Origin of the sequence: Hymenobacter roseosalivarius DSM 11622 (genome assembly GCF_900176135.1) — a bacterium.
In the GTDB taxonomy this organism is placed as follows: domain Bacteria; phylum Bacteroidota; class Bacteroidia; order Cytophagales; family Hymenobacteraceae; genus Hymenobacter; species Hymenobacter roseosalivarius.
In genome coordinates, this window is the sequence record NZ_FWWW01000099.1 from 1 (window position 1) to 113,905 (window position 113,905).

Here is a 113,905-nt window from a genome sequence, read left to right on the forward strand (position 1 = left end):
CAATAACTAAAGCTGCCGACAGCTTTTTAAGTTTATTGAAGTCGTACTAGCCTACAAATTAATAGCACTAAAGAACTGTTTGAGCAGACAAGAACAAACAAGCGTATGCATTTTGCTCGGCAGTTGCCTTTTTGGCTATTCATTGTCTCGAGGCATGTAAGCTAAGCCAGCAAGCGCAGTGTGTTGCCTTTCTATAGACTTTGCCGCTGCCCGTATCAGATTTTTGTTTTTTGGTTGTTGATTGCAGAAAATTCATCGCTGCATGCTCGCTCTTCTCCTCTCCGCCTCCCTACTTTTCACCGCGCCCCCCGATTGGCGCACGCCTTTCGAGAAAGGCAATGGCAACACTACCGCCACCTACGCCGAGTGCATAGACTACTATAAAAGACTCGACGCGGCCTACCCTGAAATTACGCTACGCGAGGCGGGCACCACCGACATCGGCCAGCCCCTGCACGAGGTAGTCGTGTCGCTGGATGGCGACGCGGACCCAGCTTCGGTGCGGGCCAAAAACCGGCGCATGGTCTTTATCCAGAACGGTATTCACCCCGGCGAGCCTGAAGGCATCGACGCCAGCATGATGCTCGTGCGCGACTATGTGCAGAAGAAGGAGCTGCGCCGGCAGCTTGAAAATGTGACATTGGTACTTATCCCTATCTACAACGTAGACGGGGCTCTGAACCGCAACAGCACTACCCGCACCAACCAGAACGGCCCCCAGGAATACGGCTTCCGCGGCAACGCCCGCAACCTCGATTTGAACCGCGACTACATCAAGCAGGACTCGCGCAATGCCCGCAGCTTCGCCCAGCTTTTCCAGCGCTGGCAACCGGAAGTCTTTGTTGATACGCATACGTCTAATGGTGCTGATTATCAGTATACCTTGACGCTGATTGACACCCAGCGCGACAAGCTGCATCCGGCTATGAATCAGTACATGCAGCAGCGGCTGTTGCCGGCTTTGTACGCGGGCATGGAAAAGAAGAAATGGCCGCTGACGCCCTACGTAGACTTCGAAGGCCGCACGCCCGAGAGTGGCTTACGGGGCTTTCTGGAAACGCCGCGCTACTCCACCGGCTACACGACATTGTTCAATACGCTGGGCTTCGTTACTGAGACGCACATGCTCAAGGAATTTGCCCCCCGCGTGCGTGTCACCTACGATTTTCTGGAGCTGCTGATCCGCACGGTGCACCAGGACGCGGCCCAAATTAAGCAGGCCCGCGCCGCTGCCGACCAGCAAACCCGCGCCCAAACTGACTTCGCCCTGACCTGGCAGCTCGACACGACGCAGATCGATAAGTTCAGCTTCCGGGGCTACGAAGGCCGCACCAAAACCAGCGAAGTAAGTGGGCAGCCGCGCCTGTACTACGACCGCAAAGCGCCCTTCACGCGGCCCGTAAACTATTACCATACCTACCGCCCCACTACCACCGTGCACCGCCCAGTAGCCTACCTTATCCCCCAGGCCTGGGGCGAAGTGCTGGAGCGCCTGCGTTTGAGTGGCGTGCAGCTTCAGCGCCTCCGCCGCGATACTACCCTGACGGCAGAAGTGTACTACGTGGAGGACTATAAAACCTCGCCGCGTCCCTACGAAGGCCATTACCTGCACTCACAGGTGAAGCTGCGGCCCGAGCAGCAAGCGCTGGCATTCCGAAAAGGCGATTATGTGGCGGTGGTTGATCAGGCGGCCGTCCGCTACCTGGTCGAAACCCTGGAGCCGCAAGCCACCGACTCGTTTTTCAACTGGGGCTTTTTCGACAGCATCCTGCAGCAGAAAGAGCACTTCTCCGACTATGTATTCGAGGACCTGGCCGCGGAGCTGCTCCACCGCGACCCGCAACTCCGCCAGCAGCTCGAAGCCCGCCAGAAGGCAGATCCGGCCTTCGCCAAAAGCGCCAGCGCTCAGCTCGACTTCATCTACCGCCGCTCCCCGCATTACGAAAAATCCTACCTGCGCTACCCCGTAGCCCGCTGGCTGGGGGGCAATTTGCCGGTAGAATAAGACATGGATGTAATTTTGAATGTGATTATGATCCGCGTGTCAATCAGTAGCGAAGCATTCCGCGTGCTTCGACAAGCGGACGCCAGATAGAGCATGACGGGTGACAAGTTTGACAACACCTCCATTATTTCCAATACTAAATCCCCTACATGGCAATTCTGGAAATTGAGAACCTCTCCAAAAACTATGGAAGTACGCAGGCACTGAAGGGCCTGAGCCTGACGGTGGAAGCAGGCAGCGTGTATGGCTTATTGGGGCCGAACGGAAGTGGCAAAACCACCACGCTTGGCATTGCTCTTGGGGTGCTGCAACCATCGGGGGGCACCGCGCGCTGGTTTGGGGGGCAAATTTCGAGTGCCAGCAAGCGCCGGGTGGGCGCGCTGCTGGAAACGCCCAACTTTTTCCCTTACCTCTCCGCTCGCCAAAACCTGCAGATTGCCGCCGATGTAAAGGGTGCCGACCCAGTCACCATCACGGAGGCGCTGGAAATAACCGGCCTGGCCGCCCGCCAGCACGATGCGTTTCGGGGCTACTCGCTGGGCATGAAACAACGGCTGGCGCTGGCTTCTACCCTGCTGGGTCGCCCGGAGGTATTGGTGCTCGATGAGCCCACCAATGGTCTTGACCCACAGGGAATTGCCGAAGTGCGAAGCTTGGTTCTGCGCTTGGCTGCCGAGGGCAAAACCATCATTCTGGCCAGTCATCTGCTTGATGAGATTGAGAAGGTGTGTACCCACGTAGCGGTGCTTCAGCGCGGGGAGCTGCGCGCCGCGGGCCCCGTCAGCGACATCCTGGCCGTGGCCGACCGTATAGTGCTGCGTCTGGCTCCCAATGCCGCGCCCGCAGCACTGCTAGAAGCGCTGGGGGGCTTTTCCTGGGTTACCGATGTGCGCCCCGAGCCGGCCGGCGGCGTCAGTGCCGTGCTGGGACCGGGCCGTCAGCCCGCTGAGCTGAACCAGGCTCTCTTTCTGCAAGGTCTGGTTCTCAATAGTCTGGAAGTTCGGCACCGCAGCCTCGAAACGCAGTTTTTGGAGTTAACCAAGTAATGCGACCTGAGTGGTACTACGACTCAAAGTCGTAGTACCACTATCGTTGAACGACCTCATGTAGCGAACAACAGCAACAATGATACTGGTGCTACAACTTTGAGTCGTAGTATCCCCTCGGATTATCTACTTACTCTCAACCCCTTGCCTCATGCTCGTACGTGCTGAACTCCGTAAGCTCCTGCCTTACCGTACGGTCTGGATTGTGCTGGTGCTCTTTGCGGGGCTGCTGGCTTTCTTCGTGTCGGTGGGCGGCAACGTGACCATCAATGGCCAGACCGTTGGCAACAGCTTGTATGCGTTTCCGGGCTTGTGGACTAAACTGACTTACGTGGCCAGCTACTTTCATCTCCTGCTGGGCATTCTGCTCATAATTCTGATTACCGACGAATTTCAGTTTCGCACCTTCAGGCAACAGCTCATTGATGGTCTCTCCCCGGCCGGCCTAATACAGGGCAAACTTATCGTATCGGGGCTACTGACGCTATTTGGGATGCTTGTGCTGCTGCTGGTTGGCCTTTACTTCGGGCTTACCCACACCACCGATTCCAGCACCTCCGCCACGGAAGGATTATTCGACGCGCTGCTCCGCTACGGCGTGCAGGCCCTGGGCTACCTGAGCCTGGCCGCGCTGTTTGGCTTTCTGATTCGCAAGAGTGGGCCGGCCATTCTGCTGTTTCTGCTGTATTCCTGGGTGATCGAGCCCTTGCTGCGCCTGCCCATCGCCGACCACATCGACCGCTACTTTCCCACCAAAGTATTTTCCAGCCTCACGCCCAACCCAACGCAGGCTATCCTCGAAACCATGACCGGCCCCACCAGCGCCCTCAGCGCCACTCAGGCTGTCCCGCTCACGCTGGCCTATGCTGCCCTCTTCTGGCTACTCAGCTACCTGCTGCTGCGCCACCGGGATTTGTAGCGGCTATGATTCATTTATTTGGTAATCAACTAGTTGTTCTGGCAGGCAGCCGTTGCACAAAAAAGCCCCCCAGCCCGTCTTTCGAGCGGCTGGGGGGCTTTTCTGGTCAAAAAGCAAACCGGCAACTTTACGGTTGCTTGTCTTCCGATAGCGAGTTGGCATAGTTCACGATGAAGGCCAGCTCGCGGGCATTAGTGAAGTCTAGGTTGTTTTGCTTAGCATATTGTTCAATCTGACGGGCTTTTTTGCGGTAGGCGGCCAGCAAATCCTTCTTAGGATTGCGCAACGGAATGATGGAGCCCGTAGACGTACCCAGATAAAAGTTGTCTTTTATCTCCGAATAAGAGCCCGCGTAGCGCGAAGGACCGTAGCCGCCATACCCGCCCCCGTAGCCATAAGGGCCGGAGGCGTATACGGGCCGCTCTACCAGGGCCTCGCGGCGCAGCAATACGGTAGGCCCGCTGCTGAGCTGCTCAAAAAACGCGGGCGATTTGTAGTCGCTGTAGTCGTTGTCGCGGTTCCAGCGGTAGGTACGAAACACCCGCACCAGGCTGGTATCGGGCCGCTCCCGGCGCTTGGGCAGAGGGCCGTTAAAAAAGGCCGGGCTACCGTAGTAATAGCCCCGGCGCGCGTCATAAAAGTCGTCGTAGTAATACGCGTCGCGGCGGCGGTCGTACTGCTCACCTTTCACAGCAAAGCTTTGTACGGCCACCGCCGAGAGCGTATTGATGGTATTATCGGGCATGGTCATGCGCACCACATCCTCGTTTCGGTGCAGCACCAGCGGGCCTTCCAGCGTATCGCCATTCGCGAGCAGAATAGTGCTGCCCGCAAACTCCTGCACAAAGGTGGTGCGCTGGGCCAATGCGGCTGAAGCTGGAAACAAACTGAGCGCCAGGGCAGCCGCGCCGGCACTCAAAACGGAACGCAGGATTTTCATAGCCAGAGTAATATAGCTAAAATACGCGTTTCGCGGCTGCTTGGCTACGATTCTTTGCCGCTCTCGACTGTCGCTTTGACGGGGTGAAGCTTGCTCAGAATCGTGTGGCCGAGCTTGTCGCGCTTGGTAGTTAAATAACTTTGGTTGTGCTGGTTGGGTTCAATCTCAATCGGCACCGTTTCCACGATTTCAAGCCCGTAGCCCATCAGGCCCGTGCGCTTGCGCGGATTATTGGTAAGCAGACGCATCTGACTGATACCTAGGTCGCGCAGAATAGCGGCACCCACGCCGTAGTCGCGCTCATCCATGCCGAAGCCCAGTTCTACGTTGGCCTCCACCGTGTCGCGGCCTTGCTCCTGCAGCTTGTAGGCGCGCAACTTATTGAGCAGGCCAATACCGCGCCCTTCCTGGTTCATGTACACCACCACGCCGCGGCCGGCCTGGTCAATCTGCTTCATGGCGCGGTGCAGCTGGGGGCCACAGTCGCAGCGGCAGGAGCCGAATATGTCGCCGGTGACGCAGGAAGAGTGCACCCGCACCAGGGGCGGCTCTGCTCCGGTCAGGTCGCCTTTCACCAGGGCCAAGTGCTGGGCACCGTTGGAGCGTTGGGTGAAGGCATACAGGTCGAAATCGCCCCATTCAGTGGGCAATTTCACGGTGATGTCGCGGGTAATAAGACTTTCCTGGGCAAGGCGATACTTGATCAGGTCCTGCACCGAAATCAACTTCAGATCCCAGTGCCGGGCTACCTCCTCCAGGTCGGGCAGGCGGGCCATTTCCCCATCTTCCTTCAGAATCTCAACCAGCACCCCGGCCGGCTCAAACCCGGCCAGACGAGCTAAGTCTACGGCCGCCTCGGTGTGGCCGGCGCGGCGCAACACGCCTTCTTTGCGCGCTTTCAGCGGAAAAATGTGCCCCGGCTTGCCCAGCTCCTCGGGCTTGGTAGTAGGGTCAATAAGGGCCAGAATAGTCTTGGAGCGGTCGGAGGCAGAAATACCGGTCGTGACGCCGTTCGTAAGCAAGTCAACGGAAACGGTGAAGGGCGTGGCATGCAACGCGGTATTACGGCCCACCATCAGCTCCAAACCTAGCTCTTCACAGCGGTCCTCCGTCAGTGGGGCGCACACCAGGCCCCGGCCGTGCGTGGCCATAAAATTGACAATTTCGGGGGTAGCGCAGCGGGCAGCACAGATAAAGTCGCCTTCGTTTTCGCGGTCTTCGTCATCGACCACAATCACTACCTTGCCGGCACGAATATCGGCAATGGCGTCTTCTATTGAATTAAGCATGAACGTAGGTGAGGCAGATTAAAGGATGTTGCGGCTCTCGGGTTTTAAAACGCAGTCGCAAAGCTGGCAGAACAACCACCAACGACGCCGCGAAGTTACGACAGGCAAGATTCTCGAATGGCGGACCGCTATATGAGCCAAGTTGAGGCAGAACATAAATCATCCAGACGCCTTATAGCAACGCGTATTCGCGTCTAATCGTCGCGGTCGGTGTTAAGCCGGCGCGGCATCGGTTGTCCAACGATTAGACGCGAGTACGCGTCGCTACTCCTTTGCCAATTCCGTGGCGCGCTGTTGAGCCGCTTTAATACCATCTACCAGCGTTTCGGCCAGGTTGCCCGCCCGAAAAGCGCGCAGAGCCGCCTCCGTGGTGCCGCCTTTGGAAGCTACGTTGGCAATAAGCTGGTCGATGCTTTGGTCGGAGTTGTTCAGCAAATGAAAGGCCCCCAGCATCGTCTGCTTTACCAGCAGGCCCGCCACCGACTCCGAGAAGCCCAGCTCCTGGCCGGCCCGCATCATGGCCTGCACGATGTAGTAGAAATAGGCCGGACCACTGCCACTGACGGCCGTAACAGCGTCGAGCAGGCTTTCGTCTTCCATAAAAATAGAGCGGCCCGTGGCGTTGAGCAGGTTTTCAACCTGATGCAACCGACTGCGACCAACTTCCGGCGCGGCCGAAAAACCCGTAATTCCCATACCCAGCAGGGCCGGCGTATTGGGCATGGCCCGCAGCACCTGCCGATGGTCCAGCTCCCGCTGCAAACGCGAAATCGGGATGCCGGCCATGATGGATACCACTACCTGCTCGGGTTGCAGCACTTGGCGCAGCCCGTCGGCCACCCGGCCAAAATCCTGGGGCTTCACCGCTACCAGCACTACATCGTAGCTGCCTATGGCCGCGGACAGCAGGCCCGTTGGCATACCCAGCTGGCTGGCATTTAAGCGCTGGCAATGGGCGTCGTCGCGGCCCAGAAGGAGCATATCGGTGCGGGCTACGAGGTTGTATTGCAGGAACGCTTTCGCAAAAGCCTGCCCCATGTTGCCGCAGCCCAGAATGGCAATGCGTAAGTTTTTATTCATGAGGCTGAAGTAGTTAGATAATAGGCTAATAGGCCGAGACGCTCATTTGAGCATTGAGCCGGCCAGCGGCTTTCTCGTTAAGTCCACCTTGGTCGCCGCTCAGGTTAAAGTCAATAATGCGCCGGGCTTATCCTAGGGCTTTTCGAATAAACGCTCTAGGCGGCGGGTAGCCGTGGCCCAGTTGTAGTTTTCGCGCACGAACTCCAGGCCCCGTTGGGCCAGCGCTTTCGCCTGTTCAGCCTCGGCGAGGAGGTCACTGATGTGCGCGGCCAGCTCCGCCGCCGTTTGGCCAACAAGCAAATGCTCCCCCGACGTCCCACGTAAGGCATTGTTGGCCAAAGGCGTAGTAACACAAGGCAGGCGCATAGCCATAGCTTCGAGCAGCTTGTTTTGCAAGCCCGTACCTACGCGCATAGGTGCCACGAATACGCCCGCCGCCGCATATGCCTCCCGAATATCGGAGAGCCAGCCGCTGACCGTGACGGTAGGTGAGGCCAGCGCCTGCACCCGCAGCGCCGGGGTAGTGCCCGCAATCAGCAGGCGGGCATTGGGCTGCCGCTGCCGCACCAGAGGCAGGATTTCCTCGGCCAGAAACACGGCGGCATCCACATTCGGGTGGTAGTTCATGTTGCCGCAAAACAGAATCTCATACTCTATTTTGCTTTGTACGGGCCGGAAATAATTGGTATCGATTCCGTTCAGGACCACCTCTATCTCGGCCCGACGCGGGTGGTCGATCAGTTGGCGGTCTTGGTCGGATATGATGGTGTGGTGGCGAAACCAACCAAATGCCGCCGCCTCATAGGTGCGCAGGCGTTCCGCTTCCAGCTGAAATATGGGCCGCTGCCACTGGGGGGCTTTTTCGGCCCGGCGCAGCATGCCAGCCGAGAACACGTCCATATAATCCAGCGTGCAGGGCAGACGCTCCGCGTGGGGGCGCAGGTATTCGGCCATGCGGATGAGCTGGCAATAGGCGTGGTCGGGCTGAAAACGGGTGATTAGCTGATCCAGACAGCGCTGGGCCGTGGCATTATGAAAGTAGCCCACCTGCAACGGCTGTCCGTTGGTTAGCGCGCGGGTCATGTTCAGGGCAATGCGAGGGCGGCGCAACTGATGAACGTGCAGGCCACCGGCGCAAAGTGGGGTCACGGCCGTCAATGCCGAGGCCGACACGGGCTCATCGGTGAGGGCAAACAGGCAAATCTCGTGGCGCTGGGCCAGATAGCGAAGCTGATGGAAGGCACGCAGCTTGTCGCCCTTGTCAAGCGGGTAGGGAAACCGGGACAGCAGGACGAGCAGCTTCATGGGGGGCAAAGTTAGACGCCGGGAGCAGCCAGGCTGCGGTAAAGCTCTACAAAGTGAGTTATAACCTGCTGGTTGTCGTAGGTGCGCAGGATGGTTTGGCGGGCCGCTTGTCCTATTTGGGTTTGGTTCAGCTCGCCCTTGTAGTAGCTTTCAATACGGTTAATCCACTCGCTGGGCTCATCGCAGAGCACGATATCGTGGCCGTTGCGCACGCTGATGCCTTCGGAGCCCAGGCCGGTACTGATAATGCACTTACCTAGCGCCATGCCCTCAATAATCTTGATGCGCATGCCGCCCCCGCTCAGCAAGGGCACAATCATTACCTCATAGCGCTGCATAAACTCCGGCGCCGACTCCACGAAGCCGTGCACGAACACATTGCCTCCCTTTAGCCGCAGAATGCGCTCGGGTGTGTCCTTGCCGGCAATATGCAGCTCCAGCTCCGGCATTCGCTCGTGTACGTAGGGCCACACATTGGTCAGAAACCAGTCAAACCCTTCCACGTTGGGCAGCCAGTTCAGCGAGCCAATCATAAACAGCGTTTTAGGTTTGGGCTGAATAGTTGAATCAATCTGAAAGCGACTCAGCTCCACACCGGCCGGGACGAACACCACCGGCTCGGGGCAGCCCATGCCCCGCAGGCGGCGCTGATCAGGCGCGGTAATAGCGGCCACGGCGTTGAAACGGGGCATGTATTTTTCCTCAAACCGCTTCAGCCCATTTGCCAAGTGGTGAAAATACATAGCTTTAATGGGTTTTCGTTCCCGCTCAGCCAGCATCTTCCAGATGGTATGCTCCACGTTATGAGCGCGCAGCACCACCGGCAGCTGGGGGGCTTCCGCCCGGATAATATCCACGTACCAGGCTACAAACGTGCCTTCCACCTGCACCACATCGAAGCGTTCCGTGCGCAGCTGCTGTTTCAGCTCGGCCACCATCTGCTGGCTTACAAAGCGCTCCACATTGTAGGGCATCCTGCCCAAAAGCAGGTTTTTGAGCGCCTTTACGGGGTTCAGCCGCGTGTCAATAGGCACCGTGATCAGGCGCACTCCGGGCAGATGAGCAAGCACATCGGCTGGCTGTTGGTGCTTAGGCGTATTGGCGGCCAGCACCGTTACGCGGTGCCCGGCGCGGGCCAGGCCCGCAGCTACGTCGTACATGGCAATTGCGCCTCCATCATGGGGCGGAAACGGCACGCGCGGACAAAGCTGCAGGATATGCACAGGATACAAAAATAAGTTAGCTCAAAGCTAGTCAGGTAGCCGTAATATCAGATGCCGACCTGCTGACTTAGCAGAAATCCGCGCCCCTAAACTCAGGCCCGAAACTGCCGGATCAGGGTGCTTACCTGCTCCTCAGTCCCCAAGAACAGGAGCACATCGCCGGGTTGCGGAATGGTGTCGGCGGAAGGGCTTACAAGCAGCTCGCCGTCCTGCAGTTTCAAGGCAATGACCGTAGCCCCGGTGCGGGAGCGAATGTCCAAATCGCGGATGCTGCGCCCGCGCCATTCGGGTCGCAGCTCGTCGGAGCGCATTTCGTCCAGGCGTAGCTTGCGGGGGCCAAGTCCGCTAATCATGTCCAGAAAGCGGATTACCTCGGGCCGCATTACCAGATTAGCCATGTGTGAGCCCCCAATTTCGTCGGGCATCACTACCGAGTCGGCACCCGCGCGTAGCAGCTTGTGCTCGCTGCTCTTGAGACTAGCGCGGGCAATAATCTTAATATTGGGATTCAGCTCACGGGCCGTGAGGGCCACGAATACATTGTCGGCATCCTTGGGCAGAGCCGTAATGAGAGCCAGGGCCCGGCTCACCCCAGCGGCGATTAGGGTCTCATCGTCGGTGGCATTGCCAAAGACGGCCAGAATGTTTGCCCCGTTGGTCTCGTTGGCAACTTTGAGAAGGGACTCGTCTTGCTCGACTACTACTACCTGGGCCCCGTTGGCCTTCAGCTCATGGTAGGCTTTGCTGCCATTGCGCCCAAAGCCGCATACAATGACGTGGCCCTCAAACCCACGGATTTCCTGATCAATACGAATCATAGTAAACATAGCACGAAGCTCACCGCTGAAAATGTAGGAAGTCAGCACCGACAACAGGTAGGCAACGACGAGCAGATTGAAGAAAATATAGAGCGAAACGAACAGCCGTCCGGCCGGTGACAAAGGGTGCAATTCCCCGAAGCCCACCGTCGAGACGGTAATCATGGTCATGTAGAAGGCATCAATCAAACTGAAATTCTCAATCAGCTGAAACCCATGATGCCGCCGCCAAAGCTGGTGGTGGTCAGCAGCACGGCCAGTAGGAACCGTTTCAGGTTAAGACGCTTCCACATTTTCAGGTAAACAAGATAAGAGTCAGGAGCTCTGAGCTGGCGCAGCGTCAGATTGGCGAATCTACAGCCAGAATACTTAAATGGAAGCCTGCATCGCCAGTCACAGAATTGAAGTACCGTGGATTCTGCGCGCAACCAGCATCCGGGACAGGTGCTGGAAGTATACCCGAGCAGGCTGGGGACTTTTTGCTAGCCGCTCCTCGGAATAACCGTACCCAGCATGCCGCCCAGCTGGTTATCCATCTGCTTGAGCAGCTTGATAGCGTGCAGGGTTTCCATCAGGTCGGCCTCATCCATGGGCTGGCGCAGGGCGTCGAGGCGGGTAGCCAGCTCGCGCTGCACGGTGCATTTGTTGAGGCGCAGCACGGCGTTGTCGCAGGCCTGCTGGAGCAAGTCCAGCTCACGGGGCACGTAGATCTGGTGAGTGGTCCAGTTGGGGCTCAGCTCGTATTTTTCCGTGGCCAGGTCGCTCACCAATTGACGAATATCGCCGCGCCCGTGCTGGATGAGGGTACGCACGTCGGGCCAACGGCCTTGCTCCATTTCGGTGCGGCAGAGGTGGAGTAAATCGGCGTAAATGGGTGTGAGAAACACGTTTTCCTCCAACTGCCCAAACAGGTATTGCGCCACGCTTACCTCATTGGCCAACTGCTGGGGCGCATACAGCAGAATCAGCCGCACTATTTCCCGCTCGCAGGCCTGCAATACATCGGGCACGGGCTCCACTTCTTCGCCGGAGCCGGCATCAAGAGTCTGGGGGGCAAAAGCGTCGGATGGCGCGCCGTACATGGCGGCTTCAGCTTCCTCTTCCAGCGAGAGGGGCCGAGCGGGGGCCGATGACTGCTGACTACGAGACGCAGGTTGGGCCGCCGCAGGGCCAGTGCTCTGGGGGGCATTTTTGCCCCCCGCGCTCTTCACCAGCTTGTTATACTCCGTGATAAGTACCTGCTCATCAATGCCGAACGTGCCGGAGGTCTGCTGCAGGAAAACCTGCCGCTTGATCGGGTCGGGCACTTTGGCAATGCTCTGAAGCACGTCGCGGATGGCTTCGGCCTTCTTCACCGGGTCCTGGGCGGCCTCGCGGGCTACCAGGTCGGTTTTGAAGCTGATGAAGTCTTTGCTGTGGTTTTCGAGGTGCTCCCGGAAGCGCTGGTCGCCCACTTTGCGGATGTAGCTGTCGGGGTCGTCGCCGTCGGGGAAGAGCACCACGCGCACGTTCAGGCCGCCTTCCAGAATCAGGTCGATGCCGCGCAAGGACGCCCGGATGCCGGCCGCGTCGCCGTCGTAGAGCACCGTTACATTGTCGGTGTAGCGGGCAATAAGCCGGATCTGGCTCTCGGTGAGCGAAGTACCCGACGAGGCCACCACGTTCTTGATGCCGCCCTGGTGCAGGCTCAGCACATCCAGGTAGCCTTCTACCAGGTAGCACGTTTCCTCCGCCCGAATAGCCTGCCGCGCCTGGTACATCCCGTATAGCACATCCGACTTATGGTAAATATCCGACTCGGGCGAGTTCAGGTACTTGGCACTCTTGTCGTTGGCCTTCAGCGTGCGCGCCCCGAAGCCAATGGTGCGGCCAGCCACGTTGTGAATCGGGAACATGACCCGGCCCCGAAACCGGTCGTAGCGCCGGCCGGTGTCCTGGCCCTGGTCGTCATCCTTTTTAATGGTGAGGCCGGTTTTTTCCAGGTATTTGCGCTCGTAGCCGGCTTTCTCGGCTGCCTTCAGCAAGTCGTCCCACTGGTCGAGGGAGTAGCCCAGCTCGAAGGTCTGGATGGTTTGCTGGTTCAGGCCGCGCTGGCGCAGATAGCTCAGCCCGATGCTCTGGCCTTCCTCCGACTCCAGCAAAAGCTTGTGGTAGTGGTCTTTGGCCCAGTTCGAGACGATATACTGGGAATCCTTGTCGTTTTGGGCGAGCTGCTGCTCGGGCGTTTTTTCTTCCTCCCGGATCTCAACCCCGTATTTTTTTGCCAGGTACTTAAGGGCCTCCACGTAGCTGCTGCCCTCGATGTCCATCACGAACTGTACTACTCCGCCCGCTTTGCCGCAGCCAAAGCACTTGTAGAGCCCCTTGGCCGGCGCCACCGAAAACGACGGCGACTTTTCATTGTGAAACGGGCAGCAGGCCCACATATTCTGACCCTTGCGCTTGAGGCTCACAAAGTCGCCCACCACCTCCACGATGTCGGCCAGGTGCAGAATTTGATCAACGGTTTCTTTCGGAATAAGCGCCATAAAGGCAAAGGTAGGCCGAAAGTAGAACGGAGTGACACTCCGTGCTGGCGCGCCAGCGCCAATGCGGCACCGCGCCGCCTGGATAACGCTGACGCGAGCTTTCAGCTTCGCTGAAGAACGAATGGCCACTCCACTCTTACTTGGCCTGGCGGCCAACCCAGGCGGCGCGGACGCCGGCACTCGTGCCCCAAGCCGGAGCTTGGGGTTACATTTTTTAACCTCCGCCCCGTTTGCGGGTTATCTTTGCAGTCTGATTCTAAACTTATGGCTATTACCCAAGAAGACGTACTCAAGGCCCTGAGCTACGTGGAAGAGCCCGATCTGGGCAAGGACCTGGTCACGCTCAACATGATTGAGGACGTGATGATTGACGGTCTGACCGTCTCGTTCTCCGTCATCCTCACCACCCCTGCCTGCCCGCTCAAAGAGCTGATTCACAACGCCTGCGTGCTCGCCATCCATACCATGGTGGACAAAAACGCGGTGGTACATGTGAACCTCACTTCCCGCGTGACGACCGCCCGGGCCGCTAACTCGGCCGTACTCAGCGGAGTTAAAAATATCATCGCCATTGCCTCGGGCAAGGGCGGCGTGGGCAAAAGCACCGTGACGGCCAACCTGGCCATCGCGCTGGCTCGCACGGGCGCTAAAGTCGGCCTGATCGACGCCGACATCTCCGGCCCCAGTATGCCCACCATGTTTGGTCTGGAGGACGCCCGCCCCCACGTATTCCAGACACCCGAGGGCAAAAATCTCATTTTGCCCATCGAGAAGTTTGGCGTAAAGCTGATGAGCATTGGCTTTCTGGCCCCCAGCGACAATGCCATCGTGTGGCGCGGCCCCATGGCCTCGTCGGCGCTGAAGCAGTTTATTTCCGAGGTCGATTGGGGTGAGCTGGATTACCTGCTCATCGATATGCCCCCCGGCACTTCTGATATTCACCTCACGCTGGTGCAAACCGTGCCCGTAACGGGCGCCCTCATCGTGACCACGCCGCAAAAAGTGGCCCTGGCCGATGCGCAGAAAGGGTTGCAGATGTTCCGCCAGCCCCAGATAAATGTGCCGGTGCTGGGTGTAATCGAAAATATGGCCTGGTTTACGCCAGCTGAGCTGCCCGACAGCAAATACTTTATTTTCGGTGAAGGCGGGGGGCAAAGTTTGGCTACCAAACACGAAGTGCCGCTGCTGGGCCAGATTCCGTTGGTGCAGAGCATTCGCGAAACCGGCGACCAGGGCGCACCCGCTATTACCCAGGAAGGCACGCCGGCCGCGGCCATTTTTGAGCAGGTAGCCGAAGAAGTTGCCCGGCAGATATCCATTCGCAACGCCATTGCTCCTCGTACTCAGGTTGTCGAAATGACTCGCTAGTTTGGGGCCTGCGTTGATTTTTGTAGTGCGAAAGGTTATAGCCGAACTTCCCAACCTTGCTTTCAGTTGGTTCTTAACCAGCTAAAAGCCTTATTTTTGTCTTGCCTAGTTTTTACTCATCTGCTTGTATCACATCAGCGGAATCAATAAAATCAGCGTTAACCTGCGATTCATGACACATTCTGCTGCCGTCGAAGAACATCCGCTCTTATCCCGCATCGAGCAGGCCCTGGACACGATTCGCCCGTACCTCGCTGCCGACGGCGGCAACGTGCGCGTGCTCAACATCACCGACGATATGGTACTCCAGCTTGAGTTGCTCGGTGCCTGCGGTACCTGCCCCATGTCGCCGATGACGCTGAAAGCCGGCGTGGAAGAGTCGGTGAAAAAAGCCGTGCCTGAAATTCGTACCGTGGAGGCCATCAACCTCACGCCCATGTCGGCACAGCCCGCTGGCCAAACTGGCCATCCTTTGCCCCCCACGCCCGTCCCTACGCCTCAGTTTTAGGTTTACTCGCTTTCAACGTACCGCGCCCCGCTCCTGCTGATTTCAGCGTAAGCGGGGCGCACTGGTTTTTGGGGAATTTGAACAATTGGTTTTAGACTTTGCGTTCAGGCTGGTTTCTGAGCACAGAACTGTCAGCATAGAACTAGAGTCAATTCAAAAACTGCACTTGAATTTAAGCACTTCACCATGCATAACCCTACGCCTATATTGTACTTAATTTTTCAATATACTGTTTTAATTATCGCCTCAACTCCTAAGATGAGTTCTTCAACTTCTTCTTTTGTAGGCTCTCTATCTTTGTTATGGTCGCACAAGTTCCTAATATCTCCCAAATGCTGAATTTTTCTCCAAGTTGGTGTATCATAAACTCCTGAAGATTTCAATCCATCATTTAAGTCAGATATAGAAGGGGTTTTTTAGAGATTTTTAAATTGTGGTTTATCAGAAGTTGTGCTAGATGCTTTTCAAGAACAACACCTGCAACTGCACCCGCACCTCTGGAAAATTTATTTTTATTTAATTCTTTTGCCGCATCAAGTTCACTGTCAAATAAGTCCGCTTGCACTAACTGTTTAATGTCAAAGAGTGAGCTTTCAAACCTTCTCTCGACTGACTTTAAAATATTAAGTTGTTGCTCAAACTGACTTATAGCAGCTTCAGGACCAACTTTTTTCTCCCTATAGGAAGTGGTAACAATCAAGTTTTGTAAGAAATCCTCAATTACATAGTTACCGTACTCAATTGCTTTTCTCGTCTTAGGTTTTTCAAAAAGCTTAATAAAGTCAGATAATCTATCAGGCAGCAATTGTTTTATGATAACTAATGATTCTGAATACCAACTTTGATATTCATCTTTAAAAGGTATGATCTTTTTAATATATTCCTTCGATTTTTTATCATCTTTGAAGGTATCTTTAATCTGAACTTCAATGTTCTCAGGATAACACTGATATTTCATAGAAATATCAGTGTTATCTCCTTTTTCCATCAAGATCTTTAAATCGGTTTTATACTTTTCTATATTTTTCATTTTTTGATTACAACATCTCTTTTTAAATCATACTCAACATTCGCATTTCCGAAATCCGCAATGGTAAATTTGTTGAGAATATACCAACGGAGACTTGCCTTAACTTTGATATCCGTTACCATAGTGACAATTCGTAGCACGAGCTTCGGCTCAAGGTAACAGCTTCGGAGGAGTTTGCCTAGTTGGTGGGGCAATAAACAGCCGCGTTGCGGCTCATTTCCCTCACACCTCTACCTTTGCCGCGTCACCCACTATCCTCCCCCGATGGCCAACCCCAACGACCCGACGCTGCGCTCCTGGATTGATATTCCGCCCACCAGCGACTTTCCAATTCAGAATCTGCCGTTTGGCGTGTTTGAAACCCTGGAGCGCGGCACGCGCCTGGGCGTGGCCATTGGCGAGTATGTGCTGGATTTGTACGCCGTGGCGCAGTTTGGCTTGTTTGAGGATCTGGAGCTGGGGTCGAAAATGCCCAAAGTATTTCGCCGCCGCTCGCTCAACCAGTTTATTGCTCTGGGCCGGCCCGTATGGCGAGCCGTGCGCCAGCGCGTATCGGAGCTGCTGCGCCACGATAGCACCGCCCTGCGCTCCGATGAGGTAATGCGCGCCTGCCTGCTGCGCCAGAGCGAAGTGGAGATGCTGCGCCCCGTGAAGCCCGGCAACTACACCGATTTCTACTCCAGCATCGAGCACGCGACCAACGTGGGCACCATGTTTCGCGACCCGAATAATGCCCTGCTGCCCAACTGGCGGCACATTCCGATTGGCTACCACGGCCGGGCCAGCAGCATCGTGGTATCAGGCACGCCTATCCGCCGACCCAACGGGCAGCGCAAGGCCCCCGATGCTGATGCGCCTACCTTTGGCCCGTCGCAGCAGCTGGACTTTGAGCTAGAAGTGGCTTTCGTGGGCGGGCGAGCCACCGAGCTAGGCTCGTCCGTACCCATACAATACGCCGAAGACCACATTTTTGGGCTGGTGCTCTTCAACGACTGGAGCGCCCGCGACATTCAAAGCTGGGAGTACGTGCCGCTGGGGCCGTTTTTGGGCAAAAGCTTCGGCAGCAGCATTTCGCCCTGGGTCGTGACGCTGGACGCGCTGGAGCCTTTCCGCACGGCCGGGCCGGTGCAGGAGCCTGAGCCCCTGCTGTATCTGCGGCAGCTGGATGCGCACAACTTTGATATCAACCTGGAAGTGGCCATTCAGCCCGAAAATGCCCCCCAGACAGTGGTTAGCCGCTCAAACTTTCGGCATATGTACTGGCGCATGGCCCAGCAGCTCACCCACCAAACCAGCAACGGCTGCAACCTGCAAGTGGGCGACCTGTACGCCAGCGGCACCATCAGCGGACCCACGCCCGATTCGTTGGGCTCGATGCTGGAGTTGGCCTGGAAAGGCACTCGCCCGATACCGCTCGCCGACGGCTCAGAGCGCACATTTCTGCTCGATGGCGACACCGTGATTATGCGCGGCTTCGCGAAAAAAGACGGCGTACGCGTAGGCTTCGGGGAAGTGAGCGGAATGATTCTGCCGGCAGTACAGTAAGCTTACCGCTGTCCTCAGTATCTCTCATATAAGGTCGCTCTCAGTAGGAAGCGACCTTTCTTTATGGCTGTCAACGCCCTTCCTATTCAGAGCACATACCGCCGTTAGGCTGCTAGTGTAAATACGTACTAATCCTTAAGTAACACGTACTCAACCACGATTAAACACGTATTTAGCCATACTCCGGCAACTTTAGAAATATAGGCAAGTACCATTCATCACCGCTGTAAGGTGATTGCCTGGCCCAGTGTTTATCGTGACACTGCCTGGCAATGCTTTGCATCGGCTCGAACTTCCTACCAAAACCAAAACGCCGGAAACTATGCTTGCTATGGAATACCGGGGCCCGAAAAGGGTCCGTGCCGTCCAAAAACCCATGCCCGAAATCAAGCATCCGCAGGATGCGATTGTGCGGGTTACCCGTACCTGTATCTGCGGGTCGGACCTGCACTTATACAACGGCAACGTGCCCGACACCCGCGTGGGCTCCACCTTCGGGCACGAGTTCGTGGGGATAGTGGAGGAAGTTGGACCCGATGTGACTAAGATTAAAGTGGGCGACCAAGTGCTGGTGCCCTTCAACATTGCCTGCGGCGAGTGCCACTTCTGCAAGCAAAACATGTTTGGCAACTGCCACGAATCCAACACGATGTCTACGGCCGTGGGGGCCATTTTTGGCTACTCCCACACGGCCGGCGGCTTCGACGGCGGCCAGGCCGAATATGCCCGCGTACCCTATGCCAACGTCGGCCCCACGGTGATTCCGGCCGGCATGGACCCTGATGATGCGGTACTGCTGACCGACGTAGTGCCCACGGGCTATCAGGCGGCCGAAATGGCGGGCATTCAGCCCGGCGATACGGTGCTCGTATTTGGCGCGGGCCCCGTTGGTATCATGGCGGCCCGCTGTGCGTGGCTGTTTGGGGCCGGCCGCGTTATCGTGCTTGATAATGTGGACTACCGACTGGAATTCGTGCGTGATTATGCTCCCTGCGAGGTGTATAATTTCGATGAGATCGGTGACCCGGTGCTGTTTATCAAGAAGATAACCGACTGGATGGGTGCCGACTGCGTGATTGACGCGGTAGGCGCGGAGGCTTCCGGCGACCTGATGCAGACTATTACGGGCAGAAAACTGCTATTGCAGGCCGGCTCGGCTACGGCTTTGCACTGGGCTATTAACTCGGTAAAGAAAGGCGGCGTGGTGTCGATTGTGGGCGTGTATGGCCCCACCGATAACCTGGTACCCATTGGGAATATGATGAACAAAGGCCTCACCATGCGGGGCAACCAGACCTCCGTGAAGCGCTTGCTGCCGCGCCTTATTGAGCACGTAATGAACGGCACGCTCAATCCGAAGGCGATGATTACTCACCGTATGCCGCTGGAGGAAGTAGCCGACGGCTACCGCATGTTCTCCGCCAAGCTGGATAATTGCATCAAAACGGTGCTGATTCCCTCATCCGCCAACAAGTAAAAGCCCCCCAATCATGGAAAATACAGCGAAAGACTACAAGCAGATAAAAGGCTGGGGAGTAGATGCGGACCCGAAAAACGACCCCACTTACCCCATGCGGGACCGGATGAACGTATCGCAGGACCCCAACAGCCACTCGCATCCCGAGCCCATGCAGCATGATGACACGGAGATGTTAAAGTCGAATGAGCGGCCCCGTGTATCGGCGGTGTATGGTACTACCGTGCCGCCCAGCGGGCTCAGCGGGCTGATTCGGCGCTTTGCTTTTCGCTACAGCGAAAACGAATACCGCCACTGGCTGCCGCTGATAGTAGCCGACCGCGTAAACGTGGTAGAAGGCATCCTGGAGGATTTCACCCACGGCAAAATCCCGAATATTTTTGCTGAGAAAGGTTATGCTATGGAGTGGAAACACAACCGCACGGCCTTCATAACCAAAATGGCAGCTATTGCGGCGGTTACGGCTGGTGTCGTAGTCCTGCTCACCTCCGATTCTGATAAAAAAAAGAAAAGTGTGCGCAAGGACAAGGGGTATAAAAAGGGGTACAGAGGATATCAAGACACCCACGCCTTATAGTATTTCTGCTGAATAAAAAAGCCCCCCAGATTATTTTTGGGGGGCTTTTTTGGTTTAGAACCAACTATGGCCTTGGGTGTAGAGACGCGTATTCGCGTCTGATAGTCGCGGTCGTTGTTTGATTGAACGGCGCGATGCTGGTTGTTAGCTGCGCTGACTTTCGGTTCAACGATTAGACGCGAATACGCGTCTCTACGGCTCAATTAAATTACTTCTTACCGGCAATAATCTCTTCTACGATGCCAGGATCAAGCAAGGTGGAGGTGTCGCCCAGGTTGCTGGTTTCGCCCTCGGCTACTTTGCGCAGGATGCGGCGCATGATTTTGCCGGAGCGGGTTTTGGGCAGGCCTGACACGATCTGAATCTTATCGGGCTTGGCGATTTTGCCAATTTCGGCCACCACCGTTTCGATAATGCTGGCTTCTACGTGCGCCATTTCGCCGGGCTTCACGGGCTCGCTGCAAATAACAAAGGCGTAAATGCCCTGCCCTTTCACATCGTGGGGGTAGCCTACTACCGCCGACTCCACCACATAGGCGTTTTCGTTGATGGCGTTTTCGATCTCGGCCGTGCCAAAGCGGTGGCCCGATACGTTGATCACGTCGTCGACGCGGCCGATGATGCGGTACATACCATCCTTGTCGCGGCGGGCACCATCACCGGTGAAATAGTAGCCGGGATACGGGCCGAAGTAGGTCTGGCGGCAGCGCTCATGGTCGCCGTAGGTGGTGCGAATAATGCCCGGCCAGGGGTACTTGATGGCCAGGTAGCCCTCCTCCTCATTGCCTTCTATTTCCTTGCCTTCCTGGGTGAGCAGGACGGGCTGCACGCCCGGCAGCGGCTGGCCAGCGTGGGCTGGTTTGAGGGGAGAAATGCCCCCCAGGGCCGAAATCATGATGCCGCCGGTTTCGGTTTGCCACCACGTATCCACGATAGGGCAGCGCTCTTTGCCCACATGCGTGTGGTACCAGTCCCAGGCTTCCACGTTGATGGGCTCGCCCACGGTGCCCAGAATGCGCAGGGAGTCGAGCGAGTAGCTGAGCACGTTGTCGAGGGGCGTGGCCATGAGGGAGCGGATGGCCGTGGGCGCAGTGTAGAACACGTTGACCCCGTGCTTGTCAATCACCTCCCAGAAGCGGCCGGCACTCGGATACGTGGGAATTCCTTCAAACATCAGGGTAGTGGCCCCGCTCAGCAGCGGCCCGTAGAGCAGGTAGCTGTGGCCGGTTACCCAGCCGATATCGGCGGTACACCAGTACACGTCGTTTTCATTTACCTGAAACACGTTCCGGAACGTGTAATCGGCCCACACCATGTAGCCGGCCTGGGTATGGACTACGCCCTTGGGCTTACCGGTGCTGCCGCTGGTGTAGAGGATGAACAGCAGGTCCTCAGCATCCATTTCCTCAGCCGGGCAGGATTTTTCGGCCTCTTTTACCTCCTCGTGATACCACGCGTCGCGGCCCTCTTCCATGTGTACGGGCCAGCCCAGGTGTTCCACCACAATGACGCGCCGCACGCTGGGGCAGGTTTCCAGCGCTTCATCGACTACGCGTTTTACCGGAATCTGCCGGGTACCGCGGTTGAGGCCATCCGAAGTAAGCACCGTAGTAGCCTGGGCATCGTTTACGCGGTCGGCAATGGCCGTGGCCGAGAAGCCGGCAAAGATGACGGAGTGCACCGCCCCGATGCGGGCGCAGGCCAGCACGGCAATAGCCAGCTGCGGAATCATGGGCATATAAACGCAGACCCGGTCGCCCTTCTCCACGCCGTTGTTGAGCAGCACGTTGGCAAACCGGCACACCTCCTGGTGCAACTCGCGGTAGGTGTAGCGAATCTGGCGGGTCTTGGGGTCGTTGGGCTCCCAGATGAGAGCCAGCTTGTTGCCGCGGGTGGCCAGGTGGCGGTCGAGGCAGTTTTCGGTAATGTTGAGCTTGGCCCCGCTATACCATTCGTTGTGGCCATTCACCAGATCGGCCTTCACCACGGTGTCCCACTTGCGGCGCCAGGTGAAAGGCTCGGCCACCTCGGCCCAAAACTGCTCGGGGTTTTCGACGCTACGGGCGTAGGCGTCGGTGTATTCTTCAAATGTGCGGATACGCGGGTGTTGAGTGGGCATATGCGTGGAGGTTTATCCCATCCCAACCCCTCCCCGGTGGGGAGGGGCTCTACCGCTAGCTTTCCAGGGGTAGAGCAAAGAAGGGGTCAGGGGCGGTTTGAAAAAAATTTGCTGAAGGCTGGAAAATTACAACTAGAGCCCCTCCCCTCCGGGGAGGAACTGGGGTGGGGTTTCAAACGCTATTCCTATCCCCCGCCCGACCAGCCGCTCCCGGATTTCGTCCAGGATCAGCGGGTCGTCGATGGTGGAAGGTACGGCAAAGGCGTCGCCATCGGCGAGCTGGCGCATGGTCTTGCGCAGGATTTTACCCGAGCGGGTTTTGGGCAGGCGCTTCACGATAAGCACCTGCCGGAAGCAGGCCACGGCCCCGATTTTGGCGCGAATGGTCTGGACCAGCTCCCGCTCCAGCGTGTCCTCGGCGATGGTCTGGCCATCCTTGAGCACGACCAGCCCCACGGGGCGCTGCCCGCGCAGCTCGTCGGCAATACCCAGCACGGCGCACTCGGCCACGGCCGGGTGCGCGGCCAGCAGTTCCTCCATCTGGCCCGTACTCAGGCGGTGGCCGGCCACGTTCATCACGTCGTCTATGCGGCCCATGATGAAGACGTAGCCCTCCTCATCCCGGTAACCACCGTCGCCGGCCAGGTAATAGCCGGGGAAGGTAGCAAAGTAGCTGCGCTGGCAGCGGGCATCATCCTGCCAGAGGGTAGCCAGACCGCCGGGCGGCAGGGGCAGCTTCACGGCCACCAGCCCGGTGGTATTGGCGGGCACGGGCAGGCCGGCCTCGTCCAGAATCTGCACGTCGTAGCCCGGCACGGGGTGGCCCGCCGAGCCGGCGCGCGCGGGGGGCATTTCGGCCAGCCCGACCAGGGAAGCCGCCATGGGCCAGCCCGATTCGGTCTGCCACCAGTGGTCCACGACGGGCACGCCCAGCACCTGCTCGGCCCAGTGATACGTGGCGGGGTCGCAGCGCTCCCCGGCCAGAAACAGGTAGCGCAGCGTGCTCAGGTCGTACTGGCGGGCCAGCAGGCCGTTGGGGTCTTCCTTCTTGATGGCCCGGATAGCGGTGGGGGCCGTGGAGACAATACTCACTTTATGATCGGCCACCAGCCGCCAGAACGTGCCGGCATCGGGCGTACGCACGGGCTTGCCCTCAAACAGCACCGACGTACAGCCGTGCAGCAGCGGCCCGTACACGATGTAGGTGTGGCCCACGGCCCACCCGATATCGGAGCCGGTGAAGATGGTTTCGCCGGGCCGCAGGCCGTAGATGGCGCTCATGCTGTACTTCAGCGCCACGGCGTGGCCGCCGTGGTCGCGCACTACGCCCTTGGGCTTGCCGGTAGTGCCGGAAGTGTAGAGAATATAGAGCGGATCGGTGGCGTCGAGGGGCACGGCTTCCACCGGGTCGGCTTGCAGCAGCTCCCGAAAATCCAGGTCGCGGCCGGGTTGCAGCTCGGCCGTCACGAACTCGCGCTGAAGCACTACTACGTGGGCAGGCTGGTACGTGGCCTGGGCAATGGCAGCGTCCACGAGCGGCTTGTAGGGAATGGGCCGGTCGAACTCCATGCCCGCCGAAGCGCAGACAATAACTTGGGGCCGCGCGTCATCGATGCGCACGGCCAGCTCGTGGGGGGCAAATCCGCCGAAGACCACCGAATGCACCGCCCCCAGCCGGGCGCAGGCCAGCATAGCCACCACCGCCTCGGGCATATTGGGCATGTAGATAATCACCCGGTCGCCCTGCGCGACGCCCAGCCCGCGCAGGCCGCCGGCAAAGCGGGCCGTCAGGTCGAGCAGCTCGCGGTAGCTGTAGCGCCGGACGGTGCTGGTCACGGGCGAGTCATAGATGAGGGCCGTCTGCTCGCCCCGGCCGTGCGCTACGTGGTAGTCGAGGCAGAGGTAGGCAGTATTGAGCTGCCCGCCCCGAAACCAGCGGTAGAAGCCGGTGGTCTCCTCCTGACTCAGAACCGGCTCGGGCGGCGGCCGGAACCAGTGAAGCTGCCGGGCCTGCCCGGCCCAGAAGGCGGAGGAGTCAGCCAGGCTGGCCGCGTGGGCCGCGGCGTAGGTGGGTAGGTGGGGGGCTTTTTCCATGGGGTGGTTCGGTTGTAATCTAAGGCCAGTCAGGCTCCGCAGACGTTCTCTGCTTGTTGCTTCCGCTCCTACCCGGCGGCCTTAGCGGCCACCAGCTCCTGCACTTTGCTTACGAGCTGGCGGGTGCTGAAGGGTTTGGGAATATACAGGTCGGCGCCCACCTCATAGCCCTTCTGCACGTCGGCCTCCCGGCTTTTGGCACTCAAAAAAATGACCTTGGACTGCTGCCGGTCCGGGCGGGTCTTGACGTGGCGGCACACCTGGTAGCCGTCTACGTCGGGCATCATAATGTCGAGCAGAATCACGTCGAAGGCTGTGCGGTTGATGGCTTCCAGCGCCTCGGTGCCGTTGCGGGCGATGCTGACGTGGTAGCCGTTCTTGCGCATCAGAAATTCCAGCGACATGACGATGTTTGGCTCGTCATCCACGATTAAGATATGCGGCTGTCTCATAGCAGGTACGTAGGTCGGGGAATGTGGGGTAAACGTCGGTTCAAGCGGAGGTTCGCTGAAGAAAAAGGCAGCGGCTTGCTGAGGTTGACTAATATCTTCTTCCGGGTCGCTGAGGGCAATTCTTCATTACCAATTGTTAAGTATTACTTGCTGAAGTAGGCAGCTCGACGGAGAAGCGGGCACCCTGGTCCGGCGCGCTTTCCACCCAGATGCGGCCCGCGTGCAGCTCCACGATTTTCTTGGTGATGGCCAGGCCAAGGCCCGAGCCTTCGGGCTTGCGCGTGGTTTGGTTTTGGGCCTGAAAAAACTTGTCAAAAATCAGCTCATGGTAGGCTGGATCGATGCCTTTGCCATTATCTAAAACGCTGATGCGCAGCGCTTCGCTGGTGGTTTCGACCACGACCCCAATTTGTCCCCCGCCGTCGGCCCGGCACGATTTGATGGCGTTCGAGAGCAGATTCACCAGCACCTGCATCAGCCGGTCGCGGTCGCCGGAAAGCAGCGGCAGGCCGGGCGGCACCGCCACCTCAAGCTGAAGGTGCTTGGCGCGCATGAGCTGGCCCACCGACTCGATGGCGTCGTTGATGATTTCGGCCACGTCCAGCGGGGCGCAGTCCAGCGTGGCCTTGCCCGACTCGTACTTCTCCAGGTCCAGCACCAGCGTAATGAGCCGGCTCAGGCGCTCCGACTCGCGGGTAATGGTATGCAGAAACCGCAGGCGCTCCTCCTCCTCGATTTCGGGGTTGTCGCTCAGGATTTCGGACAGGGCCCGGATGCTGGTGAGCGGCGTGCGCAGCTCGTGGGTGACGGTGTACAGAAACTCATCCTTGCGCATATCCAGCTCCTGGAGCTGGGTGTAGGCGTCGCGCAGATCCTCGGTAAGGCGCTGGAGCTGGCGCGACTGCTTCTGGAGCTGGCGGTTGGCTTCCAGCACCTGCTGCGATTCTTTCAGGATGCCCACCACGTTATCAAAGCTGATTTCCTCCACTCCTACCGCCGATGATAATAGCAGCCGGGCCGAGGCCGGGCCGATGCTACCGGCCAGCAGCTTTTCAGCGTAGGCTACCAGGCGCGGGTCGGCCTGCAGGGCAATGGCGTCGGCCGAGTGGTTGTCGGCGTCGGGAAAGCGCTCGGCAAAGGCGTGCAGGGCCTGGGCGGTGCGCTTTTTACCTAAAAACCCCGTGAGCAAAGCCCGCAGATCGGGTAGCGGGGCGGCCGTGCTGGGCCAGCCGCTGGGCTCCTCAAACACGGTCCGGTAGCGGAACACGTCCACGAACACGTCGGCCTGGCGCTCTTCCAGCGCCGTCGGCCGGCCGGCCAGCGACACGCCCAAATAGAGGCCCACATTAAAGAACCAGCTCCAGAACAAGCCGTGCGAGAGATAGTCCAGGCCTTCCATCCCGAACAACGCGAAGGGCCGCAGGCCGCTCAGGCCCAGCAGCCCATCCGTGAGCAGGGACGTTGGCAGCAGGCCCGGCCCCACCAGCGTGGGCAGCACGAGGGTAAAAAACCAGACCAGAAAGCCCCCCAGAATGCCCGCTGTGGCCCCCTGCCGGGTGCCGCCCTTCCAGTACAAGCTGCCCAGTACTACGGGCAGAAACTGGGCCACCGCTGCGAACGACACCAGCCCGATATTGACCAGGGGCAGCAGATGCCCCACCACGGCGTAGTAGCCGTAGGCCAGCAGCAGCACCAGCACCACGGCCAGACGGCGGCTTTGCAGGGCTACCTGGCTCAGGTAGGCAAACCAACGGGTCCGGATTTCGGTGCGGGCGGCCGGCACGCGCACCAGCAGGGGCATGAGCAGGTTGTTGCTCATCATCACGCTCAAGGCAATGGTTTCGACGATAATCATGCTGCTGGCGGCTGATAAGCCCCCCAGGTAGGTGAGCAGCGCCAGCCAGCGCTGCCCGGAGTTCAACGGCAGGGCCAGCACAAACGTGTCGGCATCGAGCCCGCTGCCGCCGTAGAGCAGAACCCCACCAAAGGCGATGGGAAGCACGAACAGGTTGATAATGATGAGGTAAAGCGGAAACAGCCACATGGCCTTGCGCAGGTGGTCCTCGTTCACGTTCTCTACCACCGACACCTGGAACTGCCGGGGCAGCAGCAGAATAGCCGATACGCTGAGCAGGAGCAGCGTGAGCCACTGCGTAGGGCTGGTGCCGGCCCCACTCAGGGTAAACAGGCGGTTGAGGGCGGGCGCGGCGGCGGCTTGCTCAAATACGTCGCCGAAGCCATCGAACAGCCCAAACGTGACGAACAACCCGACGCCCAGAAAGGCAATCAGCTTCACCAGGCTCTCCACGGCCACGGCCAGCACCATGCCCTCGTGGCGCTCGGTGGCCTCCACGGAACGCACGCCGAAGATGATGGTAAAAAACGCCAGGGCCACCGTCGTGTACAGGGCTGAGTTGGCGGCGGCCCCGCCGGCGACGACCGTGTTGGCCGCGGCCGCGCCACGGGTCATGATGTCGAAGGAAGCGGCAATGGCTTTGATTTGCAGCGAGATATACGGAATAATGCCCAGCACGCACACCACCGTGACCAAAGCTCCCAGCGAGGCGCTTTTGCCGTAGCGGGCCGAGATAAAGTCGGCGATGGAAGTGAGGCGCTGCAAGCGGCAGATGCGAATGATTTTGCGCAGCACCAGCCACCAGGCCGGAGCCAGCAGCGTGGGGCCCAGGTAGATGACCACGAACTCCAGCCCGTGGCGGGCGGCGTGGCCCACGCTGCCGTAGTACGTCCAGGCGGTGCAGTACACGGCCATGCTCAGGGCGTACACGTAGGGGTTGCTCACCAGCGACCGGCGCGCGGCCGACCGACGCTCCGCCGCGTAGGCCACGCCGAACAGCAGGGCTAGGTAGCCAAACGAGAAGCCAATGACGAGCAGCTTATTCAATTAGCAATGAGCAGTAAACAGTGAATAGTTAGCAGTTAGCAAACGAGATCAAAATTGTTCGTTGTTCATTGCTCATTGTTTCTCCGCACCAGCCAGCCGGTGAGCAGCACCAGCGCCAACCAGGCCAGCAGTACGTAGAGGTAGAGCACCGGAATGCCCCCCAGCTGCCCGGCATGGTCGAAGACGGCCAGCAGCGGGAAGTTGAGCAGGACCGCGAACAGTAAACTTACGAAGAGCAGGCGCTGGCCCCGGCGCTGCTCGGCTTGTTCCTGGGGCGACATGGGCAGGTGAGTAAGAGGATGAGCCAAGAAGTGTTGAATTGCCAAACCAAAGATGGCGGCGGCCCGGCAGCCTTGGTCAGGCCGTGAAAGGCTGCGGATAAAATGTACGCATTCGTTGCTAAAAGCCCCCCACTCCGCCACCGAGTCCGGGTTTTGCCCGCTTTTCAACTTAAAAAGTCCGCCGCGCCACCGGCCCGACGGACTTTTACAAAAAGTCGCTCGCGGTCAGGGTTTAGTCCATGATCTTGACGTTGCGAATGTCTTTCATATAGATAGTGCCGATGATAAGGCTGATCAGGGCAATAACGACCGGATACACCAGGCCGAAGTAGATGCTGTGCTCTTGCAGGAAACCACTGGGCTGGGTGGCGGCCCAGGCGACCATCGCGGTGGCAATCAGCGGTACCAGGCCCCCGAAAATACCGTTGCCGATGTGGTAAGGCAACGACAGAGAGGTGTAGCGCACGCTGGTTGGGAACAGCTCGACCAGGTAGGCGGCAATCGGGCCGTACGCCATCGTCACGAACAATACCAGGCAGAATACCAGGGCAATAAGCGCGGGCATGTTGGGCGTAAGGGCCTTCATCACGGCGGGCACGGCCGCGCCGGCCGCGTCTACGGTAGCGGGTGTTACCTCGGTTATCGGGCCGGCAAAGGCCTTCATGCCGTAGAAAATCGGAATGGTGAACAGGGCACCACACAGCAGGCCCATCATGATGATTTTCTTGCGGCCGATGCGGTCTGAGAGGGACCCAAAATAGATGAAGAACGGAGTGGCCAGCAACAGGGCCACGCACAGAATAATGCTGGCCTGCACCAGATCGACCTTGAGTACGGTTTGCAGGAAGAAGTAGGCATAAAACTGGCCGGTGTACCACACCACGCCCTGGCCCATGGTAGCTCCGAACAGCGCCAGGATCACGAGGCGGCGGTTTTCAGGCTTCATGAAGGAGTCACGCAGGGGGCTTTTGCTGGTCGTGCCTTCGGCTTTAGCCTTGGCAAACAGCGGGGACTCGTGCAGCTTGCGCCGGATGTAGTAGGAGGCAATTACCAGAAAAAAGGAAATCAGGAAGGGAATGCGCCAGCCCCAGACTTTGAAGTCGGCCTCGCCCACCCCAAAGCGGGTGCCCACAATCACGGCGATACTCACGAACAAGCCAATGGTGGCCGTGGTCTGAATGAAGCTGGTGTAGTAGCCGCGCCGGCTGTCAGGCGAGTGCTCGGCTACGTAGGTAGTAGCGCCGCCGTATTCGCCCCCCAGCGCCAGGCCCTGCACCAGGCGCAGGATCAGCAGGATGAGCGGAGCCGCCAGCCCGATGCTGGCGTAGGTGGGCACCAGGCCAATGGCAAACGTGGAGCCGCCCATGAGCAGCAAGGTGAGCAGGAAGGTGTACTTACGGCCCACCATATCGCCGAGGCGGCCAAACACGATAGCCCCAAAAGGCCGGACCACGAAGCCCGTGGCAAACAGGGCCAGCGTACTCAGCAAGGCCGCTACCGGGTTTTCCTTGGGGAAAAACAGCGTGGAGATGATGGGCGTGAGCGAGCCGAAAATGTAGAAGTCGTACCACTCGATAACGGTACCGACTGACGAGGCCGTAATAACCTGCCAAATCTTGCCCTCCGACACCGCATTGTTATCGTGCTCGACGGGCGCGTCCGCTACTGCGCCGTAGCCGGGCTTTACAGTATTTTCCATGTTGATTGAGAGTTTTTTGTTGTGGGGTGATGATGCTTCTAGCTATCTGATGAGCATGTACTCATGGCCGGGGGGCATTTTCTGAACCGGCTTACAGAAAGACCATGGTTTGCAGCGTGATTTCCGGCTTGTAGTCCAGGTTATCCGGGTTGGTGAAGTCGGGGCGGGCACGGTAGTTCAGGGTCAGCTTGGCATTGTGGCCATCGAGGAGCAGGTTAGCGCCGGCATCGAATACATGTACTCCCTGGCGGTCACCGTCGTTGGTGCGCAGCCCCTCGTAGCTGCCGCGCAGATAGGCGGCGTAGGGCTGCAAGCGGGCTTTGGTGCCCAGCAGGTTCTTGGGCAATAAGTAGCCGGCCTGCACGTACTGCGCGTTGCCGGTACCCACCACGGGGAAGCTGTTGCCGCGAATAGGGCCAGCCCCCGGAATGGGAGTGCTGCCCCCGGCAGCGCTGGGGTTCAGCAGGCCAATATTGCGGACGTAGTTAGGGCCGAAATCGTACTTATAATACACTCCATAAGCCGTGAAGGCCGTGCCGGCGTCTTTGTTAAGGGGCGTATCAAAGAATACGTCGGCTGAGAGCACATTTAGGTCGTGGGTGCGGGTGGGAATAGTGGCAAACGGGTCGGCGGGCACGGGCGTGGGCAGCGCCCCAGGCCGTGAGAACATTGCATTTTCATTATGCAAAAAGCCCGCGCCAATGTTAAATACCCGCTTGGTACCCAGATAAGACCCCACCGCGTAGGGCAGCAAATTGGCTTCTTGGTCGAGAAACTCGTAGCTGAAGTATCCTTGGTACACCTTATCCGTTCCCCGAGGATTATACTGGGCTACATTGGTGGGAATAGTAGCGGGCGTGGCGAGTTGATTAGTGGCAAATGGGTCGTTTATCGACACGGCATAGTCGAACTTGCTCACCCGGCCCTTGGCGTACACGCCAAGCCAGCGGGCAAACTGGTCGATGGCGTCGATGGTGGGCCAGTTGACGATGGGCGCGTCTATGGCCAGAAAGTTCAGCGTGCTGGCCCGCGTCATGCGCGAAATGCCGTTCTGATAGTGCATCCCGGCACCAATATTTAGGTACTGGTTTACCTTGTACTCTACCGTGGCCTCATGCAGAAAGAGCCCGGGCTTTTTGCCGGGACCAGTGGGCTCGTTGGGTGCCCCGCCGCTGACGGCGTTCTGGTTGTTGATGCCAAAGTGCGTAAGCACCAGAAAACGCGGATTCAGCTGGGCCAGCAGCAGAAAGCGCGAGCGGCGCAGGCCAAAGTCGAGCTGGTTGCTCTGGGGCTTACCCGGTACGCGCTGCGAGCCTTCATTATTCTCGTTGTAGCGCGTCCAGACCTGGTGCCAGCTGATAAAGCGCAGGTACTTCGAGCCATCAGGCGAGATATTCACCTTCATGCCAGCCCCGTAGGGCACCGCTTCGACGGGGGCCGGCGTGGGCGGCGGCGTATTGAGGGGCGCCGGAGCCGGGGCAGGCTGTCCGCCGGCGGGTGGGGGCTGCACCTGGGCCGAGGCACTTGCGGCGGCGAGTAGGGCACTGACGGCCAACGCGTAACGGGCTGTTCGCATAGGGTCTGGATGAGTTGGGTGGGAAGAGAGGGATCAACTACCCGATACCAGGGGGCATTTTCCCGGCTCGGCCCAACCAAGTAGGAAAATCTCCGCAGCGAAAGCACGTTCTTGCTATACTTCTGCTAACAGATATAGCTCTACCCGCCCTTAAACCGCTCCCAGCGAATCATCATGTACTTATCGCCCAGCTCCGTAACCACCAGCCCTGCTCCTTTTAGTTGCTGCGGGTCCTGAAAAAACTCAGCTAGCTCTTTCTGATTGAGTATTTTATACGTGGGGTGATAGTCGGTCTGCCGGGGGGCTTTCACGCCGTATTTTTTCACCCAGTTCATCACGCTCACATGACTCACGCCCAGCAAGCGCTCAATCTCGCGGTAGCTCACGCCTTCTATATAGAGCTGGAGCGCCTTAATGACGTAGTACGAATTGACTTCGCGCCCTACCTTCGCCACCGAAAAATGGTAGCCGCAATTCTTACACTTATACCGCTGCCTGCCGCCTACAACGCCACTTTTTGTGGCTTCTGTGGTGTCGCATTTGGGGCAGGATGGCTTGGTCATGGCAAAGAAGTTAGGGCGGAAAGCAAAAAACTATATCTATTTAGTAAAGATATAGCAGATTAGCTAATTATATAGTAAATGGACTTATTTTCGGCCTGCTCCCAAGCTGCCCGCAACCTTCTCATAACCAGCATAACAGCAATACTCACGACCCCACTAATGCCGCCAGCACGGCATCTACCGCCAGACCCAGGCGGCGCAGATCCAGGCGGTCAAGCGTATCGGTAGGCTCGTGGTAATGCTTGTTGCGGTAGAAAGCAGTATCCGTGACCAGCACGGCGGAGTAGCCAAAGTGCCAGTAATTGAGATGATCGGAAAAGTCGAGGCCCGGCCCATCGGCGGGACCGAAGGAGCCAATGACGTTGCGGTAAATTTGCCCCCCAACCTCGTATGGTTGGTCGCTGAGGCGGGCCCCGGCGGCTGTTAGCTCTCGCTCGATGTAGCTGGCCGCCTGATTCAGGGAAGCAAAGTGCAGGTAGTTGCGGGGCTGGGGCGTATTGACCAGGGCCAGCACATGCTGCCGCAGGCGGGTAGGGCAGCCCTAGCGCTAGCAGACAGACAGCTTAGCAGCGCCATTAGAAAGAACAAACGTAAATGCCTAAACTGCGCAAGTATTAGCTAAACCTTATAAGTCGTGAAGTTATCTGTTGGCCGCGCTTCGCTACAGCGCACAGGGATAATGCTAGCAATTATGTTATGCCTGCACACGCAAGCCAGCGAACCACTGTTATCAGGAATTCAATGGTTTCTCTCGCTGTTTGCTTTAGTACTATACGTCCTTCTGTGGGGGTTTGGGTCCTCAGAAATAGCTGTAATGCTGCGCAGATTCCTGGGTGCAGCCGTAGTAGCTACCTTTCTTAGTGTCTCCTTTATGATACCCATATATAGATGGCAGAACGCATTAACCAAACGCCAGGCCGACACTGTTATTCAGCAAGTGTATGCTTACCAAAAGCAGCACGGACACTATCCCGAGTCGCTGGAGCAGCTGGTGCCGCGGCATTTAGATAAGATCCCCTCCACAGCTCAAGGATTATTACACACTCGATCCTTCACGTACACAGTTTCAGCAGCCAAAGAACCCTTAGGCCACATGTTCTGGCTAAGATATTATTCAGGTGCACTTGTTGATGTTACCTATAATAGCAAACCCAGGCAATGGCATGCAGAAGATTGATTGTGGTATTTACTACGCTACTGGTTCTAAGTATTCAGGTGGAACTGATACCGTCAGCCAAACGCCATTGGCCGACAGGTAAAATTGCCCCCCAGTCCGATGCAACCGGCCCGCTTGCACCGTCAGCACTACGGGCTTTCCATGCCGACTCCCCACCGCCACAGCCGCGGCGGGATCGGCGGACAGATGCACATGCTGCCGGCTGCCGCTGTGCAGACCACTAGCGCGAATGGAAGCCAGAAAGCGCGTAGCCGTGCCATGATAGAGCAGCTCGGGCGGAGTCGTCGGGGCTAAGCCCAGCTCCACAGCTACGGAGTGCCCTTGGTTGGCGCGTATCTTCGCGCCGGCGGCCGATAAGCTGAACCGTTTTTTGTCGTTTGTGGCCACTACCTCGTACAGTTGCGCCTGGGTAACCTGGTGCTGACGGGCCTGCAAAGCGCTGAGCAAATCGGCTACGCTCACCCAGCCTTCGGCGTCCAGCGCTAGTCCAAATTCTTCGGGCTTATGGCGGAGCACGTAGCTCAGGGTTTTGCTTAATGCCTGGTTCTGCATCGGGTAGAGAAGTATATGTTTACTGCCTTGAAGCTACAATTGCCTTTTTTCTCGTCCCCAATTATTCTTTCATGTCCGCGCCTCCCGCCTTCCGCACTATCGATCCGGCCACGATAAAGCCCAGCGAGCTGCACCCGTTTCTGGTGGGGGCCGTGGCTCCGCGCCCCGTGGCTTTCGCCAGCACCGTAGATGTCGAGGGCAACGTAAACCTGAGCCCGTACAGCTTTTTTAACTGCTTCGGCTCCAACCCACCCATTCTGGTGTTCTCACCCGCCAACCGCGTCCGTGACAACTCGCAGAAGCACACCCTGCAAAACGTGCGCGAGGTGCCCGAAGTCGTGATTCACATCTGCGACTATGCAATGGTAGAGCAGATGTCGCTGGCCAGCACGGAGTATGAAAAAGGCGTAAACGAGTTCGTAAAAGCCGGTTTTACGGAATTGCCCAGTCAGAAGGTGAAGCCGCCACGCGTGGCTGAAGCCCCAGCCGCCTTTGAGTGCGTGGTAGAGCAGGTAATTGAGCTGGGTCAGAATAACGGGGCCGGCAACCTCGTCATTTGCCGGGTGGTAATGGCTCATTTCCGCGAGGATATCCTGCTGCCCAGCGGCACCGGCATCGACCCGTTTAAGCTCGATGCTATTGCCCGCCTCGGCGGCGACTGGTACTGCCGCGCCGCGGGCAGCGGCCTGTTTGAAGTGCCCAAGCCCAACCGCAACATGGGCATCGGCATTGACCAGCTACCCGAGCATATGCGCAATTCCAATGTACTGACGGGCAATGAGCTGGGTCGCCTGGCCAACATCGAAGCTACTGCCTTGCCTACTGCGGCGCAGGTGGCGGACTTCAGAAACGAGCCGCTGGTGGCTTATACCTTGAACAGGTATGAAAAAGCCCCCCAGGAGCTTAAGAAGCAGCTGGTGCTTCTGGGCCGGCAGTTTCTGGAGGAAAAGCGGCTGGTGGAGGCGTGGAAAACGCTCTTACTCGCTGAGTTGCAGGGCAGCTTTTAGTTTAAAGCTCCTCTTCAAGCAATAGCATTCCTAGTATAGAGAGAATCCACAGTATGCCGAAAGCGACAAGCAGGAAAAGCTGCCGCATGCTGAAGCGGGGCTGATTGGTGGCTTGCACATCCGCCGACGCTAGTAGCGCCGCGTTAAAAACCTTATGTGCTGGTATGAGGCAAGTGAATGCTAGCACTGCAATTAACCAGGCCGGGTCCGGTAAGCGCCCCATCAAATTAAGAAGAATGTAGCCTGTCGTCAAACCACCCGAGTTATAGGTAGCGGGAACGGATTGCCGTATCCCAAACCTTCGTACTTCTTTTAATAATTGGGCAACGGTAAAAAGGCTAAAGATGGCGCGAAGCACTGGCCAGCTATCGGACTGCTGATACTGCTTGAAAAGCGCCACACTTTGTATTGCCACCAAATGGTATACAAGCCAAATGTGGCTATGCACAAGATTGTAAACTTGTTTGTGCTAATAATTTTCTGCTCCTCAACATTTGTGTTAAGCACAGTTAATGAAAGAGGCAAATAATTCGACTCCATTTAGTAAATAAACCCCGCACCCCATAGATGCGGATAAGTTGAAGTAGCAGACGTCGTAATCAGAGTTCTTAATTACGCACCGCAATCATCAGCCCCAGCTCCTTATAGCGCATGTTGAATTTCTTCGCGATGGCGGCATTGGTCAAAGAGCCTTTATATATATAAACGCCGGCGCGGAAATGCTCATTGGCGAACAGCACTTCATTGACGCCGCCGTGCTGACTGATTTCCTGTAGAATAGGCGTGAAAATGTTGCTTAAAGCGCCCGTGGCAGTGCGAGGCACGCGAGAAGCCACGTTAGGCACGCAGTAGTGCACTACGTCGTACTTGCGGAAAACGGGCTTGCTGTGGCTGGTCATTTCCGACGTCTCGAAGCAGCCACCCTGGTCAATGCTCACGTCGATAATGACGGAGCCGGGGGCCATGGTAGCTACCACACTTTCGGGCACCATGAACGGGATGCGACCTTCTTCCACGTTCAGAGCGCCAATCACCACGTCGGCGCGGCGGATTTGCTGGTTGAGCACGTAGGTATCCAGCGTGCTGGTGTAGAGCTGGGTGCCCAGGTTTTGCTTTAGCCGGCGCAGCTTATAGATGTGGTTGTCGAACACCTTTACTTCAGCGCCCAGGCCAGTGGCGGCGCGCGCGGCGTACTCGGCTACGGTGCCGGCTCCCAGAATGACTACCTGCGACGGCGGCACGCCCGTAATGCCCCCCAGAATAATTCCTTTGCCCTCGTTGGAGCGCGCGAGGTACTCAGCGGCAATAAGCATGACCGTGGAGCCCGCAATTTCGCTCATGGCGCGCACGACTGGCCGGGCACCTGAAGGGTCTTTTATTAGCTCAAACGCAATGGCATTGATCTTTTTGCGGGTAAGCGAGGCGATATAGTCGCCGGTAAGCGAGCCAAATTGCAGGGCCGAAATTAAGGTCTGGCCGGCTCGCATCAGGTTGATTTCGTCGGTGGTGGGCGGGGCAACTTTCAGGATGATGTCGGCCTCGTACACTTCCTTTTGTGAGTAGGCAATGGTAGCGCCCGCCTCTGAGAACTCGTGGTCGGAGTACTTGCTGGGCTCGCCGGCCCCACTTTCCAGCACGATTTCGTGGCCTTCGTTGATAAGGTGCTTCACGGCCTCGGGGGTCAGGCCCAGGCGGTTTTCCTGCAACGACGACTCACGCGGCAACCCGATAAACAGCTTGCGGCGCCGCGTCTCCACCGCCAGCATCGATTCCTGCGTGAAATAAGCACGGCTCGTAGCCAGCGACTCGAATCCCGGGGGTACTGCTTCCTGCATTATGGCAAGTAAAAATGTTGACCTAAAGACGGTGAATTAAGGTGTGCTGACAGAATAGAGCTGACTTAAAAACAGGCTTGCTTCTGCTTCAATCCTGCTTTTTAACTCATCGTTTTTAATTGAAGAACGCGTGCTTCTTCACCGGTGACCGTGAGCGTGACGAGTAGATGGCGCGAGGGCAAAAGATCGGCGACTCGGCTTGGCCATTCTATCAGGCAAAGATAGCCAGAATCGAAGTACTCAAGCGCACCCATTCCCAAAGCTTCCGATGAATTATTGAGGCGATAAAAGTCGAAGTGATAGATGGGCTTGTCGTGGGCGTCGCGGTATTCGTTTACCAGGGCAAAGGTGGGGCTGCTTACTTCCGCGGCCGGCACGCCCATATTTTCGCAAAGTGACTTAATGAGCGTGGTTTTGCCCGCGCCCATTTCGCCCTCAAACAAAATAATAGTGTGGTCGCCGAGAGCGGCCCGAAGCTGCGCGGCAGCGGCGGGCAAGCCGGCGAGAGAGGGAACTGCAATTTCGGTTTCGGTGAGTGCCATGGCGCAGGGCGTGGGTATCCTACTTCAAAATCTGATAAATACGCACATGCTCGTCTTTGTGCACCCGCGGGTTGAGAGCGTGCAGCACCTGGTCGTAGGGCGATGGGGTGATGGTGTGCTCTAGTTTGAGGTTGGGAAACAGCAAGCGCAGGCGGTTTAGGCGGCGGTCAATTTCCTGCTCGCCCACCAGCAGCAGGTAGGTGGGGCGGCGCTGGGTGTAGTTCATCTGGCTGATCAGCCGCCGCAGCGGCGTTTTGTCGTTGAGAGCGTAGGTCATCACAAAGTCGGCCGGCAGGGGGCGCTGCTGTTGGTAGCGGGCCCACACGCCGCTGGAATCAGGAATGAACGCGCTGGCTTCGGCCCCCATCCGACCCAGATAGAACACGGGGGGCATTTTGGTACCGTGGGGACCAAAATCGAGCACCAACCCGCGCAGATCGGTTTTCTGCGACAGATACACCATGGGCTCGACACGGCTTTTTTTGGAATAAGTCAGCGCTAAAGCAAAGGCCACAATCCCATTCAGCACCCAAAAGAAACGCCAGCTGTTCGCCAGCAAACGCGGATGGCGCTGCCAGAATGCGGCCCCTGCCACGTACCGCTCCCACCCGATCACGCCCAGAACTATGAGTAAGGGAAACAGGGGCAAAATGAACCGTTCCTGCTTGTTCGGGAATAAGGAGTGAGCGACGAAAAACAGCACGCCACCCCAGAAAAGCAGTGGGGCCAGCCGCCGGGTGCGGGCGTAGCCAAACACCAGGAAGGCACTGATAGGCGGCACCAGAAAGCCCAACACGGTAAGGGCAAAGCGGTAAACCGGCCCCGTGCTGTACTGGTAGGCTCCTTCGGCATTAAACAGAAAATACGACACCAGGGACTGCATGGGATAATCGTAGAGCGCGGCGTCGATGGTGCCCTGCACCAGCCCGGCTACGCCAACAAAGCCCAGAGTCAGCCAAGCCAGGGCTTTCCACTGCTGCCGCGCCAGCAGTACCAAGCTGGCCCCCATCAGAAACAAAGCCGTGTGATAGCGAAACAGGAAAGCCACGCCAAACAACGCCCCAGCCAGGAGAAAGTGGCGGGCCTGGAGTCGGTTGCGGTGGTGCACCAGCACATAAAAGCCCCCCAGATAAGGCGGTATGCATACCATCTCGACCAGATTGCGCACACTCATGAAAGGCATAAACCACAGCACCGCCAGCAGCAGGCCCGTTCGGCGCGCGTAGGTTTCGCCGGCCAGATCCTCCGTGATTTTATAGCCGAAATAAACAACCAGCAGCGAATACAATCCGTGCAGCAGGCGCACGATGGTCATTTTCGCGTCGGGGTTGGTGAAGCCGACCGCGTCGAGGGCGGCAAACAAGCCGTAGTGCAAGCCCGTGTAGGCAAGGCTGTGACGGGGCGGCACATGCCGATGCAGCCAGGTGGTAAGACCGTACACCCAATCCTGAGCGATGGTAATCACGTCGAAATGGTCGTCGTGAAATGCGTAGCCTTTCGAGAAAAAAGCGGCCAGTATCCGCAGGCCCAACGCCAGCAATAGAATGGTGCGCAACGGTGGCAGGTACTCCCGGCGCGTCGGCGCTTGCTCAGCGGTGGGGGGCAAAACGGGTAGCAAATCGGGCATAACGCGAGCAATCAGTAGGCTACGGCCCTGACGCGGACCAGCGGTATAAAACGGGCGCAAGTTCAACAATTCCCGTGGGCCAACGGTTAGCTTCCGCGCTAATTTCGGCGGCGGCCCGCAATGCACTTAGTGACTATACTTCACTTCCCAGCTATGAATCGACTGTTATATTTAAGCAAAAAAACACCCCCCATGACTGTATCCAAGATGGCCGGCAGTTTGATCGGCTCTGAAATCATAAAAATTGGCAACGAGGTAAACGAGATGATTAAGAAGGGGGCAGCCATCTGCAACCTGACTATTGGCGACTTCGACCCCGCTATTTTCCCCATTCCTGACGAGCTGCGCGATGCCATCACGCAAGCCTACGCGGCAGGCCAAACCAACTACCCACCCGCCAACGGGGTAGCCGAACTACGCACGGCCGCCGCCAACTTTCTGCACCAGCGCCTGGGCCTCACCTACTCCCCGGCCGATGTGCTGGTGGCGGGCGGCTCACGGCCCCTGATCTACGCCACTTACTTGGCGCTACTCGACCTCGGCGACAAGGTAGTCTTTCCGGTGCCTTCCTGGAACAACAACCATTATTGCCACCTAGCCAGCGCCGAAGCGGTAATGGTAGAAACCAGCCCGGCACATAGCTTTATGCCGACGGCCGCCGAAATTGCCCCCCACCTGCCTGGTGCCACTCTTCTGGCATTATGCTCGCCGCTGAACCCAACCGGCACCGTCTTCGCCCGCGCCGACCTGGAGGCCATCTGCGACCTGGTAATAGCTGAAAACCAGCGCCGTGCTCCCAGCGAGAAGCCCCTGTATATTCTGTACGACCAGATTTACTGGATGCTCACCTTCGGCACTGCTCAGCACTACGACCCCGTAAACCTGAGGCCGGAGCTCCGCGACTACGTGATTTACATTGACGGTATATCTAAGTGCCTGGCTGCTACGGGCGTACGTGTGGGCTATGCTTTTGGGCCGACTGAGGTTATTGATAAGATGAAGTCTATTCTGGGTCATGTAGGTGCCTGGGCTCCTAAAGCCGAGCAGATAGCCACTGCTCAGTATTTACCCAACTCAACGGCAGTAGACAGTTATACCAATGAGTTTAAGCAGAAAATTCAGCGCAGTCTGGACACATTATACGCCGGGCTGCAAGAGCTAAAAGAAGCGGGCTTTCCCGTCGATGCTATTGCGCCAGCGGGGGCTATTTATCTCACTGCTCGCCTCGATGTGCTGGGCAAAACCACGGCGGCTGGGCAGCTATTGGCTACCACCCGCGACCTGACGTCCTACCTTATTGCGGAAGCCGGCCTGGCCCTGGTACCCTTCAGCGCCTTTGGCAATTCTGACACGTCGCCCTGGTTTCGCCTTTCAGTAGGTGGCGCCTCGCTGGAGTCGATTGAAGCAGCCTTGCCCCGCCTGCGGGCGGCCCTTACGGGATTACAATAACTGCTACACAAATAGGTTTAGGCAAGGCAGAATCGCTTCTCAGGATCTATATTATGCCCTCATATTCCGTAATCTTCCTGCAAATCCTTAGATTGACAAAATTTTTGGCCTCCTATTAAGCTTGTGAAAGCATAATATGCAGTCAATTATCGTCCTGATTACCCCTACTCCTTTGAGTTGCCGGCATTTTCCGGCTTGCTACCAAGGACTGGTCATCTTCTCTACCACGGCGCCGCAACAGCGTCCGTTTATGATGTCCTTTCGACCTACGCTTCTTCCCACATCTATGTCAACCAACAATCTGGCTCTGCTCTCTTTTATATAGTTTTTATGCAAAGTGCTTTACCTACTTCGGCTGCGGGCCAACTAGGTTATTTGCTGATACTGCTCCTGCTGATGACCTCGCAACCGGGGCAGGCTCAAACCGGGCCTGGTCTGAGCAGCGTATCGGGCCGGGTGCAATCGGCAGTTGGGGGCAAACCCATACAATTTGCCAACGTAACGCTGCACCGGGCAGAGGACTCTTCGGCCGTCAAAACTGAGTTCAGCGATGCCCAAGGAGCCTTTCGGCTGGAGCAGCAAGCGGGGGGGGCTTTTTTGGTATCCGTCACTCAGCTCGGTTTCACTAGTTATTGGAGTCCGGCATTCGAGTTGACCGCTGGGGGGCAAAATCTGCCTGATATTACCTTGCGAGCCACCGCCTCTACTCAACTTAAAGAGGTAACCGTTACTGGCCAGAAGCCCCTGTACGAGCGCCTGGCCGACCGCACGGTGGTCAATGTGGAAGGCTCAACTTTAGCCTCGGGCAACACGACCTTGGACGTGCTCAGCCGTGCCCCCGGCGTAACCGTGGACAGCAACGACAACCTGGTCTTGCGCGGCCGCCAGGGCTTGCTGGTCCTGATTGACGGCAAGCGCCAACCCATGACCGGCCCGGAGTTGGCCGATTACCTGCGGGCCTTACCCGCCGAGCAACTAGCAAGCATTGAGCTGATTACCAATCCGCCCGCCAAGTACGACGCCCAGGGCGGGGCCGGTGTCATTGCCATCAACCTCAAAAAAGACCAGCGCCTGGGCACCAACGGCAGCGTCAACGCCAGCTACGGCCGGGGTGAGTACGGAAAGTTTACCTCTGGGCTGACCCTGAACCACCGGCGTAAAGACCTGAATGCCTTTGGCTCTTATACCTACACCAATCGGGAAGGCTTTGAGCGTTTGGCTTTGCAGCGCGAGTTTTATCAAAACCGGCTCCTGCAAGGCAGCAGCAACCAGGATAATTACCTGCGCAACCAGCCCCAGAGCCATACCTGGCGAGCGGGCCTGGATTATACCCTTTCCAAGCGCAGCCTATTGGGGGCCGTGGTCAATGGGGTAGCGCTGCGAAACCCCAGCTCGGCTACCAACACCGTCCGCCTGTTCGATGCCCGGAACCAGCCTCAAACAAGCTTCCGCGCCACCAACGACCGGGTTCTGAGCAGGCCCAGCGTAGCGGCCAACCTGAATTTTAAGCACAGCTTCGCTGACTCCAGCGGTAGCCCTATGCTGAACCTCGACGCTGACTACAGCCGCTACGGCACGGAGCGCTCCCAGGTCCTTACTACATTTTTCGACCAGGAGCCGGGCCGCGCCCCTACCCTGCTCAGCGGTACTCAGAACGGGGAGCTAACCATTCAGTCGCTTAAAGCAGACTATACCCGCCAGCTGCCCCGCCAGGTTCGCCTCGAAGCCGGCGCCAAAGCCACCTTGGTGTACTCCGACAACGACATCATGTTCGTGGATGTGGTGGAAGGCATCGTGACGCCTAACCTGAACCTGACCAACCGCTTCCGCTACGACGAAAACATCAACGCGGCCTACGTCACTCTCACCCACACCACGCCTAAGCTCACGCTCTCCGTGGGCCTGCGCGGGGAGCAAACCAACGTAGAAGGCCGCCAGGAAATAGGCAATGATACGTTTGACCGCAACTATTTCCAGCTTTTTCCCAGCGCCAAAATCGAGCGTACCCTCTCGGATAAGCACACCGTAGGCCTCGCGCTAGGCCGGCGCATCAACCGCCCGACCTACAATCAGCTCAACCCCTTTCGCTCCTTCGTCGACGCTACTTCTTATAAGGCCGGCAACCCCAATTTGCGCCCCGAAACCAGCTACAACCTCGACCTGACGCATACTTTCGACCAGAAACACATAATAGGCCTGAGCTACGCCCGCACTGAGCGGGTTATTATCAACGTTGTGCGGCCCGACCTTGCCAACGACCGTCTGGTATTAAATCAGGACGTAAACCTGCGCGCCCAGCACTACTACGCCCTCACCCTGACGGCTCCGCTGGAGCCGTTAAAAGGCTTGAGTGTGTACAATAACGCGGTCATCTACTACGCTTATTTCGTGGGTAACCAGTTCGGTACGGCCCTGAGCCGGGGGCGCCTGGCCTGCTTGCTAAGTAGCAACAGCACTCTTACCCTGCCCCAGGGCTGGACGGCCGAGCTAAGCACCAGCTACCAGTCGCGGGAGCGGTACGGGTTTCAGGACTTGCGCGCCTTCGGACAGGTAACGGCCGGCGTTCAGAAAAGCTTATGGACCCAGAAAGCCAGCTTACGCTTCAACGTAGCTGATATTTTCTATACTACCCCGCAGCGTGTGACTGCCATCTACGATAATTTCGCGGAGACCTTCCGCTCCGCCCAAGATTCGCGTGTAGCTACGCTCGCCTTCACATACCGCTTTGGTAACGATAAGCTAGCACCTATCCGTCGGCGTCAAAGCGGAGCCGAAGACGAGAAACGCCGGGCGCAATAGTATTTATTGCCAGAGGGCCAAGATTAATAACTCCTTTACAATAGCGGTGGTATCCAGTTTGAGAGTTTATCTCAAACTGGATACCACCGCTCCTTTTTGGAAGCCATCCAATGAGTAAGTAGACTCATGGAACTTTCTTATTCCAGTCTGCGTATCATCTTTATTCCAAATTTTTATCAATAAAATCATAAATTTCGACGCCAATATAGTTGAGTGAAAAAATAGTTATAAAAACTTAACATTTATTTGTATTATCAAGTATATACATAGTATGTTCGCATGATATAATTGAACTTTGATTACATGTATGACTATAGGAGTATTGAGTGGAACGCTATTAAGGTGGTCATTTTCGATGTCGATGGTACCCTTTATACCCAGTCCCGTCTTCGGAAGAAGATGTTATATGCCTTGTTGGGCTACTATGCAATGAGGCCTTGGAAAGCCAATGACCTGATGATTCTTCAGCGGTTTCGGGCTGAGCGCGAGAAGCGAGCCGGATACGCTGGTGGCAACCTAGAGCATGCGCAATATGACTGGTGTATTGCGAAAGGAGGCTACTCTCTTTCCAAAGTCAGGCAAGTGGTAGAGCAGTGGATGTTTACTTTTCCAAATCCCTACCTGGCGCGATGTACCTATCCGGGCACGCATAGCTTCTTTGCCAAACTCAAAAGCAAAGGCATCAAAATTGCCATCTACTCCGACTATAAGGCCCACGCTAAGATGCAGGCAATGGGACTCAAAGCTGACCTTATCGTCAGTTCTACCGATCCTGAAATTGACCGCCTCAAGCCTGACCCCACCGGGTTGCAGTACATCGCCGAGAAGCTTCAGGTACAACCCCAGGAATGCCTGTTCATTGGCGACCGGCAGGAGATGGATGGTGAGTGCGCCGTAAGAGCCGGCATGCCTTACCTCATTTTAGGTAAGAAACCCTTCCATTCATTTAATTTTTATCAACAACTCGAGCAAACCCTCACCAACCACCCTATCAGTGCCTAGACAACAACAATTATGAACGACTCGATATCTATTCCAACAGACCACTCTGCTACTGAAAGCCAGAGCACCATTGCGGCTGGTATAAGGGATTACATAGCCATAGCCCGCCCCGATAACTGGGCGAAGAATGTCTTCATGGTGCCGGGAATGCTATTTGCTTTAATAGTATTTGCCCCCCCCTTCACGACTGGGCTTTTATTTAAAATGATTGTAGGAGTAATAAGCACATGCCTTATTGCCTCGGCCAACTACGTTATCAACGAATACCTTGACGCAGAATTCGATAAGTTTCATCCGTTGAAAAAAGAAAGAACGTCGGTAGTTAAAGTAGTGAATCCGATAATTGTATACTCCGAATGGTTCCTATTAGCCATCGTGGGATTAAGTCTGGGATATCTTATTTCTATTCCATTCATGATGGTTTCGGCGTTCCTGCTTTTCATGGGTATTATGTACAACGTGCGCCCAATTCGTACGAAAGAGCGAGTGTATCTGGATGTTTTATCGGAATCTGTAAATAATCCCATTCGGTTTGTATTAGGTTGGTTTATTGTTGCTCCCGCGCTATCGTTGCACGAATTAAATCCCTCGTCTTTTTTTAATGTTCTGCCTGCCACTAGCATTATTGTCGCCTATTGGATGGGTGGTGCCTACCTGATGGCGACGAAGCGCTTTGCCGAATATCGCCTCATCAATAACCCTGAACTAGCGGGCCTTTATCGCAAGTCCTTCAAATACTACACTGAGCATAGCCTGCTGATTTCTATGTTCTTTTATGCGCTTACCGCAGCATTCTTTCTAGGTATTTTTCTCGTAAAAAACAGAGTCGAATTACTAGTCAGCTTTCCCTTCTTTGCACTATTATTTTCCTGGTATCTACGCATTGGGCTTCTAAAAGACTCGCCCGTTCAGGGCTCCGAAAAGCTTTATACCCGCAAGTGGTTTATGTTGTATGTCATATTGTTTTGTATCCTATTAACAGGCTTGATGTTCTTAGATATTCCTTGGCTGCATCAGCTTTTGCAGGATCATTATAATCTAAACAACCGGTAGATTTTCTGCCCTGGTTTATTAGTCTTGCCTGATGTCACTTATCAGACTGGCCACGCCTTCTTCCGTGGTACGTTCGCCCGCGCCCACCAACCCCACCATAGTTGCTTATTACCAGCGCTTTGCCCCTTATTTGGTTCTGGTAATCGGGATTGGCTTTCGGCTATTTCACTTCTTTTATAATCGGTCTTTATTCATCGATGAGCTTTATCTGAATATCAGCCTGATCAAACTCAACTTCTGGGAGTTAGCCACGCAGGCCCTGGCCTATGAGCAAAAAGCCCCTATTGGCTATCTATGGGCCGTCAAGCTCTGTGTCTTGCTTTTTGGCAAAGGCGAAAAAGCACTACGGCTTTTTTCTTTATTCTGTGGAATTAGTGCGCTATTTGCCTTTATTCCCGTCGCTCGCTTTTATCTTAAAACCTGGGGCGTTATCCTAGCCGTTGGTGTGCTTGCCTTATCCTGGGCAACCATTTACCATTCCGTGGAAGCGAAGCAGTACAGCGTTGAACTCCTGGCGACGGTTTTGGGCTTGTTGCTCTACACCAGATATCACAATGCTACTCGCTTATTGCCGCTACTGCTTTGGGGGCTGGCTGGGGGGCTTTTATTGTGGTTTTCCTTCTCACTCATCTTTGTGCTAGCCGGCATTGGTTCGGCAGTTAGCCTCAAAGTAATATTTGAGCGTAACTGGAAACGCTTTTTCACTTATCTCATTCCTTTTTCTCTTTGGCTGTTCAGCTTTAGCCTGTTGTACATGCTGTTTCTTAGCAAATACCATCAGTCTGGCTGGCTGATTGATTTCTTCGATAAGGCGTACGATGCCTTCATGCCCTTACGGCTGACCTCTTTTGCTCAAGTTATTTGGTTTCTAAAAAAGCCATATAACATACTCTACCACCCTCTTGGCCTGCTATTACATCTTGATGAGAATATAGATAGCTCCAGCGTTAAATTCATTCTGAAACTGGGCTGGCTCGAAGGCGTGTTTATCGTCTTCGGAATGATTATGTTATTTCGATCCGATAAATTAAACTTTTTCATACTCTTCCTGCCTATTCTTATTACCTTCCTCGCATCAGCATTCAAATTCTACCCTATTTTCGACAGGTTCATTCTATTTTTAGCTCCGCCGATAATACTCTTTCTTGCCTTCGGTGCTGAAAAAGTAATAGAACTATTTTCGTTAAGGTATAAGGCAGCGCTACTAGTAGTATTTTTGCTGGCAAGCCCTGCCTTAGCAAATTCAGCGCACCATGTTTTTTATCCCGACACGTTTGTTAAACTATCAAATTCTACTGAGCGAGAAGGAATTTTTTATATCAACAAAAATTTCAAGGAAGGTGATGTAGTCTACGTATTCTGGAATATGCGTCATGCTTATGATTATTATAAAGAAGCATACGGGTTGAAATACACTGCCATCAGGGGAAGCTACGTAAAATCTATTTCCACGAGCCCGGAAGATTATCTCCGAAAACTTTCGCCTGACTTTGAAAATTTCAAAGGCAAAAAAAGACTTTGGTATATATACAACACGAATAATAAAGATGACATTGGCGAATACGTCGGCCAGCCTGCTTGGTATAGTAAAGATGGGTATACCGCGCCTCTGTCTGTAGAACAGGAATTGGTTAAGATTGGAGACAAGATTTTCCGCTATAGATTATATAAGCAGCACATTATCCTGTATGATCTAAAAAAGTAGCTTGAAAGTATTGCAGCTCAATCCTGTCATTGTATTAAATCGCATAAAAAAGCCCCCGGTTAGTAGACGGGGGCTTTTTTTATGCGATTTAATGAAAGTTAAGATCCCTTTGGGCTAAGCGTTACAAAAGGAATAATGACTTCCTCCAGCGAGATGCCGCCGTGCTGGAACGTGTCCTTATAGTAGTTCACGTAGTAATTATAGTTGTTGGGATACGCAAAGAAGTAGTCACCAAGCGTAAACACATAAGCGGTACTTACATTTTCGCGGGGCAGGAAAATGCGCTCGGGCTTGCGCACCACATACACATCCTTTTCGGTAAAGCCCAGGTTTTTGCCGTGCTTGTAGCGCAGGTTAGTGTTAGTGTTACGGTCGCCCACGATTTTAAAGGGCCGCTTCACGCGGATGGTGCCGTGGTCGGTGGTGATAATAAGCTTGCCTTTCTTATCCGCAATCTGCTGGAGCATTTCATACAAGGGCGAGTGCAGAAACCAGGAGCGGGTGAGCGAGCGGTAAGCCGACTCGTCGCCGGCCAGCTCCCGGATCATGGCCATATCGGTGCGGGCGTGGGAGAGCATATCTACAAAGTTGTAGACGATGACATTGAGCTTATGATTGTTGTGCAGGTTACTCATCTTGCTCAGCAAGTCTTTGCCAGCCTGCAGGTTGGTCACCTTATTATAGCTGAACTTCTGCTTCTGGTTGGCCTTTTGGAACATGATTTCCAAAAACTCAGCCTCGTTCAGGTTTTTGCCTTCGTCATCGTCGTCGGTCACCCACAGGTTAGGGTATTTCTTCTGAATGTCCCCCGGCATCATGCCCGAGAAGATGGCGTTGCGGGCGTAGGCCGTGGTAGTGGGCAGGATGCTGTAATACATCTCCTCCGTGTCTACGGTGAACATTTCGGCAATAATGGGCTCCAGAATCTTCCACTGATCGTAGCGCAGGTTGTCGATGAGCACGAAGTACACGGGCGTATCGCCAGTGTCTTTGAGCAGCGGAAACACGCGCTTCTGAAACAACTCATGCGACATGAGCGGGGCATCGTCCACTTCCTTATTTACCCATTCCTCGTAGTTCTCCATAATAAACTTGGAGAAGTAGGTATTCGCCTCGTCCTTCTGCATGTTGAAGACATCAGCCATGCTCTTGCCTTCCGTCTCATCAATCTCTAGCTCCCAGTATACCAGCTTTTTGTACACGTCGGCCCACTCCTGGGGCGAGAGACGGTCGCCGAGCTGCATCCCCAGCTGGCGGAAGTCGCGCTGGTAACCGGTGTTGGTGCGCTCACTCACCAGACGCTTGTTGTCCAGCACCTTTTTTACGGAGAGCAGAATCTGGTTGGGGTTGACCGGCTTTATGAGATAATCGGCGATTTTGGAGCCGATGGCCTCTTCCATGATGTGCTCTTCCTCGCTCTTGGTAATCATGATGACGGGCACCGTAGGACGCGCCGCCTTGATTTCCGATAAGGTTTCGAGGCCGGTGAGGCCGGGCATATTCTCGTCGAGAAATACAATGTCAAAGTTCTGCTCGCCGACTTGCTCAATGGCATCGGCACCGCTGTTCACGGGCGTGACGTCGTAGCCGCGTTCTTTGAGAAAGAGAATATGGGGTTTGAGCAGGTCAATTTCGTCGTCGGCCCAAAGGATGTTGTATCGTTGCATAGGGGTGCTTAAGGGAAGTGTATCGCTTGAAATGAGTTGGACAGCGTAACTGTCTGGGGGATTAACCGAAAGCATTATGCTTCCGGCGACTAACGCCCCGCAACTAAAGTTTCATCAGTAGCTTTACTCACAATCAATTGATTTTGATTTTAAAAATTCAGATTAATCTATTTTTTGATTCTTGGCTCATCCATAATTAAGCTTAATTCAGTTGCTTCTGGTTCCCTGCGGATGCATCCGCGATGTAGCGCGAACTTTTAGTTCGCGTATCGTAGGACGACTCGCTGAAGGGCAATTTTCAACATCCGCAACGATACGCGAACTAAAAGTTCACGCTACATCCCAATGATTCCCCAGGCTGTAGCTTGGAGTTACTGCCCTAATGAACAAGAAAAAAATATTCAACGACCCGGTATATGGCTTTGTAACGGTGCCCACCGAGTTACTGTTTGATTTAATAGAGCATCCCTATTTCCAACGGCTGCGGCGTATTCAGCAATTGGGTCTTACGGGCTTCGTGTATCCGGGGGCGTTGCACACGCGCTTTCACCACGCGCTGGGCGCTATGCATCTGATGAGTATGGCGCTGCGCACGCTCAAAGACAAGGGAGTGCAGATTTCGGCAGCAGAAGGGCAGGCCGCGCTGGCGGCTATTCTGCTGCACGATGTGGGCCACGGGCCTCTCTCCCACGCCCTGGAAACGGCTATTTTTGACGAGGTGCCGCACGAGCAGCTGTCGCTTTATTTGATGCAGCGCCTCAACGCCGAGCACAATGGGGCCTTGGATCGGGCTATTGCCATTTTTCAGGGGAGCTACGCGCGGCCGTTTTTTCATCAGTTGGTGAGTAGTCAGCTGGATATGGACCGGCTTGATTATCTGAACCGTGATTCATTTTATACCGGCGTGCAGGAGGGCCGGCCCGGTGCCGACCGCCTCATCAAAATGCTGACCGTGGTAGATGAGCGCCTGGCATTGGAGGAAAAAGCCATCTACTCCGTCGAGAATTTTCTGGTAAGTCGGCGGCTGATGTACTGGCAGGTGTATCTGCACAAAACGGTGACCAGCGCTGAGCAGATGATTATTCGGATTGTGCAGCGGGCCCGCGACCTGGTGCGCACGGGGCACGAGGTGCCGGCCAGTGCCGACCTGCATTTCTTCCTGGCCAAGGCAGTTACGCTGCTGGACTTTGAGAAAGACGACACCATTCTACAACGCTTCGTGCAGCTGGATGATCATGACATCTGGGGAGCCGTGAAAATGTGGGCTTCCCACCCCGACCGCGTCCTCAGCTACCTTTCGCGCAGCCTGCTCGACCGGCGCTTATTTAAAATAATCCTGCAGACGGAGCCGTTTGAGGAGGAGATGAAAGCTGGTGTGGTCGAATTAATTGCCGAACACTTCCATTTGCCCCCCAGCGAGGCCAGTCAGCTGATGCTTACAGGCCGCATCAGCAATAATGCCTATGATGCTGATGGTAAGGATACGATTGATGTTCTGACGAAGTCGGGGCGGGTGGTAAATGTGGCGGAAGCTTCGGATTTACCCAATATTCGCGCCTTGGGGCAACGGGTTGAGAAGCATTATATCTGTTATCCGAAGGAGATAGCGCAATAGAAAAAGTAGCGCGGAAATTCGTCCCGCGCTATTCTTAAAAAAACTCACCAATTGATTTTATTTACTTTTGCCCGATGGAATTTACTGTTGGCCAAATAGCCGAAGTACTCAGTGGCACTGTCGAGGGCAACGCAGCTTTGCGCATCGACCGGCTGGCAAAAATCGAGGAAGCGCAAGCTGGCGCTTTGGCTTTTTTAGCGAATGCCAAGTATGAGCCGCACTTATATACAACGGGTGCTTCCGCCATTATCGTTAGCCAGACGCAAGCCTTGAAGCAACCCGTAGCGGCGGCCCTTATCCGCGTCGATGATCCGTATTTGTGCTTTAGCCGCTTACTGGAGTTTTATCAGCAGACTACTCGCACGGGTCGGCGCGGTGTGGAAGACCCCGCCTTTCTGGGTGCCAACTCCAGTATTGGGGAAGGTCATTTCCGGGGGGCTTTTTCCTATATCGGTCAGGGATGCACCATCGGGAGCGACGTGCTCATTTTCCCCCACGCTACCATCGGCGACCGGTGCCGCATCGGTGATGGCACCATTATCTATGCGGGCGCCAGGATTTATGCGGATACTATTATCGGGGCGCGCTGCACCGTGCACGCGGGCGCCGTTCTAGGCTCCGATGGCTTCGGATTTGCCCCCCAGCCCGACGGCTCTTACCACGCCATTCCGCAGATCGGGAATGTAGTACTGGAAGATAACGTCAGCATCGGGGCCAATGCTACTATTGACTGCGCCACCCTGGGCTCAACTATTATTCGGGAAGGCAGCAAGATTGACAACCTAGTGCAGATTGCTCACAATGTGGAAATCGGCCGCCATACTGTGGTGGCCGCTCAGACCGGTATTTCCGGCTCGACCAAGATTGGGGATTACTGCGTGCTGGCGGGCCAGGCCGGCCTGGCGGGCCACCTGACCCTGGCTAACCGCACAACCGTTACGGCGCAGTCGGGCGTGGGCAAATCGATAAAGGAGGAAGGTCAGTTTCTGCAAGGCTCCCCGGCGTTCAACCTGCGTGATAGTTTGCGCGCTAACGCTATTTTCCGGCAACTGCCCGAACTGGCGCGCCGCCTCGATGTATTAGAAAGCAACGCAAGCGCAACAGAAAAGTCCTAGCTTTGCCCTTCCTTAGAAGTGAGATACGAGAAGTGAGAAGTGAGAAAAGAAAAGCCGTGGCGCTTTACCCTTTTCCTTATCTGACTTCTCGCTTCTCACTTCTCACTTCTAAAAGATGAACGACAAGCAACACACGATCAAGTCGCCGGTTACTGTGAGCGGCATTGGGCTGCATACGGGCGTGCAGGCCACCATGACCTTTTGCCCGGCGCCGGTCAACCACGGCTACAAGTTTCAGCGCATCGATTTGCCCGGTAAGCCCATCGTAGATGCCGACGTAGATAACGTAGTAGACCTTTCCCGCGGCACCACCATCGAGCAGAACGGAGCCCGCGTGAATACAGTGGAGCACACGCTGGCGGCGTTAGTAGGATTGCAGATTGATAACGTGCTCATTCAGCTTGATGGCCCCGAGCCGCCCATTATGGATGGCTCCTCGTACGAGTTCATCAAGCCTTTGCAGGAAGCGGGCTTTGAGGAGCAGAATGCGCTGCGCAACTACTTCGAGATTCCCGAGAGCATTCGCTACGTAGATAATGCCCGCCATGTGGAGCTGGCGGTGCTACCCTTGCACGACTACCGCGTAACGGTGATGGTAGACTACAACTCTCCTGTACTAGGCTCCCAGCACGCCACCCTCACCGATATTACTCATTTCGCCACCGAAATAGCCTCTTCGCGCACCTTCTGCTTTTTGCATGAATTGGAAGCGCTGTACAAGCAAAACCTCATCAAGGGCGGCGACCTCAGCAATGCTATTGTGGTGGTAGACCGCGTGGTAAGCGAGGAAGAGCTCCACGACTTGGCCGAGATGCTGGGCAAGCCAAAGGTTGCCGTCAAGAAGGAAGGCATTTTGAATAATGTTGACCTCCGCTACAAAAACGAGCCTGCTCGCCATAAGCTACTGGACCTAGTAGGTGATTTAGCCTTGGTAGGTCGGCCGCTGAAAGGTCAAATTTTGGCTGCTCGTCCTGGCCATGCGGCCAATGTGGCGTTTGCTAAGAAGATTAAGAAGAAAATGATGGAGGTGGACTCGTCGCCGGTGCCCACCTATGATCCCGGCCGCGAGCCGGTGATGGATATCAACCAAATCTCGGCCACTCTACCGCACCGCTACCCTTTTCTGCTCATCGACAAGATTATTCATCTTGATACGACTACCGTGACGAGCGTGAAGAACGTGACGATGAACGAGCAGTTTTTCCAGGGCCACTTTCCCGGCAATCCCGTTATGCCCGGCGTCATTCAGATTGAGGCTATGGCCCAGACTGGCGGTATTCTGGTCTTAAACACAGTAAAAGACCCCGAGAATTACTGGACGTACTTCCTCGGAATTGAGAACTGCCGCTTCCGAAAAAAGGTAATTCCCGGCGATACCATCATCTTCAAATGCCAGTTGCTGGCTCCCGTTAAGCGCGGCATTGCCAAAATGAGCGGCAAAGCTTTTGTGAATGGTAAAGTAGTAATGGAGGCCGAAATGAGCGCTGCCATCGTCCGCAAAGACGCCTAGTTTCAATTAACAGTTATCAGTTAACATTTAACAGACTTGAACTTCACTTAGAAATTCTGGACGCGGTTAGGTAGCATTGATAATTGTTAAATGTTAATTGTTAATTGATTTCGAATGAACCAACCCCTCGCCTATATTCACCCCGAGGCTAAAATTGCGCAAAACGTAGTGGTAGAGCCTTTTACTACTATTGATAAGGACGTAGAAATTGGCGAGGGCACTTGGATTGGGCCCAATGTGACGATCATGCAGGGAGCCCGTATTGGCAAGAACTGCAAGATTTTTCCGGGGGCCGTTATTGCCGCCATGCCCCAGGATTTGAAGTTCGCGGGCGAAAAAACCACGGCTCACATCGGCGACAATACGGTGGTCCGGGAGTGCGTGACGGTAAATCGGGGTACCGTGGACCGCATGCGGACGGTAGTGGGTGCCAATTGCCTGCTGATGGCCTACGTGCACGTAGCTCACGACTGTATAGTTGGTGATAATTGCGTGTTAGCTAACTCCGTACAGCTTGCCGGCCATGTGGAGATTGGCGACTACGCCATTGTAGGTGGCATGTCAGCGGTGCATCAGTTTGTGAAAGTAGGGCCGCACACCATGATTTCGGGCGGTTCCTTGGTACGCAAGGATGTGCCGCCTTTTGTGAAGGCCGGCCGCGAGCCCCTGACATACAGCGGTATCAATTCAATTGGTCTGCGCCGCCGGGGCTACTCCGATAACAAGATCAGCGAGATTCAACAAATCTACCGACTTCTGTTTCTGAGCAAGCTCAATAACGCCGATGCGCTAGATAAAGTAGAGCTGGAATTACTGCCCTCGCCCGAGCGGGATGAAGTCGTGAACTTTGTGCGCAACTCCGGGCGCGGCGTAATCAAAGGCTACTCGCGCAGCAGCAACGGCGGCTCCGACTACTAATAGTTTATGCAGATTCAGGCCACCGGGCTGGGCAAGCGCTTCAATCGCGACTGGATTTTCCGGCACCTGACCCATACTTTTCGACCTGGCACCGCTACGGCTATTCTGGGGCCGAATGGCGCGGGCAAAAGCACCCTTCTGAACACCCTTTCCGGCCAGATCTTGCCTACCGATGGCACCCTTACTTATACGTTGCAAGGCAAGCCGCTAGCAGTAGAGGACGTGCCGGCCCAGTTGGCCTACTGCGCGCCGTATCTGGAGCTGATTGAGGAGCTGACACTCAGTGAGCTGCTACATTTTCATACTCGCTTTAAGCCCCTCCGGCCGGGTATGAGCACCCAAGGCCTGATAGAGCTGCTCTACCTGGAAAAGTCCCGCCACAAGCTCGTGCGTGACTTCTCTTCGGGCATGAAGCAGCGCCTCAAGCTGGGCCTGGCCTTATACGGCGCCGCTCCTCTGCTGCTGCTCGACGAGCCCACCACCAACCTGGACCGGGCGGGCGTGGCTTGGTATCAGGAGCATGTGCGTGCTACGGCGCCGGACCGGTTGGTACTGGTAAGCTCTAATGTAGCGGAGGAATACGACTTTTGTGAGGAGCAGCTGGATGTAACCAGCTTTGGGGCTACGGCAGCTCGATAGGCCCGAAAAAGGCCCCCCACGCTATGTCTGCTCAGCCTCAACCTACCTCCCTCATTTCCCCGGAAGAATATCTGGCGGCCGACCGTGCGGCCGAGTATAAGAGCGAGTACTACCAGGGCGAGATGGTAGCTATGGCCGGGGCCAGCAAAGAGCATAATCAGCAAGTTGCCAACATTATCACAGAATTGGGCAGCCAAACCCGCGACCGGGACTACATTTACGCCAGTGACTTGCGGCTCAACAATGCCGCCATCAGTTCTTGCGCCTACCCCGACGTGACAATGGTATGCGGCCCGGCGGATTTGTTGGCTGACACCTACCTCGACACCTTACTTACTCCCACGCTGTTGGTGGAAGTACTTTCGCCCTCCACCGCCGATAATGACCGGGGCCGTAAGTTCTTGTTCTACCGTTCTATTCCTTCTTTGCGGTACTACGTACTGGTAGAAACCCTTAAGCCGCAGGTTGAGGTGTTTTCGCGGATTGACGCCGAAAACTGGAATTTCTGCGAATTTAAGGGGCTGGACGTGATAGTGCCACTACCCGCGCTTGATTTGTTTTTGCCCCTCGCGGAGATTTATCGTAAGCTTCGTTTTAACTCTTCTCAAGCAGAGCACTAGCTGATCATTGCTGAAAAAACGACTTTATTTCCAACGCAAAAACCATTCGGGCCGTATCTTCGCAACCACCCAATGGGTAGGACCATTGCCAAAAGTATTCTTCTTTCAATTATCACCTGCCCTGACACGGCCATGAGACAATACGACGACCTCGACGACGATTCGCTCGATGATGACGAGCTAGATAACTTCGCCAAAAGCGGCGGGCGCGCTGATAGTGGCAGCACTGAAGATCGACTCAGCGCCAAGTATGCCGATTATCTGATGTGGCGCGACACGGGCTCCTCCCACGATGAGGCGCTGGACCTGGCCAGCATGACGGAGGAAGAGTACACCGCCGCCGAAGCCGCCGAGGACCCTGATAGCAGCGGCTTTGCCTCCCTCGATGACGATGACGACTTCGATATTGCTGACGACGATGACGACTTGGGTAGCAACCGTTCCAGTCGCGGTGGCCGGATCAGCGATGATGATGACTTTTAGAGCTAACCGCTAATAAAAAAAGCCCCCCGGCATCTGGCTGGGGGGCTTTTTTAATGATTTAAGCTACAGACTACGATTTTTTGCCGAAAACCCGCCGCAATAACTCGCTACCGCGAGCCACCGGATTTTCCCTAATGTTTGCTTCCTCCTGCGCAATGAGGGTAAAAAGCCCCCCAATAGCCTTGTCGGTAGCATATTGGTTCAGATCAGTGTTGACGGGCTGCACCAGCGGAATGCGGTTGTATCGCGTCGTCAGGTCGGTGTAGTAGCGGGTGGCATTCACCTTATCCAACGACTGCTGAATAATGGGCTTGAAGGCGGTGGTGAGTTGCGTGGTAGTGGTGCGGCGCAGATAATTGGTAGCGGCGTCCTTCTGGCCAGTCAGGATTCCCCACACGTCCTGGAAGGTCAGACTTTTGATGGCGGCCAGAAAGATAGGCTTCGCGCTTTTAGCCGCATCCTCAGCGCCGCGGTTCAACGACAGCTCGAACTTATCGACCTGTGAGCCTAACCCGATAGTACGCAAGGTGTTGGCTACACGCTGGGCATCGGGCGGAAACGGAATGCGAATGAGCTTGTTGAGGTAGAAGCCATCTTGCTGGGAGGCTTGGTCGGCACCTTTGCTGATGCCTTGCGTTAATGCCTCCTTCAGGCCGCGGGCAGCCTCATCCTGGGTGATGCTACCAGTGGAGCCCTGCGTGGTGGTTTTAGTAGTCGTGGATGGAGTTGTCAAAATACCCCCCAGCTTGGGCAGGCGAAAAACCTGCGCTGAGGCGGCAATGTGCAAACCAAGCAAAGCAGTGAGTACAAGCGAATAGCGAATCTTTTTCATAACTCGGGGCAACTAAAGTGTAACGACCCAACGGGCCGGGCGTACTGGCTAAGGCACAAACCGGACCAAACCATCCTACTTTTTCTTTACTTATTCCCTCTATGCGGCAGGTACCTAACGCAGAAATTATTACCATCGGCGACGAGCTACTGTATGGCCAGGTTGTAGATACCAACTCGGCTTTCATGGGCCAAGAACTCGGTAAGCTCGGCATTCGGGTGCGCCAGATAACCAGCGTCTCCGATAGGGCGGCCGAAATCGTGCTGGCGCTGGATGCTGCCCGCGAGCGGGCCGACGTGGTGTTGATTACCGGCGGGCTCGGCCCGACCAAAGACGATTTGACCAAGCATATTCTCACCGAATACTTCCGCTCCGAGTTGGTACTGCATGAGCCTTCCCTGCGCGACGTGGAAGGTATCTTTGCCCGCTTCAACCGGCCTATGCTGCAAGTAAACCGGCAACAGGCTTACCTGCCCGCCGCTTGCACTCCTATTCGCAATGCCGTAGGCACCGCGCCCGGCATGTGGTTTGAGGACCGGGAAGTGGTGTTTGTGTCGATGCCGGGTGTGCCCTTTGAGATGAAGCGCATGATGACCGACATCGTACTGCCGAAGCTGAAAGAACATTTTCATACGGCTCCCATTGAGCACTTGGTGGTGCAGACGGTGGGCCTGGGCGAGTCGTTTCTGGCCGAGAAAATCGCGGACTGGGAAGACAATTTGCCCCCCAACTTCAAGCTGGCTTACCTACCTAATCTCGGGGCTGTGCGCTTGCGCCTCACCGCCACGGATGACGGCCTACCCGATCTGCGCGGCCGACTGGAGGCCCACCTCCCCCTGCTGCGGGAGCGCCTCGGCGACTACATTTTTGCCGTGGGTGAAGTGTCATTAGAAGCTGCCGTGGGTCAATTATTGGTTGAGCGCAACCTCACTATTGGCACGGCCGAGAGTTGTACAGGCGGCTACCTGGCCCATAAGCTGACCAGCGTTGCCGGTAGCTCGCGTTACTTTCTGGGGGGCATTTTAGCGTATCATAATGATATTAAAATCAAACAGCTAGGCGTAAGCACCGAAACCTTAGCTACACATGGTGCGGTAAGCGAAGCTACCGTATGTGAGATGGCCGAAGGTGCCCGCCGCCACCTGGGCGTAGATGTGGCGCTGGCGACCAGCGGCATTGCCGGCCCCGATGGCGGCACCCCTGAGAAGCCGGTCGGCACCATTTGTATTGCCTACGCCGACGCTCATCAGACCATTAGCAAACAGTTTTCCTTCGACCGGGGTCGGCAACTCAATGTTGAATATACGACGACGACTATCTTGAATCTGCTGCGGCAGAGCTTACCGAAGTAGGCTCAACTTCGGCCCAAGGCGCGCGCTGGTCGGCCACGCAAGTGGAGCAGTTAATTTTGGCAGATATATGCCGCTTACTGGCACCGTAGCTTTTGAAGTATACGCTACTCGCTAAAACACCTACCTTTGAGACGGCTTGGCGGACGTCCACCCAGCGTATCATAGCGCCCGCCGAGCTAGTTTTTGATCTTCAACACCCAACAAACCCAACCCCCAACAACTGCATGGCACGAGTGGAAATGGTGATGCCCAAAATGGGCGAAAGCATTATGGAAGGCACCGTCCTGAAATGGCTCAAACAAGTAGGCGACGCAATTGAGCAGGACGAATCGGTACTGGAAGTAGCTACGGATAAGGTAGATACCGAGGTGCCTGCCATTCACGCCGGCGTTTTACAGGAGATTCTGGTGCAGGAAGGCGAAGTCGTGGCTGTGGGTGCGCCCATCGCCATTGTCGAAACCGATGTCAACAATGCCGTTGCTTCGGCCCCGGCCGCCGCACCCGCGGCTCCACAAGCAGCTACTGCTGCTAATCAGGAGAGCGAAGACGTTTCGGCCGACGTTCCGCATCTGCCCCAGGCCCAGGAAACTCAGACCAGCCAGCCCTCAGCCCAGCCCGGCCGCTTCTACTCGCCTTTGGTGCTAAGTATTGCCCGCCAGGAAGGTATTTCGATGGCTGATCTGGAGTATCTGCCCGGCACGGGCAAAGAGAACCGCGTCACGAAGAAGGATATTTTGGACTACGTGGAGGGCGGCAAGAAGTCGTTGAGCCAGACCACTGGCACTGCGGCTCCAGCGCCTCAAAATGCCCCCCAGCCCGCCCCCGCCGCGCAGCCCGAAGCCCAGGCTGCTCCTACCGAAACGGCTACCGCCAAGCCCGCCCCAGCCAGCAAGCCCGCACCCTCGGTGAGCGGCAATCAGGAGCTGATCGAGATGGACCGGATGCGCAAGATGATTGCCCAGCGCATGGTCGACAGCAAGCGAATTGCCCCCCACGTCACCTCCTTCGTGGAGGCTGACGTGACGGAACTGGTGAACTGGCGCACCAAACATAAAGACGCCTACAAGAAGCGCGAGGGCGAAAACCTGACTTACACGCCCATCCTGATTCAGGCCATCGCGCGCGCCATTCAGGACTTCCCCAACATCAACGTGTCGGTGGATGGCGACTACATCATCAAAAAGCGTGACATCAACATTGGTCTGGCCGTAGCGCTGCCTTCCGGTAATCTCATCGTGCCCGTCATTCACAACGCCGACCAGCTGAACCTGAATGGCCTGAGCAAAAAGGTGAATGACCTGGCTAACCGCGCCCGCATCAACAAGCTGACGCCCGCCGACCTGGAAGGCGGCACCTACACCGTTTCCAACGTGGGCTCCTTCGGCAACGTGATGGGCACGCCTATCATCATGCAGCCGCAGGTGGCCATAATGGCGCTGGGGGCTATCAAAAAGAAGCCCGCCGTGATTGAAACGCCCCAGGGTGATCTGATCGGTATCCGGCACTTCATGTTCCTGTCGCACTCCTACGACCACCGTGTGGTGGATGGCTCTTTGGGTGGCATGTTTGTGCGCAAAGTGGCCGATTATCTGGAGCAATTCAACCCGAATACGGTTATCTAACTCCGCGGCGCGCTACTTGCACAAGCCCGTCTGGTAGACGGGCTTTTCTTTTTCTACATCAGGTGATTATGAGAAATATTGCTTTCCTACTTGCGCTGGTTATCTCGCTGGGACTGATCGTATATTTGTACCTGCAACTGGCCACCGCCCAGGAGTCGCTGCGCCAAGCTGAGCGGCGCTACACGGACTGCGAAAAGGTGACCTTTCAGCTCCAGAACCAGCTCACCGCCCAGCAGCGGGGAGCCACGACCGACAGCCCGCGCTAGAACACTGCGCCCTCCACGCCTTCTTCTGCGGCTTCTGTGGGCTAAAAATCGTTGCAATGACTTTAGCCCGCAGAGGGCGCAGAGGAAGGCGCGGAGGGCGCAGTGTTCTGACGTAAAAAAAAGTCCCCCAGAGCAGCTCTAGGGGACTTTTTTTTGAGGGAACACTTACGACTTGATTCCCAGCAGCATCAGCATGAACGCCTGCTGCCGGGCGACGTCGCGCAGGGACTTGAAGCGGCCGGAGGCTCCGCCGTGGCCCGCCGCCATATCGGTGTGCAGGAGCAGCAGGTTGTTGTCGGTTTTCAGGGTGCGCAGCTTGGCCACCCACTTGGCGGGCTCGAAATACTGCACCTGCGAGTCGTGCAGGCCGGTGGTTACGAGCATATTCGGGTAGGCCTGCTTTTTCACGTTGTCGTAGGGCGAGTAGGACAGCATGTAGTCGTAGTACTCCTTTTTGTTGGGGTTGCCCCACTCGTCGTACTCGCCGGTGGTGAGCGGGATGCTCTCGTCGAGCATGGTGGTGATGACGTCGACGAACGGGACGCCGGCCAGCACGCCTTTGTAGAGCTGGGGGCTCATGTTCACGACCGCGCCCATGAGCAGGCCACCGGCGCTGCCGCCCTGGGCGAAGAGCTTGGCCGGGGAGGTAAACTTCTGCTGAATCAGAAACTCCGAGCAGTCGATGAAGTCGGTGAAGGTGTTCTTCTTCTTGAGCAGCTTGCCGTCCTCGTACCACTGCCGGCCCATTTCCTGGCCCCCGCGAATGTGGCAGAGCGCGTACGCGAAGCCCCGATTAAGCAAACTCAGACGGGCGGCGCTAAAAGTGGCGTTGGAGATGATGCCGTAGGAGCCGTACGCGTACTGAAGTACGGGCGCATTACCATCCTTTTTAAAGCCTTTTTTGTAGACAATAGAAATCGGAACCTTGGTGCCGTCCTTGGCCGTGGCGTACACGCGCTCGGTCACGTAATCTTCCTTATTAAAGCCCCCCAGCACGGCCTGCTCCTTGAGCAGCGTTTTCTGGCGCGTGACCATATTGTAGTCGTAGGTGGAGTTGGGCGTGGTGAGCGAAGTATAGGCGTAGCGCAACACCGGCGTGTCAAAATCGGGGTTTATGCTGATGCTCGCCGAGTAGGTAGGCTCGCCAAAGTTGAGGTAATGCTCCTCGCCTTTCCAGGGCCGCACGCGCAGCCCAAGCAGGCCCTCTTTACGCTCGCCCAGCACCAGAAAATCCTTGAATAGCTCCATGTTTTCCAGAAACACATCCTTACGGTGCGGGATAATTTCTTTCCAGGCTGTTTTGGCGGTGTTGCTAACCGGGGTTTCGAGCAGGCGGTAGTTGGGCGCACCGGCGTTGGAGCGGATATAAAACTTGTCGCCGAGGTGCTCCACATCGTAGAGATGGTCCTTTTCGCGGGCCAGAAACACCTTGGGCGCGGCCGTCGGGTTGCTGGCGTCGAGGTAGCGCAGCTCCGAGGAAAGCGTGCTGCCCATGCCGATAAAGATGTACTTCTTCGACTTCGTGCGGCCCACATTCAGGTTGAAGGTGTTGTCTTTTTCCTCGTACACCAGCGCGTCCTGCTTCGGGTCGGTGCCCAGGGTGTGGCGGTACACCTGGTAGGGCAGCAGCGTGGCAGGGTCTTTTTTGGCGTAGAAAACGGTTTTGTTGTCGGCGGCCCAGGCGGCGTTGCCGCTGGTATTCACGATCTTTTCGGGGTAGAGCTTGCCGGTTTTCAGGTCTTTGAAGCGTAGCGTGTACAGGCGGCGGCTCACCGTATCGGCCCCGTAGGCCATCACCATATTATTGTCGCTGACCTCGTAGCCGCCAATCTGGAAGTAGCTTTTATCCTTGCCCAGCTCGTTGGCATTGAGCAGGATTTCCTCGGCGGCCTTCATATTGCCCTTTTTGCGGCAATAAATCGGGTACTCGCTGCCGGCCTCGTAGCGGGTGTAGTAGTAGTAGCCGTTGTCGCGGTAGGGCACCGATTCGTCCTGCTCTTTGATGCGGCCTTTTATCTCGTTGAAGAGCTTGTCCTCCAGCTCTTTGGCCGGGGCCATCTGCTTATCGAAGTAGGCGTTTTCGGCGTTGAGGTAGCTGAGTACCTCGGGGTTTTCGCGCTCGTTCAGCCAATAATAATTGTCGGTGCGGGTACCAAAGGGCGAAGTGAGCTGCTTGGCCTTGATGGGCGCGAGGGGCGGCGTGGTCATGGAGTAGGAAGTGGGCTGAGCCTGGGCCGCGCCCAGCGTGAGGGCGCAGGCGGCAGTCAGCCACAGTAAGGAATGGTTCATTGAGGGTCAGGCTGAGGTTGGAAATCCAGGATAAGGTAAAGAAAGGTAATGAATCAGCGGGTTTTCACGGGTGGAATTCAGGAAAACTACTCCACCGGCCCTCATGCTGGCGCGCGTCACAGACGCGCGCCAACACTAGTACATGAATCCTAAGCAGCCCATAAGCAAAAAAGCCCCCCAGAAATGATCTGGGGAGCTTTTTCGTAAATACTCTCAATTTATAACGCCGCCAGGCTCTGCTCCAGGGCCGTAATCTTGCCTTCGGCGTCAGCTTGCTTCTGCCGCTCGCGCTCCAGCACGTCGGGCTTGGCGTTCTGCACGAATTTCTCATTGCCCAGCTTCTGCCTCACCGATGCCAGAAAGCCGCGGGCATATTCTATTTCCTTGGTCAGGCGCTCGCGCTCGGCGGCCAAGTCGATGTGGCCTTCCAGGGGAATAAAAAACTCGCCCGTGCCCAGCACGAAGCTCACGGCCCCGGCCGGGGCGGCATCGGTGAGGCTGACGTCGCTGAGCGCTCCCAGCTTGCGGATGATGCCGTCGTAGTCGCGCAGCAGGGCGGCCTCGTCGGTTTTGGCGGCCAGGGTCAGGGGCTTGTTAGGGCCGAGGCCTTTCTGATTGCGCACGTTGCGGATGCCGGCCACGATTTCAAGGGCCTTCTCCATGCGGCTGAGAATATCGGTGGCGTTAGTGAGCGGCTGGGGCTTGGGCCAAGCCGCTACGCAGACGTATTCTTTTGCCCCCCGCTCAGCCAGTTCGTGCCATATCTCTTCGGTGATGAAGGGCATGAAGGGGTGCAAAAGCTTGAGTAAGGTTTCGAGGTAGGCCGTGGTATGGCGCAGCGTTTCGGGGTCGATGGGGGCCTGGTAAGCCGGCTTCACCATTTCCAGATAAAACGAGCAGAAATCATCCCACACCAGCTTATACACCGTCATCAGCGCGTCGGACATTCGGAATTTGGCGAAATGCTCGTCCAGCTCCGTCTGCGCGCTTTGCAGTTTGGCCCCAAACCATTCTACCGCCTTCTCATTCGCGAAGGGCAAGCTGGCGTCCACTTCCCAGCCCTGCGTAAGGCGGAAGGCGTTCCAGAGCTTGTTGGTGAAGTTGCGGCCCTGCTCCACGAGGCGAATATCGAAGAGCAAGTCATTACCCGCCGGCGACGAAAACAGCATACCCGTGCGTACGCCATCGGCCCCGTACTGGGCGATAAGGTCCAGCGGGTCAGGCGAGTTGCCGAGCTGCTTGCTCATCTTGCGGCCCTGGTCGTCGCGCACGATGCCGGTGAGGTACACGTTGCGGAACGGCACCTCCTTGCGATATTCCAGGCCGGCCATAATCATGCGGGCCACCCAGAAAAACAGGATTTCGGGGGCTGTTACGAGGTCGTCGGTGGGGTAGAAATAGCTGATGTCGGGATTGTCGGGGTCCTTGAAGCCATCGAACACCGAAATCGGCCACAGCCACGACGAGAACCAGGTATCGAGCACGTCTTCATCCTGACGCAGGTCGCCGGGGGCCAAATCCGGGTTGCCACTTTGAGTGCGGGCTGCCTCCAGGGCTTCCGCATCGGTGAGAGCCACCACGAAGGAGCCGTCGGGCAGATAATAGGCCGGAATACGCTGCCCCCACCACAGCTGCCGCGAGATGCACCAGTCGCGCACGTTCTCCATCCACACCCGGTACATGTTCTTGAACTTAGGCGGGTGCAGCCGGATTTCGTCGTTCTCGACCACGGCCAGCGCCTTTTCGGCCATCTGATCCATCCGGCAAAACCACTGCATACTCAGGCGCGGCTCAATCACGGCCCCGGTGCGCTCCGAGGTCTGAAGCACGCTGGCGTAGTCCTCGATTTTGTCGAGCAAGCCGGCGGCCTGCAAGTCTTTGGTTATCTGCTTGCGAGCGGCAAAGCGGTCCTGACCCACGTAGAGCACGGCTTTCTCGTTCAGCGAGCCGTCGTCGTTGAGAATATCAATAACCGGCAGCTTATGCTTTACGCCCAGCTCGTAGTCGTTCAAATCGTGAGCGGGCGTCACTTTCAGCGCGCCGGTGCCGAAGTCGATGGCTACGTACTCGTCCAGAATAATTGGAACCTCACGGCCCAGCAGCGGAATCCGCACCGAAGCCCCGTGCAGGTGCTGGTAGCGCTCGTCATTCGGATTCACGGCTACGGCCACGTCGGCCATGATGGTTTCGGGCCGTGAGGTAGCAACGGTCAGAAACTGACCCTCTTGCCCTACCACTGGGTAGCGCAGGTGATACATTTTTGCCTGGGTATCCTTAGCTATGACTTCCTCATCGGAAATAGCCGTGCGGCCCTGCGGGTCCCAGTTTACCATGCGGATGCCGCGGTAGATCTGGCCTTTCTGGTACAGATCGACGAATACGCGCAGCACGGCGTCGGTCAGCTCGGGCTCCATCGTGAAGCGGGTACGGTCCCAGTCGCAGGAGGCACCGAGCTTTTTAAGCTGCTCCAAGATGATGCCACCGTACTTTTCCTTCCATTCCCAGGCATGAGCCAGAAATTCCTCGCGGGTGAGGTCGCGCTTATCAATGCCTTTTTCTTTCAGCAGGGCAACTACTTTGGCCTCGGTGGCGATGGAGGCGTGGTCGGTGCCGGGCACCCAGCAGGCCTCTTTGCCCTGCATCCGGGCGCGGCGCACCAGCACGTCCTGGATGGTGTTATTCAGCATGTGGCCCATGTGCAGCACGCCCGTCACGTTGGGCGGCGGAATCACAACGGAGTAGGCGGGCTTGCGCGGATTGGGCTTGGCTTTGAAGAAGCCCTGCTCCTGCCAGCGCTCGTACCATTTGGCTTCTACGTCGGCGGGAGTATAGGTTTTGGCGATGGACATGGGTCGGCTGGGGGGCTAATTCAGTTCTAAACGAGGGCAAAAGTAGGCAATTCAGGCCGGCAAATGACCTCTTTTGCCCTTGTCAAATCGAGTCAGCTTTTACTTTCCTAATTCTGCCCATGTGCCACTCCTGGCCTTACCTTTGCGCCACGACTACAAAATGATACTAAGGTTTAATGCCTTGGTCAGCTTTTTTAAATTATTTTTATCAATCCTTTCACTATTTGTCCTTTCGTCGGCATGGCCGCGTTATTCTCTTTTCGTAAAGCTCCGCAAGCCGCTCCCATTGCACCCGCACCAGTTACTTTGCCCCCCACCACCACTTCAGTACGAGTGGGCATGGGCCAATTGCTGGTGGAAGGTGGCGAGCCGGCCCGCAACCTGGAACGGGCCGCCCGCATGATAGCCGAAGCCGCCGGGCAAGGCTGCGAGCTAATTCTGCTGCCCGAAACACTGGACTTTGCCTGGACGCACCCCAGCGCTCTGACGGAGGCCCAACCCATTCCGGGCCCTTTCAGCGACTTGCTTTGTCAGCAAGCTGTAGAGCACAACATTTACGTGTGCGCCGGGCTGACGGAGCGTTTGAACGGCCGCAACTACAACGCCGCTATTCTTATAAATCCCGAGGGAGAAATTATAGTTAAATACCACAAGATCAACTTACTGGCCGTAGAGCTGCCTTTTTATGCCGTGGGCCAGACCCTGAATGTGGTGGACACGCCTTTGGGTAAGATTGGGGTTAACATCTGCGCCGACAACTACCTAGATGGCCTGCCCATCGGCCACACGCTGGCCCGGATGGGCGCGGAGTTCATCATCTCCCCTTCCTCCTGGACCGTCGATTATTCACTTACCGAAGAAGACGATCCGTACCGCGAAAAGTGGGTTAATCCGTTTTCCATTCTGGCGCGCCTCTATAATGTGGTGGTGGTAGGCACTACGTCGGTGGGCTACATCGTGGGCGGTCCTTATGAGGGCAAGAAAAGCGTGGGCTGCTCTCTGGCTGTCGATGCCAGCGGGGTACGGGCCCAGGGAACCTTTAATGAGTTTGCGGGTGATTTGGTGGTGGCCGATCTGCCCCGGCCTATTCGTTCGGAGCAGGGCACGGCCATTGGCGAAATGCTCCAACGCAAAGGCTATCAGTTCGATAAGCTGCTTTAAACTAACGACTATTCCTTTATTCACGTTATAAACCTTACCAAGCAAAGCCTCCGATTTCATAGTCTTCCACTTTTTCTTTGCCGCTTGTCCGCTCCTCTTCCCTCATCTACCAGCGCACCGCTAACGACACCAGAGCCAGCCGCTGCCGCTGTATCTGCCTCCCTGGCGAAAGCGCCCGCACAGCGCTGCACGCGCTGCATCATGGATACCACCGTACCCGGCATCCGCTTTGACGGCCGCGGCGAGTGCAGCTTCTGTGCCCTCCACGACAAGCTCGACCGGGCCTTTCCGCTGGGCGAAGCCGGCCGGCAAAACGTGCAGGAGCTGGCAGCCGATATCCGGCGTGTGGGCCGCGGCAAGAAGTACGACTGCGTGCTGGGCGTGAGCGGGGGCCGCGACAGCTCCTTCACGCTCTGGTATTGCGTTACGAAGCTGAAGCTACGCCCGCTGGCGGTGCACTTTAACGATGGCTTTGGCAACCCCGTGGCGGGTGAAAATATGGTGAAGGCCTGCCGCCAGCTGGGCGTGGAGCTGCGCACCATCACCTCCGACTGGCGCGAATCCAAAGACCTCAAAATCGCCTTCCTGAAAGCCTCCACCCCCGATATGGAAGAGGGCACCGATTTGGGCATTGCTACCGCTTTGTACGGCGTGGCCGCGAAAGAAGGCATTCAGCGCATTGTCATCGGCCAGAGCTTCCGCACGGAAGGCATTTGCCCTTTATCATGGAACTATCTGGATGGCAGATATTTAAAGGCCGTGCATAAGCGCTTTGGTACGGTGCCGCTGCGGCCCTGGTCGCCGAATGATCCAGGCTTTAATCTCGATCTGAAGGAGATGTTCTACTACGCTTTCGTGCGCCGCATCAAGACCGTGACGCTGCTCTACCACGTCGATTACGTGCGGGCCGACGTGGATGCGCTCATCAGCCGGGAGCTGGATTGGGTGAACCCCGGCGCGCATTACTTCGACGACTTGTACCAAAGCGTGATCTACTACCTCAACCGCACCAAGTTCAACATCGACCGGCGTCTGTTTAATTACTCAGCCCTGGTGCGCTCGGGTCAGATGAGCCGCGAAGAAGCCCTCACGCGGACGGCCAGCATCAATTCTATTGAAGACCCGCGCGTGATTGACCTGTGCATCAAGCGTCTGGGCCTAACTCGCGCCGAGTTTGATCAGATTGTAGCCGCCCCACCCAAAACCTTCCGCGACTACCCCAACAGCTACTCGCTTATTCGGCGACTGCGCTGGCCCATCAAGGTGCTCAGCCAGCTGAATCTGATTCCTGAGTCAGCCTACGACAAGTATTTTAACTGCGGAGCTTAAACCCTGATTTTGGGAAAATCTACAATTACCAAAAAAGCCCCCCGAAACTATTGCGGGGGCTTTTTTTTCAGTAATACGGGAAGTACAAAGCGAAAAAGGAAGCTCACTTAACAATCAAATCAGTGCCATCCGACAAATTCGGTTAAGTCCGTGGTTCAGACAAGGTGGAGCCACTCTTTCTTTTTGAGTAGCTCGTCCTGGGTTTCGCGCAGGTCGGGGTCGTCTACGCAGCAATCGACGGGGCACACGGCGGCGCACTGGGGCTCCTCGTGAAAGCCTACGCACTCGGTGCATTTATCGGAGACTATGTAGTAATACTCGTCCGAAACCGGCGTTTGGGGCGCGGTGGCTACCACTACGGTACCGCCGTCTACTTCTACTTGCTTCAAAGAGGTACCATCGGCCCAGCGCCATTGGGCACCGCCCTCGTAAATGGCGTTATTGGGGCATTCAGGTTCGCAGGCACCACAGTTGATGCACTCGTCTGTTATCATTATGGCCATAGCCGAAGTCGTCTGGGGTTGGGTACTAGAAACTAAACACAAGTGCTTACGCAAATATGCCCCCCGAAAGTTAGCGCGGGTACGCAAAAGTAGAAACTAACCTTGTTTTAATTTTGAATGTTCAGCTTTGCGGGCAGAATACAGGAAATTTGTCCTACCCGCTAAGCCTGTCGTCGTACTACGACTTTTTTCGTCGTAGTACCACTATCGTGGAACGACCTTGCGCGCGTGCAGGCGTCAGCAACGATAGTGGTAATACGAACCGCTCCGCGGAATTCGTAGTACCATGCCCCACTCATCCCCCAACAATGAATCATTCCGAACGCCTGGCTGCTTTTATTGCATTAGGACAACGACTACACCACCTCACCGAAGACGAAAAAGCAGACCTCTTCAGCCGCGCCCGCAATAATAATTCGTGGTTTGATGCCCCTAATGTAGCGTCGGCCCTTGACGGGATTGCGCGCTTGCTGGAAGAAGACAGTTTACGAGCTTGGGCAGGTTGCTACCCCGCCGAGCCCCCTACACCGCGTGCTGTGGGCGTGGTAATGGCGGGTAATATTCCGCTGGTAGGCTTCCATGATTTGCTGTGTGTGGTGCTCAGCGGCCATTACCTGCTTGCCAAGCCCAGTTCCGACGACAAGTTTCTGATGCACTGGATTGTTGATGAGCTCACGCGCCTGGAGCCGCGCATAGCTGAGCGCATCACCTTCGTGGAGCGCCTGAATGCTGCCGATGCGTTCATTGCCACCGGCTCCGATAATACGGGCCGCTACTTCGAATATTATTTTCGCAACAAGCCCAACCTCATCCGCCGCAACCGCACCAGCCTGGCTATTCTGACGGGCCAGGAAACGCCCGCCGAGCTGGCCGCGCTAGGTGCCGACATCTTCCAGTACTACGGTCTGGGCTGCCGCAACGTCTCGAAGCTGCTGGTGCCCCAGGACTACCGCTTTGATACGCTGCTGGACAATCTGCAGACCTGGGAGCGCGTGCTGGAGCAGAACCGCTACCAGAATAACTACGACTACAACAAGAGTATTCTGCTGGTAAACCGCGTGCCGCACTTCGACAACGGCTTTGTGCTGCTCACGGAAAGCGCCCAGCTCGTGTCGCCGATTTCGGTGGTGCATTACGGTACCTACACCGGCGAGGCCGACCTCCGGCAGCAGCTCGCCCAGGTAGCCGAACAAACGCAATGTATAGTATCTGCTGGGGGGCAAATTCCGGGCAGCTTCGCCTTCGGCCAAGCCCAGTGCCCCGGCGTGAGCGACTACGCCGATGGCGTGGATACGATGGCTTTTTTGACGTCTCTACCGTAATACAAAAGCACTTTGGTCACTCCTGGGGGGCTTTTCGAGCCTATTCCCGCACTCTACTACCCATACTAAACCCTATTACCAACGCCTACCCTCCCACAACCAACCCTTCTGCTTTATGAACTCTGACTTTCCCAGCGTCGAAACAATTGAGAAAGAGGCTATTTCTGGCCTGTCATTCCCACACGATGATGTGCTCACCGACACCACCGATCAACTTCAGCGCCGCCACGATGCTGAACGCGCCTCGAAGCTTGGCAACTCCTACCAAGGTAAAGTGACCATCTATTTTCAAACCCATGACGGCACCACTAAACGAGTACAAACCACCATTTGGGCAGTTCATGAGGAATACCTGACGCTGAAGGCCGGCGTCACGCTCCCGCTGCATGCTATCGTTCGCTTCGATTTTCAATAAGCCATAAAAAGCCCCCCAATGCGTATTGGGGGGCTTTTTCTTACTGAAGGGTAAACAGATTTACACCCGGTCCAGCGTTTTGGCAATCAAGTCGTTCACCGTTTGCTCGGCGTTGGTGGCAAATTCGCCCGTGGCACGGTTGGCCACAATAGCGTTGAGCGACACGACTTCGTGGCCTAACATGCGGCCCAGACCGTAGTAGCCGGCGGTTTCCATCTCAAAGTTGGTAAGTCTAAATTCGCCCTCCGCACTTTCGTAGCGGAAATTTTGGAACTGCTTAATTAGGTCGGGCTGACGTAAATCGAGGCGGAGTACGCGGCCCTGCGGGCCGTAGAAGCCGGGGCAGGTGAGCGTGTTGCCCGTCAGCATTCCGGCCCCAATCTGCTCCCGAATAAGATCGTGGCCGCGCACGCAGTATGGGCGGTAATCCAGCTGCAATGCCTTCTGTATACCAGCGCCTACTTCTACTTCCAGGCCGGTTTCTACCAAGGGGTAAAACTGCATCAGGGCATCGAGGCCTACGGCGTGCTCCGTAACGAGGTGCGCGCCCAAAGGAATATCAGGCTGCAAAGCGCCGCTGGTCCCCACCCGAATAATGCGCAGCGTGATGCGCTCCTCTACGGGTCGGGGCTCGCGGGTTACGAAGTCGATATTAACCAGCGCATCCAGCTCGTTAAGCACGATATCAATGTTATCGGTGCCAATTCCGGTGGAAACCACCGCAATGCGCTTGCCCTTGTAGTAGCCCACATGGGTCACGAACTCGCGCTTATTTATCTGGGTTTCAATCGAGTCGAAGTGCTGGCTGACCAGGGCCACTCGATCCGGGTCGCCGACAGTAAGGATGGTCTCGGAAATATGATCGGGCAGCAGATTGAGATGATACACGCTGCCATCGCGGTTCAGGATGAACTCGGAGTCGGGAATGGGCATTGGGGGGCAAATTAGATGGTGTGGCGAAGGCGGCAAATTACTCATAACCTGTTACGCAACGGCCCAGGCATAGTTTGCGGGCTCCTGTGTTACCCATCGGGATACAACTGATTCCGGGCTTCACTCGTTGGCAGTAAGATACATCCACCAACGCCTCGTCCCATGAGCACCACCCAGATTCAGGGAAAAGACTTTTATGATAGTGTCCTGCAGTTCTACGATCAGGCCGCGCAGTTCTCCAAACTTGACCCTGGCATTCTTGCCCAGATTAAGGCTTGCAATAGCATTTACAAGGTAAATTTCCCGGTGGAAGTCGATGGGCATGTGCAGGTTTTCGAGGGTATCCGGGTGCAGCACAGCCACCACAAGCTGCCCAGCAAGGGAGGAATTCGCTACAGTGTGCATGTGGATGAGGAAGAAGTAATGGCCTTGGCTACGCTCATGACCTTCAAATGTGCGCTTGTTGATGTTCCCTTCGGTGGGGCAAAAGGCGGCGTTAAAATCAATCCTCGCACCAGCTCCGTGGAGACGCTGGAAAAGGTAACGCGCCGCTACGCCAGCGAGCTAATTAAGAAGAACCTCATCGGCCCCGGTATGGACGTACCTGCCCCCGACTATGGCACCGGCAGCCGCGAAATGGCCTGGATTGCAGACACGTATCTGGCCTTCAAGTTCGGCGACACCAACGCGCTGGGCTGCGTCACGGGTAAGCCCGTGGGCCAAGGCGGCATCCGGGGTCGCACCGAAGCCACGGGCCTAGGCGTGTTCTTCGGCTTGCGCGAGCTGCTGGCCGATGAGGAAATGCTGAAAAAACTGGGGATGACCAGCGGCATGGCCGGCAAACGAATTATTGTGCAAGGTTTGGGCAATGTAGGCTACCACGCGGCTCACTTCTGTGAACTAGAAGGTGCTGTCATCACGGGCATAGCGGAGCGCGAGGGGGGCATTTTTAACGCCAATGGTCTCGATGTAGCAGCCGTGTTCAAGCACCGCACCGACAGCGGCTCCCTCCTGAATTATCCGGGCGCGCAAAATGTGGAGCAAGGCAGCCAGCTGCTGGAATATGAGTGCGATGTGCTGCTGCCCGCCGCACTGGAAAACCAGATTCATGCCGGTAATGCCGCTAATATTAAAGCTAAAATAATCGCGGAGGGTGCCAACGGCCCCACTACCAAAGACGCCGAAAAGATTCTGCTGGAGCGTGGCATTGTTATCCTGCCCGACCTTTATTTGAACGCGGGGGGCGTTACGGTCTCCTACTTCGAATGGCTCAAGAATCTCTCGAATGTGCGCTTTGGCCGCATGGGTAAGCGAGCGGAAGAAGCCTCGCTCCGCCGCCTAGTAACTACCATTGAGCAAACCACTGGCAAGAGCATCAGCGCCCAGGAACGGGAGCTTATTATTCAAGGTGCCGATGAAACCAGCCTCGTACGTTCTGGCCTGGAAGACACGATGATCGTAGCGTATCACGAAATCCGAGAGGTGATGCACCAAGTGAAGGGCATCCAAGACCTGCGCACGGCGGCCTTCTACAGTGCTATCGAGAAAGTAGGCGTTAGCTATCAGGCTTTGGGCATTTTCCCATAAAACTGGTTGCTTTCCGAGAGAAGAAATTAATGTAAAGAGCGAATCAACAAGACAAAAGGCAGCACCATATGGCGCTGCCTTTTGTCTTGTTGATTCGCTCTTTGTAGAGAAGCGTATTCGCGTCTACTCGTTGAACAACTGGAATCGCACCAACTAAACAACGACGAAACGCAATTATGCGTCGCTACATGCTAATAAGCGGGTGCGCGGTAGGAGACCAAGCCTTGCTCGGGGCGATAGTTATTGCTCAGCTTCGGATACGTGCCAGTTCCATCATACGCACGCTTATCGGGGTGGGCCTGGCACGTAGTTGAACACGCACCTTCGAGCTCCTGGCCACAGTTCTCGCAGAGTGCTAAATGAGCGTTGCAGTGTGGGTTGGCGCAGTTTACAACCCTGTCGGAGGGCGCGTGACAGTGGTGGCAACAGGAGATAACAGTAGGATTGACGGTGTTCACTTCCACGGCCACGCGATTGTCGAAGACGTAGCACTTGCCGTCGAAATCTTCGCCGCCCTCCTCGATGCCGTACTTAATAATGCCCCCGTGGAGTTGGTATACGTTTTCAAAACCTTGCTCCAGCAGGTAAGCACTGGCTTTTTCGCACTTCACGCCGCCGGTGCAGTACGTCAGAATCTTTTTGTCCTTAAACTCCATTAGTCGCTCCACGCGCTCGGGAAAGTCGCGAAAGTTCTCCATATCCAGGGTAAGGGCGTTCTTGAAGCGACCCACGTTGTATTCGTAGTCGGAGCGCACATCTACGACCACCACATCGTCGCGGTCTTTAAGTTCCTTGAACTGCTGGGGCGAAAGGTGCTGGCCGGTGCGCTCGTGGGGGCGCACATGGCGGAGGCTGCTGTGCACGATTTCAGGCTTCACGCGGACATGCAGCTTTTGAAAGGTATGCGCAGGAGCTTCGTCTACCTTAAACTCCAGGGCTGAAAAGCGCGGATCGGCTTTTACAATCTGCATATACTCGTCACAGTCAGCCGCCAGCCCCGACACCGTGCCATTGATGCCTTCAGCCGCCACAATGATGCGGCCTAACAGCTTCAAACGCAAACACAGCCGATGATGCTCCTCGCGGAACGCCTCCGGATTCTCAATTGATGAATAGCAGTAGTAAAGCAGAACGCGGTAATCCATCTCTAAAATGGTGTTATGTGCTACGAGGTGAATATTAAATTAGTAGCGAAGGGCTCCGGGGGGCTTTTTCGCACGACAAGATACACGTCTGCATTTCACCTGGCACCCAGAAGCCAGCACCTAAACTTTCGTGGCGGGGTTCCCAAAAACCGTCTGATTGGCCGCTACATCTGCCACTACTACCGAGCCGGCGCCAATGCGAGCTTTTGCCCCGATTTTAACGCCGCCTACGATTATGGCGCCAGGTCCGATAAACGCCTGCTCGGCCAATACTGCGCCAGCATTGATGATGGCACCAGCGCCCACCTGCACGAAGTCGGCCAACTCTACCTGCACGTCAATTACAGCGTTGGCCCCAATCAGGCAGTTGTTGCCCATTTTGCTGTTGCTCGATATGACAGCCCCAGCCCCAACAAGGTTGCCATGGCCCAGCCACGCCTGCTCCGACACGCTGGCGCGGGCGTGAATGGCATTCACGGGCACTACTTCATACTCATCGCGGAGCATGTTGGTGAGGCTGCGGCGGCTGGCTGTGTCCTCGGTGGCCACGAATACTTCACACTTTTTGCCCAGCAGCTTAAGCAGTTCCCGGTCGTCGGTGTTGCCCATCACGGGTACGTTGTTCAACTCGGTATTCTGGAGCTTAGCGTCGTCGTCGAGCAGGCAGTACACGACTACATCGTTGCTTTGGAAGGCATCAAGTGCGGTAGCACCCAAACTTTGTGCGCCCAAAATGATTACAGGATTTTCCATGCGAAGCGAAAATGCCCCCTAGGGGCGATTTTTTCTAAACTGCAAAGATACACTCTACCGTGGGTGGGGTCAAGTAGTGGACAATAGTCAATGACTTACGACCTAGTACGAGGCTACGCTTGCGGGCTGAAAATATGGCGCTACTTGTTGCTGAGTCGGGGAAGCCAACGGGCTACGTACTCATTTTGCAGCAGCAGAAAGACCAGATACGGCAGCAAAACTGCCCGGTAACGGTTTAGTGTGCCTAAGTTCGGGGTACTTAATCCGAGCAGCGCGGCTAAAGCCAGGCAGTACAGCACCAAAACAACCACAAGTGCGAACGGCAGATAGCCCGGTCGTTGCCGCACTAGGGCGATGAAGGCTACTCCTGTTAACGCCACTAAAGCCAGATTCTCCAGGCCGGCAACGATATAGAGCAGTTGCTTATCCTCCCCGAGCCAAGGGCGGGTAATGGTACTTACTATGGCCTTGGGCACATAGCTGAGCATGCTCTCCAAGGTAGGCTTTAAGTCAGCATACTCAATATGCGGCCGAGACTGTGAGGCCCGCAGCAGCTGATAATAGTTGTTGCTGAGCTGATTGGTGAATTTGTTTATTCGCAGAACCGGAAGTACTTCCGCAGCCAGGCGAGTACCACCTACCAGCACTAGCTGTATAATCAATAGCTGGATTAGCCGGTGTTGGGCGGCACCAGCGAAGAAGCGCTGCACCAGACGCACCACAAGCAGGCTTATCAAGCCGCCCAACAACAGACCGGCGAAGAAAAAGCGCATTTTGAAGTGCAACACAGCCAGCAACAAAGCTCCGACCACAGCTAAAGCCCGCACGGGCCGCCCACCGTACAACCAGCCCAAAATCAAGGCGGTAAGCCACGCCCCGCTTCCTACCAGCAAGCTTTCCTTGGTAATGCCCGACGACCAATAAACCACGGACGGCCAGGCCAGCCAGGCTACTACCGCAGCCCCGACTGGCACGCGCGGAAAAGCCTCTTCCACGGCACGAATCAGCTGCCAGCTGCCTACAAAACTAAAGACACTCAGGTAGATACCGTTAAGCCACGCGTTGCCCAACGACCCCAGATTGAGCACAGAGAGCAGCTTAATCAGAAAAAAGGTGTTTGAGAAGCCATGGTAGACCAGATGATGCCGCTCCTTATGAAATTCTTCGCCCAGCAGCGTACGTAACCAAGCGGTAGGATTCGCCCATAATTGCGTCGTCAGCTGCTCGCCCCAATACTGGAAAAAAGCGGAGTCGCTTGTAAGCCACACGTAGGCAATGGTGCCCGCCAGGAGCCGGAAGCCTAAACCAGGTAGTAGCGCCCAGCGCAGCGCCGACGCGTGCGGCTGCCGTCGCAACCAGCAAACCAGCGCTACCAGTAACGCCGAATTCAGCCCAATGGCAACTAAAACCCTCACCTGGGGGGCAAATTATGCCGCAGAATCCGGCTACCTACGGCACACTGCAAACAGCGGCGAGGCTGGCAATACCCGTGGTGCATAGCCAGCAGCCCCTGCGAATCGGCGGCGGTGCGGTGCTCGAAGTGAAGTGCTTCGTAGGGAGCCGTGAGATGGTTACGCTCAGCGGGCAGTTGCTCCAGCAACGCCACGGCTTGCTCCACCAACTCAGGCTGGCCCACATGGCGGGCATAGGCTACCCGCAAAGGCACCACTACGTTGATTATCAGCAGATGAATGCTACTGCGACCCAGCGCGGCTACTTTGCCAGGGCTGCCCGGCCGGTAGTGGGCCTGCCAATAGGCCGATACCGATACCCGAAAAAACTGCTCCAAAGCCCCCACGCTGACCGCCGTGAGCAGCGCATCAAACAGAGCCGGACGGGCATGAAGCAAAGCAGCAAGCTGAGCGATACGCACGGTTGGAAAGTTGGCGGGACGCAGGCGCAGGAAGTTCCAGGCATGGGCAGGTAAGGCCAGCGCGGCCAACTCATATTTATGGCGCAGAAACTCGTACTCCCGGCACAGATCGGCCAGGTAAGCATCATTGGGGGGCAAATCTGAGACGGTAGGCAAGAGTTCGGCCTGGCCGAAAAGCAACGCTTCCGTCTGAAGCAAATCGTGGCGGTGGCGCCGTAGAATAGTCAACGGCAGGGCTTTGGCCAAACGGGCTAAGGGCTCACTGTTTTTCTTAAACCCAAACGCGCCGGCCAGCGCATGATAAGCCGTGGCCTCCCAATCGCCGCCCAAGTGTTCGTTATGAATTTCTATCAAATCAGCTTTTTGCTCTACTCTTTCCAGTAATGCCCGCCCCAGCATCATGGTGCGTGTAATGCTCGGTACCAGTGGCAAAAACGGCGCACACGGCACTGATACTGTGTCCAAATTGCCCCCCAGCGCGGCATAGGTAGTCAGCAAGGCGGGCGTGAGGCGCGGCGCTAGGGTCAGGGAAGGAATGGTGGAGCCGTTGGTGCGCTGCACAGATTGGTCAGCGGCGTACACCACATGCAGCACGACTTGGTCGTATTTGGGATCCGTTTGGTGCTGATGGCGCTGCCAGTCGGAGGCACGCAAATGGATTTCCACGGCCCCATTCCACTCTACTTCGCCAATTTGCAAGCGGGCATTCAGAAAGTCAGGGCCGGCATCGGTGTTGTGTTGGCCCGGCCGCAAAACAGTCAGCTTTTCGCCCTGATCCGTTGTCAAATTGGCTTTATCAAAATACTGGTGCTGCCAGACGTAATGGAGTAATTCTTCCTTCATAATTTGCGAGAATCTCTATACACTAGTTACTTTCCTCGTTTGAGTGATTCGCCCAAAAACCATCAGGTGACGAACAGATAAATTAATGAAGCGACTAATACAGATTATTAACCGTGCCAATTTCGGACGTTATGCTTCCAATCGTTTCATTGCACAAACAGCTCTTTTGCTTGTCGTACGTGTTGAAAAGAAAGATGCAACAGCAGCTTATTGGTTGGCAACACTTTATTGGGATGGTTGGGAAGTTCCGCAGAATCATCAACGAGCTTTAAAGCTATTTCATCTTGCAGCTGGTGGCAACCGTAAAGCCAACTGTAATCTAGCTGTTGCCTATGATAATGGCCTATCGGTTAAAATTAATCGGGCTAAAGCCTTCACTTTTTTTGCGACTGCGGCAAGGCTAAGTGCTAAAGAAGCCATGCATGCTGTCGGTGATATGTTTCAAAAAGGGAAGGCACTATTCAGAACTTAATAAAAGCGAAGCAATGTTTTTTAAAAGCTGCTAAGTTAGGGCACGCAACGGCTATGAATGATCTTGCTTTTTGCTATCAAAAAGGCTTAGGAGCCAAGCAAAATGTCCGCCTAGCTTTACGATGGTTTGAGTCGGCTCTGGAGGCTGGCGAAACGAAAGCTTTAACTAGCCTTGGCTACTGCTATATGAAACTCATTTCACCTCCTGCCTTTGTGCGCGCCCGCGAATATTTCGAGTAAGCCAGTGAGCTAGGTCATGCCAATGCAACCTACAATCTAGGTTGGATGGCGGAATTGGGAGTAGGACAAACACAGCTGTTTCCAGATGCCATCTTTTGGTATAAGCGGGCGGCTAAGCTAGGACACGAAGGAGCCTCTCTCAAACTGGCTAAACCTATGAATGAAGAATCTTGACTACAAAAACGGCCCGCACCCACCAGAAGTGGAAGCGGGCCGAAATTAATTCGCGGCGAGTTAACGCAGGTCAATCACCTTTACACCCTTATACTTCGCCTTATCAAAGTTGAAGGTAGTAGCATCTACCGGCGGATTGGGCTGGAACTTGCGGATGGTGATGGTCGTCCGGCTGCCGTTTTTTTTGAACATCTTCCAGCTTTTCAACGATTTATCTGCTTTGCTGACCGATAGGCGCACTTTGAACACTGGGTTGTTCCGATCTTCGGGGGCTAATTCAATAATATCGACGGCCTCACCAGCCTCTTTGGCTTCCTGCACATAGGAGTACTTGTAGCCCTTTTTATACAAGGTATAAATCTGAGCGGGCGAAATCTCGCCTTCTTCCGGCTCATAGTCGGAGATATTCACCTCGTTCTCGTCCTTCATGTAGGTCCACATGGTCTGGCCGTTGTTGATGATCTCCTGACCACTCACTTTCAGCCGAAACTTCTGGCCGCTCACCGTAATGTCGCCCGTCATATTCTCTTTCACCTTAGCCGCGTCGTTTTCGAGGGTTTGAGTGAACGTAGCTTTGAACGCCTTCATTGCCTGATACTTGGCACTCATCTGGTCGAGAATCTTGCCGGCTTTGGGGTCCTGCTGCGCAGGAGCGGCGGCAACCAGCGCAACCGATAACGTAAGCAGAGCGAGGAATTTTTTCATTTGAGGGGAGAGAAATTGCTGTTGCAAAGTGAAGGCTTAGAACTAGAAACTTTACTTGTGGCCATAAAAACAGACATAAAAGTCCTTCTGTTTTTATGGCTTGGTTTCCAGCCTTAAGCACCTATTTCTAGGTTTTGTTCAGGTTATTCAATAATTGCTCCAAACTATACTCATCTGGAATTAATACCTCACGGGCTTTGCTGCCCTCAAAAGGTCCTACGACACCAGCGTGTTCGAGTTGGTCAATCAGGCGCCCGGCGCGGTTATAACCTAGTTTGAGGCGGCGCTGGAGCAACGATGTGCTGCCTTGCTGGTGCGTTACGATCACGCGGGCAGCTTCCTCAAACATGCTATCGCGGGAGGCGGGGTCAAAGTCTTCGCTGTTACCACCAGTATCACCCTCGGCACCAGCTACTTCGGGCAGCGCATACGCTTCGGGATATCCCTGCTGCTCGCCCACAAAGTCACAGAGGCGGTCTACTTCGGGCGTATCAATAAAGGCGCACTGCACCCGGATCAGGTCGGAGCCCGCCGAAAACAGCATATCACCTTGGCCCACCAGCTGATCTGCCCCTCCTGTGTCCAGAATGGTGCGGGAGTCAATCTTGGAGGTTACTTTAAAGGAAATCCGGCACGGGAAGTTGGCCTTGATAATGCCGGTAATAACGTTCACGGAAGGCCGCTGCGTGGCCACGATGAGGTGGATACCGATAGCGCGGGCCAGCTGGGCCAGACGGGCAATCGGTGTTTCTACTTCCTTACCGGCCGTCATCATCAGGTCGGCCAGCTCATCAATTACCAGCACGATGAAGGGCATAAAGCGGTGGCCTTTCTTGGGACTGAGGCGACGCTCCACAAACTTGCGGTTGTACTCCTTCAGGTTGCGGCAGCCAGCGTCCTTTAATAGGTCGTAGCGCCGATCCATCTCCATGCACAGGGAGTTAAGCGTGTTCACCACCTTTTTCGTGTCAGTGATAATGGCTTCCTCCGTATCGGGCAGCTTGGCCAGGAAGTGGCGCTCAATCTTATTGAAAATGCTCAATTCCACCTTTTTAGGGTCAACCAGCACAAACTTCAGCTGCGAAGGATGACGCTTGTAGATCAGCGAGGCCAGTATAACATTCAGCCCCACCGACTTGCCCTGCCCCGTGGCGCCGGCCATGAGCAAGTGAGGCATTTTGGCCAAGTCGGCCACGAATACTTCGTTGGTAATGGTGCGGCCAAAGGCAATGGGCAGGTCCATTTCGCTGGTGCGAAACTTCTCATGGCCCAGCACCGAGCGGATGCTCACCATCTCCTTCTTGGTGTTCGGCACCTCAATACCGATGGTGCCCTTGCCCGGAATGGGCGCGATAATACGAATACCTAACGCCGCCAGGCTCAGGGCAATATCATCTTCCAGACTCTTGATCTTGGAGATACGCACGCCCGCATCCGGCACAATCTCATACAGCGTAACCGTAGGCCCAATGGTGGCCTTGATGCTGGCGATGTTGATGCCATAGTGACCCAGCGTCTCCACGATGCGATCTTTGTTGTCTTCCAGCTCTTCCTTGCTTACCTGGGCTTTGGCGGCCCCGTAGTCATTGAGCAATTCCAGGGTGGGGTACTGGTAGCGCGAAAGGTCTAGCGTGGGGTCGTAATTCTCGGTGCCTTCGGCAAAGAAATCGTCGTCATCGGCCACGGTGATGGCCATGGGAGGCATTTCGGCGGGAATAGCCGGAGCTAAAGTTAAAGGTGGCGAGGCGGGAGCAACCGTGGTACCGTCGGCCAGATCAGCCAGGGAAAGAGGCGTGGGCACACGGCTTGTCACGGGAGCTACCTCGGCATCAACTGGCATTTCAACGGAGAAGCTAGGCCCGCTCATGCTCGCAGCAGAAGCGGCTAAGGCCGCGCCCGCCGTACCCACGCTGGGTGCTACCGACAATGGCAGAGCCGCGCCCGCCGAAGGCGTAATGCTGAAAGTCGGGGAAGCTACCGAGCCCGTAGGTGCCGGACTTTCCACTTCAAATTCCTCCTCATCCCCCCCTATCGTTGAAGTAAACCGGGGGGCAATTTCCTCTTCGGGCTCCCTCCTAGCGACTGGCTTTGTAGAGCGCAGTGTCATCTGGGGGTCAACTTCAAGTTCATCTTCGGTATCGAGCGAGGCAGTAGGGTCGGCGCCATGATTTACGCCCAGCCCCGTGCGACCGTACAGATCCAGGCCATCGGTGGGGGCGCCGGCGGCATCTGCTTCGTTTTCAGCAGCCGTTCCCATGCTCAGACTGGTGACATTGAAGAAGAAGACCACGAAGGAAATAAGCAGAAAAGCCAGTAGCAGCACTGTGCCCCAGCCAATGAGGCTATCGAGCCAAGAAGCTACTTCGTAGCCGATGCCGCCACTCAAAAAATCGAGGGTATGGGCCAGGTTCGGATCGGCGTCGGGGGTTTGAAGGGTCAGCACGACGTAGCCGAGCAAAGCGCTCAGCCACAGCATCGAAAACAGGCATAAGGCTATGACGTAGCTTAGCGACACGCCCACGCCGGCCCGTCGAAACACGATTTTATAGCCCAAAAAGAAGACAATAGGGATGACCGCAAACGCAGCCACACCAAAGCCTTCATAAATGAGCACCTGCGCGGCCATTGCACCTAGCAGTCCCAGCCAGTTGCCAGATTCCTGCCCCGCTTCCTTGGCGGGTGTGGTTGCTAGGCTACCTACTACGCTCTGATCGGCGTGGCCCGTGAACAGGAACGACACGAAAGCAATGGTGAGGTAAATGGACCCCAGCAGAAAGAAAAAGCCGAGAAACAGCTGAAAGCGACGGTCGCGCAGAAAGCCAAAAAGCCCCCCCAATGAGGGAAGCTTCGGCCATTGGCGTGGAGGCTTCGGCACTTTGGGAGCGGACTTGGCTACAGCTGGTTTTGAGCCAGACTCGGCGCGGCGACTGTTTTCGCGTGGAGCCGGAGCGGGCTCAGGCGCGGGTGCCGGGCGCGGGGCGGGGCGGGCGGCCGGGCGTGGCTCGTTGCCGCGGGCCGGCGGTGTAATGGGCTGTTTATAGGTATTCTTTGCCATGCGTAGGCACTGAAAGGCTAGAGGTAGAAGTCACAAGGTGGCAGTGCGGGTTCTCTCAGGAACGATTTATCCCGGCAGCCAACACCTCACGCTTCGTAAAGATACACTTGCCCGCCCGCAGTCCTAACCGAAAATTTGCCCCCCAAACCGCTCTGGCGCTTAAATAACCTGGTTCCAAAACCATTACAGGTCAAAAAACTACGGCAAATAGCAAGCGCATCCCTTGGTTGAAGACTTATTATAGCTTCAACCAAGGGAACGAGGCGAAGATTACCCAAAAATCTGAGGCTAGCTGCGCGGGTGAAATTCGGTAATGACCTGCTTGAGGTAATCCCGGTCGAGGTGGGTGTAGATTTCGGTCGTGGTGATGCTTTCGTGGCCCAGCATTTCCTGCACGGCACGCAGGTCGGCGCCGCCTTCAATGAGGTGGGTAGCGAAGCTATGCCGAAAGGTGTGAGGGCTCACGGTTTTGCGAATACCGGCTTTGTCGGCCAGGGCTTTGATAATGTTAAAAATCATCACCCGCGATAATTTTGTCCCCCGCCGATTCAAAAACACGATATCCTCGTGGCCGCGCTCAATGTCGAGGTGGCAACGCACGCCGGTGAGGTAGATATTGAGGTGCTTCAGCGCGTCGCGGCCGATTGGCACGAGGCGTTCCTTATTGCCTTTGCCCGTGACGCGCACAAAGCCCTGATCCGCATATAGATTGGACAAGCGCAGCTCCGTCAGCTCCGTCACGCGCAGGCCCGAGGAGTACAGCACTTCCAGAATGGCGCGGTTGCGGGTGCCTTCATTAGTACTCACATCCACGGCATCCAGCAATTGTGTTATTTCCTCATAGGCCAACGTGTCGGGCAGCTTGCGCCCGATCTTGGGCGCTTCCAGCGTATCGGTTGGGTCCAGCAGCAACAAATCTTCCATAATCAGGAAGCTGTAGAAGGCCTTGATGCCGGAAAGCGTGCGAGCCTGGGAAGTTGCGCCAAGCCCTAATTCGCCCAGCCAGGCCAGAAAATCGCGCAGAATCCGGGTCGTTACCTGCTCCGGATTGGCTGGTAGCTTCGATATTTCCAGGTACTGCCGCAATTTACCCACATCCCGCACATACGCCTCCACACTATTGCCTGATAACGATTTTTCGAGTTGTAGATAGCCTTCAAATTGCTTGAGGCTGACAGACCAGTTCAATAGTATAAAAGTTAGAAGCGAGAGGTGTGAGGAAGAATCCAAGAGTCGTGCCGAATGGGGGGCTTTTTTCAAGGAAACTTTGGGAGTATTAGGGTCGGGCAATATTCGCAGCAGCAAGTAGTACTTTTTGGCGTGATCTAGAAAACATTAGTTTTAGCAACGTTCCCCGACCTTTACCTTTTCGCTTTATTCCTGCTTCATGAAAATCATCATCATCAACGGTCCTAACCTCAACTTATTGGGTCGACGCGAACCGGGCATCTACGGCAACCGCTCCTTCGAAGACTTTCTGCCCGATCTGCACGAAGCCTTTCCCGCTATCAAGCTGGAGTACTTTCAGTCGAGCCACGAGGGCGAGCTCATTGATAAGCTGCATGAGGTGGGCTTCACTTTTCATGGCATTGTGCTCAACGCCGGCGGCTACACCCATACCAGCGTAGCTTTGGCCGATGCCGTGGCCGCCATCAATACGCCCGTAGTGGAAGTACACCTTTCCAACCTGGCGGCCCGCGAAGAGTTTCGGCAGAAAAGTTTGTTGGGCAAACACTGCGTAGGCACCATCACTGGCTTCAAACTCGATAGCTACCGGCTGGCCCTTCATTATTTTGAAGGCTTGCGGCCGAAGCGAGTTGGCTTCAAGGTGTAAAAGCGAAGTGCGCTGCTGGGGGGCTTTTTTGCGCTCACTCCTGCGCTACGGACATGAATCGGTCCGAGGCAGACGTTAGTTGCCCCCTAGAATGGCGGCGGTCAAGCCCCGCTCCTACTACCTTTGTCTTTTCCACTAGCAATCATCAACTGAATGTATACTTTCAATCCTGGACCATCGGCTGTGTATCCGGCCGTGCGCCAATACCTCACCGATGCCTTCGATGAAGGCTGGCTGTCAGTTCCGCACCGCGGCGAGCGTTTTACGGGCCTGGTGCGCCAAACCGTCGCCGACCTGCGCGCCAAGCTTAACATTCCGCAGGACTACACCGTTTTCTTTCTCAGCTCGGCCACCGAGTGCTGGGAAGTATTAACCCAAAGCCTGACGCCCACCAAGAGCTTTCACCTATACAGCGGCGCTTTCGGAGAGAAGTGGCTCGACTACGCCCGCGCCCTGCGCCCTGCTTCCAGTGGCCAGGCTTTTGGGCTCGATGAGTTGCCGAATGTGCACACGCTTCCCTTCACCGACGACACCGACCTGGTTTGCCTCACTCAGAATGAAACCTCAAACGCGACCCAGCTCCGCGATGGCTTTATCCTGAACGTGTTCAACCGCCTTGGCAATGCCTTGCTGGCCATCGATGCTACCTCCTCGCTGGGGGGCATTCAGCTCAAATATATTAAGGCCGATATCTGGTTTGCTTCGGTGCAGAAGGCTTTTGGCTTGCCCGCCGGCCTGGCTCTCATGGTGCTTTCGCCCCGCGCGGTGGCCCGTTTCCGCCACCTCAATGAGCGCGCTCACTACAACAGCCTGACGGCTCAGTACGAGAAAATGCTCAACTGGCAAACCAACTACACGCCCAATGTGCTGGGTATCTACCTGCTCAGCCGCGTGCTCCATGATCGGGCGCCTATCAAGGCCGTGCACCAGCACCTTCAGGACCGCGCCACCAAGCTCTACGACTTCTTCGAGAGCGCTACCCAGCTTAGCCCGCTGGTGCAAAACCCTGAAACCCGCTCCACCACCGTCATCGGCTTGCAAGGCCCCCCAGCCCTGATCGATGAGGTAAAGCGCAACGCCCTGGCGCAAGGGATGCAGCTCGGCAATGGCTACGGCACCTGGAAAGCCAATAGCCTGCGCATCGCCAACTTTCCCGCCATCCCGGATGCGGCCTATGAGAAGCTGGTGCAGTTTTTTGCCAAGGACTTTGCCTAAAGTAACGCCAAGCTCCGGCTTGGCAGCCGTCCGCGCCGCTCAGTTTATTTGGGCGGTATTGTTCTAGTTGACTTGCTCATCAAATCCGAGCTACGCTTCAAAGTCATTCGGTTGAGGCCATCAGTATGTTTTCCTTAAAAGAAATCTTCTCCGTCACGCTTACCCTTTTTGCTGTTATCGATATTCTGGGCTCCATTCCCATTATCATCCAGATTCGGCAGCGTGAGGGCAAAGTGCACTCCGAGAAAGCCACACTGGTAGCGGGGGCGCTGATGGTGGTTTTCCTGTTTCTAGGCCAGAGCATTTTATCCCTTTTCGGCGTTGACTTTCAGTCGTTTGCCTTAGCCGGTGCCATCATCATCTTCCTTATTGGCATGGAGATGATTCTGGGCATTGAGCTATTCCGCAACGATCCGCTGGCCGCTTCAGGCTCCATCGTGCCCCTGGCTTTCCCGCTCATCGTTGGGGCCGGCACCATGACCACGCTGCTGTCGTTGCGGGCAGCTTACTCTTTGCCCAACGTACTGGTAGGCATTGTCTTAAATCTGGTGTTTGTGTACGCGGTGCTCAAAAGCAGCGCTTGGATTGAGCGTAAACTCGGCAAGGCAGGCGAAGACATTTTGCGCCGCGTTTTCGGCGTAATTCTGCTCGCTATTGCCATAAAGCTGTTTAAAGCGAACTTTTAAATAGTTATCCGCTCAAGAATGATATACCTTTTTACCGATGGGTCTTCCCGTGGAAACCCCGGCCCAGGCGGCTATGGTGCCATTCTACGCTTCGGCCGCCACGAGAAAGAGCTTACTGAAGGCTTTCGGCTTACGACCAACAACCGCATGGAGCTACTGGCAGTCATCGTTGGTTTAGAGGCCGTCACGCGCCCCGAACTGCCCATCACTGTTGTCACCGACTCTAAATACGTGGTTGATGCCGTTGAAAAGCGCTGGGTGTTCGGTTGGGCTATGAAGCCTGATTTTGGCAAAAAAGCCAATGAAGACCTCTGGCGCCGCTTCCTCAAAGTGTACAAGCAACGCACGATACACTTCCGCTGGGTACGCGGCCACAACGGCCACCCCGAAAATGAGCGCTGTGACCGTCTGGCCGTTAACAGCGCTACACTAGGCAAGTTGCTTGTCGACGAAGGTTATGAACTTATTGAAACCAGACGTTAAATATTTATTTAGCTTTTTCTGAATTACTAAACATGCGCCTATAGTAAAGCAATAAATTGTATTTAGAAACACCTGGTATTTTAAATCTCATATTTTGACTTAATGCCTATAGCAAAGCCACAAAAACAAGACATAAAGTTATTAGAAAAGCAGGCAGCATTCTAAACCTTATATGATCAAACAATACTACAAGCCGCTAACTGGTATAAGAGCGATAGCGGCATTTATGGTTTATCTGCACCACTACAATCCCGGCAAGCTCATATTCGGAAGTCAGGCTTTGAAGTATGTCTTTCATGAATTTCATGTAGGTGTCACTATTTTCTTTACCCTCAGCGGATTCCTTATTACAGAAAGATACTTCACAACAGAAAACTTCTCACCTAAAAATATAAAAACCTATCTTCTCAACAGATTCACAAGAATATATCCTCTTTACATAATTTTAACTCTTCCGGTTTTTTTTATTGCTTTCAACAACGTCGGATTCAGCAGGTACTATCTTTACGCTCTTATTTTAAATATAACGCTTTTGAAAAGCTTATCCTTGGAATACGCATTTACTGGCCTTCCTCAGTCGTGGTCACTCAGTGTCGAAGAGTTCTTTTACTTGTTTGCCGTATTCTTTTTTCCATTCCTAAATAGCAATAGAGGCAGGAAAGGCATTATCTGGATTTCCGCTATTGTTCTGTTGCCTTTCATGGGTTTTTTATCGGTTACATTATTTAATCAGCTGCACTTACCTTTTTTTGAGAATTTATCTTTCGTAGCATATTCTACATTTTTTGGCCGATTCTATGAATTTTTTATTGGCGCCGGCTTAGCGCTATATTTGATGAGAAGCAAAACCAATTATAATTTTGGCTTTATCACATATAGCGGCATCATACTTTTCGCTCTGGGCGTATTTGCCCTAATGAAGATAAAAGAAGTATATGGACTTAATTTTGGCACAAGCCATCCAATAGGAATTGCAGTAAACAATCTTTATCTTCCTTTGTGTATTGCTATTATATTCCTGGGGTTATTCAGGGAGGAAAGCTTTATTTCAAAACTTCTATCAACCAAAGTATTCTCTGTACTAGGAAAAAGCTCCTATGCGTTTTACTTAATTCATATGGGCCTTATTCATGAACTATTGACCCCTTATTTCAACGAAAAGTCTACAGCTGGTGCTATAGCTATTTATTTGGTTTTAGTAGCGTTATCCATAGCCGTATATTACTTATTTGAAGAGCCTGCAAACAAAAAAATCAGATCAATTGCTTCTCGTTGGCTAACTCATACTTCCAGTTCAAGCACTTCCGCATTGAGCAAGCCCAGTGCGCGATGAAGGTGTGCACCGATGCCTGCGTGCTCGGCGCTACTGCCAACCTTTCCGACGCTACTCGCTTGCTCGATATCGGCACGGGTACGGGCCTGTTGGCGTTAATGGCGGCCCAGCGCAACCCTGATATTCGGATAGAAGCCGTTGAGCTGGATGAAGCTGCCGCTGCGCAAGCCCTTGATAATGTATCCGCTAGTCCTTGGGCGGAGCGCATCAGGGTGCATAGAATGAGCCTGGCCCAATTTGCCCGTACCCAGCCGGAGCCTTTCGATCATTTGATCTGTAATCCGCCTTTCTTTCGCCACTCTCTTCGCTCCCCTGACGCGGCACGGACAACGGCCCGCCATACTGCCGCCGATACGTTATCCTTTGAGGAGCTTATCGCCTTCACCACGCGGTACCTCGGCCCCGACGGGCAGCTTACCGTGCTGTTGCCGCCGCCTGAGATGCACCATTTTGAGCAGATGGCGGCCCTGGGGGGCTTTTTTCCAAGCATTCGCCTTCAGCTGCACCATCGCCTGGGTAGCCGCGTTAGCCGGCATATCACCACCTTCACCCGAATGCCAAACGCCCCCGAAAGCAGCAGCTTGGCTATATACGCCGAGGCTGAGTCAGCGTATTCTCCAGAATTCAAGGCTTTACTGCGCGATTTTTATCTGGCTTTCTGAGTTGCGGCTGACCTTCTCAGAAAAGCTCAGCGGTTTGAGAATTACCAATGAAGCATTAATAGGCAATAATAGGCAGTAAGCAAAAATTGAAGGCCGATTACTACTTATCAGGCTGATAGCGCACTTTCTTCCTCCTGAAACACGATTCCGTACTCAGCTTCCAATTCGGCCAAAACAGGCTCATATAGATCGGGATGAGTCGGAATAACCACACCTTGGTGGGCTATCAGGCCGCGGGTTAGGCGGCGCACGGCCATACCAAGGGGCAGGCCCACCGTTTTGGCCATCGCCGTGTGGGTGGCGTTGTCGCCGGACACGGCCAGCGAGGAGGTACGCCGGTAGCGTTTGCCATCCAGCGTAAACTCAAACAGGTGCTGCATCACGATCAGGTCGTGGTCGCCGGGCTGAAGACGCCATTTTTCGGTTAGCAGGTGTTCGAGTAATTGGGCCGGGGTGGCGTTGGGTAGGCCAACCGCCGTGTGCTTGAAGAGCCCGAGCCAACTGAGCAGCCGCATTTCTTCCCCGTCCGGATTCAAACCCAGGTAATCGGCAACCCGAGCGGCCAAATCACCTCCCAGAATAGGAGATGGAGGCAGGTAGGCGGCGATGAGCTGCTGCCACGTCCAGTCGGCAGTATTGCCCAGCTGCACGGTATCGTCGGTGAGGCCGAGGCGCACCAGCGCATTCCAGGCGGCACAATAGCCCGGCCGACGCAGGGTGCCGCGCAAAATTGTCGGGATAGTATCGAGGCCGTAGGGTGCGCGGTAGCTGAGTGAATCGCGGTTAGCATAGCCCTCAAACAGCCCGTAGCCGGGCACTTCCAAAACCTCTAAACGGCGAAAGAGCTGCTGATATGGGATAAAACGAGGCTGGCCATTTTCCAGGTATTTGGCGGTGCTTTGCCCGGCCAGTACTACGTTGCGCGGGTTCCAGGTAAACTTGTAGCGCCACGGATTATTCCCCTCTGACTTGGGGGTGAGCAAACCGCCGCAGTATGATTTGAAGGACACTAATTGCCCCCCACGCGCACGAATTTTCTCTAAAGCCTGCATAGCCGACATATGATCGAGGCCGGGGTCGAGGCCGCATTCCATCAGCAGCGTTACGCCGGCAGCCTGCGCTTCGGCATCGAGGGCGCGGATTTCGTCGGTGGCGTAGCTGGCGGTGGCCAGGTGGCGGCGGTGGCGCAGACACGCGCGGGCTACCACCGGATGAAACGCCGCGGGCAGCATGGAAATCACCACATCGGCGGCGGCTACCAGCTCTTCCAGCAGCGCATCATTCTGAATATCAAACGGTACGGCGCGGGCGTATTCGGTGTGCGCTACGAGTATGGGCACCAAATGCGCGGGCTGCATATCGGCCACGGTGAGGTGCCAGCCTTCGGTGGGCGCATGGCGCAACAGGTAGTTAATCAGAGAAGATGCCGAACGCCCGGCCCCGAGCAGCAGTATATTTTTCAAGAGAAGGGTGCGTAGTGATGCGCAAGTCTACGAACTCTATCTCTAATCCATCGTCTGGCAACAGGCCATTTCGTTCGTTGTGAATGACCGGTGTACACGAAAGTCCTTAGGACTGCACAAGGGAAGAAAGGAGTGCTTAGGGAGCAAATTTCTGAATGTTATGATGTAGATACACTTGTAAAAGGATAAATGTCTTACATTCACCGCCCCTTCTCCTACCGGGGCCGCTTGGTTGGTGATGGAAAGCTGCATTTCTTTAGACCTGCCAATGCCTCAACCGTTGCAACTAACTATTACCGTGGATGTCTTGGCTTCCGAAGCGGAGCTTACACCATCCGAAGCCACCGTCTGGCACGCGGCACGCGCCGCCACCGACCACGCCTACGCTCCTTACTCCCACTTTAACGTCGGGGCCGCGCTGCTCCTTGACGACGGCTCTGTTTTTCGCGGTTCTAATCAGGAAAACGCGGCCTATCCATCGGGTTTGTGCGCTGAACGTACGGCCTTGTTTGGCCTGGCGGTAAGCCAGCCCGAGCGTCGCATCGTAGGCATGGCGGTGGCCGCGCGCCCGGCCCAAGGCGACTTTATAATGGCCATGCCGTGCGGAGCCTGCCGACAGGTAATGACCGAATACGAAAACCGCCAGAGCCAGCAGATTCCGCTGCTGCTGCCCGGTCCCGATGGCACCATCTACCGCTTCCGTACCTTGGCCGACTTGCTGCCGTTTCAATTTACGGCCGAAAATCTACCGGGGCAGCCCGCTTAGCAGTTGCTGCAATATTCTAACTATCAGGTGTGGCTTTAGCTCAGGAGCATCGGCTTACGGTGGCGCGTACGGCGCGGTACTATCAGCTGGGTGAGCTAACGGAGCGCACCCGGCACATCTGGTTTGTGTGCCATGGCTACGGACAGCTGGCAGCCTATTTTATTCGGCATTTTGCCGTGCTCATCGAAGCAGACGACACGGTAATAATAGCCCCTGAAGGCCTCTCCCGCTTTTATTTGCAGGGAAATGGGGGGCGCGTCGGGGCGAGCTGGATGACGCGTGAGGACCGGCTGGCGGAGATTGATGACTATGTGACGTATTTGGACCAGCTGACCGAAACGCTGCTGCAAAAATGCCCCCCAGACGTGGCTATTACTGTGTTGGGCTTCTCGCAGGGCGCAGCTACCGTTAGCCGGTGGCTGGCCCGCGCCACACTCCGGCCGGGCCGGCTCATTTTGTGGGCCGGTGCCTTCCCCGATGATATGGATTTTGCGGTAGCCACCCACTTATTGCAACGCCTGCCCGTCGTGCTAGTGTGCGGCGACCAGGATGAGTTTATCAAGGAAGCTGACCTGCAGAAGCAGCGCGACTTTCTGCTCCGCCTGGGCGTAGAGCCTGCCGTACTGCGCTTTGCGGGCAAGCACGAGCTTAACGCCGCCGTACTGCGGCAGCTGGCCGCTTAACCGACTTTCTGTGTTGTCTTCACTTTTTGGGTTGGCACCTTGGCTTTTTTCGGCGTCTTATGCCGTTTATTAGCCCAAGCCAATAGCGAAAGCTCAGCATAAGCGTTGGTGCCGTAGGGGCTACTTTTTCGAACAGAGCCTGTAGGTTATTCGAGCCAATAGTCAGAGGGCCAATACGCAGCATCAGGCCTGGGCCGCGGGCGTTCACGCCCACACTCACCAGATTGGGCTGGTCGCCCTCCCGTAGCTTGAGATAGCGGCTTTCCAGTTTAAAGTCTTCGCCGGGACTCTTCAGACTCCAGGGGCCGGTATAGCGGTAGGCGGTGTTGGTAGCGTGTTTATCAACGGCCAGCAACTCTAGCTGCACGCTATAGCGATTGTCGGCGATGGTAGCCGGGTTCCAGAAGGAGCCCCATAGTCCGGCTAGTTGCTATGCGAAGGAGTAAACGATTGCTGGGCAGTTGCATCATAGTGAGGGATGGCCAAACGCAGCGAACTACAAACATAGGGTAATAACGATTTTTTTATGTAGATATATATGTTAACAGCTGACCGACAGAGCATTGGCTCAGCAAACAAAGGATAAGCAATACCAATATTTTGCACCATTCCATGAAATACCTACATTTAAGCAATTTGAGATAGAAGGGCATCTTTACCCATCAGCTTATTTTTAATCACTTAGTAGCTATTCGCCGAGGTGCCACCTATTTGACTTATCCCATGTTTGCCTGAGATGGTTCCGTAGTAGGTCGCGCATCTGATTCTTGCTTTTGTCGCCCGGCCGTGCGCCGATATAGGCTTGTCTTGGGGCTGCTGACTGGATACCTGGCGCGGGGTCTGACCGCGGCAACAGCGGCCCCCAAACAGCTCCAAAATATCGTCGATAGCTCTACTTACGCGACTTGGATGGTGCCCCCCTCTCCGAATCTTACCGTTACTACTCGGAGCTGTTCTCGGCCCTGCTCACGCCTGCGCACGCCGACAGCCTGTTTCGGGCCGGTGCTTTCACGCCAGGCTCCTAGCATCGGACGCTCAACATAGGCTTTGTGCATCAGCGCCTTTGGCTGCGGCTGGCCCTTATGGGTAGCTTGCTTCGCTGGTGCAGTTTGCTATCGACCATGGTTTGTAACCCTAAAAAGCCCCCCACGACTTGATACCGAATCTGGGGGGCTTTTTACAAAGTTTCTTCTCAAAAGTCGAAGCTTACAAGTCTTTTCGCATCGTAGTGGCCGCCGCTTGAGCCGCGGGCAAAAGCAGAACCTCCGCGATGTTTACGTGGGGCGGACGCGTGACCATAAACTGAATGACATCGGCCACATCTTCGGCCCGTAGGGGCTTGTAGCCTTTATACACGCTGCCGGCGCGGTCGTTATCGCCTTTGAAGCGCACCGTCGAAAACTCAGTTTCTACCGCTCCCGGATTGACCTCGGCCACGCGAATATGGTGGGGCAGCAGGTCAAGTCGCATGCCTTTGGAAAGCGCAGCTACGGCCGCTTTGGAGGCACAATACACATTGCCATTGGCGTAGGTTTCGCTACCAGCAATGGAGCCGATATTGATAATGTGCCCCTGCTTTCGTTGAACCATACCGGGCAAAATTGCCTGACTTACATTAAGCAAGCCTTTCACATTGCTGTCCAACATCTGGTCCCAATCGTCGGGGTCGCCGTCCTGAATGGGTGCCAGGCCGTGGGCTCCGCCGGCATTATTGACGAGTACATCAATTTGCAGAAAATCAGAAGGCAAACCGGCCACGGCTGCATCGGTGGCGGCGCGGTCGCGCACGTCGAAAAGCAGTAGATGGACTGGGGTAGGCGCCAGCTGCCGCGCCAGCTCTTCCAGCCGCTCCCGCCGCCGTCCCGTCACGACGAGCTGAAACCCCACCTGCGCCAGTGCTACCGCTGTCGCCCGACCAATTCCCGAAGAAGCACCTGTGATAAAAGCAGTTTTCATGTTGAGCCGTACAAGTATGAAAGTTCTTGGCAAGCAAAAAAGCCCCCAGAGCATGAAAACAGGCGCTGGGGGGCTTTTTTGCTATTTCTTTATTCGAAAGTGAGGTAAAGAGTAACCGTGTGAGCACGCATGCTTTGCAGGCTGCGGCTGTACACGTTCGAGCCTGGTTGCAAAAGGTTAGTCAAGCCATGGGAGAAGCGCAGCTCAGGCGCAAATTTAAACAAGGGGTAAAACAGGTCGAGCCCGACCCCATACTCAATGGCAATGTCGCTGTTATCGGTGAGCAGCAGGTTGCGCTCAGGGTCTTTGCGGCGGTTGCCGACGTTGAAGCTCGGCTTCACGCCCCCCACCACATATACCCGTGTATTGCGCCGCCGGTCTGACCTGAACTTCAACAGAAGTGGGAATTCAAGCTGCGTGGTTCCTATTTCCTGCGTCTGGATAGAGTCGTTGGTGAGCAGTGGCTTAAACTCTATGCGACGCGTGATAAAGCTCACTCCAGGCGTGAAGCGCAGATTGAAATGATTGGCCAACCGCACGTCACCAACGAAACCAACCGAAAAGCCGGGGCTGATAATCGAGTTGGCAGTTACCGCCTGACTACTTACATATGCCTGCGACTGCTCGATGCGGTAACTCGAAAAATTGGGGGCAACATAGAAGCCGGGGTGGAACCACCGATTGTCATAGTCAGCCAGGTTATCGACCGTAATGGACTTAATATTCCCCCTTTTACCAATTTTGGCGCGGGTCTTTCGTTGCGCCTGCGCACTTAGTGGCAACAGCAGGAGAACGAAACCGACGAGAGCCAGACAAATTATTTTTGAGCCGTGTAAATGGAGCTTATGCCGAACGTGAGGGGTTGCCATGCGGGATTTTTGAAGCCAACCTGCGTTAAAATAGACAGGAAGTCAGGACCATCGGGGAAAGCCTGCACCGATTCGGGCAGGTAGGTGTAGGCGGCGCGGTCTTTGGAAATGAGCTTACCAAAAACGGGCAATACGCGCCGAAAATAGAAATTATACGCTTGCTTGAGGGGAAAGGCGGTGGGTTTGGAGAACTCCAGAATCACCATTTTGCCCCCCGGCCGCAATACCCGCTGCATTTCAGCGAGCCCCTGCTTTAGGTTTTCAAAATTACGCACTCCAAACGAAGCTGTCACGGCATCGAAGTGATTATCTGGGAAAGGCAGGCTCTCCGAATCGCCCAGCTCCAGTTGAATGCGGTGGGAAAGGCCTTTCTCGACCAGCTTGCGGCGCCCTACTTCCAGCATGCCTTCCGAGATGTCAATGCCGGTCACCTGCGTTTCCGGCGACAGACGCAGGCTCTCGATGGCAAAGTCGGCCGTACCGGTGGCAATATCCAGAATGAGCATTGGGCGCAGGTCCTTTAACTGATTCACTGCCTTACGCCGCCAGTAGATGTCAGTGCCGGCGCTCAGAAAGTGATTCAGAAAGTCATACTTGCCAGCGATGCTGTTAAACATCTGGGCTACCTGCGACTTCTTGCCGGCAGCATCATCTTTGTAAGGTACAACGGTCATAGGGCTCTGGGGCGAACAACGAAGGACGGGGGGCAAAATTGCTCAACCATAACGCGGCGGGGGGCATTATGTTGAAAAAAAAACGGGTCGGGCATAGCGCCCGACCCGTTTTTTAGAACTCTGTAAAGCCGATTAGTCGTTGTCGGTCTTCACTTTAGTTTTGCCGTCAGCGTCTTTCACTTTGGAATCGATTTCGCCGTTTTTGGCTTTGGTTTTCGACTCCTCGCCGTTGGGTGACTCCGTCTTAATTTTCACTTTCTCGTCGTCCACTTTCGTTTTGATCATGGTACCGTCGGCGGTTTTAACTTTGACCTTTCCATCGGGCAATGCTGTTCCCATAGGAGCAGCAGTTGCCGAAGAGTCGGTAGCCATTGTTGAAGCGGCAGGAGCTATTGCCTGAGAAGTAGTTGGCGTGGTGCCCGCGCCCATTGTAGTAGTGCTGTTACCCGTGTTCAAAGCCGGAGCAGGCTCGCCTTCCCGCTGGATTACACGGAACTCAACCCGACGGTTAAGCTGCATGTTTTCAGGTGTATCGTTTGGAGCAGCCGGGCGACGCTCACCGTAGCTAGCCGTTACGAGGCGAGCATCAGAGATACCCTTACGTAGCAGGTACTTATAAGCAGCCGTCGAGCGGTTGTCGCCGAGGGTCATATTGTACTCATCTGTATTGCGCGAGTCGCAGTGGCCTTCTACCGAAATATTTACGCCGGGGTTTGCCTTCAGGATGCTAGCCACTCTATCCAGCTCCGTAATAGACTCAGGACGCAGGGCGTACTTATCCGTTTCGAAGTAGATTTTCTTAAAGGCGTATACATTAGAGCTGTCTACGTAAGGCACGTAGAAGTTCTTCTCCACTATGGTAGAGTCGTTGGTGGCTACTGGCACCTGAAACTCCTCGGTAATAATATTCTTACCATCCACCGATACAGCTACCTGGTAAGGCCGGCCCGACAGGACACTGACCTGATAATCACCGGTTACGGGCTTGGTAACGTCGCGGTAGCTAAGAGCTGTCTGGTCAGCCTGGGTCCCACTGAATACCAGCTCCGCTCCCGGAATCACCGTGCTGTCGCGCAAGCTGAACACTTTGCCCCGAATGGTGGCATTCTTAATATAGTTGATGGTATAGATATCCTTCTCGCCGTAGCCGCCGATGCGGTAGCTCGACAGATAAGCATACGTACCATCCGGGCTCAGACGGTAGTAGGTATCATCATCGGGTGTATTGATAGGATAGCCCATGTTCTCGGGCCGGCCCCACTTCCGACCAATCGAGTCGTAGGTAGACTTGAAGATGTCGTAGCCACCCATTGTATTCAGACCACGCGAGCTAAAATACAGGGTTTTGCCGTCCTTGCTCAGGTACGGGCTGTCATCGTCGTACTTGGTATTAATGCCGCTTACTGGCTTTGGCTTACCCCAGTCGCCGCCCGCTGTACGGGTAGACGTGTAGATATCCAGAGTATTATCCTCGGAGTACTTACCCGTGGAGAAGTACATCGTCAGGCCATCGGGGGTAATGTAGGCATCCGACTCAAAAGCGCTGGTGTTGATGTTGTTATTCAGCTTTTTAGGTTGCGTCCAGTCACCACCCGTTTTTTCGGAGTAGAAAAAGTCACCGTTCTCATCCTGGCGATACATCAGCATTTTGGTGTCGTTATCAAACACCTGAATGGAGGCATCGTGCCCCTTGCCGTTGAGTACACCACTAAGCGAACGAGGCTTTTCCCATTCGTCCTCATCGATGCGCTTTGCCTCGAAGATATCCTCGAAGTACTCGCCATCGGAGGCCAGGTTACCGCCTTTCTTGCCATTAGCATTGCCGGCACCAGTTACATTCTCGCCCCGCGAAGTGAAGAGTAAAATCTTATCATCGGCAGAGATAACCGGGCTGTGCTCCGAGTGAACCGTGTTGATTAGTGGCCCCAGGTTTTTTACGAATATGTCCTTAGGAGTGCTAAACTGAACCTTAGCGTTTTTGCTGTGCTGAATCAGCTGAGCCAGCTCTGCTTTGCGCGTGTCTTTCTGCTTAAGAGTAGCGTTGTATGTCTGATAATGCGTGATAGCCTCGTCGAAGTTGTAGTTAAGGTGATCTACGCGGCCCAACCAGTACTCCACGTCCTTGGAAACCTTGGGCTTCAGGCGCTGCGCTTTGTAGATATAGTCGCTGGCCTTTTCCTTATCAAACGACATGTATGAAACACCGGCCCGAAACAGAGCAAGCGCGTTGTTTGGCTCTGCGGCTAGCACCTGCTCGTAAAAAGGGATAGAAGCGCGGTAGTTCTCTTGAGAAAAGAACTTATTCGCAGTCTTGAGCTGCTTGCGGGTGCCCTGCGCCATTGCGGGCTGAGCTACGGCAGCGGCAATAGCGAAGGCGCAAGAAGCTTTCAATAAACTTCTGACTAAGTTATCCATTGGTGGAGGGGGTTTAATACTAAAGAGTGCAGGAAGTAAGATGGAGCAAAATGTACTTAGCGTATGAGGAGAGGCTTCCGGGCAAATAGGGCCCTATACTTAAAGGCAGCTCTTAGGTTGATGGTCAGCGCGCACCTTATAAGTGACTGCGTCTAAAAAGCGCAAATAACAGTTCGATTAAACGAGCATATTTCTATCCAAAAAGCAGATACTTGGCGGCAAAGATAGAAATTTTATAATACGACCTTCATCCTATCCAATTTAATTAAAAAGAATCCTGTAACAGCTTTTAATCACGATAATTCACTGGTCTGAATATATAGCTGCAAATAATAAATCAGATTTGTAATGAATTCGAAAATATTGTTCTGACGGCCATCCAAAAATCTACCATACGGTGCAGCCATGGCTTTCACTTACCTTTGTAGCCTCACCCGTGCAGAGAACAGTATGCTGATTCGCGAAGCTAAATTTATTACAAGTAACTCACGCGCAGACCAATGCCCTCCGGCTACCCTGCCCGAATATGCTTTTATCGGGCGCTCTAACGTGGGCAAATCTTCGCTGATTAATATGCTTACTGGTCAGAAAGGGCTGGCCAAGACTTCTTCATCGCCGGGCAAGACGCAGCTTATAAATCACTTTCTTATTAATAACGAGTGGTACTTGGTCGACTTGCCGGGCTATGGCTACGCCAAAGTGAGCAAGACGGCGCGAGCTACCTGGAGCAAGATGATTGGGTTCTATATGCGCCAACGCGAGAATCTGACCTGCGTATTTGTACTCATCGACTCGCGCCATCCGCCCCTCGCCCCTGATATTGAGTTTATTGATATGCTGGGCAAGGAAGGGGTTCCATTTGTGCTCGTATTCACGAAGGCCGACAAGCAGTCGGGCTCGCGCACCCAGCAAAACGTGGTCGACTATACTCGCAAGCTGAGTGAAACCTGGGACGAACTGCCACGCTATTTTATCACGTCGGCGGAGGATATGACGGGCCGCGATGAGGTGCTTGGTTTTATTAACGAAATAAATAAGCAGCTCGCCCAAGCCCCCAACAATTCTTAAATTGGCCTTGTAATTGCCAAAGTGAGAATATTATTTTTCGACGTAATTATCTGTTTTTTTCATGAAAAAAATCTCTTTTGTTTTTTTGCTCGGTTTATTACTCGGCGTGGTTCCGACCTTCGCTCAGACTCCGGCCGCTAAACCAGTCACGCAAACCGGCGTGGGCAAAGCCATTCCGGTGGCTGAGTATTACGAAGGCGGGCAGCAAGCCATGTATGCCTTCATCGATAAGCAAATTAATTACCCGGTATTAGCTCGGCGCAACCGCATCCAAGGCACTTGTATCGTGAGCTTTACGCTGAACACCGATGGCACCATGTCGGGCATTAAATTGGTGAAGGGCGTGGGCGGCGGCCTGGGCGAGGAAGCCTTGCGCGTCGTGCGTCTGCTCAAGTTCAACAAGCCCGATTACGCGATTCTGACTAGCTTGCCCATCGTATTCCGCTTGTCGGCCAATAAGCCGGCGGGTAACACCGAATAACTTTTCTTTTTCATCCCAACTGTTTTTTTATGCCCTACGACCTGAAGGAAATCGCCGCCATAAGCGGAATGCCGGGTCTTTACCGCTTGGTGCGTCCAACCCGCAACGGCGTTATCGTGGAGTCGCTCGATGAGAAGGCGGCCCGCTCGGTAGCCTCAGCCCGCAACAAGGTTTCGCTCCTGCAGGAGATTTCCATTTATACCCAAGATTACGACCAGACGGTACCTCTGACGGAGGTATTTGACCGTATTTATCAGCAGCACGGCAATAGCCTACCCGTCAACAACAAAGCTGAGGACCGCGACCTAACGGCCTTCATGGAGGGCATTATTCCAGACTATGACCGTCAGCGGGTGTACATGTCTGATATTAAGAAGCTGGTTTCGTGGTACCATGCCGTAAGCAGCCGCCTCGACTATCAGGCACCTGCTACGGAAGAAGAATCTATTAGCGCCGAGGAAGCAGATAAGCCTGCCAAAAACGCCCCCCTGACCAAGTCGGCAGACAAGGCAGGCACTCAGCAGGAAGAGCCGGCCGCTGACGAAGCGCTGAGCACCGCAGGTATTATCCCCGCTGAAGGAGAATCGGACGAGCTTACTAACCCCGAAGCGGGTGATGAAAGCAAGGCAGCCAAAAAAGCTTAGCCGTCACCTGACGTATTTTAGCGCATAAAAAAGCCCCCGGAATTGATCCGGGGGGCTTTTTTATGCGCTAAACAGGATCAAATTAGCAAAAGCTAGCTGATAGCAACACTCGCTGAAGCTTGCTCCTTAGCCAAAAACGCTTCGGCTTTCTCGACCAGCTCAGTGGAGCCGATAAATAGTGGACAGCGCTCATGCAAATTGTCTGGCTCGATTTCCATCGTCCGCCGACGGCCATTGCTGGCTTTGCCTCCGGCTTGCTCCACGATGAAGGCCAGCGTGTTACACTCATATAGTAAGCGCAGCTTACCCTGGGGGGCTTTTTTGGTGGCCGGATAGATATAGATGCCACCTTTAAGCAGGTTGCGGTGGAAATCGGCTACCAGTGAGCCGATATAGCGAGCCGAGAAGTTGTTCTCTTTGCAGTGCGCCACAAAAGCCGCGACGCCTTCGGAAAAAGAGTCGGAGCTGCCTTCGTTGATGGAGTAGATGGTGCCTGTTTTGGGCGAAACGATGTCGGGATGCGAAAGGAAAAACTCGCCCAACGACGGATCGTAGGTAAAGCCGTTTACGCCATTGCCGGTGGTGTACACCAGCATGGTGCTGGAGCCATAAATCACGTAGCCGGCCGCCACCTGCTGGGTGCCAGGCTGTAGGCAATCCTGGGCCGTGCCATCGGTGCCGGTGGGCGACATGCGCCGGTAGATGCTGAAAATGGTGCCAATCGAGACATTTACGTCGATGTTGGAAGAGCCATCCAGCGGGTCGATGGCTACGATGTACTTACCCTGGGTATTGCCGGTCTGAATCATCTCATCCTCCTCTTCCGACACGATGGTGCACACCTCACCGCCGTTGCGCAAGGCCCGGATGAAGCGGATATTGGCAATCACGTCGAGCTTCTGCTGATCTTCGCCCTGCACGTTGCGGTTGCCATAAGCGCCGGCAATATCAATGAGACCCGAACGATTGATTTCGCGGTTCACGATTTTAGCTGCCAGGGCAATGTCGCGCAGCAATTGAGAAAGCTCCCCGGTAGCGTAGGGGAAGTCCTCCTGCTTGCGCATAATGAAACGGTCGAGGGTGGCGCCGACCGGAAGTGCGAATTTATTATGATCCATGTGGGTGGGGAAGTGAGCGGTGGGTCTAGAGTACAAAACTAAGGGATTTGAGTTGTTTGTGATGCGCTGGATAGCATCTTGCGTGCTATTCAAGACATAATTCGCAACACTAAAGCCGAGTACGTACTTTTGACCCATGCAGGAAGCGCATCGTTTGAAGGTGTATAAGTTTGGCGGCGCGTCGGTGCGCGATGCCGAAGCCATCCGCAATCTGGCGCGCATTGTGGGCAAAAATACCCCCCAGGAGCAGTTGCTCATCGTGGTATCGGCCATGGGCAAAACCACGAATGCGCTGGAGGAGATATTTCATCTGGCACACGCGGGCCAGGACTACGCAGCTCCCCTCACGGCACTGCGCGAGTATCACGCAGGCGTGGCGGCGGCGCTGCTTTCGGAGGCCGGGGGGCAAATTCCGCCTTCTACTGCTAATCAAAGTCACCTGGCAAACCTTCTGGCCCAACTCTGCGAGCAGCTTACCACCCTCACGCCCGGCGACTACGACCGGCAGTACGACCAGATCGTGAGTTACGGGGAGCTGCTGGCGACCAGCATTGTGGCCCAGGCCCTGGGGGCGCACTGGCTGGATTGCCGCCCCCTTATTCGCACTGATCATACCTGGCGCGAAGGCCGTCTCGACTGGCCCACCACGGAGTATAACATACGCGATGAAGTGCCCCCACTCCTGCTGACCGGCCCCGTGGTGACCCAGGGCTTTCTGGGCGGCACGGCCAGCGGCGCTACTACCACTCTCGGCCGCGAGGGCTCCGACTACACGGCCGCTATTTTTGCCTACTGCCTGCACGCGGAGTCGGTCACGATCTGGAAAGACGTGGCCGGTCTGCTCAACGCGGACCCCAAAATATTCGCCGACACGGTGCGCTACCCGGAAATCAGCTACCAGGAAACGATTGAAATGGCGTATTACGGGGCGTCCGTCATTCACCCCAAAACCATCAAGCCGCTGGCCGTGCAGCGTATTCCGCTGTATGTAAAATCGTTCCTGGACCCCACGGCCGAGGGCACCCGCATCGGCGATTGTCGGCACGCGGCGCTGGCCCCAGCTTTCATTCGCAAAGCCGACCAGTGCCTGATTTCATTTGAATCGAAAGACCTCACCTTTATCTCGGAGGAAAACCTGGAAGTGATTTTTGGCGCGCTGGCGCAGGTGCGACTGAAAATCAATCTGATGCAGAACTCGGCCATCTCGTTCTCCGTCTGCACCGATTTTTCGGCTTACCGCCTCGAAAAGCTCCTGAACCACCTGCGCGACCACTTCACCATTCATTATAATACGGGCCTGGAGCTGTACACCATCAAGAACTACGACGCGGCCAGTATTCAGCGCCTTACTATGGGCCGCGAGCTGCTACTGGAGCAGCGTACGCGCCTCACGTTTCAGTTCGTGTGCCGCGATGCGTAGGAGCGCGGCGCCTGCACCCGCTCATTGAACGACGCTATGCGGCTCCACTCAAACAACTAAACAACGACGGGCGCATGCGATGCGCCCCTACATCTTCTCCCATTACATGGAATTCATAACCGTTACGCCCGCCGCGCGTCCTCGAGTCGCGCTCATCCAACTGAATCGTCCCAAAGAGCTGAACGCGCTCAATTTGCAGCTGATGCAGGAAGTAGCCGCGGCGCTCAAAGAGCTGTGCGCCGACGATTCCGTGCGCGTCATCGTGCTTACCGGCAGCGAGCGGGCCTTCGCCGCTGGTGCCGACATCAAGCAGATGGCGGGGCGCACGGCCATCGATATGCTCACCATCGACCAGTTCAGCACCTGGGACCAGATTCGGAAGACGCATAAGCCGCTGATTGCCGCCGTATCAGGCTTCGCGCTGGGTGGTGGCTGCGAGCTGGCCATGACCTGCGACATGATTGTGGCCTCGGAGACGGCGCAGTTTGGCCAGCCCGAAATTCGCATCGGCACGATGCCGGGCGCGGGTGGCACCCAGCGGCTCACGCGGGCTTTGGGCAAAGCGCGCGCCATGGAAATGGTGCTTACCGGCCAACCTATTTCGGCGCTGGAAGCCGAGCGCCACGGCCTTGTAAATCGGGTGGTGCCCGTGGGGCAATACCTGGAGGAAGCGTTTCGGTTGGCGGCCAGCATCGCGCAGATGTCGCCGGTAGCGGCGCGCCTAGCCAAGGAATCGGTAAACCGGGCATTTGAGACGCATCTGGATGAAGGCCTGCATTTTGAGCGCAAGAACTTCTACATGACGTTCGCCTCTGAGGATCAGAAAGAAGGAATGGCCGCTTTCGTGGAGAAGCGGCCGGCCGATTTTAAGGGGCGCTGATGCGAAAGCAACGCAACGTGCAGCTCCACGTTCAGCGCTTTTTGCCCCCCAGCGAACATTATTGCCTTTCTACGCCTTGTTGAGGTAACTTTTAAGGAGAATCCATTCTTTCCGTGAGCACTTCCGCTAAACCTTCTGACGCTTCTTTGCCAGCGGCTCCTACCCGCCAGTGGCTGCGCGACCGCCTCGCGCAGGCGGGCCTGCGGGCCACGCGCCAACGCCTGCTCATTTTGGAGAGTTTGGTGGTGGCAAAGGGCCATCCAACGGCTGAGCAAGTACACCGTCAGGTGCTACGGCACGATGCTACCCTGTCGCTGGGTACGGTATACAAGGCGCTGGATAGCTTTGTGACTACTGGACTTAGCAAGCGCGTTCCCACGGCGGAGGGGGCCTGCCGCCGCTATGACGCCGACTGCTCGACTCATCACCATTTGTACTGCTCAGATACGCAGGAAATAATTGACTACTGCGACCCGCAGCTGGACGCGCTGATCCGGGAATTTCTGGAAGCCCGTGGCTTTCAAAACTTTCGGCCCCGCTCCTTCTCCCTGCACATCACCGGCGAGCGAGCTGATCTGGCAAACGAGCCACAATAAATGTCCCCCGGCTTCATCTTAGCGTATAGCAGAGCGGCCAAAGCCGCACGTTAAACATAAATGCGACTTTGGGCAACGTACCATCCTTTTGCGTTCACCCTATCTCACCCCTCTAATATCACTTCCATGGCAGTTCTAGTTGGCAAGCGCGCCCCTTCTTTTAAGGCTACGGCCGTCATTGATGGCGAATTTGAAGAAGAGTTTTCCCTTGATCGGTATCTGGGCAAAAAGCATGTTATTTTCTTCTTTTATCCCGCCGACTTTACGTTCGTTTGTCCTACCGAAATTCTGGCGTTTCAGGATAAGCTGGCTGATTTTGAAGCGAAGGCCGTAGCCGTGGTAGGCTGTTCTACCGATACGCATTTTTCGCATTCTGCCTGGCTCAACACCTCGCGCGTGAACGGCGGAATCGAAGGCGTCACGTATCCGCTGGTGGCCGATGCCACCAAAACCATAGCCGCCAACTACGACGTGCTCGGCGGCCGCTACGATTACAATGAAGCCGGCGAAATGACCTTTGTCGGCTCGCCTTTAGCCTATCGGGCGCTTTTTCTTATTGATAAAGATGGCATCGTGCGCCATCAGCTCATTAATGATGGCCCATTGGGGCGCAATATTGATGAGGCCCTGCGCATGGTAAGTGCCCTTCAGTACTACGAAGTTAAAGGCGAAGAGTGCCCGGCCAATTGGGCAGAAAGCGAACAGGGAGTGTTTGCTACCCGCGTCGGTGTATTTGACCACCTGACCAAACAGGGCATCACGCACTAGTTTTCAGCTTGTTTATTAACCACTGGAATTAGCTCCGGCCGCTTGGTCGGAGCTTTTTTGCTAATGACTAACCAGAAGGCTGTAATTTTGCCCCCCGGCTGTAGTCTGTACTGCTTCAGCAGGACAGACGCATTTTTTATTTACTGACACCCGATTCCTTGCTCTTTCTCTATACTCTTGCTCTCCAATCCTATGCCTTGCTGCTGCGCTTGGTCGCATCGTTTGTGCCGAAGGCAGAGCAATGGCTGAGCGGGCGGCGCGGATTGCTGCCTCACATTCAGCAGACGCTAAAGGGCGAAACGGCGCCGCTAGTATGGTTTCACTGCGCTTCGCTGGGTGAGTTTGAGCAGGGCCGCCCACTGATGGAGGCTTTTCTTCAGGAGCATCCGCACTTTAAACTGGTGCTCACGTTCTTCTCGCCTTCCGGCTACAACGTGCGCAAAGCGTGGCCCGGCGCGCATTACGTTTTCTATCTGCCCCTCGATACCGCCGCCAACGCCCGCGCCTTTCTCGACGCGGTACGCCCAAGGCTGGCCGTATTCGTGAAGTACGAGTTCTGGTATCATTTCCTGACCGAGCTTCAGCGCCGCCGCGTGCCGGTGGTGTGCGTGTCGGCTATTTTCCGGCCGCAGCAGGTGTTTTTCAAACCCTGGGGGGCTTTTTTTCGCAAAATCATCAGCCGCTTCACGCACATCTTCACTCAAAATGAGGCCTCGGTTGAGTTGCTGCGCACTATCGGCATCCGGCAGGCCAGCGTAGCCGGCGATACGCGCTTCGATACGGTAGTGCGTACGGCCCTGGCTTCGCCCAGGCCACTGCCGCTGGTAGAAGCCTTTGTGGCCGATGGCGCGCCGGTGTTCATCGTGGGCAGCAACTGGCCCGAAGATTTGCCGGCCCTCACTCCGCTGCTGCGCCAGTATCAGGACCAGATGCGCTTCCTGTTTGCACCTCACGAAATCACGGAAACCAACCTGGCCCTGGTGGAAGCGGCTCTGCCGGGCCGCGTAGTGCGCTACTCAACCGCTACGCCGGCTACCGTGGCCCAAGCGCGCGTGTTGCTCATGGACAATGTGGGTTTGCTGAGTCAGCTCTACCGCTTTGGCACCTACGCCTATATCGGCGGGGCGTTTGGCAAAGGGCTGCACAATACGCTGGAAGCCGCGGCCTTTGGCTTACCGCTGTTTTTCGGGCCAACCTACACCAAGTTTCAGGAAGCCATGGATCTGGTGAAGGCCGGGTGTGCCTTTCCAATCCACTCGGCGGCCGAGCTGCAAACGGCCTTTGGACTGTTATGGCACCAGAGCGAGGTTCGGCTGCGCGTGCAGGATATGAGCCTGGAATACGTGCACCAGCAGGCGGGCGCTACCGCCACCATCATGGCGGCACTAGCGAGGATGGATGTCGTACCTGTTGTCAATAAAATTTAATCAAGCACTCTCCCATGACTGGCACTGTCATCAAATCAACCGGCTCGTGGTACCTAGTGCGCGAACACGGCACGGGCGTGCTGCACCGCTGCCGGCTGCGCGGCAAGTTCAAGCATAAAGGCCTGAAGGTGAGCAACCCGCTGGCCGTAGGCGACCAGGTGGAGTTTACGGTAGAAGAGCAAACCGAAGGGGCCGGCGTGATTCACCACATCGAGCCGCGGCGCAACTACATCATCCGCCGCTCGGTGCACAAAACTGAGCACGCCCACATCGTTGCCGCCAACCTCGACCAGGCCTTGCTGGTCGTAACGCTGGTGTCGCCGGCCACGTCGTTCGGGTTCATCGACCGGTTTTTGGTGACGGCGGAGGCATATAGTATTCCGATAACGCTTATTTTTAATAAAACTGACCTTTACGACGACGATTTGTCGGGCTATCAGGACCAGATTTCGACGATGTACCAGCGCACGGGCTACTCCAGTTTGCGCTGCTCGGCCCAGTCGGGTGAAGGCCTGGCGGCGGTTGATGCTTTGCTTGATGGGAAGGTAACGCTGCTGTCGGGCCATTCGGGCGTAGGCAAAAGCACCCTTATCAATGCGCTGGTGCCGGATCTGGACCTGAAGACAGCCGAAATCAGCGAGTTTTCGGATAAGGGCGTGCACACTACTACGTTTGCCGAGATGCTGGAAGTTCGGGCGGGCACGTATCTGATTGATACGCCGGGAATTAAAGAGCTGGGCTTGGTCGATATTCCGCCGGCCCAGCTGGCGCACTTCTTTCCTGAGATGCGGGCATTGCTTAACCAGTGCCGCTACCACAACTGCCAACACGTACACGAGCCCGGCTGCGTGGTGCGCGAAGCCGTCGATAAAGGCCGTATCGCCTTACCCCGCTACGACAGCTACCTGAGCATGCTGGCTGGCCAGGATAATCGGCATTAGACCACTTTTCCATCTATTGATTTATTTAGCCCAGCCTGCCTAATAGTATGTTGGGCACAAGCAAATACACTTCCGCGGGCGAACAAACCAGTATAAGTCGCGTTTTCATAAGAAAGCAGACACTTATGCAACTTCAAAATTCCACCTTCCTCATTACTGGCGGCACGCTCGGTATTGGCTACGCGACCGCCAAATTATTGGTTCAGCATGGCGCTAAAGTGGCTATCACGGGTCGTACGGCGGCTACTGTTCGGCGCGCCGCCACGGAGTTAGGGGCACTTGGTATCACGGCCGACGTCAGTAAGCCCGCCGATGTGGAGCGCACTTACCAAGAGTTTCTGACTGAGTTCGGCCATCTGGATTGCCTGATCAATAATGCCGGCATTGGGACCAGTAAACAACTGGTGGATATCACGCCCGAAGATTTTCAGCGGGTGCACGACACCAATATCGTGGGGGCCGCGCTAATGGCCCAGCAAGCGGCGAAGCTGTTTATGGAGCAGAAGTCGGGTAATATTATTAATATCGGTTCCTCGGCCGCGACCAAAGGCTACGAAAGCGGCTCGATATACGTAGCGTCCAAGTTTGCTCTGCGCGGTATGACCCAATGCTGGCAAAGTGAGCTGCGTAAGTACAATGTGCGCGTCATCCTGATAAATCCCAGCGAGGTAACAACCGCCTTCGGCAGCCAGGAGCGCCAGGAGCGGCCAGAGCAACCTAATAAGCTGCGCGGCGAAGAAATTGCTTCCGCTATCAAAGGTGCCCTGGAAATGGATGACCGCGGCTTTATCACCGAGCTAAATGTGTGGGCTACCAATCCGTTCTAAAAACCACGCCTTCTCTTATAGCAGAAAAAGCCCCCCAGATTGACTCTGAGGGGCTTGTTGTATGAAGAATGAATACCTGCGCTTACTTGGCGGCGGGCATTAATACCTGGTCAATTACGTGGGCCACTCCGTTGTTCGACAGCACGTCGGCTTGTACAACATTGGCGCCGTTCACGGTTACTTTACCACCTGCCGTGCTTACCGTCAGCTTTTCGCCCTGAATGGTAGTCAGCTGCTGGCCATCCTTTAGATCGGCGGCCATCAGACGACCTTTTACGACGTGGTAGGTCAATACACCCACTAGCTTTTGTTTGCTTTCGGGCTTCAACAGGCCATCGAGCGCGCCCTTGGGCAGGGCCTCAAACGCCGCGTTGGTGGGCGCGAATACGGTAAACGGGCCGGCACTGGCTGCTTCATCATCGAGGCCAGCGGCTTTCAGGGCCGTGGTAAGCGTGCTTATCTGTGACACGGCCATGGCGTTTTCGGCCAGGTTTTTACCCGAGGTATCCATGCGCGACGAGTCGTTCATGGCCATTGCCGGGTCCATGGCCGTGGTATCGGTCATGGCCATGTCGGTGGTTTCGGTGGTGGTCGTCTCGGCGGTTTTGTTGTCACCACAGCTCGTGATGCCAAAAGCAAAGGCGGTGGCGGTAAGCAACGTAAGCGAAGTGTTTCTCAGGGTCTTTTTCATAAGACGCGGATCGGGTTTTGGTTAGAGAAAAAAAAGTAAGGTGGTAAGGCAGAGAAAGGGAGTGCAGATTGAGTGATGAGGCGTACGAAATAAGCTGAACAGTGGACACGCGCGCACTGGGTTTTGGCTACCTTTGCGCCGCTTAGTTGAGCTTATTAAGCACCAGCTTGCACTTTCTGTTTAAAAATTTATTTCTACCCGCATGAAAACTGCTGAGATTCACACCAACAAAGGTGTAATGAAGGTTGAGTTCTTTGAAAAAGACGCTCCCCAAACCGTAAAGAACTTCACCGACCTGGCCCAGAAAGGCTTTTACGACGGCATGAAATTCCACCGCGTCATTCCCAATTTCGTGGTACAGGGCGGCGACCCCAACACCCGCGAAGGTGCCAAAGGCGCACCCGGCACCGGTGGCCCCGGCTACAAAATCAAGTGCGAAACCTCCGGCGACAACCAATACCACGACCGTGGTATTCTGAGCATGGCCCACGCCGGCAAAGACACGGGTGGGTCGCAGTTCTTCATCGTGCACTCGCGGGAAAATACTGCCCACCTCGACCGCGTGCATACCGTATTCGGCAAAGTAGTAGAAGGCCTGGACGTTATTGACCAGATCAAAGCCAACGACGATATTCAGAAGATTGTGGTAACGGAGGCGTAAGCTCCTGTTGTTGATTTTGCCAAAAAAGCCCCCGGACGTATCCGGGGGGCTTTTTTTGGTATTCAACCATCATTGGAACAACTAACTAGACAGTAATGGCACAGATTACAAAGTCTGATTTTTTGATCTATAACTACATGATCTATATCCGATTATACAATGTTCTATATTTTATTTAAAGTCGAATAAGCGCCACAATTGGTTTGGCCTGCCTAATTACAATGCGCTACTTAGAGGTGAGCACAAGCGCTTCGTATTTCATCGGAAGGCGCGCCAGCAGATTAACCGCTTCACTCCCCCTATATGGCCCCTCCCTCTACTCCCGCGTTTGCTGCTGTGCGGCTGTTTCGCCAACGGCTGGTAGCTACCACGCTTAGCTGGCTTGCGCTGGCCGCCCACGTAATCCTGATTTCGGGGTGCAACTACTACCGCACAAAGCCCCAGGAAGTTACTCCGGTGTCGGTTACCCGACTGGCCGAATCCAAGCTATTCCTGATTCATCAGGGCAGCAAGGTTTGGCAGCTCAACAATCCGCAGCTCAAGGACGAAGTACTTACCGGGCAGAAAGCAACCCTAACTCCCGCTTTAGCTACCTACCCTGCGCCATCGCCCGGTGGTGGCTCACCCCGTTATAAATCAAAGAATAAAGAGCTGGCCTTGAACCTGGTGCATTTGTATATCACCGACTTCCAAGCGGGCGAAGGCGAGCAGATCAACATTCCGCTCACGGCGATGAATCGCTTGGATGTAGTTGAAGCGAATACCGGCAAAAATATTCTCTCTCACGTACTTGGTGCAACGGGCATATGGGCAGGTATTTTCACCCTCATAGGGGTTATCGCCTTACTCACCAAAAGCTCCTGTCCATTTGTGTATGTGCACAATGGCGAGCAGTACCAGTTTGTGGGTGAAGCATACGGCGGGGCTATTTTTGCGCCATCGGAGCGCGACGACTATATGCCTCTACCTGACATCCAAGTCACTGAGGGGCAATTTCAAGTCAAAATCACGAATGAGCTGCGCGAGCGGCAGTACACCAATGTAGCCGAGCTGTGGGTGGCACACCACGCCGATAACGTGCAAGTGTTGCTGGACAAAGTCGGTAATGCGCATACCATTGCCCGGCCTCAGGTGCCTACCAATGTCGTTTCCATGGGTGGCGTCAACTATACAACCCAGCTGGCCGCCACCGACCACAAAGCGTTTCTCTTCAACGAAGCCGCACCGGGCGCAACCCAAAACAGTGTGGTGCTCAGCTTCGCTAATCCCACCCAATCCAAAACGGGCAAGCTGGTGCTCCACGCTCAGAACTCGCTGTGGCTGGATTACCTCTACGGCGAGTTCACCAAGAAATTTGGGGACGCTTACAATAAATGGGCACTTACTCAGAAAGACGTTCCTGCCAAGGAGCTAAACCAGTGGTCACTAGACCAAGGCATTCCGCTGAAAATCTCCCTCAAAACCGCCAACGGCTGGCAGCTCATCGACAATATCCCCACGGTTGGCCCCCTCGCCTCCCGCGACCTGGTCATTCCCTTTACCCTGCCGGAAGGGCTTGCTTCCCAGCCAGTGCAAGTGAAAGTAGAGACGGGCTTCATGTTCTGGGAGCTGGACTATGCCGCTGTCGATTTCAGCCCGAATCAGCCGGTACGCCTGGAAAAAAGCCCCCCAGAAACGGCCTGCGACGAAATCGGCCGCAACCAGCGCCAGGTGCTTTCCAAAGTAGATACCGACTATTTGCAGCAGCTCCATCCCGGCACGGAGGTTACGCTTACCTACCGCGCCACGCCGCCAGCGGCCAGCCAGCCTGCCCAACACCGCACAGCCTTTTTGCACACGCGCGGCTATTACGAGCACATTCGGCAGTACGAGGGAATACCTAATCTGCCCCAGCTCTACGCTTTCCGCCAGCCGGGACGCTTTATTGAGTTCTCGAAGGAAAAATATCAGGAGTCGCAGCGGGAAATGAATCTGGCCTTAGTCAATCCTTAAGTACGATGAAATCAACCCTTATTCCTGAGCTGAAATACCTGGATGCCGCCACCGCTCCAGCAGCCGCAACGCTGGTTTCCGTTGCCTTGCCCACTTTGTCCCCTACGGTGGTTGCGTCACCGCTCAAGCGAGCTTTGCTGAATGGAGTGATTAGTCTGGCAGGAAAAAAGCTGGTGTTCCACTACCTGCGGACGCCGGCCAGAATACGCCAGGCGGCCAAGCAGGTGCAGCTACTGCGCGAAACGTACTATGGTGAGCTTCAGGTGCGAAAAATAGCCTGCGTGGCCGGGCGCTATTACCAGGAATTTCAGAAGCCCGGCTGGCCCTCCCCAGCTTTCACTAGTTACCTGGCAACTACTCTCAACCGATTGGTGCCTTTCCGCCCCGACCAGAACACCTTGCAGATGGTGTTTATGGCCATCACCAAAAAATGCCCCCTGGCCTGCGAGCATTGCTTTGAGTGGGATGCGCTGAATCAGCGGGAGAAGCTTTCCTTGGCCAATTTGCGCACGATGGTGGCCAACTTCCAAAGCCGTGGCGTCACCCATATTTTTTTTAGTGGCGGCGAGCCAATGGTACGGATCAACGACATGCTGGAGGTACTGCGCACGGCCAAATCCGGCACCGACTTCTGGGTGTTTACCTCCGGCTTCAACTTTACGCCTGCCAATGCACAGTGGCTCAGGCAGGCTGGCCTGACGGGCGTTTCCATCAGCCTCGACCATCACGAGGCCGCCCGGCACAATGCGTTTCGGGGCTCGGCAGACGCCTATCAGCAAGCCATTCAGGCCGTGGTTAATGCGAAGGAAGCGGGCCTTGTAGTAGCCCTGACGCTGTGCGCCACCCAGGCATTTACGACCGCCGAAAACCTGATGGCATACGCGATGATGGCCAGGCAGCTGGGCGTCACGTTTATTCATGTGCTGGAGCCGCGGGCTGTGGGGCACTACGCCCAGCAGGAAGTTGACTTAAGCCCGGCCCAAATAAAGTTGTTAGATGAGTTTTACCTCAAGCTCAATTATAGCGGCGACTACCACGACTGGCCCATTGTGCATTACTATGGCTACCACCAGCGGCGCATGGGCTGCAGCGGCGGCGCCGACCGCTTCCTGTATGTTGACACGGATGGCGACATGCACGCCTGCCCTTTTTGCCAAAAGAAATCAGGCAGCGCATTTTCCGCTTCTTTTGATGAAGCTTTAGGAGCGGTTAAGCAAGGCGGGTGCCACCAGTTTCCGGCATCTGCTATATAAGATGGAGGTAAGCTTTTTTGTATGGAAGCTGGCCTGAAACAGATCAGGCCAGCTTTTTCTATTACCGATAAGTTTAGGGGAGGAAAGAGGAGATTCAGCACTGAAGCCAGCATTAGGTAAGGCAAACACTAGGCTATGATCACTAAATATGCCTTTTGAAGCAACTGAAGCAAACCAAGAAAAAATATAAAGTTTCCTTAACCGACCTAAGCAGAGTAATTCCGTTATTTACTACTCACTCACTAAACCATACACCTCTATGAAACAACTTTTTCGCATAGCAGCCTGCTGCTCTGCCGTCTTTATGGTGGCCTGCAACGACGATGGCAACCCGTTCGTTATTAACAAGCCTATTCAGGTTTCTTCGCTCCGCTTTATCGGTGAGCAGATAGTGCAGTTTAGTCAAACCTACAATGGCACCACGCTGGGGGGTTTTTCCAGCATTGATTATCGCGCCGATAATGGCTCCTATTACATTATGTGCGACGATGCGTCGGCATTCCAGCCCGTCCGCTACTATACGGCCAACCTCAGCTTTGACCAGAATCAATTCTCGGGCGTCATGTTTACGAGCGTTACTACACTGAAGCGCCCCGACGGCGGCACCTTTCCCAGCCTGGCCGCCGATCGGTATAATGCCATTGACCCGGAAGGTATCCGCTACGACCCTACCACAATGCACATTATTTGGTCGAGTGAGGGCATTCGTAACCTGACCTTCACTCCGCCCGTGCTCAACCAGCCATTCCTGCGCGAGGCCAATCTCGACGGCTCCTACGTGGCTGATTTCACGCTGCCGTCGTTGTTCCGCATTCAGGCCACCGACAATGGTACTCGTTCCAACGGGAGTTTTGAGGGCTTGTCGCTCACGCCCGATGGGCGCTATCTGTTTGCTTCCCAAGAAGAGCCCCTGTACGAAGATGGTCCCCGCGCCGACGTGGGCGTAGCTAACTCGCCCACCCGCATCGTGCAGTACAACAAAGCAACGCGCCAGCCCATCGCCCAGTACGCCTACCTGCTCGACGCCGTGCATCAGGCCCCTACCCCTTCTACTCAATTCCGCCTCAATGGCATAGTGGAGGTGCTGGCTCTTTCGGATAAGCGACTGCTGGTTATGGAGCGCTCGTTTGCCGTGGGCGCTACGCCCGACTATGCAGTGAAGATCTACGAGGTTGACCTGGCAGGTGCTACCAATATCTCTGGGCTGAATTCATTGCAGGGCGCGAACTACAAACCCGCACGCAAGCGCCTGTTGCTAGACGTAGCTACCACCGGCATCCGTCGGATCGATAATCTGGAAGGCATGACTTTCGGCCCGAAACTGCCCAATGGCAACCGCTCCTTAATTCTGGTCTCCGACGACAATTTTAACAACACCCAGATTTCCCAATTTCTGGCTTTTGAGGTTAAACCATAAAGGCTAAAAGGCAATTGTATTTAAAGAGGCAACTTATGTTCTACATAGGCTGCCTCTTTTATTTGCTCCTCTATATGCGCGCCTGATGCCCAGCGTAAGCTTGATGACCGAGCAGCCCGCAAAGCGCTGTAACAGGCATATTATGAACAATTTATAAAGCAGGCCCGTAAGAGTAGCATACCTTAAAATACCTATAGTATGATCTTAAGAACCAACATTCAACGAGGCATTCTCCTTCTTTCCCTGCCGCTAGCCATGAGCTGCTCCCTTATCAGCGGCGGCACCTCCTCCGATCCGCAGGTGCAGGAAATGGAGCGCCGCGTAGAGGAGCAAAAGCGCATTGTGGATGAATTGGAGCTGCGCGCAAAAAGCGAAAACCAAGAGCTTAAGGCTCGTCAGCTGCGCCTGAAGGCAGCTAAAAACGACGCTAAATCTCGGAACATATAATCCTCTGTACTCAAGCTTCCGCTCATAAAAAAGCCCCCCAGCTGATAGCTGGGGGGCTTTTCTCGTTATTCAACGCTAAACGAACCTACCGACGGCGGCGGGGCTTCTCTTCTTCCTCGTCTTCGTCCTCATCCCCGCCGAAGCTGGGCATGGTGAACATGGAGCTGAGCAGATCCTTGAACTGGGTGCCGGCCGTCACGCGATTGCGCGAAATCAGGCTGTGTTCGGCCAGGCCGTGCAGGCAGAACTCCATCAGGAAGTAGGTCGTATCCTTGTCCTCGTTGGGGTGCAGGAAGGTCACGATGTCGCGCAGGCCGGGCACCTCGTCCAGAGACTTGCGGTAGTCCTTGTCCGACGAGTCGTTGAGCACATCTACCGTATTGCCGCTGCCAAACCAATCCTGCACGGTTTTATAGGGGTTCGGAATGGTTTTCTTTTTCTTCTGCTTGTCGGGGTCGGGGAAGTAGTTGAGGAAGTAGGTGCGGATGGCTTTGCCCATGAGCTTCTCAGCTACAAGGCCGGCTCCCTCCTGCTCGCCCTCATATACCAGCTCCACCTTGCCGGTAAGGGCGGGCACAGCGGCCATAAAGTCGGCGATGCGCACGTAGGTTTTCTTCTCGCCATTGATGAGAGCCCGACGCTCGGCGGCGCTGATCAGACTTTCGTAGGCCGCAATGGTCAGGCGGGCTGACACGCCGCTCTTGGCATCTACAAACTCGGAGCCGCGGGCTTCCACAGCCACTTGCTCGACCAGGTCGCGCACCAGCTCGTTGGTGGTCACCATGCCTTCCTGGGCGGGCTTGATGCGGGCCTCCTGGCGGGTGATGCGCTTACCGATTTCGATGGATTTCGGGTAGTGCGTGATAATCTGGGAGTCAATCCGGTCCTTGAGCGGCGTCACAATGGAACCGCGGTTGGTATAATCTTCAGGGTTAGCCGTGAACACGAACTGAATATCGAGCGGCAGGCGCACTTTGAAGCCCCGAATCTGAATGTCGCCTTCCTGCAAAATATTAAATAGCGACACCTGAATGCGGGCCTGTAAGTCGGGCAACTCGTTGATGACGAAGATGCCCCGGTGCGAGCGGGGAATCAGGCCAAAGTGAATCACGCGCTCATCGGAGTACGGCAGCTTGAGCGTGGCGGCTTTAATTGGGTCAGCGTCACCGATCAGGTCAGCCACTGATACGTCGGGCGTCGCCAGCTTCTCGGTGTAGCGCTCCGAGCGGTGCAGCCAGCTTACGGGCGTGTCGTCGCCTTTCTCAGCGATGAGGTTTTTGGCGAAAACAGACAAGGGCTGCAAGGGGTCGTCGTTTAGCTCCGAGCCTTCTACCACCGGAATGTACTCGTCGAGCAGGTCTACCATCAGCCGCGCAATGCGGGTTTTGGCCTGCCCGCGCAAACCCAGCAGATTAATGTGGTGCATGCTCAGAATAGCCCGCTGCAAGTCCGGAATCACGGTTTCTTCGTAGCCGAAGATGCCGGGAAACACGTCTTCCTTGCTTTGCAGCTTGGTAATCAAATTGTCGCGTAGCTCCTGCTTGACGGAGCGGGGCGTATAGCCGGATTTTTTTAGCGCACCGAGGGTGCGGATGTCGGTTTGATTCATAAGGGGGATGAGTTGCCAGCCTAGATACGAAGATGAACGCGGAGGGGTCCAGCTTAGAGGCCAGTTGCTGATACGTACAACTAGTAAGGGCATCGGTTGGTTCGGACAAGCCCGAAAACGGCGCGGAGTGGTCCTACAACTGAAAAAGTCGTAGGACCACTCCAAAAAAGCACCCTATGCCCTTATTTATGAGCATGATCCAGCCAGCGCCGCTACTGTTTCGGGCTTATTCCCGCTATCATCAGGAC

98 protein-coding genes are annotated in these 113,905 nt (G+C 55.5%); 54 read left to right on the forward strand and 44 right to left on the reverse strand.

Annotated features, from left to right (window positions below; translation table 11 throughout):
• Positions 1-262 precede the first annotated feature (262 nt).
• The 3 genes from B9A24_RS18900 (at position 263) to B9A24_RS18910 (ending at position 3,970) form a co-directional block, all read left to right on the forward strand.
• A complete protein-coding gene (locus B9A24_RS18900) occupies positions 263-2,005 on the forward strand; it encodes a M14 family metallopeptidase (protein ID WP_084447582.1) in 1,743 nt (580 codons plus the stop codon).
• A 149-nt stretch (positions 2,006-2,154) separates the two neighbouring features.
• Entirely contained in the window at positions 2,155-3,051 is an 897-nt protein-coding gene (locus tag B9A24_RS18905; RefSeq protein WP_084447583.1) for an ABC transporter ATP-binding protein, read from the forward strand.
• A 151-nt stretch (positions 3,052-3,202) separates the two neighbouring features.
• Positions 3,203-3,970: an ABC transporter permease gene (locus B9A24_RS18910; RefSeq protein WP_084447584.1), complete on the forward strand. Its 768-nt coding sequence runs from the start codon at positions 3,203-3,205 to the stop codon at positions 3,968-3,970.
• Between the two features lie 127 nt (positions 3,971-4,097).
• Here B9A24_RS18910 and B9A24_RS18915 read toward each other — a convergent pair whose 3' ends face one another.
• From B9A24_RS18915 to dnaG, 7 genes are all read right to left on the reverse strand, one after another.
• Complete coding sequence (locus B9A24_RS18915) at positions 4,098-4,910, reverse strand: hypothetical protein (RefSeq protein ID WP_084447585.1); 813 nt, start codon at positions 4,908-4,910, stop codon at positions 4,098-4,100.
• A 44-nt stretch (positions 4,911-4,954) separates the two neighbouring features.
• On the reverse strand, positions 4,955-6,199 hold the full coding sequence (locus B9A24_RS18920) for a bifunctional 3,4-dihydroxy-2-butanone-4-phosphate synthase/GTP cyclohydrolase II (RefSeq protein ID WP_084447586.1): 1,245 nt from the start codon (positions 6,197-6,199) through the stop codon (positions 4,955-4,957).
• Positions 6,200-6,463: 264 nt separating this feature from the next.
• The gene (proC, locus tag B9A24_RS18925; protein WP_084447587.1) at positions 6,464-7,279 is read right to left on the reverse strand and encodes a pyrroline-5-carboxylate reductase; all 816 of its coding nucleotides are present in this window, start codon (positions 7,277-7,279) and stop codon (positions 6,464-6,466) included.
• A gap of 132 nt (positions 7,280-7,411) precedes the next feature.
• Positions 7,412-8,584: a glycosyltransferase gene (locus B9A24_RS18930; protein ID WP_084447588.1), complete on the reverse strand. Its 1,173-nt coding sequence runs from the start codon at positions 8,582-8,584 to the stop codon at positions 7,412-7,414.
• 11 nt (positions 8,585-8,595) lie between these two features.
• Positions 8,596-9,807 carry a glycosyltransferase family 4 protein gene (locus B9A24_RS18935; protein WP_143435061.1) on the reverse strand — a complete coding sequence of 404 codons (1,212 nt, stop codon included), beginning with the start codon at positions 9,805-9,807 and terminating at the stop codon, positions 8,596-8,598.
• A gap of 92 nt (positions 9,808-9,899) precedes the next feature.
• Positions 9,900-10,832 carry a potassium channel family protein gene (locus B9A24_RS18940; protein ID WP_394334649.1) on the reverse strand — a complete coding sequence of 311 codons (933 nt, stop codon included), beginning with the start codon at positions 10,830-10,832 and terminating at the stop codon, positions 9,900-9,902.
• 275 nt (positions 10,833-11,107) lie between these two features.
• Positions 11,108-13,153: a DNA primase gene (gene dnaG / locus B9A24_RS18945; RefSeq protein WP_084447591.1), complete on the reverse strand. Its 2,046-nt coding sequence runs from the start codon at positions 13,151-13,153 to the stop codon at positions 11,108-11,110.
• Positions 13,154-13,417: 264 nt separating this feature from the next.
• On the opposite strand from dnaG, the gene B9A24_RS18950 reads away from it, so the two are divergent.
• The gene (locus tag B9A24_RS18950; protein WP_084447592.1) at positions 13,418-14,521 is read left to right on the forward strand and encodes an Mrp/NBP35 family ATP-binding protein; all 1,104 of its coding nucleotides are present in this window, start codon (positions 13,418-13,420) and stop codon (positions 14,519-14,521) included.
• Between the two features lie 172 nt (positions 14,522-14,693).
• Positions 14,694-15,029 (forward strand): NifU family protein, encoded by a 336-nt coding sequence (locus tag B9A24_RS18955; protein ID WP_084447674.1) that lies wholly within the window; start codon positions 14,694-14,696, stop codon positions 15,027-15,029.
• 391 nt (positions 15,030-15,420) lie between these two features.
• On the opposite strand, the gene B9A24_RS18960 is transcribed toward B9A24_RS18955, so the two are convergent.
• A complete protein-coding gene (locus B9A24_RS18960) occupies positions 15,421-16,059 on the reverse strand; it encodes a hypothetical protein (protein ID WP_200813973.1) in 639 nt (212 codons plus the stop codon).
• Between the two features lie 264 nt (positions 16,060-16,323).
• On the opposite strand from B9A24_RS18960, the gene fahA reads away from it, so the two are divergent.
• The 3 genes from fahA (at position 16,324) to B9A24_RS18980 (ending at position 19,658) form a co-directional block, all read left to right on the forward strand.
• Positions 16,324-17,604: a fumarylacetoacetase gene (gene fahA / locus B9A24_RS18970; protein ID WP_084447594.1), complete on the forward strand. Its 1,281-nt coding sequence runs from the start codon at positions 16,324-16,326 to the stop codon at positions 17,602-17,604.
• Positions 17,605-17,926: 322 nt separating this feature from the next.
• Entirely contained in the window at positions 17,927-19,081 is a 1,155-nt protein-coding gene (locus tag B9A24_RS18975; protein WP_084447675.1) for a zinc-dependent alcohol dehydrogenase, read from the forward strand.
• A gap of 13 nt (positions 19,082-19,094) precedes the next feature.
• Positions 19,095-19,658 (forward strand): hypothetical protein, encoded by a 564-nt coding sequence (locus tag B9A24_RS18980; RefSeq protein ID WP_084447595.1) that lies wholly within the window; start codon positions 19,095-19,097, stop codon positions 19,656-19,658.
• A gap of 208 nt (positions 19,659-19,866) precedes the next feature.
• On the opposite strand, the gene acs is transcribed toward B9A24_RS18980, so the two are convergent.
• From acs to B9A24_RS19035, 10 genes are all read right to left on the reverse strand, one after another.
• Positions 19,867-21,777: an acetate--CoA ligase gene (gene acs, locus B9A24_RS18985; RefSeq protein ID WP_084447596.1), complete on the reverse strand. Its 1,911-nt coding sequence runs from the start codon at positions 21,775-21,777 to the stop codon at positions 19,867-19,869.
• Between the two features lie 132 nt (positions 21,778-21,909).
• The gene (locus B9A24_RS18990; protein ID WP_084447597.1) at positions 21,910-23,871 is read right to left on the reverse strand and encodes an AMP-binding protein; all 1,962 of its coding nucleotides are present in this window, start codon (positions 23,869-23,871) and stop codon (positions 21,910-21,912) included.
• A 68-nt stretch (positions 23,872-23,939) separates the two neighbouring features.
• A complete protein-coding gene (locus B9A24_RS18995; protein WP_084447598.1) occupies positions 23,940-24,323 on the reverse strand; it encodes a response regulator transcription factor in 384 nt (127 codons plus the stop codon).
• Between the two features lie 136 nt (positions 24,324-24,459).
• Positions 24,460-27,225 (reverse strand): sensor histidine kinase, encoded by a 2,766-nt coding sequence (locus B9A24_RS19000; RefSeq protein ID WP_084447599.1) that lies wholly within the window; start codon positions 27,223-27,225, stop codon positions 24,460-24,462.
• 65 nt (positions 27,226-27,290) lie between these two features.
• Positions 27,291-27,533, reverse strand: coding sequence for a hypothetical protein (locus tag B9A24_RS19005; protein WP_234997529.1), 243 nt, complete (start codon positions 27,531-27,533; stop codon positions 27,291-27,293).
• Positions 27,534-27,738: 205 nt separating this feature from the next.
• Complete coding sequence (locus B9A24_RS19010; RefSeq protein WP_084447600.1) at positions 27,739-29,205, reverse strand: MFS transporter; 1,467 nt, start codon at positions 29,203-29,205, stop codon at positions 27,739-27,741.
• A 91-nt stretch (positions 29,206-29,296) separates the two neighbouring features.
• Positions 29,297-30,781, reverse strand: a complete 1,485-nt coding sequence (locus B9A24_RS19015; protein ID WP_234997531.1) for a hypothetical protein — start codon at positions 30,779-30,781, stop codon at positions 29,297-29,299.
• 140 nt (positions 30,782-30,921) lie between these two features.
• Positions 30,922-31,344, reverse strand: coding sequence for an IS1/IS1595 family N-terminal zinc-binding domain-containing protein (locus tag B9A24_RS19020; RefSeq protein WP_084447601.1), 423 nt, complete (start codon positions 31,342-31,344; stop codon positions 30,922-30,924).
• Positions 31,345-31,489: 145 nt separating this feature from the next.
• Positions 31,490-31,858 carry a zinc-binding metallopeptidase family protein gene (locus B9A24_RS22450; RefSeq protein WP_200813974.1) on the reverse strand — a complete coding sequence of 123 codons (369 nt, stop codon included), beginning with the start codon at positions 31,856-31,858 and terminating at the stop codon, positions 31,490-31,492.
• A 675-nt stretch (positions 31,859-32,533) separates the two neighbouring features.
• A complete protein-coding gene (locus B9A24_RS19035; RefSeq protein WP_084447603.1) occupies positions 32,534-33,073 on the reverse strand; it encodes an RNA 2'-phosphotransferase in 540 nt (179 codons plus the stop codon).
• A gap of 71 nt (positions 33,074-33,144) precedes the next feature.
• On the opposite strand from B9A24_RS19035, the gene B9A24_RS19040 reads away from it, so the two are divergent.
• Positions 33,145-34,080 carry a flavin reductase family protein gene (locus B9A24_RS19040; protein ID WP_084447604.1) on the forward strand — a complete coding sequence of 312 codons (936 nt, stop codon included), beginning with the start codon at positions 33,145-33,147 and terminating at the stop codon, positions 34,078-34,080.
• A gap of 1 nt (position 34,081) precedes the next feature.
• On the opposite strand, the gene B9A24_RS19045 is transcribed toward B9A24_RS19040, so the two are convergent.
• The 4 genes from B9A24_RS19045 to B9A24_RS19060 all read right to left on the reverse strand — a co-directional run bounded on the left by B9A24_RS19045 (position 34,082) and on the right by B9A24_RS19060 (position 38,084).
• Positions 34,082-34,498, reverse strand: coding sequence for a hypothetical protein (locus B9A24_RS19045; RefSeq protein WP_143435063.1), 417 nt, complete (start codon positions 34,496-34,498; stop codon positions 34,082-34,084).
• Positions 34,499-34,688: 190 nt separating this feature from the next.
• A complete protein-coding gene (locus B9A24_RS19050) occupies positions 34,689-35,915 on the reverse strand; it encodes an alanine dehydrogenase (RefSeq protein ID WP_084447606.1) in 1,227 nt (408 codons plus the stop codon).
• Between the two features lie 101 nt (positions 35,916-36,016).
• The gene (gene tsaE / locus B9A24_RS19055; RefSeq protein ID WP_084447607.1) at positions 36,017-36,457 is read right to left on the reverse strand and encodes a tRNA (adenosine(37)-N6)-threonylcarbamoyltransferase complex ATPase subunit type 1 TsaE; all 441 of its coding nucleotides are present in this window, start codon (positions 36,455-36,457) and stop codon (positions 36,017-36,019) included.
• A gap of 19 nt (positions 36,458-36,476) precedes the next feature.
• A complete protein-coding gene (locus B9A24_RS19060) occupies positions 36,477-38,084 on the reverse strand; it encodes a glycosyltransferase family 39 protein (protein ID WP_084447608.1) in 1,608 nt (535 codons plus the stop codon).
• 192 nt (positions 38,085-38,276) lie between these two features.
• Here B9A24_RS19060 and B9A24_RS19065 point away from each other — a divergent pair, with 192 nt between their 5' ends.
• From B9A24_RS19065 to B9A24_RS19085, 5 genes are all read left to right on the forward strand, one after another.
• Positions 38,277-39,533 (forward strand): pyridoxal phosphate-dependent aminotransferase, encoded by a 1,257-nt coding sequence (locus B9A24_RS19065; RefSeq protein ID WP_084447609.1) that lies wholly within the window; start codon positions 38,277-38,279, stop codon positions 39,531-39,533.
• Between the two features lie 375 nt (positions 39,534-39,908).
• The gene (locus B9A24_RS19070; RefSeq protein WP_234997534.1) at positions 39,909-42,332 is read left to right on the forward strand and encodes an outer membrane beta-barrel protein; all 2,424 of its coding nucleotides are present in this window, start codon (positions 39,909-39,911) and stop codon (positions 42,330-42,332) included.
• 303 nt (positions 42,333-42,635) lie between these two features.
• On the forward strand, positions 42,636-43,334 hold the full coding sequence (locus B9A24_RS19075; protein WP_084447611.1) for an HAD family hydrolase: 699 nt from the start codon (positions 42,636-42,638) through the stop codon (positions 43,332-43,334).
• Positions 43,335-43,346: 12 nt separating this feature from the next.
• Positions 43,347-44,387, forward strand: a complete 1,041-nt coding sequence (locus tag B9A24_RS19080) for a UbiA family prenyltransferase (RefSeq protein WP_084447612.1) — start codon at positions 43,347-43,349, stop codon at positions 44,385-44,387.
• Positions 44,388-44,418: 31 nt separating this feature from the next.
• Positions 44,419-46,092 carry a hypothetical protein gene (locus B9A24_RS19085; RefSeq protein WP_084447613.1) on the forward strand — a complete coding sequence of 558 codons (1,674 nt, stop codon included), beginning with the start codon at positions 44,419-44,421 and terminating at the stop codon, positions 46,090-46,092.
• A gap of 98 nt (positions 46,093-46,190) precedes the next feature.
• On the opposite strand, the gene porX is transcribed toward B9A24_RS19085, so the two are convergent.
• Positions 46,191-47,759: a T9SS response regulator signal transducer PorX gene (gene porX / locus B9A24_RS19090; RefSeq protein WP_084447614.1), complete on the reverse strand. Its 1,569-nt coding sequence runs from the start codon at positions 47,757-47,759 to the stop codon at positions 46,191-46,193.
• 382 nt (positions 47,760-48,141) lie between these two features.
• Between porX and B9A24_RS19095 the strand changes: the two genes are divergently transcribed.
• The 7 genes from B9A24_RS19095 (at position 48,142) to B9A24_RS19125 (ending at position 54,659) form a co-directional block, all read left to right on the forward strand.
• On the forward strand, positions 48,142-49,374 hold the full coding sequence (locus B9A24_RS19095) for an HD domain-containing protein (RefSeq protein WP_084447615.1): 1,233 nt from the start codon (positions 48,142-48,144) through the stop codon (positions 49,372-49,374).
• 74 nt (positions 49,375-49,448) lie between these two features.
• Entirely contained in the window at positions 49,449-50,489 is a 1,041-nt protein-coding gene (lpxD, locus tag B9A24_RS19100) for a UDP-3-O-(3-hydroxymyristoyl)glucosamine N-acyltransferase (RefSeq protein WP_084447616.1), read from the forward strand.
• 115 nt (positions 50,490-50,604) lie between these two features.
• On the forward strand, positions 50,605-51,999 hold the full coding sequence (locus B9A24_RS19105; protein ID WP_084447617.1) for a bifunctional UDP-3-O-[3-hydroxymyristoyl] N-acetylglucosamine deacetylase/3-hydroxyacyl-ACP dehydratase: 1,395 nt from the start codon (positions 50,605-50,607) through the stop codon (positions 51,997-51,999).
• 114 nt (positions 52,000-52,113) lie between these two features.
• Positions 52,114-52,917, forward strand: a complete 804-nt coding sequence (gene lpxA / locus B9A24_RS19110) for an acyl-ACP--UDP-N-acetylglucosamine O-acyltransferase (protein WP_084447618.1) — start codon at positions 52,114-52,116, stop codon at positions 52,915-52,917.
• Between the two features lie 6 nt (positions 52,918-52,923).
• Positions 52,924-53,556 (forward strand): ABC transporter ATP-binding protein, encoded by a 633-nt coding sequence (locus B9A24_RS19115; protein ID WP_084447619.1) that lies wholly within the window; start codon positions 52,924-52,926, stop codon positions 53,554-53,556.
• A gap of 23 nt (positions 53,557-53,579) precedes the next feature.
• The gene (locus B9A24_RS19120; protein WP_084447620.1) at positions 53,580-54,176 is read left to right on the forward strand and encodes a Uma2 family endonuclease; all 597 of its coding nucleotides are present in this window, start codon (positions 53,580-53,582) and stop codon (positions 54,174-54,176) included.
• Positions 54,177-54,308: 132 nt separating this feature from the next.
• Positions 54,309-54,659, forward strand: a complete 351-nt coding sequence (locus B9A24_RS19125; protein WP_084447621.1) for a hypothetical protein — start codon at positions 54,309-54,311, stop codon at positions 54,657-54,659.
• 70 nt (positions 54,660-54,729) lie between these two features.
• Here B9A24_RS19125 and B9A24_RS19130 read toward each other — a convergent pair whose 3' ends face one another.
• Positions 54,730-55,491: a DUF4197 domain-containing protein gene (locus B9A24_RS19130; RefSeq protein WP_084447622.1), complete on the reverse strand. Its 762-nt coding sequence runs from the start codon at positions 55,489-55,491 to the stop codon at positions 54,730-54,732.
• Positions 55,492-55,592: 101 nt separating this feature from the next.
• Between B9A24_RS19130 and B9A24_RS19135 the strand changes: the two genes are divergently transcribed.
• The 3 genes from B9A24_RS19135 to B9A24_RS19145 all read left to right on the forward strand — a co-directional run bounded on the left by B9A24_RS19135 (position 55,593) and on the right by B9A24_RS19145 (position 58,731).
• Positions 55,593-56,843, forward strand: coding sequence for a competence/damage-inducible protein A (locus tag B9A24_RS19135; protein ID WP_084447623.1), 1,251 nt, complete (start codon positions 55,593-55,595; stop codon positions 56,841-56,843).
• Positions 56,844-57,067: 224 nt separating this feature from the next.
• Positions 57,068-58,465 (forward strand): dihydrolipoamide acetyltransferase family protein, encoded by a 1,398-nt coding sequence (locus B9A24_RS19140; RefSeq protein ID WP_084447624.1) that lies wholly within the window; start codon positions 57,068-57,070, stop codon positions 58,463-58,465.
• Between the two features lie 68 nt (positions 58,466-58,533).
• Complete coding sequence (locus B9A24_RS19145) at positions 58,534-58,731, forward strand: hypothetical protein (protein WP_084447625.1); 198 nt, start codon at positions 58,534-58,536, stop codon at positions 58,729-58,731.
• A gap of 165 nt (positions 58,732-58,896) precedes the next feature.
• On the opposite strand, the gene B9A24_RS19150 is transcribed toward B9A24_RS19145, so the two are convergent.
• Together B9A24_RS19150 and B9A24_RS19155 are read right to left on the reverse strand one after the other, a co-directional pair.
• The gene (locus B9A24_RS19150) at positions 58,897-61,020 is read right to left on the reverse strand and encodes a S9 family peptidase (protein WP_394334648.1); all 2,124 of its coding nucleotides are present in this window, start codon (positions 61,018-61,020) and stop codon (positions 58,897-58,899) included.
• Positions 61,021-61,238: 218 nt separating this feature from the next.
• Positions 61,239-63,869 carry a valine--tRNA ligase gene (locus B9A24_RS19155; protein ID WP_084447626.1) on the reverse strand — a complete coding sequence of 877 codons (2,631 nt, stop codon included), beginning with the start codon at positions 63,867-63,869 and terminating at the stop codon, positions 61,239-61,241.
• Between the two features lie 240 nt (positions 63,870-64,109).
• Between B9A24_RS19155 and B9A24_RS19160 the strand changes: the two genes are divergently transcribed.
• Both B9A24_RS19160 and B9A24_RS19165 read left to right on the forward strand, forming a co-directional pair.
• Entirely contained in the window at positions 64,110-65,030 is a 921-nt protein-coding gene (locus tag B9A24_RS19160; RefSeq protein ID WP_084447627.1) for a carbon-nitrogen hydrolase family protein, read from the forward strand.
• Between the two features lie 84 nt (positions 65,031-65,114).
• A complete protein-coding gene (locus tag B9A24_RS19165) occupies positions 65,115-66,359 on the forward strand; it encodes an adenine nucleotide alpha hydrolase family protein (protein ID WP_143435065.1) in 1,245 nt (414 codons plus the stop codon).
• Between the two features lie 155 nt (positions 66,360-66,514).
• Here the strand turns inward: B9A24_RS19165 and B9A24_RS19170 are convergent, their stop codons facing one another.
• Positions 66,515-66,862, reverse strand: a complete 348-nt coding sequence (locus tag B9A24_RS19170; RefSeq protein ID WP_084447629.1) for a 4Fe-4S dicluster domain-containing protein — start codon at positions 66,860-66,862, stop codon at positions 66,515-66,517.
• Between the two features lie 308 nt (positions 66,863-67,170).
• On the opposite strand from B9A24_RS19170, the gene B9A24_RS19175 reads away from it, so the two are divergent.
• Complete coding sequence (locus B9A24_RS19175) at positions 67,171-68,184, forward strand: acyl-CoA reductase (RefSeq protein WP_084447630.1); 1,014 nt, start codon at positions 67,171-67,173, stop codon at positions 68,182-68,184.
• Positions 68,185-68,299: 115 nt separating this feature from the next.
• Positions 68,300-68,599, forward strand: a complete 300-nt coding sequence (locus tag B9A24_RS19180) for a hypothetical protein (protein ID WP_084447631.1) — start codon at positions 68,300-68,302, stop codon at positions 68,597-68,599.
• A 60-nt stretch (positions 68,600-68,659) separates the two neighbouring features.
• On the opposite strand, the gene B9A24_RS19185 is transcribed toward B9A24_RS19180, so the two are convergent.
• Positions 68,660-69,532, reverse strand: a complete 873-nt coding sequence (locus tag B9A24_RS19185; RefSeq protein WP_084447632.1) for a nucleoside phosphorylase — start codon at positions 69,530-69,532, stop codon at positions 68,660-68,662.
• 162 nt (positions 69,533-69,694) lie between these two features.
• Between B9A24_RS19185 and B9A24_RS19190 the strand changes: the two genes are divergently transcribed.
• Positions 69,695-71,119: a Glu/Leu/Phe/Val family dehydrogenase gene (locus B9A24_RS19190; RefSeq protein WP_084447633.1), complete on the forward strand. Its 1,425-nt coding sequence runs from the start codon at positions 69,695-69,697 to the stop codon at positions 71,117-71,119.
• A 191-nt stretch (positions 71,120-71,310) separates the two neighbouring features.
• Here the strand turns inward: B9A24_RS19190 and trhO are convergent, their stop codons facing one another.
• The 4 genes from trhO to B9A24_RS19210 form a co-directional block, all read right to left on the reverse strand.
• Positions 71,311-72,264 (reverse strand): oxygen-dependent tRNA uridine(34) hydroxylase TrhO, encoded by a 954-nt coding sequence (trhO, locus tag B9A24_RS19195; protein WP_084447634.1) that lies wholly within the window; start codon positions 72,262-72,264, stop codon positions 71,311-71,313.
• Positions 72,265-72,384: 120 nt separating this feature from the next.
• A complete protein-coding gene (locus B9A24_RS19200; RefSeq protein WP_084447635.1) occupies positions 72,385-73,017 on the reverse strand; it encodes a NeuD/PglB/VioB family sugar acetyltransferase in 633 nt (210 codons plus the stop codon).
• Between the two features lie 140 nt (positions 73,018-73,157).
• Positions 73,158-74,432: a hypothetical protein gene (locus B9A24_RS19205; RefSeq protein ID WP_143435067.1), complete on the reverse strand. Its 1,275-nt coding sequence runs from the start codon at positions 74,430-74,432 to the stop codon at positions 73,158-73,160.
• Positions 74,429-75,733 (reverse strand): DUF2851 family protein, encoded by a 1,305-nt coding sequence (locus B9A24_RS19210; protein ID WP_084447637.1) that lies wholly within the window; start codon positions 75,731-75,733, stop codon positions 74,429-74,431. The genes B9A24_RS19205 and B9A24_RS19210 overlap by 4 nt, the downstream gene beginning before the upstream one ends.
• A gap of 85 nt (positions 75,734-75,818) precedes the next feature.
• Between B9A24_RS19210 and B9A24_RS19215 the strand changes: the two genes are divergently transcribed.
• Positions 75,819-76,205 carry a tetratricopeptide repeat protein gene (locus tag B9A24_RS19215; RefSeq protein ID WP_084447638.1) on the forward strand — a complete coding sequence of 129 codons (387 nt, stop codon included), beginning with the start codon at positions 75,819-75,821 and terminating at the stop codon, positions 76,203-76,205.
• Positions 76,205-76,444, forward strand: coding sequence for a tetratricopeptide repeat protein (locus B9A24_RS23300; RefSeq protein WP_394334650.1), 240 nt, complete (start codon positions 76,205-76,207; stop codon positions 76,442-76,444). The genes B9A24_RS19215 and B9A24_RS23300 overlap by 1 nt, the downstream gene beginning before the upstream one ends.
• A 234-nt stretch (positions 76,445-76,678) precedes the next feature.
• On the opposite strand, the gene B9A24_RS19225 is transcribed toward B9A24_RS23300, so the two are convergent.
• The 3 genes from B9A24_RS19225 to xerD form a co-directional block, all read right to left on the reverse strand.
• On the reverse strand, positions 76,679-77,323 hold the full coding sequence (locus B9A24_RS19225) for an outer membrane lipoprotein periplasmic chaperone LolA1 (RefSeq protein WP_084447640.1): 645 nt from the start codon (positions 77,321-77,323) through the stop codon (positions 76,679-76,681).
• Positions 77,324-77,450: 127 nt separating this feature from the next.
• On the reverse strand, positions 77,451-80,378 hold the full coding sequence (locus tag B9A24_RS19230) for an FtsK/SpoIIIE family DNA translocase (RefSeq protein WP_084447641.1): 2,928 nt from the start codon (positions 80,376-80,378) through the stop codon (positions 77,451-77,453).
• 288 nt (positions 80,379-80,666) lie between these two features.
• Positions 80,667-81,566 carry a site-specific tyrosine recombinase XerD gene (xerD, locus tag B9A24_RS19235; RefSeq protein ID WP_084447642.1) on the reverse strand — a complete coding sequence of 300 codons (900 nt, stop codon included), beginning with the start codon at positions 81,564-81,566 and terminating at the stop codon, positions 80,667-80,669.
• Positions 81,567-81,765: 199 nt separating this feature from the next.
• On the opposite strand from xerD, the gene aroQ reads away from it, so the two are divergent.
• The 6 genes from aroQ (at position 81,766) to B9A24_RS19265 (ending at position 86,591) form a co-directional block, all read left to right on the forward strand.
• Positions 81,766-82,212, forward strand: coding sequence for a type II 3-dehydroquinate dehydratase (gene aroQ, locus B9A24_RS19240; RefSeq protein ID WP_084447643.1), 447 nt, complete (start codon positions 81,766-81,768; stop codon positions 82,210-82,212).
• A gap of 153 nt (positions 82,213-82,365) precedes the next feature.
• Positions 82,366-83,427 (forward strand): aminotransferase class V-fold PLP-dependent enzyme, encoded by a 1,062-nt coding sequence (locus B9A24_RS19245; RefSeq protein WP_084447644.1) that lies wholly within the window; start codon positions 82,366-82,368, stop codon positions 83,425-83,427.
• Between the two features lie 125 nt (positions 83,428-83,552).
• A complete protein-coding gene (locus B9A24_RS19250) occupies positions 83,553-84,113 on the forward strand; it encodes a MarC family protein (RefSeq protein WP_084447645.1) in 561 nt (186 codons plus the stop codon).
• Between the two features lie 18 nt (positions 84,114-84,131).
• Positions 84,132-84,596, forward strand: a complete 465-nt coding sequence (gene rnhA, locus B9A24_RS19255) for a ribonuclease HI (protein WP_084447646.1) — start codon at positions 84,132-84,134, stop codon at positions 84,594-84,596.
• Between the two features lie 172 nt (positions 84,597-84,768).
• A complete protein-coding gene (locus tag B9A24_RS19260) occupies positions 84,769-85,929 on the forward strand; it encodes an acyltransferase family protein (protein WP_084447647.1) in 1,161 nt (386 codons plus the stop codon).
• Complete coding sequence (locus B9A24_RS19265; RefSeq protein ID WP_143435069.1) at positions 85,869-86,591, forward strand: tRNA1(Val) (adenine(37)-N6)-methyltransferase; 723 nt, start codon at positions 85,869-85,871, stop codon at positions 86,589-86,591. Before B9A24_RS19260 ends, B9A24_RS19265 begins: the two co-directional genes overlap by 61 nt.
• A gap of 107 nt (positions 86,592-86,698) precedes the next feature.
• On the opposite strand, the gene B9A24_RS19270 is transcribed toward B9A24_RS19265, so the two are convergent.
• A complete protein-coding gene (locus B9A24_RS19270) occupies positions 86,699-88,054 on the reverse strand; it encodes a saccharopine dehydrogenase family protein (RefSeq protein WP_084447649.1) in 1,356 nt (451 codons plus the stop codon).
• A gap of 268 nt (positions 88,055-88,322) precedes the next feature.
• Here B9A24_RS19270 and cdd point away from each other — a divergent pair, with 268 nt between their 5' ends.
• Together cdd and B9A24_RS19280 are read left to right on the forward strand one after the other, a co-directional pair.
• Positions 88,323-88,820: a cytidine deaminase gene (cdd, locus tag B9A24_RS19275; RefSeq protein ID WP_084447680.1), complete on the forward strand. Its 498-nt coding sequence runs from the start codon at positions 88,323-88,325 to the stop codon at positions 88,818-88,820.
• Between the two features lie 29 nt (positions 88,821-88,849).
• Positions 88,850-89,503, forward strand: a complete 654-nt coding sequence (locus B9A24_RS19280) for an alpha/beta hydrolase (RefSeq protein WP_084447650.1) — start codon at positions 88,850-88,852, stop codon at positions 89,501-89,503.
• A gap of 19 nt (positions 89,504-89,522) precedes the next feature.
• On the opposite strand, the gene B9A24_RS19285 is transcribed toward B9A24_RS19280, so the two are convergent.
• The 5 genes from B9A24_RS19285 to B9A24_RS19305 all read right to left on the reverse strand — a co-directional run bounded on the left by B9A24_RS19285 (position 89,523) and on the right by B9A24_RS19305 (position 95,393).
• The gene (locus B9A24_RS19285) at positions 89,523-89,870 is read right to left on the reverse strand and encodes a hypothetical protein (RefSeq protein WP_084447651.1); all 348 of its coding nucleotides are present in this window, start codon (positions 89,868-89,870) and stop codon (positions 89,523-89,525) included.
• Between the two features lie 839 nt (positions 89,871-90,709).
• Complete coding sequence (locus B9A24_RS19290; protein ID WP_084447652.1) at positions 90,710-91,459, reverse strand: SDR family NAD(P)-dependent oxidoreductase; 750 nt, start codon at positions 91,457-91,459, stop codon at positions 90,710-90,712.
• 89 nt (positions 91,460-91,548) lie between these two features.
• A complete protein-coding gene (porT, locus tag B9A24_RS19295) occupies positions 91,549-92,328 on the reverse strand; it encodes a type IX secretion/gliding motility protein PorT/SprT (RefSeq protein WP_084447653.1) in 780 nt (259 codons plus the stop codon).
• Positions 92,277-93,002, reverse strand: a complete 726-nt coding sequence (gene ubiE, locus B9A24_RS19300) for a bifunctional demethylmenaquinone methyltransferase/2-methoxy-6-polyprenyl-1,4-benzoquinol methylase UbiE (protein WP_084447654.1) — start codon at positions 93,000-93,002, stop codon at positions 92,277-92,279. The genes porT and ubiE overlap by 52 nt, the downstream gene beginning before the upstream one ends.
• A 132-nt stretch (positions 93,003-93,134) precedes the next feature.
• Complete coding sequence (locus B9A24_RS19305) at positions 93,135-95,393, reverse strand: OmpA family protein (protein WP_234997536.1); 2,259 nt, start codon at positions 95,391-95,393, stop codon at positions 93,135-93,137.
• A gap of 474 nt (positions 95,394-95,867) precedes the next feature.
• Between B9A24_RS19305 and yihA the strand changes: the two genes are divergently transcribed.
• The 3 genes from yihA to B9A24_RS19320 all read left to right on the forward strand — a co-directional run bounded on the left by yihA (position 95,868) and on the right by B9A24_RS19320 (position 97,610).
• Positions 95,868-96,485: a ribosome biogenesis GTP-binding protein YihA/YsxC gene (yihA, locus tag B9A24_RS19310; protein ID WP_234997538.1), complete on the forward strand. Its 618-nt coding sequence runs from the start codon at positions 95,868-95,870 to the stop codon at positions 96,483-96,485.
• A gap of 61 nt (positions 96,486-96,546) precedes the next feature.
• Complete coding sequence (locus tag B9A24_RS19315; protein WP_084447657.1) at positions 96,547-96,966, forward strand: TonB family protein; 420 nt, start codon at positions 96,547-96,549, stop codon at positions 96,964-96,966.
• Between the two features lie 29 nt (positions 96,967-96,995).
• The gene (locus B9A24_RS19320) at positions 96,996-97,610 is read left to right on the forward strand and encodes a DUF5606 family protein (RefSeq protein WP_084447658.1); all 615 of its coding nucleotides are present in this window, start codon (positions 96,996-96,998) and stop codon (positions 97,608-97,610) included.
• Positions 97,611-97,702: 92 nt separating this feature from the next.
• Here the strand turns inward: B9A24_RS19320 and fbp are convergent, their stop codons facing one another.
• A complete protein-coding gene (gene fbp, locus B9A24_RS19325) occupies positions 97,703-98,728 on the reverse strand; it encodes a class 1 fructose-bisphosphatase (protein ID WP_084447659.1) in 1,026 nt (341 codons plus the stop codon).
• Between the two features lie 136 nt (positions 98,729-98,864).
• Between fbp and B9A24_RS19330 the strand changes: the two genes are divergently transcribed.
• The 7 genes from B9A24_RS19330 (at position 98,865) to B9A24_RS19360 (ending at position 105,587) form a co-directional block, all read left to right on the forward strand.
• Entirely contained in the window at positions 98,865-100,148 is a 1,284-nt protein-coding gene (locus tag B9A24_RS19330; RefSeq protein WP_084447660.1) for an aspartate kinase, read from the forward strand.
• A gap of 106 nt (positions 100,149-100,254) precedes the next feature.
• The gene (locus B9A24_RS19335; protein WP_084447661.1) at positions 100,255-101,028 is read left to right on the forward strand and encodes an enoyl-CoA hydratase-related protein; all 774 of its coding nucleotides are present in this window, start codon (positions 100,255-100,257) and stop codon (positions 101,026-101,028) included.
• Between the two features lie 113 nt (positions 101,029-101,141).
• A complete protein-coding gene (locus B9A24_RS19340) occupies positions 101,142-101,624 on the forward strand; it encodes a Fur family transcriptional regulator (RefSeq protein WP_159452108.1) in 483 nt (160 codons plus the stop codon).
• A gap of 126 nt (positions 101,625-101,750) precedes the next feature.
• The gene (locus B9A24_RS19345) at positions 101,751-102,392 is read left to right on the forward strand and encodes a peroxiredoxin (protein ID WP_084447663.1); all 642 of its coding nucleotides are present in this window, start codon (positions 101,751-101,753) and stop codon (positions 102,390-102,392) included.
• 158 nt (positions 102,393-102,550) lie between these two features.
• Positions 102,551-103,819: a 3-deoxy-D-manno-octulosonic acid transferase gene (locus B9A24_RS19350; RefSeq protein ID WP_084447664.1), complete on the forward strand. Its 1,269-nt coding sequence runs from the start codon at positions 102,551-102,553 to the stop codon at positions 103,817-103,819.
• A gap of 14 nt (positions 103,820-103,833) precedes the next feature.
• On the forward strand, positions 103,834-104,760 hold the full coding sequence (gene rsgA, locus B9A24_RS19355) for a ribosome small subunit-dependent GTPase A (protein ID WP_084447665.1): 927 nt from the start codon (positions 103,834-103,836) through the stop codon (positions 104,758-104,760).
• A gap of 125 nt (positions 104,761-104,885) precedes the next feature.
• Positions 104,886-105,587, forward strand: coding sequence for an SDR family oxidoreductase (locus B9A24_RS19360; protein ID WP_084447666.1), 702 nt, complete (start codon positions 104,886-104,888; stop codon positions 105,585-105,587).
• Between the two features lie 82 nt (positions 105,588-105,669).
• On the opposite strand, the gene B9A24_RS19365 is transcribed toward B9A24_RS19360, so the two are convergent.
• Complete coding sequence (locus B9A24_RS19365; RefSeq protein WP_084447667.1) at positions 105,670-106,278, reverse strand: fasciclin domain-containing protein; 609 nt, start codon at positions 106,276-106,278, stop codon at positions 105,670-105,672.
• A gap of 202 nt (positions 106,279-106,480) precedes the next feature.
• Between B9A24_RS19365 and B9A24_RS19370 the strand changes: the two genes are divergently transcribed.
• The 5 genes from B9A24_RS19370 to B9A24_RS19390 all read left to right on the forward strand — a co-directional run bounded on the left by B9A24_RS19370 (position 106,481) and on the right by B9A24_RS19390 (position 112,048).
• Entirely contained in the window at positions 106,481-106,939 is a 459-nt protein-coding gene (locus tag B9A24_RS19370) for a peptidylprolyl isomerase (protein WP_084447668.1), read from the forward strand.
• Between the two features lie 303 nt (positions 106,940-107,242).
• Complete coding sequence (locus tag B9A24_RS19375) at positions 107,243-108,931, forward strand: hypothetical protein (RefSeq protein WP_143435071.1); 1,689 nt, start codon at positions 107,243-107,245, stop codon at positions 108,929-108,931.
• A 5-nt stretch (positions 108,932-108,936) separates the two neighbouring features.
• Positions 108,937-110,184, forward strand: a complete 1,248-nt coding sequence (locus tag B9A24_RS19380; RefSeq protein WP_084447670.1) for a radical SAM protein — start codon at positions 108,937-108,939, stop codon at positions 110,182-110,184.
• Between the two features lie 259 nt (positions 110,185-110,443).
• The gene (locus tag B9A24_RS19385) at positions 110,444-111,601 is read left to right on the forward strand and encodes an esterase-like activity of phytase family protein (protein WP_084447671.1); all 1,158 of its coding nucleotides are present in this window, start codon (positions 110,444-110,446) and stop codon (positions 111,599-111,601) included.
• A 255-nt stretch (positions 111,602-111,856) separates the two neighbouring features.
• Positions 111,857-112,048: a hypothetical protein gene (locus tag B9A24_RS19390; protein ID WP_084447672.1), complete on the forward strand. Its 192-nt coding sequence runs from the start codon at positions 111,857-111,859 to the stop codon at positions 112,046-112,048.
• An 85-nt stretch (positions 112,049-112,133) separates the two neighbouring features.
• On the opposite strand, the gene B9A24_RS19395 is transcribed toward B9A24_RS19390, so the two are convergent.
• Positions 112,134-113,657, reverse strand: coding sequence for a sigma 54-interacting transcriptional regulator (locus B9A24_RS19395; protein WP_084447673.1), 1,524 nt, complete (start codon positions 113,655-113,657; stop codon positions 112,134-112,136).
• Positions 113,658-113,905 lie beyond the last annotated feature (248 nt).

Coding starts and splice junctions, on each gene's coding strand:
- B9A24_RS18900 (WP_084447582.1), top strand. CDS start 263: ATGCTCGCTCTTCTCCTCTCCGCCTCCCTACTTTTCACCGCGCCCCCC.
- B9A24_RS18905 (WP_084447583.1), top strand. CDS start 2,155: ATGGCAATTCTGGAAATTGAGAACCTCTCCAAAAACTATGGAAGTACG.
- B9A24_RS18910 (WP_084447584.1), top strand. CDS start 3,203: ATGCTCGTACGTGCTGAACTCCGTAAGCTCCTGCCTTACCGTACGGTC.
- B9A24_RS18915 (WP_084447585.1), bottom strand. CDS start 4,910: ATGAAAATCCTGCGTTCCGTTTTGAGTGCCGGCGCGGCTGCCCTGGCG.
- B9A24_RS18920 (WP_084447586.1), bottom strand. CDS start 6,199: ATGCTTAATTCAATAGAAGACGCCATTGCCGATATTCGTGCCGGCAAG.
- proC (WP_084447587.1), bottom strand. CDS start 7,279: ATGAATAAAAACTTACGCATTGCCATTCTGGGCTGCGGCAACATGGGG.
- B9A24_RS18930 (WP_084447588.1), bottom strand. CDS start 8,584: ATGAAGCTGCTCGTCCTGCTGTCCCGGTTTCCCTACCCGCTTGACAAG.
- dnaG (WP_084447591.1), bottom strand. CDS start 13,153: ATGGCGCTTATTCCGAAAGAAACCGTTGATCAAATTCTGCACCTGGCC.
- B9A24_RS18950 (WP_084447592.1), top strand. CDS start 13,418: ATGGCTATTACCCAAGAAGACGTACTCAAGGCCCTGAGCTACGTGGAA.
- B9A24_RS18955 (WP_084447674.1), top strand. CDS start 14,694: ATGACACATTCTGCTGCCGTCGAAGAACATCCGCTCTTATCCCGCATC.
- B9A24_RS18960 (WP_200813973.1), bottom strand. CDS start 16,059: ATGAAAAATATAGAAAAGTATAAAACCGATTTAAAGATCTTGATGGAA.
- fahA (WP_084447594.1), top strand. CDS start 16,324: ATGGCCAACCCCAACGACCCGACGCTGCGCTCCTGGATTGATATTCCG.
- B9A24_RS18975 (WP_084447675.1), top strand. CDS start 17,927: ATGCTTGCTATGGAATACCGGGGCCCGAAAAGGGTCCGTGCCGTCCAA.
- B9A24_RS18980 (WP_084447595.1), top strand. CDS start 19,095: ATGGAAAATACAGCGAAAGACTACAAGCAGATAAAAGGCTGGGGAGTA.
- acs (WP_084447596.1), bottom strand. CDS start 21,777: ATGCCCACTCAACACCCGCGTATCCGCACATTTGAAGAATACACCGAC.
- B9A24_RS18990 (WP_084447597.1), bottom strand. CDS start 23,871: ATGGAAAAAGCCCCCCACCTACCCACCTACGCCGCGGCCCACGCGGCC.
- B9A24_RS18995 (WP_084447598.1), bottom strand. CDS start 24,323: ATGAGACAGCCGCATATCTTAATCGTGGATGACGAGCCAAACATCGTC.
- B9A24_RS19010 (WP_084447600.1), bottom strand. CDS start 29,205: ATGGAAAATACTGTAAAGCCCGGCTACGGCGCAGTAGCGGACGCGCCC.
- B9A24_RS19015 (WP_234997531.1), bottom strand. CDS start 30,781: ATGCGAACAGCCCGTTACGCGTTGGCCGTCAGTGCCCTACTCGCCGCC.
- B9A24_RS19020 (WP_084447601.1), bottom strand. CDS start 31,344: ATGACCAAGCCATCCTGCCCCAAATGCGACACCACAGAAGCCACAAAA.
- B9A24_RS19035 (WP_084447603.1), bottom strand. CDS start 33,073: ATGCAGAACCAGGCATTAAGCAAAACCCTGAGCTACGTGCTCCGCCAT.
- B9A24_RS19040 (WP_084447604.1), top strand. CDS start 33,145: ATGTCCGCGCCTCCCGCCTTCCGCACTATCGATCCGGCCACGATAAAG.
- B9A24_RS19050 (WP_084447606.1), bottom strand. CDS start 35,915: ATGCAGGAAGCAGTACCCCCGGGATTCGAGTCGCTGGCTACGAGCCGT.
- tsaE (WP_084447607.1), bottom strand. CDS start 36,457: ATGGCACTCACCGAAACCGAAATTGCAGTTCCCTCTCTCGCCGGCTTG.
- B9A24_RS19060 (WP_084447608.1), bottom strand. CDS start 38,084: ATGCCCGATTTGCTACCCGTTTTGCCCCCCACCGCTGAGCAAGCGCCG.
- B9A24_RS19065 (WP_084447609.1), top strand. CDS start 38,277: ATGACTGTATCCAAGATGGCCGGCAGTTTGATCGGCTCTGAAATCATA.
- B9A24_RS19075 (WP_084447611.1), top strand. CDS start 42,636: ATGTATGACTATAGGAGTATTGAGTGGAACGCTATTAAGGTGGTCATT.
- B9A24_RS19080 (WP_084447612.1), top strand. CDS start 43,347: ATGAACGACTCGATATCTATTCCAACAGACCACTCTGCTACTGAAAGC.
- B9A24_RS19085 (WP_084447613.1), top strand. CDS start 44,419: ATGTCACTTATCAGACTGGCCACGCCTTCTTCCGTGGTACGTTCGCCC.
- porX (WP_084447614.1), bottom strand. CDS start 47,759: ATGCAACGATACAACATCCTTTGGGCCGACGACGAAATTGACCTGCTC.
- B9A24_RS19095 (WP_084447615.1), top strand. CDS start 48,142: ATGAACAAGAAAAAAATATTCAACGACCCGGTATATGGCTTTGTAACG.
- lpxD (WP_084447616.1), top strand. CDS start 49,449: ATGGAATTTACTGTTGGCCAAATAGCCGAAGTACTCAGTGGCACTGTC.
- B9A24_RS19105 (WP_084447617.1), top strand. CDS start 50,605: ATGAACGACAAGCAACACACGATCAAGTCGCCGGTTACTGTGAGCGGC.
- lpxA (WP_084447618.1), top strand. CDS start 52,114: ATGAACCAACCCCTCGCCTATATTCACCCCGAGGCTAAAATTGCGCAA.
- B9A24_RS19115 (WP_084447619.1), top strand. CDS start 52,924: ATGCAGATTCAGGCCACCGGGCTGGGCAAGCGCTTCAATCGCGACTGG.
- B9A24_RS19120 (WP_084447620.1), top strand. CDS start 53,580: ATGTCTGCTCAGCCTCAACCTACCTCCCTCATTTCCCCGGAAGAATAT.
- B9A24_RS19125 (WP_084447621.1), top strand. CDS start 54,309: ATGAGACAATACGACGACCTCGACGACGATTCGCTCGATGATGACGAG.
- B9A24_RS19130 (WP_084447622.1), bottom strand. CDS start 55,491: ATGAAAAAGATTCGCTATTCGCTTGTACTCACTGCTTTGCTTGGTTTG.
- B9A24_RS19135 (WP_084447623.1), top strand. CDS start 55,593: ATGCGGCAGGTACCTAACGCAGAAATTATTACCATCGGCGACGAGCTA.
- B9A24_RS19140 (WP_084447624.1), top strand. CDS start 57,068: ATGGCACGAGTGGAAATGGTGATGCCCAAAATGGGCGAAAGCATTATG.
- B9A24_RS19145 (WP_084447625.1), top strand. CDS start 58,534: ATGAGAAATATTGCTTTCCTACTTGCGCTGGTTATCTCGCTGGGACTG.
- B9A24_RS19150 (WP_394334648.1), bottom strand. CDS start 61,020: ATGAACCATTCCTTACTGTGGCTGACTGCCGCCTGCGCCCTCACGCTG.
- B9A24_RS19155 (WP_084447626.1), bottom strand. CDS start 63,869: ATGTCCATCGCCAAAACCTATACTCCCGCCGACGTAGAAGCCAAATGG.
- B9A24_RS19160 (WP_084447627.1), top strand. CDS start 64,110: ATGGCCGCGTTATTCTCTTTTCGTAAAGCTCCGCAAGCCGCTCCCATT.
- B9A24_RS19170 (WP_084447629.1), bottom strand. CDS start 66,862: ATGGCCATAATGATAACAGACGAGTGCATCAACTGTGGTGCCTGCGAA.
- B9A24_RS19175 (WP_084447630.1), top strand. CDS start 67,171: ATGAATCATTCCGAACGCCTGGCTGCTTTTATTGCATTAGGACAACGA.
- B9A24_RS19180 (WP_084447631.1), top strand. CDS start 68,300: ATGAACTCTGACTTTCCCAGCGTCGAAACAATTGAGAAAGAGGCTATT.
- B9A24_RS19185 (WP_084447632.1), bottom strand. CDS start 69,532: ATGCCCATTCCCGACTCCGAGTTCATCCTGAACCGCGATGGCAGCGTG.
- B9A24_RS19190 (WP_084447633.1), top strand. CDS start 69,695: ATGAGCACCACCCAGATTCAGGGAAAAGACTTTTATGATAGTGTCCTG.
- trhO (WP_084447634.1), bottom strand. CDS start 72,264: ATGGATTACCGCGTTCTGCTTTACTACTGCTATTCATCAATTGAGAAT.
- B9A24_RS19200 (WP_084447635.1), bottom strand. CDS start 73,017: ATGGAAAATCCTGTAATCATTTTGGGCGCACAAAGTTTGGGTGCTACC.
- B9A24_RS19210 (WP_084447637.1), bottom strand. CDS start 75,733: ATGAAGGAAGAATTACTCCATTACGTCTGGCAGCACCAGTATTTTGAT.
- B9A24_RS19215 (WP_084447638.1), top strand. CDS start 75,819: ATGAAGCGACTAATACAGATTATTAACCGTGCCAATTTCGGACGTTAT.
- B9A24_RS19225 (WP_084447640.1), bottom strand. CDS start 77,323: ATGAAAAAATTCCTCGCTCTGCTTACGTTATCGGTTGCGCTGGTTGCC.
- B9A24_RS19230 (WP_084447641.1), bottom strand. CDS start 80,378: ATGGCAAAGAATACCTATAAACAGCCCATTACACCGCCGGCCCGCGGC.
- aroQ (WP_084447643.1), top strand. CDS start 81,766: ATGAAAATCATCATCATCAACGGTCCTAACCTCAACTTATTGGGTCGA.
- B9A24_RS19245 (WP_084447644.1), top strand. CDS start 82,366: ATGTATACTTTCAATCCTGGACCATCGGCTGTGTATCCGGCCGTGCGC.
- B9A24_RS19250 (WP_084447645.1), top strand. CDS start 83,553: ATGTTTTCCTTAAAAGAAATCTTCTCCGTCACGCTTACCCTTTTTGCT.
- rnhA (WP_084447646.1), top strand. CDS start 84,132: ATGATATACCTTTTTACCGATGGGTCTTCCCGTGGAAACCCCGGCCCA.
- B9A24_RS19260 (WP_084447647.1), top strand. CDS start 84,769: ATGATCAAACAATACTACAAGCCGCTAACTGGTATAAGAGCGATAGCG.
- cdd (WP_084447680.1), top strand. CDS start 88,323: ATGCCTCAACCGTTGCAACTAACTATTACCGTGGATGTCTTGGCTTCC.
- B9A24_RS19290 (WP_084447652.1), bottom strand. CDS start 91,459: ATGAAAACTGCTTTTATCACAGGTGCTTCTTCGGGAATTGGTCGGGCG.
- porT (WP_084447653.1), bottom strand. CDS start 92,328: ATGGCAACCCCTCACGTTCGGCATAAGCTCCATTTACACGGCTCAAAA.
- ubiE (WP_084447654.1), bottom strand. CDS start 93,002: ATGACCGTTGTACCTTACAAAGATGATGCTGCCGGCAAGAAGTCGCAG.
- yihA (WP_234997538.1), top strand. CDS start 95,868: ATGCTGATTCGCGAAGCTAAATTTATTACAAGTAACTCACGCGCAGAC.
- B9A24_RS19315 (WP_084447657.1), top strand. CDS start 96,547: ATGAAAAAAATCTCTTTTGTTTTTTTGCTCGGTTTATTACTCGGCGTG.
- B9A24_RS19320 (WP_084447658.1), top strand. CDS start 96,996: ATGCCCTACGACCTGAAGGAAATCGCCGCCATAAGCGGAATGCCGGGT.
- fbp (WP_084447659.1), bottom strand. CDS start 98,728: ATGGATCATAATAAATTCGCACTTCCGGTCGGCGCCACCCTCGACCGT.
- B9A24_RS19330 (WP_084447660.1), top strand. CDS start 98,865: ATGCAGGAAGCGCATCGTTTGAAGGTGTATAAGTTTGGCGGCGCGTCG.
- B9A24_RS19335 (WP_084447661.1), top strand. CDS start 100,255: ATGGAATTCATAACCGTTACGCCCGCCGCGCGTCCTCGAGTCGCGCTC.
- B9A24_RS19345 (WP_084447663.1), top strand. CDS start 101,751: ATGGCAGTTCTAGTTGGCAAGCGCGCCCCTTCTTTTAAGGCTACGGCC.
- rsgA (WP_084447665.1), top strand. CDS start 103,834: ATGACTGGCACTGTCATCAAATCAACCGGCTCGTGGTACCTAGTGCGC.
- B9A24_RS19360 (WP_084447666.1), top strand. CDS start 104,886: ATGCAACTTCAAAATTCCACCTTCCTCATTACTGGCGGCACGCTCGGT.
- B9A24_RS19365 (WP_084447667.1), bottom strand. CDS start 106,278: ATGAAAAAGACCCTGAGAAACACTTCGCTTACGTTGCTTACCGCCACC.
- B9A24_RS19370 (WP_084447668.1), top strand. CDS start 106,481: ATGAAAACTGCTGAGATTCACACCAACAAAGGTGTAATGAAGGTTGAG.
- B9A24_RS19375 (WP_143435071.1), top strand. CDS start 107,243: ATGGCCCCTCCCTCTACTCCCGCGTTTGCTGCTGTGCGGCTGTTTCGC.
- B9A24_RS19380 (WP_084447670.1), top strand. CDS start 108,937: ATGAAATCAACCCTTATTCCTGAGCTGAAATACCTGGATGCCGCCACC.
- B9A24_RS19385 (WP_084447671.1), top strand. CDS start 110,444: ATGAAACAACTTTTTCGCATAGCAGCCTGCTGCTCTGCCGTCTTTATG.
- B9A24_RS19390 (WP_084447672.1), top strand. CDS start 111,857: ATGAGCTGCTCCCTTATCAGCGGCGGCACCTCCTCCGATCCGCAGGTG.
- B9A24_RS19395 (WP_084447673.1), bottom strand. CDS start 113,657: ATGAATCAAACCGACATCCGCACCCTCGGTGCGCTAAAAAAATCCGGC.